Raw genomic sequence first — 110,278 nt, forward strand, 5'->3', positions numbered from 1 at the left:
GCCTCCTGCCAAAATCTCCTGACACAAACTGTCCAAGACACTTCAATCACATAACAAAAAACCCCGCCGAAAATCGACGGGGTTTGTCAGCAGTCTGAAAACCCGCCGGATTGCTCCGGCGGGTTTCTGGGGCGGGTTTCTGTCTGGCGTCGAGCAGATGGTTATTGCTGCTGGAGGTTCAGGATTCTGTTTGGAACCGGATCCTGCTGCTGTTCGACCTGCGGCCTGCGCCGTGGCAGTACCTGCTGCAGCAGCAGGCCCGGGTTGAGCTCCAAAGACGGTTGCCCGCCGACCGGCCGGCAGTTCGGATACCGCCCGATCGTGCCTTCAGGGCAGCGCCGCCTGATGATCGGCTGGCATTGGCCATTGATCATCTGTGAGCCCGGTGCGCATTCCACCTCCTGCCTGGGCTTGCGGCATGCGCCGTTGATCACCTGCGTCCCACGCGGACAGACACATTCGCCGCGCTTGTTGTGGACCTGGCCGGGTATGTCGCACTGCTCCTGCGTTGGCTGCTTGCGCCGGCAGGCATTGCCCTGCACCTCGGTACCCCTCGGGCAGACACAATCGCCGTTGGCGTCATGGACCTGGCCACGGATGGTGCACTGCTCCGGCTTTGGCTGGATCGGGCGGCAGGCGCCATTGCGCACCTCGGTCCCTCTCGGGCAGACACAATCGCCGTCCGAATTGTGGACCTGGCCACGGATCGTGCATTGCTCGGGCTTCGGCCGGATCGGGCGGCAGGCGCCATTGCGCACCTCGGTCCCCCTCGGGCAGACACAATCGCCGTCCGAATTGTGGACCTGGCCTCGGATCGTGCATTGCTCGGGCTTCGGCCGGATCGGACGGCAGGCACTGTCCCTGACTTCCGTACCCTTGGGGCAGACGCAATCGCCATCCGAATTGTGGACCTGGCCACGGATGGTGCACTGATCGGGCCTGTCGGTCCTGACGCATTTGCCGTTCTCAAGCCCGGTTCCGCGTGGGCAGACGCAGCGTCCGTCCTCGGTGCGGATCTGGCCTTCGAGCAGCACGCAGCGCGATGGTGGTGGCAGCGGCAGAACGTTGGTGCCACCGCCGGTGCACTGGCCGTTGCGGAAGGTTGTGCCTTCCGGGCAGACGCAGCGGCCGGCGTCGTTCATGACGAAGCCTGCCGAGCATTCCTTCTTCGTCTCCTGGCTGATGGTGAAGGGATGGCAGGCATAGGCCTTGCCGCGATCGCCCTGCACATTGGTCTGGTCGCCGCCAAGCACGTCGCCACCGCCTTGCACCCGCGTGTCGGGAGACAGGACGCCGACGCAGTTCTGGCCGCTGACGTTGCCCTGCAGATTGGCCAGGCGGCCGTCGTCGGGAATGACCACGGTGACATGATGCACCTGGCTTTCGCCTGCGCCGAGCGTCAGGTTGGCAATGCAGGACAGCGGCAAGGTTGCCGGTTCCGGCGAGCAGCCGAAGGGCGGATCGATCGACGTGATTTCAACGCCTTCCAGCCTGCCTAGACCCTCAACGCCGATCGCATCACCGATACGGACTGGACCCGAGAAGGGGGTCGTCCCGTCATTGGTGATGGTGATCTCGAACGAGCAGGGTTGGCCGAGCTTGCATTCGCGGTCGCCGGTCTTCTCAACACGGATGGTCGAGGTACCGCCGCCCTTGGCGCAGGCCTGGCCGATCGGATAGACGATGTCGTCGCCCGGGGCCGGACCATACGAACCGCGCGCGCAGTTCTCGAACGCGCCATTCGCCGAGACCGTCACGTCGAAGTGGCGGCTGGTTCCAGGTGTCATCACGGCACCGGGAATCTGGCACGACAGCGCATTGGCCGGAACCGGTCCGCACGCCCATTCCGCGCCGTCAGGGGTGACGGTCTGGATCTGGACGGGCGCGCCGCCGGCCACCAGCGTGGCGGCATCGTTGACCCGCACCGGACCGGTGGGGGCAGCGTTGCCAAGGCTGATGACGGTGATGCGGCAAGATACGACCCCGGCACCGGCGAGCGAGCCGTTGCACACCTTGGTGATGCGCAGGGTCGGCTTGCCGCCATTGGGATGACGGAAGCGTTCCTTGGCGCAGGCCTTGTTGTTGGTGAGGTCGACCTCACCGGGGATGGGCTTCACCGCGGCGCAGTTCTCCACCGCGTCAGACTGATAGCCGGCCGGCATAACCGCCTTGACGACGATCGGGGTCGAGGCGCCCGCGGGCAGCGAGATCCCCGCATTGTCGCAGCGGAACTGGCCGGGGCCGTTCGGTCCGCATGTCCAGGGCGGGCTCGGGCCAAAGGTCGAGGAGGACGGCGCGCCGCCCGGATAGCTGTCGATCACCGTCAGCGGCCCGTTATAGGTTGATGTGCCGTTGTTGATGATGTCGATCACGAAATAGCAGATGCCGTCGGCCGTGCAGACCGGGATACGGGCACGCTTCTTCAGGATCAGGTCGACCTTCTTTTCGACCAGCGGCCGACAGTCGCGGTCACGGTCGCCACGCCGGCAGATCGGGATCGCAGCACAGCCGCGATCGTTCGACTGGCTGCCGAACAGCGGCTTGCCGCTGGCCCCATAGTTGTAGGTGGCGCAGTTGCGCAGCACGGTGCCTTGCCAGCCTCCGGCCGGCTTGAAGCCGAGCTTGAGATCGACGGAGGCCCCCGGATTGAGCGTGGTCACCGGATAGGTGCACGCCATCGGGGTGGTGCCGGGTACGCAGACCCAGGGCGGATTGGGCCCTGAATCAAGCGTCGAGCCGGCCGGCAGAGTCACCTCGTCGAGCACGATCGTGCCGTGGTAGGCGCCGGTGCCGACATTGGTGACCCTGATGGTGAAGTCGCAGCCGCCGCCCATCGTGCAACGCGTCACGTTGGCGCGTTTCTCGACCTTGAGGTCCGGTTCCTTGTCCTTGGGTGGGCACCTGAGGTCACGCGGGATGACGATGTCGATTGTCTGCGTGCAGCACAGGCCCCAGCCTTCCTTCGGACCGGCATAGGTCTCGATGCCGGTGACGATGAGGTGGATGACGTCGCCGGGCGATGCGCCAACGATCTTCCAGTTGAGGACACCGCCGCCCGCCGGCACCAGTTGGCTGTCGGGGATGATGGTGATGCCGGGCGTGGTCGTCGACACCTGCATCCATTTGCCGCCCATCTCCGGGCCGACCGGCATGTGGTAGATGAAGGCGCCGCCGCCGGGCACGCAGTCGACCGTGCCGCGTTCCACCTTGAAGCATTCCTTGCCGGGAGGTGGCGGTGGCGGGTTGCACTTGGTGACGTCGATCTTGATCGAGGTCTTCACGCCGGTCTTGAAGTCGCCGTCGTCGGGCTTGCTCGGATCCTGCGACGGGATGATGGTCCCCGTGCCCGATCCGGCCGTCACCTTGATCATGCCCTGGTTGTCGACGACCGTCGGCGCGGGAAACGCCGCATGGTCGATCTTGGCGGTGATCTTGAAGGTGATGACGCGCTCGTTGGCAGCGCCGACGCCGTCGATATCGCTGGGGGAAATCCGGAAATCGGAAACAACAGCCGTATCGTTAGGATCGGCGGAGGTGCTGATCGTTGCGCCCGGCAATGGTCCGCCGGACGCATCCGTGCCGTCGCCGGACACGTTGACATTGACGATCGCAAGGCCATGCGGAAGCTGGTCCTTGAAGTCGAGTTGAAGTTTTTTCAGCCTGGCCACGAGGCTCGGGTCGGCAAAGCCTTGCGGGTCGCCGCGCAGGCCGAAGCTGAGCGAATAGACGACGTAGTCACAGCCTCGTTGAGTGCCTGTCTTGGTGAAGAAGGGTACGACCCGGTCGGGCCTCGGAGTGATGACGCGCGAACTGTCGAGGTCGAGCTTCAGCTCCGGGGTGATTGGGGCAGAGTCTTCCGCAAAGCCTTGCACCGGGGTCAGCATGGCGACCGCGATACCGGCCGCCATCAGCCAGCGCGCGCCGCGCCTGGCGTATGACAGGGGTTTCATGATCGTCTCCATGACGGTTGTTTGAGCGTTCGTCGCGAGCGGGGAGAGTGCGAGATTTTTCATCTTCCCCTCCTCAACGTTCGCAGCTGACGGCTGGGGTTCTGAGCGGCAAAGTCATCTTGCAGCAAGGGTAGTAGCCACCCTTGTCCTTGTCGGACTTCCTGTAGAAGCAGAGCCCGACATCGACTGTGTCGCCCGGATAGTGGCCGGTGATGTCGACCGTGTAAGGCTTGCCGGGCGCATGCGACTGGGATGATGTCACCCCGACGCCTGGCGTCCTGGACTGGGCCTTGATCGAATCGCCGCCGAAGCCGGCATGGTCATGGAGATAGAGATCGGCCTGGAGGCCGCGAGGCGTGCAGTAATACTGGACATCCTCGACATCGATGCACGGAGGCAGATTGCCGGGCGGTGGGAAGTCCGGCGGGTAGAAGGGGGGCAGGTAGCCGCCCGGGATTTCTTCATAATAGCCGGCGCGGCCCTCGCAAGGATGCCAGACGGCAACGTCGCCGACATGGCCCTCGACCTCCGGGTCTTCAAAATAGCCGTCGAAATCGACGAACCAGGAGCCGAAGGGCGGCGCGTTGGCCGGCTTGACCAGCTCTTTCGGCGTGATCTGCACGCCATGCACGGCGAGCGGCCCGCCGGCGGCGAGCCGTTCGGGGAGAGCCGGATTGTCGCGCAGCTTGTCGCCGGTGTTCACCAGCGTCTGCGTGCAGACCGAGTTGTCGAGATTGCCGTCGCCGTCATAGCCATATTGCAGGTCGAGACCGCCGGCCGACTGCCTGAAACCTGGCGGGAAGCCGACCGCATATTCCTGCGGCATTTCCACCCAGACCGATTCGGTTGCCGGATCGTCCGGGTTCTCGCGCCAGTAGCGGATGACCTCTCCCTTGCCGGAATCGGCGAACTGACTGTAATCGTAGCGGTTCTCGACCGGGCCGCGCTGGGCCAGGTACATGAAACCGCTGTTGTCGAAGGCGATGTCGGTGACGGCGTAGTCCTTGTCGGCCTTGACCGTCAGTTCCCAGCGCGGGTCGCCGGCAAAGGTGCCGTCGCGGGCGATGCCCACCGACCAGATTTCCGACTTTTCGCCGACCGAGTAGTAGAGCCGGCCGCCATGATAGGAGACGGCCCAGATGCGACGCTCGTCCTGCGTGTAGCCCCAGCTGTCGGGGTCTTCGCTGTCGAAGGCCGCGCCCTGTATGTCCATGATCGACCCGTCGTCGGCGACAGGAGCGAGGCCATGCGCGGGCCGGCCGGCGACGCCATGGTCGAAGCTGTCGATCAACCTGCCGTCGGCATCGATGCGATGGATCAGGCCGGTGTCGAGGTCGGAAGCAAAGAACTGGCGGTGGCTAGGATCGAAGGTGAGATTGCCGATGCCGGGACCGCTGTTGGTGTCGATGTCGGCGAATTTGGAGACCTGGCCGGTGAAGCCGTCGATCTTCCAGATGGTGCCCGGCCCGCCACCGTTTTCGGTGCCGAACTGGCCATCCATGAAGGTGGCGCCGGCCGCGCCGCGACGCTGCCGCTCGGGGCGACCGTCATCGTCGGCGTCCGGCGTGACGATGCGGATGCCGTGCAGCGAGGTGGCGCCGGCATAGAGATTGGGAATGCCGGAGGGGACGCCATCGCGCACGCCGTCATCATAGGTGACGCCGAACACCTGGCCGATCTGCTCCGCCGTCACCTCGAAAGGCGGCGGCGTGTTGACGAGTTGGCCGGAGGCTGGTCCGCCCAGATGCGAAACGTCGAACACGCGCAAGGTGGCGCGCGTGGGGTCGATGAAGGTTTCGTCGACCGGATCGACGCCGGGCGGCAGGCCCTCGTCGAAATTGGGAATGATGGTGCCGGAAAATCCGGTCACCGCCATCGAGCCGGGATAGATGATCTGGGTTTCCTGCGCCTGCGCGGCGCCACCCGGCCACAGGCCGGCGGCTAGCGCCAGCGCCAGCAATGCGCCGCCTGCATGCGCGGCACGACGCAAACGACCGTCAAGAGACGACACGAACGAGCCGCGGATGCGAGACATGACACTCCCCCCGTAGTCGACGGGAGAAACGTCCGGTCTGGCCGCGCAAATCAGGGCAAGGCGCGGTATTCCGGCTCGTTCTTCCCTGATCGAATTGTCTGCTTCCCTCGTTGTCACGATACGCCTGCTCTTACGCAGGGTCAACGGAATCAGCGGAAAGCCCAGCGCATCGACCCCGTCCCGAAGGCGGTGGTCGCGCCGAGCTCCTGTTGTTCCCGGAGACCGCGGAGTCTCTGGGTTATTGGTCATGGGGGGCTTCCTTTCCGGGCCGCACCATGCGGCACCTGGACATCAGTCGCGGGCGGAGGTGGAAAGGTTCATGGAAGCCTTGCGCAGAATGCTTGCGCGCGATGCCGCCTGTTCTTATATACGCGCCAAGCCGTTCGGTGCCGGAATGCCGGTTGCCGGAACGGGATTTCTTGTGAACAGGGGCTTTCGTCGGAATGCCTGTACGGGTCCTGAGAGCCTGCTTAGCGGAGAGACTAGAAAAATGGCAAAAGTAATCGGTATCGATCTCGGCACCACCAACTCCTGTATCGCCATCATGGATGGCAAGGAGCCGAAGGTAATTGAGAATGCGGAAGGCGCACGCACGACGCCTTCCATCGTCGCCATCTCAGGCGATGACGAACGTCTGGTCGGCCAGCCGGCCAAGCGCCAGGCGGTCACCAATCCTGAAAACACCATCTTCGCGGTCAAGCGCCTGATCGGCCGCCGGTATGACGATCCGGTGACGGAGAAGGACAAGAAGCTTGTCCCCTACAAGATCGTCAAGGGCGACAATGGCGATGCCTGGGTCGAAGCCGGCGGCAGGAAGCAGTCGCCCTCGCAGATTTCGGCCATGATCCTGCAGAAGATGAAGGAGACGGCGGAAGCCTATCTCGGCGAGAAGGTCGAGAAGGCGGTCATCACCGTGCCGGCCTATTTCAACGACGCCCAGCGCCAGGCAACCAAGGACGCCGGCAAGATCGCCGGCCTGGAAGTGCTGCGCATCATCAACGAGCCGACTGCCGCGGCGCTTGCCTATGGCCTCGACAAGAAAGAAGGCAAGACCATCGCCGTCTATGACCTTGGCGGCGGCACGTTCGACATTTCGGTGCTTGAAATCGGCGACGGCGTGTTCGAGGTGAAGTCGACCAACGGCGACACCTTCCTCGGCGGCGAGGATTTCGACATGCGCCTGGTCGAGTACCTGGCGGCCGAGTTCAAGAAGGAACAGGGCATCGACCTGAAGAACGACAAGCTTGCCCTGCAGCGCCTCAAGGAGGCGGCTGAAAAGGCCAAGATCGAGCTGTCGTCGACCACCCAGACCGAAATCAACCTGCCCTTCATCACCGCCGACGCGACCGGGCCGAAGCACCTGACGCTGAAGCTGACGCGCGCCAAGTTTGAGCAACTGGTTGACGACCTGGTCCAGCGCACGATTGCCCCTTGCAAGGCGGCGCTCAAGGATGCCGGCCTGAAGGCCGGCGAGATCGACGAAGTCGTTCTGGTCGGCGGCATGACCCGCATGCCCAAGATCCAGGAGATCGTGAAGCAGTTCTTCGGCAAGGAGCCGCACAAGGGCGTCAATCCGGATGAGGTCGTCGCTCTCGGCGCCGCCATCCAGGCCGGCGTGCTGCAGGGCGACGTCAAGGACGTGCTGTTGCTCGACGTGACGCCGCTGTCGCTCGGCATCGAGACGCTGGGTGGCGTGTTCACGCGCCTGATCGAACGCAACACGACGATCCCGACCAAGAAGAGCCAGGTGTTCTCGACGGCCGAGGACAGTCAATCGGCCGTGACCATCCGGGTCTTCCAGGGTGAGCGCGAAATGGCCGCCGACAACAAGGCGCTTGGCCAGTTCGACCTGGTCGGCATCCCGCCGGCGCCGCGCGGCGTGCCTCAGATCGAGGTCACCTTCGACATCGACGCCAACGGCATCGTCAACGTCTCGGCCAAGGACAAGGGCACCGGCAAGGAACACCAGATCCGCATCCAGGCATCGGGTGGTCTTTCGGACGCCGACATCGAGAAGATGGTCAAGGACGCCGAGGCCAATGCCGAGACCGACAAGAAGCGCCGCGCGCTGGTCGAAGCCCGCAATCAGGCCGAAGCGCTGCTGCATTCCTCGGAGAAGTCGCTGAAGGAATATGGCGAGAAGGTTTCGGAAGGCGACCGCACGGCAATTGCCGATGCAATCACGGCGCTGAAGACCGCGACCGAAGGCGATGACGCGGCCGACATCGAGGCCAAGAGCCAGGCGCTCGCCGAGGCTTCGATGAAGCTTGGCCAGGCCATGTACGAGGCTTCGCAGAAGGAAGCGGCGGAAGCCGATGCCAAGGCGGACGCCGCCAAGGACAGCGATGTGGTCGATGCCGATTTCGAGGAAATCGACGAAGACGACGACAAGAAGAAGTCGGCCTGAACCGCTTGACGGCAAGATAGAGCGAAAAGCCCGGCGAAGGCCGGGCTTTTTTGCAACCCCTTGCAGAAAAACAGCGGGCCTTGCTGAAAAAATGCAGGCAAACCGGCGTCGACACTGGCATCCCGCTTCCATCGCACCTAAATCGGAACGGCAATGCCGGCAAACGACGCAACAATGCTTCAAGACGTTGAGCATCCGGACAGCGGGAAAAAATGAAAGCTGATTTCTACGAGACGCTGGGCGTGCAAAAGGGCGCCGATGAGAGGGAGCTCAAGAGCGCTTTCCGCAAGCTCGCCATGCAGTTCCACCCCGACCGCAACCCCGGCGATCATTCCTGCGAGCACAAGTTCAAGGAAATCAACGAAGCCTACGAGACGCTGAAGGACCCGCAGAAGCGTGCGGCCTATGACCGCTTCGGCCACGCGGCCTTCGAGCAGGGCGGCATGAATGGCGGCGCGCAAGGCTTTGGCGCCGGCGGCTTCGCCGACATCTTCGAGGACATTTTCGGCGACATGATGGGCGGGCGCCAGCGCCGCTCGTCGGGCGGCCGCGAGCGCGGCGCTGACCTGCGCTATAACATGGAAATCACGCTGGAAGAGGCCTTTGCCGGTAAGACCGCGCAGATCCGCGTGCCGGCGTCGATCTCCTGTTCGGAATGTTCGGGCAGCGGCGCCAAGCCCGGCACCCAGCCCGTCACCTGCTCGATGTGCAACGGCCACGGCAAGGTGCGCGCCACGCAAGGCTTCTTCTCGATCGAGCGGACCTGTCCGCAGTGCCAGGGGCGTGGCCAGACCATCAAGGACCCCTGCCCGAAATGCGCCGGCCAGGGCCGCGTCACCGAGGAGCGTTCGCTGTCGGTCAACATCCCGGCCGGCATCGAGGACGGCACCCGCATCCGCCTTGCCAATGAAGGCGAGGCCGGCCTGCGCGGCGGGCCATCGGGCGACCTCTATATTTTCCTGGCGGTGAAGCCGCACGAGTTCTTCCAGCGCGATGGCGCCGACCTCTATTGCAAGGTGCCGATCTCGATGACGACGGCGGCCCTTGGCGGCTCCTTCGAGGTGACGACGCTGGACGGCACCCAGACCAAGGTCAAGGTGCCGGAAGGCACCCAGAACGGCCGCCAGTTCCGCCTCAAGGGCAAGGGCATGCCGGTGCTGCGTCAGCCCAATGTCGGCGACCTCTACATCCAGACCGCGGTCGAGACGCCGCAGAACCTGACCCGCCGCCAGCGCGAACTGCTGGAGGAGTTCGAACAGCTCTCCTCGCAGGACAATTCGCCCCAATCGAGCGGCTTTTTCGCCCGCATGAAGGATTTCTTCGAATCCTTCGGCGAGCGTTGATGCAAGTCGCCCGGCAGCGGAACCGGCCTGCAGCGCGAAAATCCGTGACCCGGGCAACCCCTTGAGACGCGACGAAAGTTATCTTATCCACGACATGTGTCCGGCCGCGCCTTGCCTTGCACCGCTCAGGTGTTAAGTAACTTGCGGGGAGCGCTGAGGAGAACTTGCATGACACGTGGCCCTGGACTGCGAAAGGCGCTTGTCGAAAAGTTCGACGACGAACTCAAATTCTTCAAGGGCTGGATCGACAAGCCGAAGACCGTCGGCTCGATCGTGCCGACCAGTTCGATCACCGCCCGCAAGATGGCTTCGATCGTCAATCCGAAATCCGGCCTGCCGGTGCTCGAGGTCGGTCCCGGCACCGGCGTCATCACCCGCGCCATCCTCGCCCAGGGCGTGCGGCCCGAAAACCTCTACGCGGTCGAATATTCCGCGGATTTCGTCCGTCACCTGCGGCGGCTCTATCCCGGCGTCAACGTCATCGAGGGCGACGCCTTCAATCTCAACGCCACGCTTGGCGACAAGAGCGGGATGATCTTCGATTCCGTCGTTTCCGGCGTGCCGCTGCTTAACTTTCCGGTCGCCCAGCGCATCGCCTATATCGAGAGCCTGCTCGACCGCATCCCGGCCGGACGGCCGATCGTGCAGCTGACCTATGGCCCGATGTCTCCGATCCCGGCCGGCCGCGGCGACTACACGGTCAAGCATTTCGATTTCATCTTCCGCAACATCCCGCCGACGCAGCTGTGGATCTATCGCCGCGAGGCCCATTAGTTCCTCGGCGCGGGGCTGTTCGCCTATCACTTCGTCATCCACGGGCGGAGCAAGGAGCGTAGCGACGCGGCGCAGACCCGAGGATCCTGGCTTCGCTCAGGGATGACGAAGTTGGCGTTGATTTGAGCGGGCCTTGGCTGTACCTGTCCGGGAACAAGGGTGGCCAATGGCAGTGATCCCGAAAATCCTCGTCTTCGCCGGCTCGGTGCGCAGCGGCGCCTATAGCGGCAGGACCGCCGACGTGGCGCAGAAGGAACTTGCGATGCAAGGCGCCGAGGTGACCCGCATCTCGCTCGCGGACTATCCCTTGCCGATCATGGACGAGGATCTGGAAAAGGAACAACGTGTTCCCGAAAACGCCCAGAGACTCGGCCGTCTGGTGATCACCCATGACGGGTTGCTGATCGCCACGCCGGAATACAACGGCTCCATACCGCCGCTGCTCAAGAACACGATCGACTGGGTAAGCCGTGTGCGCAGGGATGCCGGCCGGCCGGTCAGGCCGCTTGCCGGCAAGGTCGCCGGCCTCTGCTCATCCTCCAACGGGCACTTTGCCGGCATCCGTTGCATCAACCATCTGCGCGCCGTGCTGGTACGCTGCCAGATGGAGGTGGTGACGCCGGAATGCTCGGTGCCCGAGGGCGGCGAGGCCTTCGACGAGGACGGCCATTTCCGTGACGAAAGACTGCACAAATCGATGGAGCACCTATGCCGCACGCTGATCGAAACCTCGCGCATGCTGTCCACCCGGATCGCGACATGATTGCCGGCACCTTGCAGGCCCAATCCATGCAGGAAAGACTGATCGTCGGCCTCGACGTGCCGACCGTGAAGGAAGCCGAGCAGGCGGTGCGCGAACTCGACGGCGTCGTCTCCTTCTACAAGATCGGCTACCAGCTTGCCTTCGCCGGCGGGCTCGATTTCGCCCGCGAACTGGCCAGCGGCGGCACCAAGGTCTTCCTCGACATGAAGCTGCTCGACATCGACCACACCGTGGCCAAGGGCGTCGAGAACATCGTCAGGATGGGCATGACCATGCTGACCATCCACGCCTATCCCAAGGCGATGGCGGCCGCGGTGGAAGCAGCACGCGGCAGCAACCTTTGCCTGCTTGCCGTCAGCGTGCTGACCTCGATGGACGAGCAGGACATGATCGATGTCGGCTATGAGTACGACCCGCATACGCTGGTGCTCAGGCGCTCCGAACAGGCACTGCATGCCGGCATGGGCGGCATCGTCTGCTCGGCCGCGGAGGCCGAAGCGGTGCGCCGCATCGTCGGCCCCGACATGGCGGTGGTGACGCCGGGCATCCGTCCCACGGGCAGCGACCATGGCGACCAGAAGCGCGTGGTGACGCCGGGCCAGGCAATCCGCAACGGCTCTAGCCACCTCGTCGTCGGCCGCCCGATCATTGCTGCGGCCAACAAACGAGAAGCGGCAGAAGCCATCCTTGACGAAATGCGCTCGGCATAATCCAAAAAACGACTTCGGAGACAAGACATGCCCAAGGGATACTGGATCGCTCGCGTCGATGTGCGCGATGCCGAAGGCTACAAGGACTATGTCGCCGCTGCCAAGCCTGCCTTCGAGCGCTTCGGCGCGAAATTCCTGGCGCGCGGCGGCGAACATGAAAAGGCCGAAGGGCCCGGCCGCGCACGCAATGTCATCATCGAGTTCGAATCGCTCGCTGCCGCACACGATTGCTACCACTCGCCTGAATACCAGCGCGCCGTCGCCATCCGCCAGAAGGTCGCCGATGGCGAGATCGTCCTGGTCGAGGGCACCTGAGGCCCACCGAACCATTCCGAAAAGTGGCATCCGGTCTTCACCGGATACGACGCTCAAGACCGGAGAGAACCTGGCGGCGCTTCAAGCGAAGCCCCCGCAGGTAGACTTCCCGTATCTTCGCCCCGCGCCTCCGTGGCGACCTGCCAAGTAGCAGGCGCCAGCCCGCGGAGCGTTGCCGACGCGCGGCTTGTCGAACGACCGACTGTCCGAACAGCCTTCGCTTTGAGCCATTGCGACGCCGGGCTGACTGCTGCTTGACATGCAGGTATTTACCTGCATATTGCGATCTTACAAACGAGCGAGATCGATGGACGCCGACAAGGTTTTCAAAGCGCTGGGCGACCCGACACGCAGAAGGCTGCTTGACCTTCTGTGTGAGCAGAACGGGCAGACGCTCGGCCAGCTTTGCGAAAACCTGGACATGGCCAGGCAATCCGCCACCCAGCACCTCGACCTGCTGGAGGCGGCCAATCTGGTGAGCACGGTCAAGCGCGGCCGCGAAAAGCTACATTTCATCAACCCCGTACCGCTGCACGAAGTCTACGAGCGCTGGGTGCGGAAATTCGAACGGCAGCGGCTCAGCCTGCTGCACGACCTCAAGCAAGAACTCGAAGGAGAGGACCAATGACCAGAGAGACGACCAGCTTTGTCTACGTGACCTATATCCGCTCGACGCCGCAGAAGGTGTTCGAGGCCATCATCAAGCCTGATGTCGCAAGGCGCTACTGGGGCCACGAGAACGTCTCCGACTGGAAGGCGGGATCGAAATGGGAGCACATCCGCGCTAATGACGAACGGACCGTCGAACTCGTCGGCAAGGTCGTCGAGATCTCGCCGCCGACCCGCCTCGTCATCACCTGGGCCAACGCTTCGCAGGCGGACGATCCGTCGAAAACCAGCCGCGTGACGTTCGCCATCGAGGAATACGACACCATGGTGCGGCTGACCGTCAGCCATGACGAACTCGAGGCCGGCAGCGGCATGGCGAAGGGCGTCAGCCAGGGTTGGCCGGCCGTGCTGTCGAGCATGAAATCCTTCCTGGAAACCGGAAGCGGCATCGACCTGTTCGCCAAACCGAAATCAGCCCTGATCGCAGCGGGAGCATGACAATGACCAAGCGCTATACCGGCGGCTGTGCATGCGGCGCGATCCGCTATGAAACCAGCGGCGAGCCCATCTTCCAGAACCACTGCCAATGCGTCGATTGCCAGAAGCGCTCAGGCACGGGCCATGGATCCTATATGACCTTCGGCCGGCGCGCCGATATGGCGATCACCGGCGAGGCGAGCACTTGGCGGGCGGCGGGCGCCAGCGGCAATGAAAAGATCCACGCCTTCTGCCCGACCTGCGGGACGCCGGTCTACCTGACATTCGTCGCCATGCCGGAGTTCATAGCGATCAACGCCACCAGCCTTGACGACCCGGACCAGTTCAATCCGCAGGCGGTCACCTATACCATCCGCGCTCATGCCTGGGACAAGATGGATCCGTCCTTGCAGGCGTTCGAGCGAATGCCTCGGGGATAAGGCCTGCTGGTCGGTCTGCGATCTGCCGTGGCGCCATTAAACGCGACACGCGTGGCCGATCAGCCGGCTGGCCGCGGTTTCGGCCATGGCATCGGCCAGATCGAGACCCCATTGCTGGCGGCAGTAGGCGCGGAAATCGAAGCAGGGCAGGCCGGGGCAAACCTCGAACTCGATGAGATGGACAGTGTCGTCGGCCTCGACCCTGAGATCGATGGAAAACACATCGCGCAGGCCGAGCCGGCTCATCAGCCGCTCGGCGATGGCACGAATCCTGGCGTCGGCGGCCGGCTGGCTGTCGGCAACCGCGACGAGTTCCGGTTCGGCGTAGTGTCCCGCCGCTTTCGCTGCCTCGCCAGTGTCGCCATAGAGCGCCAGGCTGTCCGCCATGGTCTGGAAATCGGCGCCTGAATCGACAAAGGCCACGCCAAGCGCTTCGACCCCGGCGCCAGGCACCAGGCCGAGAAAACTGCCGCGCACGTTGCGGCCGGCGACATAGGGCTGGACGACGACATCATCGCGATAGGCGGCAAAAACGCGCCGGCTGAGCTCCAGCGCGTGGCTGAGGTCGGCCACATGCGAATCCGGCCAGATGCCGATCTTGGCGCCGAGCCGGTTGGGCTTGACGAACCAGCCGGCCGCAGAGGCCGGCGGATCGACCAGCCACTTGCCGTCGCGTGCAAGACCGGCCTGCGGCACCGGTAGGCCGAGCGCGCCAAGCACGGCGCCGGAACGGAACTTGTCCTGGCAGAGCGCGAACAGCGCATCGTCGGCGCCGATCGTCTTGAAGCCGCCCAGTCGCGCCAAGGCGGGCGCCGCGCCGCCGCGGAAATAGGCGATGCCGTCGGTCAGCGTCCAGACCAGCGTTGTGCTGGGATGCTCGCCGGCGAGCACGCTCGCGGCGCCGTCGAGCGCCACCGGCGTGAAAGACAGGCCGCGTGCCTGGCAGGCCCGGCCAAGCGCCCCGAATTCGAGAGCGAGGTCCGTCGACTGCGCCAGATAGGATGCGATTTCGGCAGCGCGCTCCGGTGCATGACCGTCGGCGACCAGACGGTCGAAGCAAGCCTTCTCCGGCTCATAAACGAGGATCAGTCTTGGCCTGCGGCTCGGCATGAGGTGAACGATTCCCGGCGGTACGATTGCCTACCATCGCACGGTGAAGGCAATCGGCTCCCGCGAAACCGACCGGGTCGGACGGATGCGTGACAACGCATCGCCGACGGGCGGCCACAGTTCAATCAGGCGATCAGCACGCGCGGTTCGAAGCGGCCGTTGACGGGGATGTCGAGCAGGAAGGTCATGCCCGCCTGCGGATCGATCTGGCGCTGCTTTTCGTCCTTGCCCTTCCAGGCGGAAGTGACGGCCAGACGATCGGCTTTCCGGCCGACAAAGGCCGGGCAGGACGGCTGCGTCACCGGTATCGGGATTTCGCGCAGCAGCGCGCCTTCAGGCGAATAGGCCTTGACCACCTTGCCGCCCCAGACGGCGTTCCACAGCACGCCGTCGCGGTCGACGACCGAGCCGTCGACATAGCCCTTGGACGAGCGGTGATCGACGAACACCTTCGGCTCGCCCGCAGGCAGGCCGGTAGCCGGGTCGCAGGCGACGCGCATCAACAGGCCGGTCGCGGTGTCGGTGTAGTAGGCGAGTGCGCCGTCTTCAGAAAAACAGATCGAATTGGAGACGGTGATGTCGGAAAACAGACGGCGAAGCTCGCCCTTGAAGAACCAGTAGATCGAGCCCGCGCCCTTGCTCTCGTCCTTGGCCATCGTGCCGACCCAGAATGCGCCGCAGGGATGGACGCGCGAATCGTTGGAACGCGTGAGCGCATTGTCGGCTTCAACAGGTGTGTGCAGTGTCAGCTTGCCTGTCGCCGCGTCGCGTACGTGCAGGCCGGTCTCGGTGGCGATCAGCTGGCGCTTGTCGTCGATGACGGCGATGGCGCTGGCCATCTGGCCGAGGTCGTGGATCTTCAGCGAACCGGAGGCGACGCCCTGCTCCAACAAAAGGCCGTTGACGATGTCGAACCAGAATAGCGCATCGGTGGCGGGATCGTAGCTCGGCCCTTCGCCGAGCTGGCAGATGTAATCGGAGAAAACCGAAACCTCGCTCATCATGCTTCCCCGAACACCGCGTCCCAGGCCGTGACCGCGGCGTGCGCGCGGGCCGCCACGTCGTCGACGCTCATGCCCGGTTTGAACAGGCTGGAGCCAAGTCCGAAGGCCGTCACGCCCGCCGCCTTGTAGCCGGCAAAGTCTTTTTCAGAGACGCCGCCGACGGCGCCGACCAATGTCTGCGCCGGCAAGACCGCGCGCATCGCGGAAATGCCGCCGGCACCCAGCACGCTCGCCGGGAAGAATTTCAGGGCCGAGGCGCCGAGCTTGATCGCCAGGAAAGCCTCGGTCGGCGTGAACACGCCGGGCATGGTCACCATGCCGTAGTGCATGGCGCGCGCCATCACCTCGGCATCGATGTTGGGGCTGACCAGCAACCGCCCGCCTGCCTTGTGCAGGCCATCGACATCGGCTGGTGTCAGCACCGTGCCAGCGCCAACCAAAGCGGTTTTCGGAAGCACTTCGACGATCCCAGCGATTGACGAAAACGGCTCCGGTGAGTTCAGCGGCACTTCGATCGCCTCGATGCCGGCGTCGAACAGTGCCTGGCCTATGGCGATCGCCTCAGTCGGCTTGAGGCCGCGCAGGATGGCGACCAGCCCGCGCTTGAGCTTGGGGAAAGGTGCGGTCTGGCTCATCGGGTTGCTCCAATTCTGGCGATCATGCCGTTCTCGCGCGCCGCCTCGACGAGACCGGCGCGCACCGCCTCGTCGGCGTCGACATTCCGGACCTCAAGCCCGGCAAGACCAAGGGCGGCCTGGTAGAGCGCGGCCAGCGCGCCGGAGGCAACCAGCACCACGGGTTCCGCTCCGGCGCCGTGGCGGCGGCTGGCAGAGGCGATCTCGGCGCCGATCAAAAGGCCGGACAGGCAGGCTGCGGCATCGTCGGCTTTCAGGTCCTGCAGCAGGCCGGCGGCGCGGATGGAAAACAGCCGCGAGGTGACATCGCCGCCTTCGCCCAATGCGGTTTCGCACCAGCGGTGGAAGAACGGATTGTCCGATGTGACGGGCTTGGGATGTTCGCCGAGCAAATGGCGCAGGATCGAATGCGCGGCAAGCACCGAGAACAGCTCGCCGGTCGGCCAGGTGCCGAAGCCGGCAACGGCGCCGTCCTCGACCTGCACCCATTTCGAATGGGTGCCGGGCATGCAGACCAGTTGGCGTCCCTTGGCCGGCAGGCCGGCGCCGGCAAGCTGGGTTTCCTCGCCGCGCATGACGTCGGGCGCGTCAGTCAGCCGCTGGGCAAGACCCGGAACGATGCGGATGTCACGGCTCTGGCCGGGCACGCTGGCGGCACCCGCCAGGATGGCATCGATCGGCGCCGGCACGGTGACATAGGGCGCTTCCAGCCAGCCCTGACGAGAGCCGGCCATGCCGCAGATGATGACGGGCAGCGCCTCCGGTGCTCCCATCGCCGCCAGATGCCCCTCGAGAAGTGTCGAAAAGCCTTTCTGCTGCGCGGTGATCAAGCCATCATCGCCGCGGCGTTCGGCAAGCACCTTGCCTTGCCCATCGATCAGCCAGACGCGCATGCGGGTCGTGCCCCAGTCGACTGCGGCTACCGCCGGCGCGTTGCCGGCAAACCCTGGGCTCACAAGAAACCTCCATCGACGATCAGCATCTGCGCCGTCAGCATGCGCGAGGCGTCCGAGGCGAGGAACAGCACGGTGCCGACGATGTCGTCCGGCTGCATTACCTGCTTGATGCACTGCTTGGCGACATGGGCGGCAAGCGCCTCTTCGGTCACCCAGAGCTCCTTCTGCCGCTCTGTGATCACCCATCCGGGCGCAATGGCGTTGACGCGGATACCATCGACGCCGAGCTTGCCGGCCAGCCCCTTGGTCAGACCCAGGATGCCGGCCTTGGCGGCCGTGTAGGACGGCATGTCGGGGTGGTTGATCAAGTAGGATGTCGAGGTGAAGTTGATGATCGAGCCGCCGCCAGCCCGCTTCATGCCCGGCGCCACCGCTTGCGCGGTGAAGAAATGCGGCCGCAGATTAATGGCCTGGTTGTTGTCCCAGAATTCGACCGTCACGTCTTCGACGGCGTGGCGTTCGTCCCACGCGGCATTGTTGACCAGCACGGTGACATCGCCATGCGCCTCGGCGGCCTTCGCGGCGGACGCCCGCAGGGCCTCGATGTCGCGCAGATCGGTCTTGAGATAGAGCGGCCGCTTGCCGAACTCGTTCTCGACGCGGTCGGCGAGTATCGTGCTTGGGCCGTCGGCGATGTCGATGAAGGCGACATTGGCGCCCTGGCGCACAAAACCCTCGGTCAGTGCCGCGCCAATTCCGGAGCCGCCGCCGGTGATCAGCACCGAGGCTCCTTCGAGGTCGGCAAAATGCGCCGATGGCATCATCGTTCTTGTCTCCCAGCGCATGACCCCGAAAATCGGATCGATTTTCGGAAAGGGATCATGCGCAAAATGTAAATTGCTACAGCGTCCTTTGCGCGTCCAAGAGGACGCGCGGCGCTGTAGTCGTGACCGGCGCGCATCCTAGCCACGCAAGGCGCGCGGGCAAGGGCGAACCGCCGGATTTCTGGGCTTATGTCAGACAAAACGACAATGCGCCGCACCGGATGCGCACAACCGCACTGTCGGGATTGCGGGCCGCGGGGGATCGCCGGTCAGATCGCCTTGGCGCGCAGGGCGCCGCGGAAGGAATCGCGGAGATAGCCGAGCGTAGCGGCGGCATCGACCGGTTTGCCGAACAGATAGCCCTGTCCGCCGGCGCAGCCGAACTGGACGAGGCGGTCGGCCTGCGCTTCCTGCTCGATGCCTTCGGCGACGACGTCCATGCCGAGCCCTTCGCACATGGCGAGAATGGCGCGGATGATGTGTTCGGACGGCCTGTCATCGAGAATGGAGGAGACGAAGGCGCGGTCGATCTTGAGCTTGTCGAAATGGAATTCGCGCAGACGGCCGAGCGAGGACTGGCCAGTGCCGAAATCGTCGAGCGAGACGCGGATGCCGACGCGGCGCAGATCCTCGACGATCTGCGCGGCCGAGGCCGGGTCGTTCATCAGGCCGGTCTCGGTGATCTCGATCTCCAGCCGGCGCGGATCGAATCCGGTGCGGTCGAGGATCGCCAGTATGTGCAGCCCAGTGTTCTGGTCGACGAGCTGCGAGGGCGACAGGTTGAACGAAAGGAACAGGTCCTTCGGCCAGCTTCTGGCCGCCTCTGTCGCCTTGCGCAGCACCAGCTGCGACAGCGGGCCGATGATGCCGCGCTCCTCGGCAATGGGAATGAAGACCGTTGGCGGCACGGAGCCCAGGTCGCGATCGGTCCAGCGCGCCAGCGTCTCGAAGCCGATGGTGCGGCGCGTGTTGAGGTCGACGATGGGCTGGAAATGCGGCTCCACCTCGCCGGCCGAAACGGCCCGGCGCAGCGCCTGTTCGATGCGGGTGACGCGCTTGGCCGCCTCTTCCATCTCGCGGGTGTAGACGACGACGCGGCCACGGCCGGAACGCTTGGCGTGATAAAGCGCCGTCTCTGCCTTGTTGATGAGGATCTCAGTGGTCTCGTCGCCGGAATAGAACAGCGAGCAGCCCACCGAGGCCGAAAGCCTGGCTGTGCGTTCGCCGACATCATAGGGCGCCGACAGGATCTCGATCAGCATGCGGGACCTTTCGGCCGCTGCATCCTCGCTGAACACCAGGGGATAGAGAAAGGCGAATTCGTCGGCGCCGATGCGGCAGACCGTTGAGTGGCCGTCCATTGAGGCGCGCAGCCGCATGGCGACCTGTATCAGGATATCGTCACCGGCCTTGTGGCCGAACAAATCGTTGATCGGCTTGAAGCCGTCGAGATCGAGAATGCCGACGGTAAAGGGTGCGGGATCGTCGGCACGGTCGCTGATCAAGCGATCGACCTTGTCGAAGAAGCGGCGATGGTTGCCAAGCCCGGTCAACGGATCTGTGAATGCCAGATCCGTGCTCTCCCTGTTTGCCTGACCGGTGCCAAACGAAGTTTGCATCGGTGTCCCTGTTTTGTGACGTCGGAATTTATTTCCGAGACTGGCAGCAAACCCTTTAGGAAACGTATCCCCAAATCGATTATTCGCGGGTAAAATGCGTCACCTTCGGGAAGGTCGCCGCGGTGCGCGTCGAAGCTTTTTTTCATGCACATCTTCAGCCATCCGACCGGACACGAGAGGGTTCGGGCGCAGCACCCTTTTGTGAATGCGATCCGCGCAGGCCAGCGACGGCAGTTGGTTGGTCGGCAAGATTGGAGGCCAGCTCAGCTTTGCGACTTGCTGATGCCAATCTTCAAATGTCGCGATTGGCAGACGGGCAGTGAGCCTGTACAGGCAAGACAGTCGCCCATCCGAGCCGCCGGAGACCCGCCATGAAGCTTAAAATCGCCGTCCAGATGGACCACATCTCCACCGTGTCGATCGCCGGCGACACCTCGTTCGCGCTGTCGCTGGAAGCGCAGCGGCGCGGCCATAAGCTGTTCCACTACACGCCAGACCGGCTGTCGTTGCGCGACGGCAAGGTGTTTGCCCGCATCGAGGAAATGCAGGTGCGCGACGAGAAGGGCAGCCATTATTCGCTGGGCGAGGAGGTGCGTACCGATCTGTCGGAGATGGACGTCGTCCTGCTGCGCCAGGATCCGCCCTTCGACATGAACTACATCACCACCACGCACATTCTGGAGCGCATCCATCCCGGGACGTTGGTGGTCAACGACCCCGCCTGGGTGCGCAACAGCCCGGAAAAGATCTTCGTCACCGAGTTTTCCGACCTGATGCCGGACACGCTGATCACCAAGGATCCGCTCGAAGTTGCCGCCTTCCGCAAGGAGTTCGGCGACATCATCGTCAAGCCGCTCTACGGCAATGGCGGCGCCGGTATCTTCCATCTGCACGAGGCCGACCGCAACCTTGCCTCCCTGCTCGAAATGTTCGGCCAGATGTTCCGCGAGCCCTATATCGTGCAGCGCTATCTGAAGGACGTTCGCAAGGGCGACAAGCGCATCATCCTGATCGACGGCGAACCGGTCGGCGCCATCAACCGGGTGCCGGCCGAGCATGATTCCCGCTCCAACATGCATGTCGGCGGCCGCGCCGAGAAAACCGAGCTGACGGAACGCGAGCGCGAGATCTGTGCCCGCATCGGGCCGTCGCTGAAAGAGCGCGGCTTCATCCTCGTCGGCATCGACGTCATCGGCGACTACATGACCGAGATCAACGTGACCTCGCCGACCGGCGTGCGCGAGGTCAAGCGCTTCGGCGGCGCCGACATCGCCAGCCTGTTCTGGGATGCGGTCGAGGACAAGCGGCGGACGTAGTCCGTTTTTACTTTGTCTTAACCATGTTCCGGTTTTGCAACCGGGCTCAATTCGGCTGCAACCTGCGCGCTCACATGTTCCTGTAATGTTCTTGATTTGACCAAGGAATTGTGATTGTCTCCCCGAGGGGCCGTTCCTGGCCTGATCGCACGGGCTGGGGCCAGCCTAAATTGGGGTTGCACGATGGTGGCGCGGGTTCGCACGGTCGCTTTCCAGGGTATCGAGGCCGTGCCGGTCGATGTGCAGGTGATGATCGCGCCCGGCAAGGTCAACATGCACATCGTGGGCCTCGCCGACAAGGCAGTGGCCGAAAGCCGCGAGCGGGTGCAGGCAGCACTTCATGCTTCCGGCCTGTCGATGCCGTCGAAGAAGGTCACGGTCAATCTGGCACCCGCCGACCTGCCCAAGGAAGGCAGCCACTACGATTTGCCGATCGCGCTTGGCCTGATGGCCGCATTGGGCGCCATTCCTGGCGACATGCTGGCCGGCTATGTCGTGCTTGGCGAGTTGTCGCTCGACGGCACGATTGCCGCGGTCGCTGGCGCCTTGCCGGCGGCGATCGGCGCCAATGCCGAGGGCAAGGGCCTGATCTGCCCGTTCGCCTGCGGGCCGGAAGCTGCCTGGGCCGGGCGGGAATTCGACATTCTGGCGCCGCGCAGCCTGATCGCCATCGCCAACCATTTTCGCGGTACGCAGGTGCTGTCGCGGCCGGAGGCCGGAATCCACGCCGCGGCGCGCGACCTGCCCGACCTCGCCGACATCAAGGGCCAGGAGACCGCCAAGCGGGCGCTGGAAGTGGCGGCAGCCGGTGGGCACAATTTGCTGATGATCGGCCCGCCCGGATCGGGAAAGTCGATGTTGGCGCAGCGGCTGCCGTCGATCCTGCCGCCGCTCGCGCCGAAGGAATTGCTCGAAGTCTCGATGATCGCCTCGGTGGCGGGAGAGCTCGGGGAGGGCAAGCTGACCGACCGGCGGCCGTTCCGCGCGCCGCACCACTCGGCCTCGATGGCGGCGATGGTCGGCGGTGGCATCCGCGCGCGGCCGGGTGAAGTGTCGCTGGCGCATCACGGCGTGCTGTTCCTCGACGAATTTCCGGAGTTCACGCCGCAGACGCTCGATGCGCTGCGCCAGCCGCTCGAGACAGGCGACTGCATGATCGCGCGGGCCAACCATCGCGTCACCTATCCAGCGCGCATCCAGCTGGTGGCGGCGATGAATCCGTGCCGCTGCGGCATGGCCGGCGAACCGGGCTATCGCTGCCTGCGCGGCGAGCGCTGCCGCACCGACTACCAGGCGCGGATATCAGGCCCGCTGCTCGACCGCATCGATCTTCGGATTGAGGTGCCGGCGGTGTCGGCCAGCGACCTGATCCGGCCCGACCGGGCGGAGAAAAGTGCCGATGTGGCGCTGCGCGTGGCGCGCGCCCGCACCATCCAGCGCGAGCGGTTCGAACGGCTCGGCGCTACCCGGGCCACCACCAACGCGCATTGCGCGCCCTCAGTCATCGAGGAGATAGCCATGCCTGACGCCGCCGGCCTGTCGCTGCTCAAGGACGCCAGCGAGAAGCTCGCCTTTTCCGCGCGCGCCTACCACCGCGTGCTGAAAGTGGCGCGCACGCTGGCCGATCTCGACGCCAGCGAAACCGTCGGCCGCATCCATCTGGCCGAAGCGATCTCTTATCGGATGAGTTCGGAGCGGGTGGCGCAAGCGGCTTAGGTCACTTGCCTGCCAATGGCCGTGCTTACGGGTTGTGGTTTTTGGTCCGCGGGCGAAATCTGGCAGCAGGCGATCGCGCGACAAGCCGGCTCCGCAACGTTGCCTTCCGCGATCACGCCATAACCGCCACCCAACGAATCGAACATCTCTGCAATGCGGCGGATCTGATTGTCCGCTTGGCCGGCGTCCTCCCCACCCAACGGCCCCACCGAACGGACGTCGGCCATTTCTTCGTCTTCACCCCAGAACGTGTCGCATCGGTGCCGGACTAAAATCTTGGCTGCTGCATTGGATATTCCTTATTTAGACAATACGAATATGATTGCGGTTGAGGGTGTACCGATATGTTCATTGACTACTACGAAGTTTTGGAAGTTAGCCCGAACGCCAACTCGGAAACGCTGGAGCGCATATTTCGCTATTTTGCGATGCGCTATCATCCAGACAATCAGCACACTGGGGATGAAGCCCGCTTCAGCGAAATCGTGGAAGCCCACAATACGCTCAAGGATCCCGTCAAGCGCGCTCAATACGACATCGCGTATAGAGACCATGCCGGCCTTCGCCGCGAGTTGACCGAGGAGGCCAGCAACGCCAAAGGCATCGAGCGGGATGCTGTGATCCAGGCCAAACTGCTGTCGCTGCTTTACGCGAAGCGCCGCCACGACGTCACCGATCCGGGGATCGGAGATGTAGAGCTCGAACGCCTGTCAGGCTGCCCGCGAGAGCATCTCGAGTTTCATCTCTGGTACATGAAAGCGAAGGGATGGATCGCGAGGATAGAAAACGGAACGATAGCGATCACGGTGGAAGGCGTCGATCGCGTCAACTCCGAGCACCGGCGCGATCCCTCCATCCGGCTCCTGGACCATACGGCTCCCTAACGCCTTTTCTCTGGCCGGAAGCCAGTTCGAAGACCCGCCCCCCATTCGCGGCAGGGGCGGGCCGCGTACCTCTTCAGCCCTGCTGCGCCTTCAGCTCCAGCCGCCGCGCGTGCAGCACCGGCTCGGTGTAACCGTTGGGCTGAACGCGGCCCTTGAAGACCAGGTCGCAGGCGGCGAGGAAGGCGATCGACTTGTCGAAGTCGACCGTCATCGGCCGGTAGAGCGGGTCGCCCTCGTTCTGGCGGTCGACGATGCCGGCCATGCGCTTCATCGTCGCCATCACCTGGTCCTTGCTGCACACGCCGTGGTGCAGCCAGTTGGCGATGTGCTGCGACGAGATGCGCAGCGTGGCGCGGTCTTCCATCAGGCCGACATCGTTGATGTCTGGCACTTTCGAGCAGCCGACGCCCTGGTCGATCCAGCGCACGACGTAGCCGAGAATGCCTTGCGCGTTGTTGTCGAGTTCCTTCTGGATGTCCTCGGGCGACCAGTTCGGCCGCACGGCGACAGGCACCGACAGAATGTCGTCGAGCTTCGCCTTGGGCCGGTTCTTCAGCGCTGCCTGCACCGCGTGGACATCGATCTTGTGGTAGTGCGTGGCATGCAGCGTCGCCGCCGTCGGCGATGGCACCCAGGCGGTGTTGGCGCCGGCCTTGGGATGGGCGACCTTCTCGACCAGCATCGCCGCCATCAGATCTGGCATCGCCCACATGCCCTTGCCGATCTGGGCGTGGCCGGCCAGCCCGCATTCCAGTCCTGTGTCGACATTCCACGCCTCGTAGGCGGAAATCCAGGCGGCCTGCTTCATGTCGCCCTTGCGGATCATCGGACCGGCTTCCATCGAGGTGTGGATCTCGTCGCCGGTGCGGTCGAGGAAGCCGGTGTTGATGAATACGACACGCTCCTTCGCCGCGCGGATTGCTTCCTTGAGATTGACGGTGGTGCGCCGCTCCTCATCCATTATGCCCATCTTGATGGTGTTCCTGGCCATGCCGAGCAGGGCCTCGACACGGTCGAATATCTCGACGGCGAAGGCGACTTCCTCGGGCCCGTGCATCTTGGGTTTCACGACATACATAGAGCCGGCGCGGGAATTGGCGCGGCGGCCGTTCGGCCCAACATCGTGCAGCGCGATCAGCGCCGTCATAGCCGCATCCAAGATGCCTTCCGGCACCTCGTTGCCGTCGCGGTCAAGGATCGCCGGGTTGGTCATCAGGTGGCCGACATTCCTGACCAGCATCAGCGAGCGGCCGGGTAGGGTCAGCGTGCCGCCGGCGGGCGCGGTGTAGGCGCGGTCGGGGTTGAGCTTGCGGACGAAACTCTTGCCGCCCTTGGTGATTTCTTCCGTCAGGTCGCCCTTCATCAGGCCAAGCCAGTTGCGGTAGACGACGACCTTGTCTTGCGCATCCACCGCCGCGATCGAATCCTCGCAGTCCTGGATGGTGGTCAGCGCCGATTCCAGGATGACATCGGCGATCCCCGCCGGATCGGTGCGGCCGACCTGGTTGTTGCGGTCGATCACGATCTCGATGTGCAGGCCGTTGCGCACAAGCAGCACCGCATCGGGATTGGCGGCATCGCCACGGTAGCCGACGAATTGCTTCGGTTCGGCCAGCGTGGTCGAGCCGGCACCGGCACTCAGCCGCAACCCGCCTTGCGCCAGCGACAAACCGTTGACACCAGCCCATTTGCCCGAGGTGAGCGGGGCAGCCTCATCGAGAAAGGTCTTCGTCCAGGCAACGACCTTGGCGCCGCGCGCCGGGTTGAAGGCCTTGCCCTTCTCCGCGCCATCCGTTTCGGGAATGGCGTCGGTGCCATAGAGCGCGTCGTAGAGCGAGCCCCAGCGCGCATTGGCGGCATTGAGCGCATAGCGGGCATTCATCACCGGCACGACCAGTTGCGGTCCGGCAACGATTGCGATTTCCGGGTCGACATTGCCCGTCGACACGCTGAAGGCCGGCCCTTCCGGAACGATATAGCCGATCTCTTTCAGGAAGCCCTTGTAGGCCTCCATGTCGACGGGTGCGCCATGGTCGCGGTACCAGCCGTCTATCTGTTCCTGGATGACGTCGCGCCTTGCCAGCATCGCCCGGTTCTTCGGCGCCAGGTCATGGACGATGGCCGAAAAACCGTTCCAGAAGGCGTCGGCTTCGATGCCCGTGCCCGGCAGCGCTTCCCTGGCCACGAACTCATGCAGCTCGCGGGCAATCCGCAATCCGGCGATCTCGATGCGATCGGTCATCAGGCTACTCCAGATGAAAGGCTTTGCGGGCCTTTGGCATGTCAGGGGTGCAGGGTCAATTCAGCTTAGGGTGAAGGTGGCGTATTTCGCCGCCTCGCTCAAACCGCAATCCGCGGCCTTCCCGAGGCCACCGCCACCACATGCGCCTCTATGAACATGCGTTGGGCTTCGACGGTCGAGACGCGGAACTCGGTCGAAACGTCGATCTCGGCGCTATCGGTGCCGGCATCCCTGGCACGCTGGGCGACGATGGCGCGGACATCGGCCTCGGCCGCCGCGATCGCCGCCGCCTCGTCGAGGAAATCGCGTACGGTTTCGCCCGAGGCAAGGCGAAACAGCCCTTCCTTGGGCTGGCTGACCCGCGCCTCGGCCGAAACCCTGACCTGACCGACGACGGCACCAAGCGCATTGGCGACATCGGTGTCTTCCGGCACCACGCAGTCATTGCCGATCAAGGGTGGCAGGCCGGCATAATGCAGCGGCGCCGAGGCGCCGAGGCCGATGACCGGTCGGTCGAGCGCCACGGTTAAGCGTGCAATGCCGGGATGGGCGTCGACCGCGCGCTGCACCAGCGCATGCGCCACCGTCGACGCGCCATCGAGGCCGTCCTCGGCAAAGGCGGTTTCGAGAATGTATTCGGCCGACCAGCGCGTCAGCGTCACCAGCACCCGTTCCGAGAGCGCTTCTGGCGAAGCGGCGATGAACTGGCCACGGCCGTCGCGCTTGCGGGCGAACAGTTCGGCGCCGAGGCGCGCGGCAACGGGATCCCAGTTTGCCTGCTTGCCCAGCACATGGGCGGCGTCCGACGGGGTGAAACCGGCGACATGCACCAGTCCGCGCGACACCAGCCGGTTCAGCGTCGCGTTCTGCGCGTTCGAGGTCAAAAGCCTGTCGATGGCGAGCGGCACAGCACCAATCAGCTCGTAGAGCCTGGCTTCGGCGCCGGTCAATCCGGCGGCGAGCCTGTCCGGCACGCCGGTGCGCACCGCGAAGCGGCCGTCCATGCGGCCGGGATTGGGCGTCCGCAATTGGCGTTCGAGTTCCGATGTGACGGCGCTGCCATGCGCCATGCCAGCCAGCGCCAGCGGCACCAGGCGGCGTGGCCCGAGCAGGATCTTCGGGTTGAGCGCGCCATCTTCCAGCGTCACCTCAGAATCCCCTCCGAGGCCGAAGGTGCGCATGGCGACAGCCTCGACCATGGTGCGGAAGCCGCCGACGGTGGCGCCCTCCGGATCGAGCCGCGGCCGGCCGCCGTCGAGCACGGCGACGTCGGTGGTGGTGCCGCCGATATCGGACACCATGGCGTTGTCGAGCCCGGTCATGTGGCGGGCGCCCACGAGGCTGGCGGCCGGTCCGGAGAGGATGGTCTCGATCGGCCGCTGGCGGGCAAACGCCGCCGAAACCAGCGCGCCATCGCCGCGCACCACCATCAGCGGTGCCGCAATGTTGCGTGCTTCGAGAAAACCTTCGGTCGCCGCCACCAGCCGGTCGATCATCGAGATCAGCCTGGCGTTGAGCAGCGTCGTCAGCGCCCGGCGCGGACCGCCGAGCTTGGCCGACAGCTCGTGGCTGGCGGTTACCGGCAGCCCGGTCTTTTCGCGGATGAGCTCGCGGGCGGCGACCTCGTGCGCCGGATTGCGGGTGGCGAAATAGGCGCAGACGGCAAAGCCGGACACCGATGCGCCGAGTTCCGGCAGCGCCGCTTCCAGCCCGGACAGATCCAGTTTTGCAGCATTGCCGTGCACGTCGTGGCCGCCAGGACAGAAAACCACCGGGTCGGTGCCCAGCGCGGCCTTCAGCCCGTCGCGGGCGAGGTCGCCCTCGGAGAAGCCGATCATCACCAGCGCGACGCGGCCGCCTTGGCCCTCGACCAGTGCGTTGGTGGCAAGCGTCGTCGACATCGAAACCAGCTTGATCGCGGCGGGATCGGTGCCAGCCTTCTGCAGCACCGCGTCGACCGCGCCGGAAATGCCGACGGCAAGATCATGCCGTGTGGTCAGCGCCTTGGCCTTGGCCAGCACCTTGCCCTTGTTCGGCCCCTGCTGCGGGCCTTCCGTTTCTGACCACAGCACGGCATCGGTGTAGGTGCCGCCGGTATCGATCCCGAGGAACAGGGGCTTTGGCTTGGTCTTGACGGTCATTTCTGATGGCGGTCCGGCTGGCGAATTTTTCTGCCCTGCCCTTAGCCGATACGGAGCGGGCGATAAAGCCGCGAGCGCTGGGCCAACACGCGATGACCATGATGAGGACTTGATCTCCCCCCTCAAGGGAACCCTTATGGGGGAGATCGGCGGCTTTGGCCGCAACGCCAGTGACCACCTCCCACCGACGCTGGAAGTCTTCCCCCCATGGCGGAAGAGAGTCTGGCGAGATGCCACTATTTCGCCGTGACAGTGCCCTTCATCGAGCTATGGATCGCACAATGGAATGGGTGCGCGCCGGCGGCTGATATCTTGACTTTGGCGCTCTTGCCGGTGGCGAGATGGCCGGTGTCGAAGGAGCCGTCAAGCGCGGTGGCGGTGTGCGTCATCGGGTCGGCATTGGTGAAGGTGATGGTATCGCCGACAGCGACCGAGATTTTCGACGGGTTGAATTTCATGCCCTTGATCTGGACCGCATGATTGGCGGCGTAGGCGGGCATCGCAAAGGCAAGCAAAGCAAGAACAAGCATGGTGCGCATGATGGATTTCCTCCTTAGCGCGAGACCCTCATCCTACACTAACGCTGGCGGACCTCCTTTCATGCCACGAAGCCGATCTTTTTATGCGTGTTGTCGCAAAACGGCTTGTTGGCGGAATGGCCGCAGCGGCAGAGGAAGGTGCGTTGCGTGCGGTCGATCGTATGGCCGGTGCCGGTGACGATCTCGACATTGCCTTCGAGCTTGAGCGGGCCGTTGGTGGTCGGCGTCACTTTCAGCGGGCCATTCCTCGCCTCCAGCGCCGGCGTGTCCTTCAGCGCCGGCTCGCCGGTGGCGGTGAAACCTGATTTGTTGTGGCTGCCGTCGCAGAACGGCTTGTTTTCCGAGGTGCCGCAGCGGCATAGCGTGGCGCGGTAAAACGTTTCGCCGTCGAGCACGATCTCGGCATGCACGGCTAGCGGGCCGTTTTCCCGCAGCCGCACGGTGTTGACCACCGGCGGCTGCTCCTGCGGCCCGCCATCCTTCCTGATGTAAGTGATGGCGCCCGAGGGGCAGCTTTCGGCGATCGCGACCACCTTCTCGACGCTGGCCGCGTCGGGATGGATCCACTGACCCGGCGCGTTGGGCACAAAGACATGCGGATCGCCCAGCACGCAATTGCGCGAATGGATGCAGCGCCTGCCGGAGAATCCGACGTCGATCTTGTCGCTTTCGACCATGCCGGCCATAGCTGGGCTCCTTTGCCTGAAGCACGGCGCGTCTGAACGGACAGACACGGCGCGCTCTGGGTATCTGTCGAGGCTATGGCTCCAGCAGGGAAAACCGTCAAGCCGGTCAGGGGACCAGATCGATTTCCTCGGTCTCGCCGCCGTTGCAGGTATAGCAGCAATCCTCGCATTTTTCCTTGTTGCCGGGACCGACGCCCCAATAGGTGCCCTCGTCGCCATCGACCCAGGCGCCGTAGCAGATCGATTCGCCCTCGTTGCACGATATCGGCAGCTGTTTGGTCTCGCCATCGTCGAGGAAATAGTCCTTGTCCTCGCCCGGCCAGACATAGTCGCGGTCCTGACTGTAGAGCTCGACGCGCATGGCGTTGGGGTGGCTGTTCTTGATTGCGAAGGTGATATCGGCGGCGTGCGCGGACGGCGCAAACAGTGTGGCAAGCGACAGCGCGACCAGCGTGCGGCGCGCATAGGTGTAAAGCATGGTAACCCCCTGAAGTAGCGGCCCACCCGGCCGCGGGGCGACCATTGCATGCTGCATTGAATCGCGGAAGTGGATCGGGTGACCTGATCCCTGACTTAATTTGGGTCCGACGCCAGCTTCTCCCTTTTACGGCACCAGATCGATCGTCTCGGTCGAGTGCTCCACGCAGATGAAGCAGCAATTGTCGCAAGGCTGGTCATTGTCCGGCCCGACGCCGGCCGAGATGCTGTCGTTGCCATCGACCCAGGCGCCATAGCAGATGCGTTCGCCCTGATTGCACGAGAGCGGCACGGATTTCTGCGAGCTGGGGTCGATCAGGAACACCTTGTCGTTGCCCGGCCAGACCGTCTCGCGGTCGCGGCTGAACAGTTCGACCGCAACCGCTTCCTTGCGCAGGTTCTTGATGAAGAAGGCCATCTCGGCGGCCTGCGCCGAGGTGGTGAAGACAAAGGCCGCCAGTGCAGCCATACGAAAGAGCGTCACCGTCGGACCTCGCGAATCAGAGCGGCAGAATCGCATGCCTGCCGGTGACTAGGAAGACGCAGCACCCTGCGCCGCGATTTCGCGCCCCAGCCGCATCGTTTCACCCACCAGAAGGTCGAGATCCCCGCGCCTTGTGCGATGGTTGGTGATCGCCACGCGCAGCCAGTGCTCGCCATGCACCGTGGTGTCCGACAGCGCGGCAATACCCTGTTCCTGCAGCCGCAGCATGATCTCGGTGTTGAGCGCCTTCAGCGCCTCGCCGGCCAAGCCGGGCTGATAGCGGAAACAGACGATGTTGATGGTCGGCAATGCCGCCAGCTCCAGGTCAGGCTCGGCCTCGATCAATCCTGCGAGATAGAGAGCTTGTGCGATGTTCTGGTCGATCAGGCGGCCGAACTTGTCGACGCCATGCTGCTTCAGCGCCATCCACACCTTGAGCGCGCGAAAGCCGCGCGACGTCTGCAAGCCGTAATCGTGCAGCCATTCGCCGGAAGCGAGGCCGCGCGGCGTCGATTCCAGGTATTCCGGCGTCACCGCGAAGGTCCGGCGATGCGCGGCGGCATCCCTGACCAGGGCACAGCCGACCTCGAACGGCGCATGCAGCCATTTGTGCGGATCGAGCGCGACCGAATCGGCCCATTCGATGCCCGCGACGCGATGGGCATTTTCAGGTGCGATGGCGATCAGCGCGCCGATGCAGCCGTCGACATGGAACCAGAGGTCCTCCTCATGGGCCAGCTTGGCGAGTGTCCGCAGGTCGTCTATCGCCCCGGTGTTCACCGTGCCGGCATTGCCGATGACACAGGCCGGCTTGAACCCGGCCGCGCGGTCTTCGGCGATCGCCGCCCGCAAGGCATTGATGTCGATGCGCAGTCCGGCATCGGTCGCGATGCGGCGCAGGGCCCGGTTGCCGAGGCCGAGCGCTTCCATCGCCTTGCGGTGGCAGGAGTGGATCTGGTCCGAGCCATAGAAACGCAACGGCTTCTCGATCGCAGCAACGCCGTGCTCGCGCACGTCGATGCCAGCCTTGGTGTTGCGCGCCACGGTCAGCCCGATAAGGTTGGCCATCGAGCCGCCGCTGACCAGCGTGCCGCTGGCAGAAGCCGGAAAGCCCAGCATCTGCTTGCACCAATTCACCACCTGGCTGTCCATCAGCCCGGCGGCGTGGTTGCCGCCGCCGAGGTTGGAACCCTGGATTGCCGCCAGGAAGTCGCCGAGCGCGCCGGTGAAATTGCTGGACCCCATATACCAGGACCAGAAGCGCGGATGGATGTTGCCCATCGGATAGGACATCACCGTGCGCGAGACCTCGCCATAGACAGCGGCGAGCGGCGCCGGCGATCGCGGCAGCGGTGCCGCGAAGACCTCTCTCACATCGGCCGGCATCTCCCGCCAGACCGGACGGTCGCCTACGTCACGCAGATAATCGACCGCATCGTCGATGACCTGGTGCGACAGGGCCTGCACATCGGCCCAGTCCAGGGGATCGAGCGTTTCCTCGGCCACCAGGCCGAGGGGTTCTTGCACGGCGTCCATAGCGGATCTCCCGTCAAGCCGCCGGGAACTGGCAGCCGGGCGTCGAGCGCGACAGGGCGATCTCGTCGGCGTCCATCTCGGTCTCTATGCCGTCGAACAGCGGCGTCGACATGTAGCGTTCGCCGGTGTCGGGCAACATGCACAGGATCACCGCCCCGGCCGTCGCTTTCTCCGCGACCTGCCGCGCCACTGCGAAGGTGGCGCCACCGGAAATGCCGGTGAAGATGCCTTCCTGGCGTGCCAGCGCCTTGGCCCATTTGATGCCCTCGGGCCCGGCAATCGGCATCACCTCGTCGTAGAGGCTGGAGTCGATGGCCTCCTGCAGCACGTTGGGGATGAAATCCGGCGTCCAGCCCTGGATCGGATGCGGTTCGAAGGCCGGATGGCTGGCAGCGGGAGCGCCATCGGCACCGCGCTGCTGCGCCTTGCCGCTGCCGATGAGCTGCGCGTTGGCCGGCTCGGACAGCACGATGCGGGTTTCCGGCCGCTCGCGGCGCAGCACGCGTGCCACGCCGACGACGGTGCCGCCGGTACCATAGCCGGTGACGAAGTAGTCGAGCCGCGAACCGGCGAAATCATTGACGATCTCCCGCCCCGTGGTCGCCTCGTGGATGGCGGCATTGGCGGCCGTCTCGAACTGCCGGGCGAGGAACCAGCCATTGGCCTCAGCCAGTTCCACCGCCTTCTTGTACATGCCAACGCCTTTTTCGGCGCGCGGCGTCAGCACCACCTTGGCGCCCAGCATGCGCATCAGCTTGCGGCGCTCGACGGAAAAACTGTCGGCCATGGTGACGACCAGCGGATAGCCCTTCTGCGCGCAGACCATGGCCAGGCCGATGCCGGTGTTGCCGCTGGTCGCCTCGACAACCGTCTGGCCCGGCTTCAGCGCACCACTGCGCTCGCCCTCCTCGATGATGTTGAGCGCCAGACGATCCTTCACCGAGGCGCCGGGATTGAAGTATTCGGCCTTGACGTAGATGGTCGCGTGGGCTGGTCCCAGATTGTTGATACGGACCACCGGCGTATCGCCGACGGTGTCGAGAATGCTGTCGAACAGGCGACCGCGACCGGCCGTGGTCCTGATTTTCTGCTGATGCAACATCTTGGTCTCCTCGATTGTTGTCACAGACCGGTTACAAACCGGCGGGTTGGGCGGCGAGGTTTCGTGACCTTGCCGCGCTAGGACTAACATGCCGCACAGCGGCAATGACGGTATCCGGCGCTTAAATCCGCTGCCGGATGCGCCGTGTCGTGTTTGGTGATACAGGAGAGGCCGACAGGCCAGCGTGGGAGCAGGCGTGGAAACCAACGTGGAATCCGCACGATCGAGGCTGGACGGCGAGATGCCGGCGCTTTCCGTGCGCCTGCTCGGGGCGCTGGCGATCCTGCGCGACGGCGTGCCGGTGGCGCTGCCGGCGTCGCGCAAGCTGCGAGCGCTGTTCGCCTACCTGGCGCTGGCACCGCATCCGGCCGGCCGCAGCCGCCTGTGCGAATTGCTGTGGGACGTGCCGAACGATCCACGGGGCGAGCTGCGCTGGTGCCTGAGCAAGTTGCGCGGCGTCCTCGACGAGCCGGAGCGGCGCCGGATCTCCACACAGGGCGATACGGTCGCGCTTGACCTGGACGATTGCCATGTGGATGCGCTGGAGGTCGCCGGCGCGATCGCGCAAGGCAACAGTCACCTCGATGTCGAGCGGCTACGAGCGCTTGCCGGACTGTTTGCCGGCGATTTGCTGGATGGGCTGGAGGTCGAGCGCAGCCCTCATTTCAACAGCTGGCTGATCGCCCAGCGTCGCCGTTTTCACTCGTGCCACATCGCCTTGCTGGAACAGCTTGTCGCAAGCCTGCCGACGGATAGCCAAGAGGCGATCGTCTATCTCGACAAATGGGTGGAACTGGCGCCGTTCGACGGGCGTGCGCATGCAGCACTTCTGGCCAGTCTGGCCCGGCGCGGCGAGATCGGCGCGGCCGAGCAGCACCTGGCTTCGGCGGAACGATTGTTCCAGTCAGAGGAACTAGATTTTGCACCGCTTCGCGCGGCCTGGCGGGCAATCCGTGACCAACAGTCGGGCACCCCGCTCCAACCGCAGCCGGCCTGCCTGTCCACAATATCGCAGTTGATCGCGACGCCCTCAGATGCCGGCCCGGTCGAGCCCAGCCACGCTTCGCTGGCGGTGATGCCGTTTGTTGATGAGACCGGCGCAGGCAGTGGATTGGCCGATGGTTTCACCCACGACATCATCACCCGCCTCGCCAAGCTCCGGGATTTCTTCGTCATCGCGCGCGGATCGGTGTTTGCGCTGGCCGAGAAGGACATCGCGCCCGAGGATGCCGGCCGCCGGCTGAATGTCGACTATGTCGCCACCGGAACGGTGCGCAGCCCGGCCGGCCGCCTGATTGTCAGCGTCGAACTGATCGAGGTGCGCACTGCCAGGATCGTCTGGGCCGAGACGTTCGAGCGCAGGCCCGACGACATCTTCACCGTGCTCGACGATATCGGCAACAGCATCGTTTCGTCGATCTCGGCCGAGATCGAAACGATGGAGCGTAACCGCGCCATGTTGAAGGCGCCCAGTTCGCTCAACGCCTGGGAGGCCTATCATCGCGGCCTCTGGCACATGTACCGCTTCACCCAGGCCGAGAACGAGCAGGCGAAGCATTTCTTTGACACGGCCCTGCAGCTCGACCCGACTTTTGCCCGTGCCTATGCCGGCCTGTCCTTCACCCACTGGCAGAACGCCTTCCAGCGCTGGGGCGACCGTGACCGCGAAAGCGCGCTGGCCTTCGAGAGCGCCGGCCGCAGCCTGCTGATCGATGACCACAATCCGGCAGCGCATTGGGCGATGGGCCGGGCGCTGTGGCTGCGCGGCGAGCAGGACAGTTCGCTGATCGAACTGGAACGGGCTGTGGACCTCAGCCCGAATTTCGCACTTGGCCACTATGCACTATCCTTCGTCCACTCTCAGTCGGGCGACCCGCAGGCGGCGATCGGCTCCTCCGACCATTCGCGCCATCTGAGCCCGTTCGACCCGCTGCTGTTTGGCATGCTGGGGGCACGCGCCATGGCACATGTCCGGCTAGGCCAGTTCGAGGAGGCGGCCGAATGGGCGCTGAAGGCGGCGGCGCGGCCCAACGCGCACGCCATCATCCTGGCAATCGCGGCCCACTGCCTGGCTCTGGCGGGACGGCTCGACGAGGCACGCGGCTTTGCCGCCGCCATCCGCAAGACGCGGCCGGACTATCGCCTCGACGATTTCATCGGCACCTTCCACTTCGAGCCGGATGCCGTGGCGCTGTTCCGGCAAGGGGCAAGGCGGATTGGGCTGGGCTGAGGCCCGCGTATCGCCTGAGAATTTCGCCTCGATTCCGCCCGGTTAACACTATCGGAAGGGGTTGCTTAACCGTTCGCGGCTATGTCACGGCCCGGGGGGTGTGACAAAGTGAGTATGATGAGCAACAGCCCCGACAAGCGCAATGAATGGCGCGCCATATTTTACGTGCAAGCCCGCATTGCCATCCTATTTGTCCCGGTGGTTGCAAGCCTGCTGATCATAGCGGCACTCGCCGGCAACGAACGCAAATCCGTTCCCAGCACGATCGACCCGACTGTCACGGGGTCGGTGCGATAGGACCATGTAGGGGCTCGCCGAGCATCTCCTGGCGTGCGCTATCGGGGCGTCATCATTTGGCGCTAAAGTCGCCAATGACCACGGCACTGAATGAATGGGCACGAACGATCAAGCGCGACGTGCATGCGCTCTACCTCGCCGCGCGTGATCCCCGAACGCCGTGGTACGCCAAGGCGCTTGCCGTGTTTGTCGCAAGCTACGCCTTATCGCCAATTGACCTAATCCCAGATTTCATCCCCGTGGTTGGCTATCTCGACGATGCGATCTTGATCCCCCTGGGCATCCTTGCCGTGGTCAGGATGATACCGCCTGAGGTCATGGCGGAACATCGAGAGGCCGCCGCCCTTGCCGTTGACAGGCCCGTGAGCCGCGGTGCGGCGGTGATCATCGCCTGTATCTGGGTCGCTTCGGTCGCGCTGGCGGGATGGCTGGGGTATCGATGCTTCGCTGGCTGACTTTGAAGTCGCGTCCGTAGTGTAGTGTGGAAACAGCTCAACTGCATACCCGAACGCGTCGTTGAGCCGCGCCGAGCTAGAGAATTTTGGTCACCAGTTTGTCCAACCGGGAGTTCTCGCGGTAAGCCAGTCGCACCACGATGGCACCCAGGACGCCGGTGACGGCCCCACCGACAACGTCGGTCAGGTAGTGCGTTCCGATGTAGATTCTCGACCAGCAGATCAGGAATGCCATGATAAAAAGCGCAATCGTCCGGCGCGGGAGGCCTTGCATCGCAAAGGCCGCAACAATCGCAATGGCGGCTGTCGCGTGATCGGATGGGAATGACCAGTCGGCGCTGGGCGCAATCAACAGATGCGTCACGCCGGCATCGTAGGGCCGTATCCGATGCACGAACAGAAGAATGAACTGGTTGATCGCCAGACCGAGCAAGAACGCCAGACCGGCCGACACGGCCGCGTGACGAACATGGTAGCGGTCGACCTTCGCCCACCATTGCAGGACCACGGCCAGCACCATGAGGGGAACGCCGATTTGTGAGACGCCGATCATCGTTTTATCAAGAAAAGGGCTGATACCGGCCGCGGCATTTGCCCAGTGTGTTAAAGCCACATCCATTTGGCGTCGGTTTCCGTAGTTGATCGTGAGGTGGGTTTTGAAGCTCGTCGATGAACGTCGTATCCATCAGATTTTCGAAATCGGCGTCTGGCTCAAGGGCGCGCATGCCCTGATCGAATGCATCGGCGGGATCCTGCTCTATGTCGTCACCACCGATGCCATTGCCTCCTGGGTCAATGCTCTCACCCAGGAGGAATTGATCGAAGATCCGACCGATTTCATAGCTGGCCATCTGTCGCAAATGGCAAGCCATTTCTCGATCGCCAGCCAGGAGTTTTACGCCTTCTACCTGCTCAGCCACGGCCTCATAAAGCTGGCCTTGGTTGTCGGGCTTTTGAGAGGCAAGCTCTGGTCTTACCCGGCATCACTCGCGGCATTGGGCCTATTCATGGTCTATCAAGTCTATCGCTACTCATACACCCATTCGATCGGCCTGCTCGTCCTGACCGTCTTCGATGCGGTCGTCATGGTGTTGATCTGGCATGAGTGGAGGATCGTGAGACAGCACAAGCCGGCATGACAGTCGAACTGACGGCCTCGTCGCTGCTCCTGCACGCCGTCCGACGGAAACCCTCGATAGACCGCACAGCGGCCGGGCTGCAGACGCCCGGTCGCAGGGAGCGTCTTCTTTTGCCGGAACCCCACGCACCGTCGGACATTGTGTTCCAGGAAATCCGCTGGAGGAAATGATGACCAGAGCTCTCGACGTGAACCAGAACACCAAGCAAAACCCGAAGCACCCGCCGCAGCAACAGACCGGCGACGACCTGAAGAAAAAGAAGGTCGAAGGAAAGGCCTTCCAGATCAACGAGAACAGCGTGGACAACCCCGAGCCCGCCCCGGCGCCAACACGGCGAGACTGATTGAAGAAGCGCCTTGGGTCTATCTTCCCAAGGGAAAGCGCTATGCGTTTTTCCCGGGAAACAGTCTCACACTTTCACGGACTAGGCACCCGTGCCTTCCGGCAGCATTCGCTTGAGCACGTCGTCCTTGCGGATGAAATGGTGCCACAGCGCCGCGGCCGCGTGCACTCCGGCGAGGATGAGGATGGAATTGGCGCAGAGACTGTGCAGTTCCCTGACGAATTGGGCCGTGTTGCGGTCGGGCGAAACCGGAGCCGGGATGGTGAAGAGGCCAAAGAAACTCAACGCGTCGCCCCTGTACCAGGTCAGCAGGATGCCTAGAACCGGAATGGTCACGAGCAGCGCATAAAGCAGCAGATGCGCGATCTTTGCCGCCCATCGTTCAAGTTCCGACATTTCCGTCGGCAGCCCCGGCGTTCCCAGCGCCAGACGCAGGCCGACACGGATGACGACCAGCGCAAACAGCAGTAGCCCGAACGAAATATGTAACCACCAGACGATCGCGCGGCCGGGATCGCCGCGTGGAAAAAGCTCCTCCATATAGGTCAAGCCATAAAGGCCGACGACCAGCAGAAACACCGCCCAGTGAATGGCCTTTTGCGTGCTTGTATAGGTGGGGTGCATGCGAACCTTCCCGTTTTGAATGCTTCTAGACCAGCCGCGATCATGTCAAAGCTTTGTTCGGGAGACGATCCCTTTTGGGCGCGCTCAAGAACCCAGTGGCGATGCGCTGAAGAGAGCGTCCAGGATCGGGCTGCTGTGATCGTGAGCTGGCAGACCCTGGAACGGGCAACCTGTCAGTTCGCTGACAGCCGGGCATCGGGTGGCGATTATGCTTGGACAAAGAAAGGCCCGGCCGAACCGGGCTTTTTCCGGTCCGTAGGGCGGACCTCAATAAAAGCGCGGGATCGGACCGTTCTGCGGGGTCACGTCGTCGCCGAGGTCGACAAACACCTCGTCGACATAGCACCATGCCCAGCCTTCCGGCGGATCGTAGCCCTCGATGATCGGATGCTTGGTGGCGTGAAAATGCTTGGTGGCGTGGCGGTTGGGCGAGTCGTCGCAGCAGCCGACATGACCGCAGGTGCGGCACAGCCGCAGATGCACCCATTGCGACCCGCTCGTCAGGCATTCCTCGCAGCCGAGCGCGCTCGGCGTCACCTTCCTGATGTCGCGCGTGTGCCTGCATTCATCCATCATGGTCTCCCTGCCGTTTGAGGCGCGTCGGCGTTGCCGCGCGCGAGATATGCATGCAATGCCGCGACCACCTGGGCGCCTTCGCCGACAGCCGCCGCGACGCGCTTGACCGACCCGGCGCGGACATCGCCGATGGCGAACACACCGCTGCGGCTCGTCTCCATCTGCGCCGATCCCAGGTCCGATCCGGTGCGCACGAATCCCTTGGCGTCAAGCGCCACATCGCAGTTCGCCAGCCAATCGGTGTTCGGGTCGGCGCCGATGAACAGGAAGAGATGGCGGATCGGGCGCGTCGTTTCCGCGCCGCTGGCGCGGTTGCGCCAGCGCACTGTGCCAAGATTGCCCTCGTCGCCTTCCAGAGCCATGATTTCGGCCCCGGTCAGCACCTCGATGTTCGGTTGCGCCCTGATGCGCTCGACCAGATAGCGCGACATGCTGGCATCGAGGCTGCCGCCGCGCGCCAGCAGCGCCACTTTGCGCGCATGGCTGGCCAGATAGACAGCCGCCTGCCCGGCCGAATTGCCGGCGCCGACCAGCGCCACTTCCTGGCCCGCGCAAAGCCGGCTTTCGATGGGCGACGCCCAATAATGCACGGACGTTCCCTCGAACCGCGCCAGATTGGCGATGTCGAGGCGGCGGTAGCGCGCGCCGCTGGCGATCACCACGCTGCGCGTGCGCACCGTCTCGCCATCGCCGACATCGAGCCTGTAACGGGCGCCGTCGGTCGCAGCGCTCAAAAGCTTCGCCTCGTCCGGTATCACCATTTCGACGCCGAATTTCTGCGCCTGGTTGTAGGCGCGCGCCATCAGCGCCATGCCGGAAATGCCTGTGGGGAACCCGAGATAGTTCTCGATGCGCGAGGAGGCACCCGCCTGTCCACCGAAGGCACGGCAATCCAGCACGATGGTCGACAACCCTTCGGAGGCCGCATAGACGGCGGCCGCCAGCCCCGCCGGTCCGGCGCCGACAATGGCGACATCGTATAGTTTGTCCGCATCGATCGGCCGCAACAGGCCGATGCAGCGGGCGAGGTCCTTTTCGCCGGGATTCATCAGCAGCCTGCCGTTTGGACACAGCACGATCGGCAGATGATGGGGGTCGACCTCGAAGCGTTCAACCAGGGTTTTCGCGCAAGGATCGCTGTCGGAATCGAGCACGCGGTGCGGCTGGCCGCTGCGGGCGAGAAACCCCTGAAGCCGCAACACATCGGAATTGTCGACGGGACCGACGATGATCGGTCCGCTGGTGGCGCTTTCCAGCAGCCCGACACGGCGCAGGATCAGCGCGCGCATGATGCGCTCGCCGAGATTGGCCTCCTGCACCATCAGGTCGCGCAGCCGATGCGAGGCGATGACGAACGCCTCGACCGGTTCGGCGGCCTGCGCATTCACCAGAGAGGGACGGGCCGAAAGCTCCGCCAGCTCGCCGACAAAACTGCCCGGACCATGCGTGGCGATCGTTTCGAGCCGGCCAAGCCCGCCATCCTGGGTGATGTCCACGCTGCCGGACAGCACGACAATCAGACCGGGCGCCACATCGCCGGCCGTGACGATGTTCTCGCCGGCCGCATAGAAGCTGGCCTTGCCGAACCGGCGCATGCGATCGATGTCCGCCTGCGCCAAGGTGGGGAACGCCTGATCGCGACGCGCGCCGAAGATCGGATTGGTGGGTTGAGCCATGGTTTTGAGCGTAGCGAAGCGGCTGCGGAGTTTGAAGCGGTTTATTCAGCCCCTGGCCGGAAGGGGAGATTGGTTGGCGGCAGCACACCGTCGTCATCCTCGGGCTTGACCCGAGGAGGCATTCTGTTGAGAAATCTGCTTGATCCCGTTGGTAGTCGGGAAAGATGGTGCCCAGAAGAGGACTCGAACCTCCACTCCTTGCGGAACACGGACCTGAACCGTGCGCGTCTACCAATTCCGCCATCTGGGCTGGTGCGGGCTCATGTAAGCGGGCAAGCGATGTGTGTCAACGCGCTTTTTTCAAAGCCGTTTGCCGCTTGCCGGCTCAAGGACCGTCAGGCCTCCAGCACTTCCTTCGAGGCCACGGTGGAATCGGCGTTGAGCTGGTAGATGACCGGCACGCCGGTGCCGAGTTCCAGCTTGACGATCTCCTCGCCCGACTTGCCGTCCAGCGCCATGATCAGCGCACGCAACGAGTTGCCGTGCGCGGCGACCAGCACCGTGCCGCCGCGCAGCACGTGCGGCTGCAGGTCGTGCAGGTAGTAGGGCCAGACGCGGGCGCCGGTGTCCTTCAGGCTTTCACCGGCGGGCGGCGGCACGTCGTAGGAGCGGCGCCAGACATGCACCTGCTCCTCGCCCCATTTCTTGCGGGCGTCGTCCTTGTTGAGGCCCGAGAGGTCGCCATAGTCGCGCTCGTTGAGCGCCTGGTCGCGGATGGTCTTCAGGTCGCTCTGGCCGACCGCGTCGAGTATGTGCTGACAGGTTTTTTGCGCCCGGATCAGCGCTGAGGTGAAGGCGATGTCGAATTTCATGCCACGCGCCTTGAGTTTCTGGCCGGCGGCCTTGGCCTCGGCGTGGCCCTGTTCGGTCAGGTCGACGTCGCGCCAGCCGGTGAACAGGTTCTTCAAATTCCATTCGCTCTGGCCGTGGCGCACGAGCACGAGGGTTCTCGACATGTTTGCTCCCTTCAAGAGCAATTCCAGGAAAGTGTGAAGCGGTTTTCCGTCCGGAATTGCGTTAAAACAAAGAGGTGTGGATGGTCCGTCTCAGCTGAGGCCGAGCACGTCCCGCATCGAATACAGTCCCGGTTTGCGGCCACGCGCCCAAAGCGCCGCCTTGACGGCGCCGCGAGCGAAGATGGCGCGGTCCTCGGCGTGATGGGACAGCGTGATGCGCTCGCCGGTACCGGCCAGCAGCACGCTGTGGTCACCGACCACCGAGCCGCCGCGCAGCGTGGCAAAGCCGATCGAGCCCGTCTTGCGCACGCCGGTGTGACCGTCGCGGACGCGCACATCATTGCCGGCCAGCTCGATACCGCGCCCGGCGGCGGCGGCCTCGCCGAGCAGCAAAGCGGTGCCCGACGGGGCGTCGACCTTGTGCTTGTGGTGCATTTCGAGGATCTCGATGTCGAAATCGTCGGCGTCGAGCGCGCGTGCCGCCTGTTCCACCAGCACTGCCAGAAGATTGACGCCGAGGCTCATATTGCCCGACTTGACGATCGTCGCATGGCGCGCCGCCGCCGCGATCCTGGCATTGTCGTCGGCCTTGCAGCCGGTCGTGCCGATGACGTGGACGATGCGCGCCTGCGCCGCGTAGCCGGCGAATTCGACTGATGAGGCCGGGGTGGTGAAATCGAGCACGCCATCGGCCTTGGCGAAGACCGGCAGCGGATCGTCGCCGATCGCCACATCGATGCGGCCGACGCCGGCGAGCTCGCCGGCGTCCTTGCCCAGATAGGGCGAACCCGCCCGCTCGACCGCGCCGATGACCCGCGCGCCGGGGATGGTGTGGATGGCGCGGATCAGCGTCTGGCCCATGCGGCCAGCAGCGCCGACCACCACCAGGCCCATATCACTTGCTGGCTTGTCGGTTGCGGGCGTCTCGCTCATGTCTTGCTCCCGGCGATGCTCTGCGTCTCGGTGTTGCGAATTGGGCCTTGGGCCGAAGTCTGGATCGGCGCGCTGTCATCGACAAGCCCCAGGCCCTTGATGCCCTGGATGCGGTGGAACCGGGCATAGACGCTGTGCGGATCGGCCATCAGCGAAGCGTGCGTGCCTTCCTCGACCAGCCGGCCCTGTTCCATGACGATGATGTGGTCGGCGTTGACCACCGTCGACAGCCGGTGCGCGATGACGATGGTGGTGCGGCCTTCCATGACCTGGGTGAGTGCCTGCTGCACGCGCGCCTCGGCCTCGTTGTCGAGCGCCGATGTCGCTTCGTCGAGCAACAGGATCGGTGCCTGGCGCACAATGGCCCGCGCGATCGATACGCGCTGGCGCTGCCCGCCAGAAAGCGTCACGCCGTTCTCGCCGACCGGCGTGTCATAACCCTGCGGCTGCTGGCGGATGAAATCATCGGCCGCGGCCTGCCTTGCGGCCTGTTCGATCTCGCCATCGGTAGCGCCCGGCCGGCCGTAGCGGATATTGTCGCGGATGGTGCCTTCGAACAGATAGGGCTGCTGCGAGACATAGGCGATGGAGCCGCGCAGCGACTGTTTGGTGACCTTCGAAATGTCCTGGCCGTCTATCTCGATCGTGCCCGCCTCGACGTCGTAGAAGCGCTGCAGCAGCGCCACCAGCGTCGTCTTGCCGGCGCCCGAAGCGCCGACGATGGCCGTCACCTTGCCGGCGGCCGCGGTGAAGCTCAGATCGTGCAGGATCGGTGCCTCCTCGACATAGTGGAAGGAGACGTTGTTGAAGCGCACTTCGCCGGAGGTGAACTTCGCCTCGGCTGCGCCCTGCGCATCGCTTTGCTGCGGCTCGATGTCGAGAAGCTCGTAGATCATGCGCGCATTGACCAGCGCGCGTTCCATGCCGACCTGCATGCGCGCCAACCGGCGGGCCGGATCATAGGCGAGCGTCAGCGCCGTGATGAAGGAAAACACCGCGCCGGGCGGCTGGCCGAGAACGGTGGCCCGATATCCGGAATAGGCGATGACGCTGGCGAAGGCGATGCCGGCCAGCAGCTCGGAAACCGGCGTCAGCCGCTCGGAGACGCGGGCGATCTTGTTCGACCGCTGTTCCGCGTCCTCGGCGAGCTTGCTGATGCGGCGCGACAGCTCATCCTCCATGGTGAAGGCCTTGACGATGGCAATGCCTTGCGTCGCCTCCTGCATGGCGCCGATCAGCCGCGAGTTGATCTGCACCGATTCACGCGTGATGCGCCGCACCCGACGCATCAGGTAGGTAACGGTCCAGATCAGCGGCGGCCCGATCAGCAGCGAACTCAGCGAAAGGACCGGATCCTGGTAGATCATGACGCCGACCAGGCCGACCAGCGAGACGGCGTCACGCGCGGTCGAGGTCACCGTCATCGACAACAGGTCTCGAATGCCGTTGACGTTCTCGTTGACCTGCGCGGCAAGCCGCCCGGACCTTGTGTCGTTAAAGAAGCTGACGCCGAGCTTCATCAGATGGTTGAAGATGCGCTGCTGGTAGCGCGCCACCAGATTGTTGCCGATCCTGGCCATCGTCACCGCCTGGCCGTAGCCGGCAAGGCCGCGCAGGATGAAAGCGCCGAGCAGTGCGGCGCAGATCCAGGGGATCAGGTCGCCACGCCGTTCATAGAAGATCTGATTGACGACCGGACTCATGATCCAGGCGGCAAGCGCCGTCGTCGCCGACACGGTCAGCAGGCAGAGGATCGTGAAAATATACGCGCCCCGGTACTCGCGGCCGTTTTCCTGGAGAATGCGGCGGATGACCGCCACGATCTCGCCCGCACGGGGTTTCGACAAATTGGGGGGCTGAAATGTCAAATCGGAGCGCTTCGTAGGTTTCCGCTTCCCGCGGCCGGGCAATTCGGCACCCCTCTTAACGCCAAGGGGCCGGCTTGCCTATGCCTTGGGGTGACTAACTTCGTCGCGCCACCGCCGTCCTTCCGTCTGGACGCCGAAGAGCGAGGGGTTGCGGGCATAAGCGGCAAGGCCCAGAAGTGCTGCCAGCGGATGGGTGATGACATAGACCGGCATGGTGCGCATCAGCGCGCTGTGCGGCGCCTTGTCCTCGAAGGCGGCGCGGAAATTGCCGGCTTTCAGCGCCGGCACGATCTTTTGCGCAATGCCGCCGGTGAGGAACACGCCACCACGGCTCATGAACACCAAAGCAAGATCGCCGGCGGTGCGCCCGAGGCAGGTGACGAAAGTCTCCAGCGCTTCCTCGGCAACCGGATCGGTTTTCGCCAGTGCGGCGGCCGTGACTTCCGCCGGCGTGGTGAAGGGCGACGGCTTGCCGTCCGCCTTGGCCACCGCCCGATAGACATTGACCAGACCCCGCCCACACAGGATCTGCTCGCCCGAAATGCGGCCCTCGAGCTTCTCGATATGCGGGAAAACCTCGAAATCGCGCGGTGTGCGCGGGCCGATGTCCATATGGCCGCCCTCGCCCGGCACCGGGATCCAGTGGTGAAGCGCATAAACCAGCCCGGCGACGCCGAGCCCGGTTCCCGGACCGAGCACCACGCGGCCGGCATTTGGCTCCGGCGTGCCGCCGCCGATCTTCTCCATGTGCTCCTCGCCGAGCGCGACGACGGCGAGCGCCTGCGCCTCGAAATCATTGAGCACGACGATGTCGCTCAAGCCAAGGCTGGCGAACATTTTTCTTGGCTTGACGATCCATGGGCAGTTGGTGAGCTCGATCTCATCGCTATCGACCGGGCCGGCCACCGCCAGCACCGCCGAATTGGGGCGGACCGATGAGCGGTCGAGCACGGCCGCCTGGATCGCCTCGTCGATGGTGTTGTAATTGGCGGTCTGGACGACGGTCGGCTCGCCGGCCTCGGAATTGGCGTCGATCACGATCGAAAAGCGCGCATTGGTGCCGCCGATGTCGCCGATCAGGATCGGAAACCGCAACAAAGTATCGTCATCGCCTGTGCCTGGCATGCTCTCGTCCGTCCCCGGCGCCCCCGACGGCATCTAGCCGTTCTCCCGTTGACTAGCGCATGAGTTTGAAAAGGGAAACGGTTTTCGAACCCGGCGGCGCGCTGAGGCCGGCTCTGCGGCCAAACGGCCACTGTTTCGCAGAAATGAGATCCTAAACCGATTGAGCCTGCCGATTGGTGCCGCGACCGTCAGTTTCCCGGCGGCCGTGGCCGCGGCAGCGGGACGCCGATCTCGGGGGTCGCGGTGAAGGCGTTCACCGCACTTGGCAGTCCTGCCGTGCCGCTGGCCGCGGTGGCGGGCAGTGACGGCGCTTCGGGTTCAGGCGCTGCCACCGCAACCGGCGCGCCGCCGCCATGATAAGTCGCGGCCTCGGCGGAGGCCGGCGCCGGCGCGTCGAGCACGGCGCGGCATTCGCGGGGCAGGTTCGCCATCGTCATCAGGTCGCGGGCCTTGGGCGCATCCGGGTTCTTGTTGGGGCGCCACGGCTCCTGCGTGAACCACCAGGCCAGCGGCTTGCCGCAGCCGTCATCGTCCGGCGTCGCTTCCTGCGCCTTGCAGCCGGGCGATCCCGGCTGGCAGCCGATGCGCATGTGGAAATGATAGTCGTGGCCCCAGAACGGCCTGACCTTGCGCAGCCAGCTGCGGTCGCCCTTGACGGTGTCGCAGAGCTTTTTCTTGATGCCCGGATTGACCAGGATGCGCTCGACTTGGCTGTAGCTCGCTGCCCGCTTCAGGAGCCTTGTGTGCGCCTGCGTCCACAGCGCGTCCTTCACCAGATGGGTCTTCTCGTCGACCATCAAGGTGGCGCTCATGCTTTCGCGCTGCGCCATCGACAGCGGGTGGCTGGGCATCGGCGTCAGCCAGATGTCGGCGTCGAGCCCGATCTGGTGCGACGCGTGGCCGGTCATCATCGGGCCGCCGCGCGGCTGCGAGATGTCGCCGATCAAAAGCCCTGGCCAACCATCGGCCGCGGCATCGCGCGACAATTTCTCGATCACCGCGATCATCGTCGGATGGCCCCAGCGGCGGTTGCGTGACGGTCGCATCACCTCCCAGGTCGGACCATCCATGGGAATGGCGACGCCGCCGGCAAAACAGCCCTTGGAATAGAAGCCGATCGACTGCGCTGATGTCGCGGCTGGCAGCTTCTTGGCGCCGAACAGGTCCTTCGCCCGTTCCTCGGCCGCTGCCGGCTGCGTGGCGAAGCCGACGAGGGCAAACAGACCGAGCGCGGCGGCCAACAGGGGCGTTTTGCCGAGAAATGGCAGCATCACTGTCTTCATGAAACCGAATCCCCACCGCAATCCAAGCCCAAATCATAGCACGCAACGCACCGCGGTTCGATCGTCAGCGCTTCATCGGGCTGCGCGCCTCGCCGTCGCGCCAGTTGCCGCTTGCCCACATATGGTCGAAGGCGGTGCGGTAGTCCGGAAAACGCAGGGAATAGCCCGCCGCCTTGATCGCCGCATTGGCGACACGCTTGTTCTCGCCATAGAAGGACCGCGCCATGGGCGAAAGTTGGGCGGCGTCGAAGGGAATTTCGGGCGGCGGTTCGATGCCCATCAGGGAAGCGGCATAGGCGACGACATCCTGCGGCGGCGCCGGCAGATCGTCGGTGACGTTGAAGATGCCACCTGTATTGCCTTCGATCAGTCGCCAAAGCGCGCCTGCAATGTCGTCGCAATGGATCCGGTTGAACACCTGGTCTGGTTTGACCAGCCGCCTTGCGCTGCCGTTTTCCAGATTGACCAGGGCGTTGCGGCCCGGCCCGTAAATGCCGGAAAGCCGCAGGATCGCCACCGGTCGGCCTATGTCCGTGCCCAATTGCAGCCAGTCCTGCTCGGCCGCCACCCGCATCACCGAGCGCTTCGACACCGGCCGGCATTCGGCCGTTTCATCGACCCAAGCGCCGTCATAATTGCCATAGACCCCGACGGTGGAGAGATAACCGATCCACTCAAACGCTGGCATTTGAGCGATTGCCTCTCGGGCGGCATTCAGCACGGGATCGCCGACCTCTTCCGGGGCAACCGAAATCAGCAGATGCGTCGTCTTCTTCAGCGCATCGCCGATTTGCTCGGTCAGCGCGCCGTCGAACAGCAGCGGCGCGATGCCGGCCTGCCGCAGCGCCTCGAATTTGTCCGCCGAGCGCGTCGTGCCCAAGATCGTCGCAGCACCTTTGCCGGCGCGGGCAGAGGCTTTGCTGGCTCGGGCAAAAGCCTTGCCGGAATAGCCGGCGCCGAAGATGAAGACCTGTTTTTCGCTCATGCATGCGCCCTGGTTGGCCGCGCCAGACGCCATTCGTCGCGCACGGCTTCGTCACTCTCGGTTTTCAGGCCGACAGCTGCCCTTTGCAAGTATTCGGCATCGGGCACCAGCCGCGCCAGCGCCCATATTGCCGCGCCCCGCACCAGCGGCGACGGATCGCCGAGCAAGGTACGCACGCTGCCGGCAAGGGAGGCATCGCCGGAATTGCCGGCCGCGACCAGCACGTTGCGGACAAAACGATCGCGGCCGATGCGTTTTATCGGCGAACCCGAGAAGAAGGCGCGGAAGGCCGCGTCATCGAGACCCAGAAGGTCGGCGAGCGGCGGCTCGCGCAGATCGTCTCGCGCGGCGAGTTTTGCTTCGGAAGCAGCCCGGGCGAACTTGTTCCACGGGCACGCAGCTAAACAATCGTCGCAGCCATAGATGCGGTTGCCGATCTTTTCGCGGAATTCATGCGGGATCGGCCCCTTATTCTCGATGGTGAGATAGGAGATGCAGCGCCTAGCATCGAGCCGGTAGGGCGCCGGGAAGGCATCGGTCGGGCAGGCGTCGAGGCAGGCGCGGCAGGAGCCGCAATGGTCGATCTCCGCCCGGTCGGGCGCAAGCTCGGCTGTGGTGAAAATGGTGCCGAGGAACAGCCAGGAGCCGTGCTCGCGGCTGACCAGATTGGTGTGCTTGCCTTGCCAGCCAAGCCCGGCGGCCTCGGCCAGCGGCTTTTCCATCACCGGCGCGGTGTCGACGAACACCTTCACATCACCGCCGGCGCGCGCCACGATCTTGCCGGCGATTTCCTTCAGCCGGCCCTTCATCACATCGTGATAGTCGCGGTTTTGCGCATAGACCGAGATGGCGCCGCGGTCGCGCTTGGCCAGCACAGCGCGCGGATCATGGTCGGGGCCGTAGTTCATCGCCAGCACGATGATCGAGCGCACCTGCGGCCACAGTGCCGTCGGTTCGGCGCGGCGTTGCAGCGTCTCGGCGATCCAGCCCATCGAGCCGTGAAAGCCGTCGGCGACGAACTCGGCCAGTCGCGCCGGCGCCAGCGGGATTGCATCGGGGGTGGTGACGGCGACGGCATCGAAGCCGGCGCGGCGCGCCTCTGCGTCGATCAGCGCGCGCAGTTTTGCGGCGTCAGAAGTCGAGGTCCGCATAATGCGACACCGGCGACAGGCCGCGCACGCGGTCGGTCAAAAGCGGCCGGAAGGAGGGCCGCGATTTGACCCGCGTGTACCATTCGCGCGCCGCGGCGTGTTCACGCCAGTCGATCTCACCGAGATAATCGAGCACCGACAGCGTTGCCGCGGCCGCGAGATCGGCATAGGTGACCCTCGAGCCGGCCAGCCAATGGCGGGTGCCGGCCAGCCAGTTGGTGTATTTCATGTGCTGGCGGATGTTGGCGCGCGCCGCACGGATGGCGCCCGAATCGGGCGAACCGCCGCCGGCCGTTTCCGGCATCACCGGCTTCAGCACGCGCTCGCGCACCAGATGGCGGGTGACTTCGCCTTCGGCCTTGTTGAGGTACCAGTCGATCAGCCGGCGGATTTCTGCGCGCTGCATCGGATCCTCGGCGAACAGCCGCTTGTCGCGCTTCAGCACGCCACGCGTCTCATCGAGATACTCGGCGATGACCGTCGCACCGACGATCGGCACGTCGCCTTCGGCCAGCAGGATCGGCAGCGTGCCGGCCGGGTTCAGCGCCAGGAACTCCTTGCGCCGGGTCCACGGCTTCTCCTCGATCAGGGCCAGCTCCTCGCCATACTCGCCAAAAGCGAGGCGAACGAAGCGACAGGTGGCGAACATGGGATGGTGGAAAAGCGTCAGCATGGTTCCGCGATGATAAAGCGCACTGGCGAATCGCAGGGCGCACCGGTAAGTCTTGGCCGCCCGGTTAGCGGGCCGTCAGGGTGTTGCGACCTATAGGGGGACTTGCACGCCATGACAAGCAAGCCGTTCTGTCCGCCGTCACGCCAATGCCGAGGTAGCCATGGAAAGCCAGACCATCGTCGAAGCCCTGCTGCTCGGCCTGCTGGAGGGGCTGACCGAGTTCATCCCGGTGTCGTCGACCGGCCATATCCTGCTCGCCGGCCATTTCCTCGGCTTCCATTCGACCGGCAAGGCCTTCGAGATCCTGATCCAGCTCGGCGCCATCCTGGCGATCCTGAGTGTCTATTTCCGCCGCCTGTGGCAAATGCTGCTCGACCTGCCGCATGACCGGCTGACGCGGCACTTCGTCATCGGCATCCTGATCGCGTTCCTGCCGGCGGCGATCATCGGCGCGCTAGCGCATGATTTCATCAAGACGGTGCTGTTCGAATCGCCGAGGCTGATCTGCATCATGCTGATCATCGGCGGCGTCGTGCTGCTGGCGGTGGACCGCATGAACCTCAAACCGGTCTACCGCGACGTGGAGCGGTTCCCGACCCGGCTTTACCTGCAGATCGGGCTTTTCCAGTGCCTGTCGCTGATTCCCGGCACGTCGCGCTCGGGTTCGACGATCGTCGGCGCGCTGCTTTTGGGCGTCGACAAGCGCGCGGCGGCAGAATTTTCTTTCTTCCTTGCGATCCCGACCATGGTCGGCGCCTTCGCCTTCGACCTGTTCAAGAACCGCGATGTGCTGAGCAGCGCCGACCTGCCGATCATCGCCGTCGGCTTCGTCGCCGCCTTCGTCACCGCGCTCATCGTCGTGCGCTTCCTGCTCGACTACGTCTCGCGCAAAGGCTACGCGCTGTTCGGCTGGTGGCGGCTGGTGGTCGGCGGTGTCGGGCTGGTGGCGTTGATGATCTGGGGGTGAGGAGTGGTCGGCGTAGCGCGAAGGGCGAGCAACGCCCGTCAATGGCCCTTCAACTCCTTCCATAAAACGCGTTTTCGACATGCACCGGCCAGCGCCAAGGCAGCACCGCGACCATGTCGAAGCGCATCGACAGTTTGCCGTAGTCCGACTGGCGCGACAGCCAGATGTCGGCGGCCGCCTCGATGCGGCGTTCCGATTCGTGGCCGATCGCCTCCATGGCCTCCATCAGCGTGCGGCGCGCCTTGACCTCGACGAACAGCACCAGGTCGCCGCGCCGCGCGATCAGGTCGATCTCGCCGAAGCGCGTGCGATGGCGGCGTGCGAGTATCCGGTAACCCTTCAGCATCAGCACTGCAGCCGCCAGCCATTCACCGCGATGGCCGCGCCGATAGGCCTTTTGGCGGCTGGCGCTCGGGCGCTCAGCCACCGTCGCCTTCCGCAATAACGTCCTCGGCGGCATCCTTGAGCTCCAGCAACCGCCGGTAGAGCGCCTGTTTCTGGCCGCCCGTCATCTTCGCGGCTTCCGCCGCCGCCTTGGAAGCCGGCATTTCGGCGGCGAGCGACAAAAGCAGGCGGTCGATATCGGCTGGTTCGTCGGCCTTGGCCTCGGCCGGACCGACGCAGACGACGATCTCGCCCTTCGGTGTATCGGCCGTCGCATAGTGGTCGGCGAGCACCCGCAGCGTGCCGGTGCGCATCTCCTCGAAGGTCTTGGTCAATTCACGGCCGATCGCGGCCTTGCGCTCGCCGCCGAGCGCTTCGACCATAGCGAGAAGTGAGTCGGCCAGCCGGCGCGGCGATTCGAAGAAGATCAGCGTCGCCGGCACGGCTTTCAGTGCTTCCAGCCGCGTCAGCCGCTGCCCGGTCTTCACCGGCAGGAATCCGGCGAACATGAAGGCATCTGAGGGTAGGCCGGATGCGGTCAACGCCGCGAGCGGCGCCGACGGGCCGGGGATCGGCACGACGCGAATACCGTGGTCAAGCGCCTCGCCGACCAGCCGGTAGCCGGGATCGGACACCAGCGGCGTGCCGGCATCGGAGATCAGCGCCACGCTCTGTCCAGCCTGGAGCGCCGCGATCAGCTTCGGCCCGGCCTCGCCGGCATTGTGCTCGTGATAGGCGGTGGTTCGGCGGCGGATGCCGTAGCGGTCGAGCAGCACGCGCGAGACCCGCGTGTCCTCGCAGGCGACGATGTCGGCGGCGGCCAGCGTCTCCAGCGCGCGCAGCGTGACGTCGGCGAGATTGCCGATCGGCGTCGCCACCAGATAGAGCGCCGGCTTGAGCGGCCGGGCCGCGATCTCGGTCTGGCCGATCACATAGCTTCGCTTGCCCGTCTCGCCGGTCACTGATGCCTTCTCCATTCAGCCCTGTTTGGCACGGCTGGCGCGGGCTTGCAAAAGCTGACGCCGATGTAAGGAACTCGCCATTCCTTTGCCACAGTGGGGAACGAAACCGGTATTGGCAGATTAGCCCCCTGATTCCGGAGGAGGACAGGATGGATAGCCTGAAGATACAGGACGCTTTCGAGCCCTATTATGCCGACCGCAGCCGCGTTGTCGTACGCGGGGACAAGCGCCTGCCTGCCAAGACCGACGCCAGCCTGACCGAGCAGGCCGCCTTGCCTACGAACGTCAGGCTTTCCGATAACAAACCCGACAGCACGACGGAGCACTGACCGGACGATGCCCAATCGCTTCGATATCTTCATCACCCGTCTTGAAACAAAAAGCGCTGGCAATGCCGTGCAGCTACCCCCGATAGGCGACCAGCACCGCGCCCGCCGCGATAAGGGCGACGCCAAGCCAGTTCGCTCTGGTGAGTCGCTCGCCGAGAAAGACCGCGCCAAACACCGCCACAAGCACGACGCTTAGCTTGTCGATCGGCGCCACCTGCGCCGCATTGCCGATCTTCAGGGCGCGAAAGTAGCAGAGCCATGAGGCGCCGGTCGCCAGACCGGACAGGCCGAGGAAAGCCCAAGTCTTTCCCGAGATCGTCGCCGGCGACTGGAACTGGCCGCTGGCCAGCAGGATGGCACCGAGCACGATCAGGATGATGACCGTGCGGATGAAGGTGGCGAAATCGGAATCTATGTTCTCGATGCCGACCTTGGCGAAGATCGCCGTCAAGGCAGCGAATGCAGCCGACAGCAATGCCCAGAATTGCCAGGAGGATACGGTCAGGTTCATGCGGGTGGCCTTCGCGGATGGCGTGTCAACCGAGATACCGTGAAACCCGCGCCTCCAGGAGGCCAATCAGCTCCAGGTCCATGAATTCATAGTTATCCGATATATCGAGGCAGATGACACGGGGCTTCTTCAGGCTGGCCTTGAATTTCTTCTGCAGCTTGGCGAGGTGCGCCTTTTCCATGACAAAGATGATGTCGGCCCAAGCGACCAATTCATGCGTTAGCGGCGTATCCGCATCGTGGTTTGTTCCCGCCGATGCGACCTCGATATCCCTCCGCTTGGAAAACACCTGTTCGGCGGTTGGGCTGCGCAAGCGGTTCTGGCTGCAGACGAAGAGGATGTTTTTCAAGGGCCTATCGCGCCAGATCGGCCACCACGGCGTCGAGCACGATCATGCCGGCTGGCGTGGCGCGCAGGCGGGCGTTGCCGATCGGCGCCACCAGCCCTTCGCCCTGCAGCATCGACAGCCGCGCGCTCGACAGGCCGCGTCCGGAGAACGCCTCGTAGCGGGCGAGATCGATGCCTTCGGCAAGCCGTAGGCCCATCAGCAGGAATTCATCGGCCTCTTCCGAACGCGTCAGGATTTCCCCGCCGGTGACGCCATGGCCCTTGGCCTCGACCAGATTGGCCCAGGTTTCCGGCATCCGCTCGGCGATCGTCACTGTGCGGCGGCCGTTCTCGACGAAGCGGCCATGCGCGCCGGGGCCAACGCCGACATATTCGCCGTAGCGCCAGTAGGTGAGATTGTGCCGGCTTTCGGCGCCCTGCCTGGCGTGGTTGGAAATCTCATAGGCCGGCAGGCCGTGCGCCGACGTGATCTCCTGCGTCAGCGCATAGAGATCGGCGGCATGGTCGTTGTCGGGAATGATGAATTTCTTCGCCGCGTGCAAAGCGTGGAAGGGTGTGCCTTCCTCGATGGTCAGCTGGTAGAGCGAGAGGTGGTCAGCCGCATGGCCGATCGCCTGTTCGAGTTCCGATGCCCAAGCCTCCGGCGTCTGGCCGGGCCGCGCATAGATGAGATCAAAGGAAAGCCTTGGGAATATTTCCCGCGCCAGCCCGATGGCGTGCAGGGCCTCACCGACATTGTGCAGCCGGCCGAGGAAGCGCAAATCCTTGTCGTTCAGCGCCTGCACGCCAAGCGACACGCGATTGACGCCAGCCGCCCGGTAGCCGCGAAATCGTTCGGCTTCGACCGAGGACGGATTGGCCTCCAGCGTCACTTCGATGCCGTCAGGCACTGTCCAGTTCTTCGCCACCGCGTCCAGAACCCTGGCCACCGTTTCCGGCTTCATCAGCGACGGCGTGCCGCCGCCGAGAAAAATGCTGGTCACCTCGCGCGGCCCGGTGCGCTCGCGCATCGTCGCCAGCTCGGCCTCGAAGGCACTGGCGAAGCGGTCCTGGTCGACCGGCTGGTGGCGGACATGGCTGTTGAAGTCGCAATAGGGGCACTTGGCCGCGCAGAACGGCCAATGGACATAGACGCCGAAGCCGGGCGTCCGGTCGAGCAGCATGCTCATGCCGAGCCCAATCTCGCTTTGGCGAATTTCTGGAAGGCGCGGGCGCGGTGCGACAGCGCCGTCGGCTGGCCAGGTTTCCAGCCATGCTTTTCCTCGGCGCTCATCTCGCCAAAAGTTTTTTCGAAGCCATCGGGCAAAAACACCGGATCATAGCCGAAGCCGAGCTCGCCACGCGGCGGCCAGACCAGCGTGCCTTCGGCCTCGCCGCGATAATATTCCGCCTCGCCGTCGGGAAACGCCAGGCAGATGACGGCGACAAAGCGGCCCTTGCGCTGTTGCGGCAAGGCCGCGCCGACTTCCTGCAACGCCACTTCGGTGCGCTGCATGGCCATGGCGAAATCGCGCGCGCCGTCAGGGGTTTCGGCCCAGTTGGCGGTGTAGACGCCGGGCGCGCCGTCGAGCGCGTCAACGCACAGGCCGGAATCGTCCGACAGCGCCGGCAGGCCGGTCGCCTTGGCGGCGGCGAACGCCTTGATGTAGGCGTTCTCCTCGAAGGTGGTGCCGGTCTCATCCGGCTCCGGCAGGCCATACTCCTTGGCCGATTTCGCTTCGAAGCCGAACGGCCCCATCAGGTCGGCGAATTCGCGCAGCTTGCCGGCATTGTGGCTGGCGACGACGATCTTCTTGCCATCAAGAGAATGCATCAAAGGCCCCAGATTCTTGGCTCGGCAAATTCGATCGAATTGCCCGAGGGGTCGCGTATATAGATCGAACGGCCGCCCTGCGGCCACTCGAATTCGCTTTCGATGGCGACCTTCTTCGCCTCGAGATGCGCTTTCCAGCGCATAATTTCGTCGGCGCTGGCCGCAAAGCAGAGATGGCCCTGGCCGACCGTGCCGTGCGGCGGCACCGGCAGCTTGGCGTCGGGCGCCGGCGGGATTTTCGTTGCCTCGGCATTGAAGATGAGCAGCACGCCCGGTCCGCAGCGGAAGAAGAGGTGCCTGCCGTCGACCTTGCCGAGCAGGTTTAGGCCGAGGATGCCGACATAGAATTCTTCCGCCGCCGCAAGATCGGTGACGTAGAGGGCGGATTCCAGGATGGCGGAGGGAGTCACCAGAAAGCCGTCAAGCCACTGCCATCTGCTGCAGGCTGACCAGGCGCTGGATGCCTTTCTTGGCCAGGCCCATCAAGTCCGCGAACTGCTCTTCCGAGAAAGGTTCGCCCTCGGCGGTGCCCTGGATCTCGACGATCCCGCCCTTGCCGGTCATGACGAAATTGGCGTCGGTGCCGGCCGAAGAATCCTCGATATAGTCGAGATCGATGACCGGCTGGCCGTCATGGATGCCGCAGGAGATCGCCGCGACATGGTCCTTCAGCACCTTGGCGACGCTGGCCATCTGGCGGGCTTCCATCCAGCGCAGGCAGTCATACAGCGCCACCCAGCCGCCGGTGATCGAGGCGGTGCGGGTGCCGCCATCGGCCTGGATAACGTCGCAGTCGACGGTGATCTGCTGCTCGCCCAACGCCTGCAAGTCGACCACGGCGCGCAAGGAGCGGCCGATCAGCCGCTGGATTTCCAGCGTGCGGCCGCCCTGCTTGCCGGCTGAAGCCTCGCGGCGCATGCGTTCGCCAGTCGAGCGCGGCAGCATGCCGTATTCCGCCGTCACCCAGCCCTTGCCGGAATTGCGCATCCAGCCCGGCACTTTTTCCTCGAGGCTGGCCGTGCACAGGACATGCGTGTCGCCGAACTTCACCAGGCATGAGCCTTCGGCATGCTTGGAGACGCCGCGCTCGAAGGAGATGGCGCGCATTTCGTCGAATTGGCGTTTGGAGGGGCGCATTCTGGCTGCTTTCTTGTCATTCTTTCGGAATCTTGGCCGGCTTGTAACCACATGGGAGGCGTGGCGCAAAGGAAAATGGCCTGACGATCTGACACAGACACCGGGTGATCTCACAAAGACACCGGGTTGCGCCGGCCGTAGTGAAGTCTATATCCTTGGGCCGGAGGTTTTTGGCCGTATGACCAAGGCAGTCGATCCCGGTTCGCAGTCGCCCGCGCTTCAGTCGCTCGACATGCGTTCCCGCGACATCTTCCGGCGCATCGTCGATTCCTATCTCAGGGACGGTGAACCAGTCGGATCACGCAGCCTGTCGCGCATCCTGCCGTCCTCGCTGTCGCCGGCGACCATCCGCAACGTGATGAGCGATCTCGAGCATCTCGGCCTGATCTACGCGCCGCACATCTCGGCCGGCCGGCTGCCGACGCAAGCCGGCCTGCGTTTCTTCGTCGATGCCTTCATGGAGCTTGGCGACCTCTCCGACGAGGAGCGCCGCGCCATCGAGGCACAGGTTCGCGCGTCCGGCTCCGGCGCGACGCTCGAGCACATGCTGACCGAGGCCAGCCAGATGCTGTCGGGCATGTCGCGCGGCGCCGGCCTGGTGCTGGCCGCCAAGAACGAGGTGGCGCTGAAGCACATCGAATTCATCCAGCTTGAGCCGACCAAGGCGCTGGCGGTGCTGGTGTCGCAGAACGGCGACGTCGAAAACCGCGTCGTCGAGCTGCCCGCCGGCATCACCGTCTCGCAACTGCACGAGGCCTCGAATTTCCTCAACGCCCATATCCGCGGCCGCACGCTGGCCGAGGCGCGGATCGAGATCGCCCGCATCAAGGAAGAAACTAGGGCCGCACTCGACACGCTGTCGCAGGACCTGGTCGAGAAAGGGCTGGCGGTGTGGGCCGGCGCCGACAGCGGCCTGCCGGCGCGGCTTATCGTGCGCGGCCGCGCCAATCTGCTCGAAAACGTCACCGCCCAGGCCGACATCGAATTGCTGCGGCATTTGTTCGAGGACATGGAGACGCAGGACGGGCTGATCCAGCTGCTCGACCTTGCCGAGGAAGGCTCGGGCGTGCGCATCTTCATCGGCTCGGAAAACAAGCTGTTCTCGCTGTCGGGCTCGTCGCTGGTGGTTGCGCCTTATCGCGACAAGGAAGCCCGCGTCATCGGCGCGCTCGGCGTCATCGGCCCGACCCGGCTGAACTATGCCCGCATCGTGCCAATGGTCGACTATACGGCGCAGCTGATTTCCCGCATGCTGCGCTAAGGTGTTGATATTCAGGTGATGCCGGCCTGACCTGAATCTGAACACCTTGGATCCAAACCTAAGGCTGCTGAGGAGAAAAAGAATGGCGCTCGAAGAACTCAAGGCCCGGATCAGCCTGTTGCTGGAGGAGATGGTCAACCAGCCGGAAGACCAGCACGAGATCCAGGAGCAGCTGCGCGAAAAACTGCGGGAAATGCGCGCCATGGGCCTGCCGCTGCCGGCCGATCTCGTCGCACTCGAAAAACGCCTCGACGACGATTTCTACGCTGCCGGAACCTGAACCGGAAATCGGACCTTCGCTTCCTTCAACTCATCGTGGGCTGCGGAACGATCGGCGAAACCGCCCGTTCCTGTCTTCACGGCTAAATATGGGAGGGCAGGATGATCCGTTTCGCCGGTCTGGCTATTTCCGCCGCCCTGTTTGTCACCGCAACAGCATTTGCCCAGCAGGCGGACGAGCCGGTGCTGAAAGGTGCGGCCGCTTTTGGCGACTGGCGTGCCGACAGGCCAGGAGTGCGCCGTCTGATCAGGCCGAACGATCTGCCAAAACCTTACGTCACCAAATCCGCCTCGAACAGCGCCGGCCTCGCCGAAAGGCCGGCGGGTGCCAAGCCCAAGTTGCCGCCGGGCTTCTCGGCAGAGCTGATCGCGTCGGGCATCGACAATCCGCGCGTCGTGCGTGTGGCGCCGAATGGCGACCTGTTCGTCGCCGACAGCGAGGCCAACCAGGTCCGCGTCTATCGCCTGGCCGAGGGCAGCGCGAAGCCGGCGCAGGACGGCATCTTTGCCGGCAACCTCAACCAGCCCTATGGAATTGCCTTCTATCCCCCGGGCAATGACCCGCAATGGGTCTATGTCGCCAACAGCGACAGCGTCATGCGCTTTGCCTACCGCAAGGGCGACCTGAAAGCCGCCGGCGAAGCTGAAACCATCGTCGACAACATCCCTGCCAGTCATCACTGGACGCGCGACATTGCCTTCTCGCCGGACGGCAAGACGCTCTATCTGTCGGTCGGCTCGGGATCGAACGTCGCGCAGGATATGGGCAAGGAACCGAAGGGCGGCCTCGACGCCTGGGCGAAGTCTCAGCCGCTCGGCGCCACATGGGGGTCCGAGGACGGCCGCGCCGATGTGCTGGCCTTCGACCCCAACGGCAAGAACGGTCGCATCGTCGCCACCGGGCTGCGCAACTGTTCGGGCATGACCGTGCAGCCGGCAACCGGCGCGCTGTGGTGTGTCGTCAATGAGCGCGATGGGCTCGGCGACAATGTACCGTCTGAATATGCAACCGTGGTCAAGGACGGCGCCTTCTATGGCTGGCCCTGGTACTATATCGGCAACAACGAGGATCCGCGCAGCAAGGGCGAGCGGCCCGACCTTGCCGGTAAGGCGACCACTCCCGATGTGCTGATGCAGGCGCATTCGGCGCCGCTCAACATCGCCTTCTACGACGGGAAGACCTTTCCGGCCGAATACCAAGGCGACGCCTTCGTCGCTTTGCATGGTTCATGGAACCGCGGCAACAGGACCGGCTACAAGGTGGTACGGTTGCTGTTCAGGGACGGCAAGCCAACCGGCGAATATGAGGATTTCATCACCGGCTTCGTCGTCTCCAACGACGAGGTCTGGGGCCGACCGGTCGGCGTGGCGGTGGCGAACGACGGCGCGCTGATCGTGACCGAGGACGGCAACGGCACCATCTGGCGCGTCACCCATGGCGACGGTCGGTCCTGACCGCAAATCCGCGCATCGGCGTGGTGCAATCGAATCCGACGCCAGGGAATTCACGCCGGGCGGACTTGTGCGGACGGTGTCACAACAGCGCCGCGCGCAAGGCCGCAACCATGACCCTCACCGGATTCCGCGCCTACAGTGCCGCTCTCGGCATCGCCGCCGCGATTCCTGGTCCCGGCATCACCGCGCTTGTCGCGCGGGCGCTCGGCTCCGGCTTTCGCACGTCGCTGGCGATGTCGTTTGGCCTGATGGTTGGCGACATCACCTATCTGATCGTCGTGGCGCTCGGTCTCGCCTTCGTCGCGCAGAGTTTCGGCATGGTTTTTCTCGCCATCAAATGGCTCGGCGTCGCCTATCTCGCCTTCCTCGGCTGGCGCTTCTGGAACAGCGGCATCACGCCCGAGACCGTCGAGGCCAGGAAAGGCAAAAGCGGGCTGCTGTCGAGCTTCGTCGCCGGCCTGACCGTCACGCTCGGCAATCCGAAGACGATGATCTTCTATCTCGCCATCACGCCGACCATCGTCGACCTGAAGACCATCACGCTGGCCGATTACGGCATTCTCGTCGCGCTGACGGTCGTCGTGCTTCTGGTGGTGCTGGTGCCATATCTGGCGCTGGCCGCCAAGGCGCGCTGGTTTCTGAAATCGCCGCGCGCGCTCAAGGCGCTGAACCGCACGGCCGCCGGCTTCATGGTCGGTGCTGCTGCGGCGATTGCCGCCCGCCAGTAGAGGGCTTTTGGCCAAAGCATTTTGCAAACAGGCTTTTTCGGGAAATGATTTTCCGGGACGAGGGCGTTTTAGACACAGGCCCCACTCGGATATTTTCGGCTGACAGCTTATGTTGCGCGGCTGAAGGCCCTATCTTGCCGGCTGCAATGCCACTGCCTGAAATTCTGGGAGCGAAACCAATGAACAAGCCCGCCACATCAGCCCGCGTGCCCGGCCGCGGCCGCGTCTACGATTCCATCACCGACACGATCGGCGACACGCCGCTGGTGCGGCTCGACAAGTTCGCTAAGGAAAAGGGCATCGTCGCCAATCTCATCGCCAAGCTCGAATTCTTCAATCCGATCGCTTCGGTCAAGGACCGTATCGGCGTGGCGATGATCGAGGCACTGGAGGCATCCGGCAAGATTTCTCCCGACAAGACCACGCTGATCGAACCGACGTCCGGCAACACCGGCATCGCGCTTGCCTTCGCCGCTGCCGCCAAGGGCTACAAGCTGATCCTGACGATGCCGGAAACGATGTCGATCGAGCGCAGGAAAATGCTGGCGCTGCTCGGTGCCGAGCTGGTGCTGACCGAGGGCCCGAAAGGCATGAAGGGCGCTATCGCCAAGGCCGACGAACTGGCAGCGACGATCCCCAATGCGATCATTCCGCAGCAGTTCGAGAATCCGGCCAACCCGGAAATCCATCGCACGACGACGGCTGAGGAAATCTGGAACGACACGCTTGGCGAGGTCGATATCTTCGTCGCCGGCATCGGCACCGGCGGCACCATCACCGGCGTCGGCCAGGTGCTGAAGAAGCGCAAGCCTTCGGTGCATGTCGTCGCTGTCGAGCCGGAATCCTCGGCGGTTCTGTCGGGCGGCCAGCCCGGCCCGCACAAGATCCAGGGCCTCGGCGCCGGCTTCGCGCCCAAAATCCTCGACACCACGGTCTATGACGAGATCGTCAAGGTGTCGAACGAGGATTCGGTCGCCAATGCCCGCCTCGTCGCCCGCCTCGAAGGCGTGCCGGTCGGCATCTCGTCGGGCGCCGCCCTGCAGGCGGCCATCGTCGTCGGCTCGCGGCCGGAGAACAAGGGCAAGAACCTTGTGGTGATCATCCCATCCTTCGCCGAGCGCTATCTGTCGACCATCCTGTTCGAGGGATTGGGATCGTAGTCCAACGCTTCTTCGTGACCAAGCTGGCCCGCTGAAAAACCGCCCGTGGCCGCGTCAGCGGCTTGAGCGCGACACCGCTTCCGGTTCATATCGCCCCCAGCCTGCTTTGCGCGGGCCGGGGAGGTATTCATGTACAAGCTCTACACCCGTCCGGGCAGCGGCGGCTTCGTCGTCGAGGCGGCGCTGGCGCTGGCCAACGCACCGTTCGAGCAGATCGACGTGCCGAAGACGGACCGGCCCGATCCGGCCTTCCTCGGCATCAGTCCCTTGAATCAGGTTCCGGTGCTGACCTTGCCGGACGGAAGCTCGATGACCGAATCGGCGGCGATCTGCATCCTGCTTGCCGAGCGTCACCCCAATGCCGGCCTGGCGCCGGCGATCGACGCGCCTGCCCGCGCCGACTTCCTGCGCTGGATGGCATTCATGTCGTCGGTGCTCTATCCGGCGGTACTGCGTTTCTACTACGCGTATCGATACACGGCCGATCCCGACGGCACCAAGGCGGTCAAGCAGGCGGCCGTCGCCGAGATGGATCGCGGCTTTGCCGTTCTTGATGCCGCTCTCGAAGGCCGCGACTGGCTGGTCGGCGACCAGCTGTCGCTGGCCGACATCTATCTGGCCATGCTGGTGGCGTGGCATCCCGACGTCGACAGGGCGCGCGCGACCTGGCCTGATATCGAGCGCCTGTGGTCGAAACTGCGCGAGAACCCTCTGATGAGGACGCTCAACACATCGCATGAGATGTGGCCAGGCTGAACGGACGGCCGGTGGCGAGGCTCAATTTCTGAGCACTGCCCGTTTCCCCTGCAGGAACCGGCGCACCGCCGGGTCGCGTTCGAGGCCGATCGCCCGATCATAGGCCTCGATTGCCTGTGGCACCTGACCGAGCCTGGCCAGCAGACCGGCGCGGGCTGCCCAATAGGGCTGATAGTCATCAAGCCGCTTGTCGTCGCCCAGTACATAGAGGGCCGCCAATCCGGCCACGGCGCCCTTGGCCTCGGCAATCGCCACCGCACGGTTGATCGCCACCACCGGCGATCCTGCGATCGAAAGCAGCGCGTCGTAGAGCTCGCGGATCGCCACCCAGTCGGTGCGGCCGGTCAGCCGTCGTGCCACATGTGCGGACTGCACGGCCGCCTCAAGCTGATAGCGACCAATGACGCCCATGGCCGCGGCGTGGGAAAGCAGCGCCTCCGCCTCATTGATGAGGGCGCGGTCCCATAGAAGGCAATCCTGCTCCGCCAGCGGCACGAAGTCACCTTCGGCGCTGCGCCGTGCGGCGCGGCGCGCCTCGGCAAACAGCATCAGCGACAAGAGGCCCAGCGCCTCGGGCTCCTCCGGCATCTGCGAAGCCACCAGCCGGCCAAGCCAGATGCCTTCGGTCGCCAGGTTGCGGCGCTGTGTCTCGGTGCCCGCGGGGTCGGACCAGCCTTCGGCGAAGGCGGCGTAGATCGCTTCCAGCACCGCGTCCAGCCTTTCGCCGAGTTCGGCCCGCTCCGGCACGCGGAACGGAATGCCGGCCTCACGGATACGGGTCTTGGCGCGCACTAGGCGCTGGCCCATGGTTGCCGGCGAGACCAGGAAGGCAGAGGCGATCGTCGCGGCGTCGAACCCCAGCACCGTCTGCAGGATGAGCGGCGAACGCACGCTCGATTCGATCGCCGGATGGGCGCAGGCGAACATCAGCCGCAGCCGTTCGTCGGGCAGGTCTTCGTCGGTCATGTGCGCCTCCGCCTCCTCGGCAATCAGCTTGAGATGCTCGCGGCCGGCTTCGCTGGTCAGCCGCCGCCGCACCGCATCGACACGGCGCCGCCTTGCCACCGCCAGCAGCCAGGCTTCCGGTTTCTTGGGTACGCCGGTTCGAGGCCATCGCTCCAATGCGGCAGCGAAAGCATCGGCCAGTGCATCCTCGGCGCCGGCCACGTCGCGCGTGCGCGCCGCGAGCCAGGCGACAAGCCTGCCGTAGCTTTGCCGGGCGGCGACTTCCGCCGCCGCCCGCGCGATCTCCAGGCCATTCTCCATCACATGGTCTGTTCCCAGATCGGCCGCAGCTCGACCGTGCCGGCACTGGCGGCGGGGCAGCGCGCCGCCCAGGCGATAGCGGCATCGGCGTCCTCAGCCTCGATCATGTAGAAGCCGGCGAGCTGCTCCTTGGTGTCGGCATAGGGGCCGTCGAGCACGTTGGTCTTGCCGTTGGCCATCCGCACCGAAGTGGCGGCCTGGGTCGGCTTCAGCCGGTCGCCGGCCAGCCAGGCGCCGGATTTCTTCAACGCCTCGGTATAGGCGCCATAGGCTGCGCTGATCTCGTAGGTCTTATCGGTCGGCGCGGCCGCCATGGCGGCTTCGTTGACGTAGATCAAAAGCATGTATCGCATGGTCTTCTCCCATTTTCTCGAAGGCCGCTTCGTTGCTGGCCGACCCTATGTCGGGTGGCCTAGACCGATTTCGACAAGCGCCGCGAAAAATCATTCGGCGGCGTCGGGGCGTTTCGGTCATTTCTCGGACAGGTACTCGGTCATTTCCCAGATCGGGCGCACCTCGACCGTGCCGGTGCTGGCTGCCGGACAGCGTCCACCCCATTCGATGGCCGTGTCGATGTCGGTCGCCTCGATCATGTAGAAGCCGGCAAGTTGCTCCTTGGTGTCGGCATAGGGGCCATCGAGCACGTTGGTGTTGCCGTTGGCCATCCGCACCGAGGCGGCCGTCTGGGTCGGGCGTAGCCGATCGCCGGCCAGCCATGCGCCGGATTTCTTCAACGCTTCGGTATAGGCGCCATAGGCCGCGAGGACCTGCTCGGTCTTGTCGCGCGGCGCATTCGCCGTCGCGGCCTCGTCATTGTAGATCAAAAGCATGTATCGCATGGTCTTCTCCCGTTTTGTCGAACGGCCGCTCCGTGCGGGCCGACCCTATGTCGTGCGGTCTCGGCCGATTTCGACAGGCGCTGGAAAAATCTTTCGGCCTTGGTCGCATGATGCGCAAGCCGGCGCCCACCGCGGCAGCGCTCAGCCGTTCGTCTAATGGGTGCAATTGCGGGTTGGCATTTCCCGTCTGCCGTCTAAACTCGCGCCGCTCATGCCGAGGAGGGCAGTGCGGCGCCACTATTTCAGGGAGGAAATCACGATGCTCAATTTCAGGACGAAACTTGTTGCTGTTGGCGCAATGGCGCTGTCACTCGGTTTCGGCGCGATGCCGGCAGGAGCGCAGGAATTCATCAACGTGCTGACCGGCGGCACGTCCGGTGTCTATTATCCGCTCGGCGTGGCGCTGTCGGAAATCTACGGCAAGGGCATTGAGGGCGCGCGCACCCAGGTGCAGGCGACCAAGGCTTCGGTCGAAAACCTCAATCTGCTGCAGCAGGGCAAGGGCGAGATCGCCTTTGCGCTCGGCGATTCCGTCAAGATGGCCGCCGAAGGCAACACCGAGGCCGGTTTCCCCGGCAAGCTCGACAAATTGCGCGGCATCGCCGCCATCTATCCCAACTACATCCAGATCGTCGCCAGCCAGGAGTCCGGCATCAAGACGCTGGCCGACCTCAAGGGCAAGAGCCTGTCGGTCGGCGCGCCGGCCTCCGGCACCGAACTCAACGCACGCGCCATCTTCGCCGCCGCCGGGCTCAAATACGAGGATCTTGGTCGGGTCGAATACCTGCCCTTCGCCGAATCGGTCGAGCTTATCAAGAACCGCCAGCTCGACGCCACGCTGCAATCGGCCGGGCTTGGCGTCGCCTCGATCCGCGACCTCGCAACCTCCGTGCCGATCAATGTCGTTGCGGTTCCCGCCGAGGACGTCGCCAAGATCGGCTCGCCCTATCTTTCGGTGGTCATTCCCAAGGGCACCTATGAGGGCCAGAGCGAGGATGTCGCGACCGCCGCAGTCGGTAATTTCCTCATCACCCGCGCCGATGTCTCCGACGAGACCGCCTACCAGATGACCAAGCTGATGTTCGACCATCTCGACCAGCTTGCCGCGGCGCATGCCGCCGCCAAGGCGATCGATCCGGCCAAGGCACTCGACGGCATGCCGGTGCCGCTGCATCCCGGTGCTGAGCGGTATTACAAGGAGAAGGGGCTCATCAAGTAAGGCGTCCCCCCCTCGAGGGGTGGGTGGCCCGCAGGGCCGGGTGGGTCCTCGGTCAAGCGTTCTACCTTCTTACTTAAATCATAGGTCGAGGCTGGTCAGGCCGCACACTGCCGCAACGACCCCACCCGTCCATCCGCCTTCGGCGGCCGTCCACCATCCCCTCAAGGGGGAGGGGAACCAGCGCCAGGAACCGCCAATGACCGCTACTAAACCCGTCGAAGAGCAGGTCGAAGGCCTCCCGCCGGGCTTCGGCGACGGCATCGCCGGCAAGGCTGCCTTTCTCATCGCCGTCGCCTTTTCCGTGTTCCAGATCTATGTCGCCGCCTATGGCAGCATTCCGAGCCAGGTGGTTCGGGCCATGCATGTCGGCTTCCTGCTGCTGCTCGGCTTCGGCCTGATCGCCAATTTGCGCGCCAAAAGCATGCCGGCGAAAGCCGCGTTCTGGACGCTCGGTGTGCTCGGCTTCGGCACCGGCCTGTACAATTGGGTTTTCTATGCCGATCTCATCCGGCGCTCCGGCTTCCTGACGACACCGGACCTGATCGTCGGCGCGGTTCTGGTGGTGCTGGTCTTCGAGGCGGCGCGGCGGCTGATGGGCCTGCCGCTGGCGGTCATCGCCCTCCTCTTCCTCGCCTACTGCTTCGTCGGCAACCATCTGCCGCCGCCGTTCATCCATCGCGGCTATGATTTCGCCCAACTCGTCGACACCTTCGCCTACGGCACCGAAGGCATATACGGCACGCCGATCTATGTCTCGGCCGCCTATATCTTCATCTTCGTCGTCTTCGCCGCCTTTCTCGAACGCGCCGGCATGATCGCGCTGTTCAACGATTTCGCGCTTGGCCTTGTCGGCACATGGCGAGGCGGCCCGGCACAGGTCTGCGTGCTGTCGTCGGCGCTGATGGGCACCATTTCCGGCTCGGGCGTGGCCAATGTGGTGGCCAGCGGGCAGTTCACCATCCCGCTGATGAAGCGCTTCGGCTTCCGCTCGGCTTTCGCCGGCGCCGTCGAGGCGACGTCCTCGATGGGCGGCCAGATCATGCCGCCGGTGATGGGCGCGGTCGCCTTCATCATGGCCGAGACGCTGAACGTGCCTTATGCCGACGTGGTCAAGGCGGCGATCATCCCGGCGCTGCTCTATTTCGGAGCCTGCTTCTGGCAAGTGCATCTGGAAGCCGGCAAGGCCGGGCTCACCGGCATGGCCAAGGCGGACCTGCCCAACCCGTGGGACGCGGTGCGGCAACATTGGCCGCTGGTGCTGCCGCTGGCAGCCCTGATCTACCTGCTGTTTGCCGGCTATACGCCGATCTTCGCCGGCACGATGGGCCTGGCGCTGACCATCGTGCTCATCCTCGGCACACCACTGGCGGCGGCGATCGGGCCGCTCGCCTTCCGCGTCGTCTTCTGGCTGGCGCTCGGATTTGCCGCTGCTTCGTTCATGAAGTTCGGCGTCAACCTCCTCGGCCTGGTCATCGTCGCACTGGTTGTCGCTTGCTTCACCTTCAAGGGCGGCCGCGAAACGCTGCGTATCTGCGTCGACTCGCTTGCCGAAGGCGCCAAGAACGCGCTGCCGGTCGGCATCGCCTGCGCCATCGTCGGCATCGTCATCGGCACGCTGACGCTGACCGGCATCGCCTCGACCTTCATCGGCTGGATCATCTCGATCGGCGAAGACAATCTGTTCCTGTCGCTGGTGCTGACCATGCTCACCTGCCTGGTGCTCGGCATGGGCATCCCGACCATTCCCAACTACATCATCACCTCGTCGCTGGCCGGGCCGGCGCTGCTGTCGCTCGGCGTGCCGCTGCTGGTCAGCCACATGTTCGTCTTCTATTTCGGCATCATGGCCGATTTGACGCCACCGGTGGCGCTGGCCGCGTTTGCCGCCGCGCCGATGGCCAAGGAAAGCGGCCTCAAGATCGGCATCCAGGCGACCAAGCTCGCCATTGCCGGCTTCGTCGTGCCGTTCATGGCGGTCTACACCCCGGCGCTGATGTTGCAGGACGCCGGGCCGATCGCCGCCCAGTTCGGCTATCCCGTCGAGGTCGCCTACATCGTCGCCAAGGCGTGCATGGGCATCGTGCTGTGGGGTGCCGCCGCCGTCGGCTTCCTTGTCAGGCGCATGGCATGGTGGGAGCGACTCGTCGCCTTCGCCGCCGGCGTGCTCTTGGTCGCCGCGGTGCCGCTCACCGACGAGGCCGGCTGGGCGCTGTCGCTTGCCTGGATCGGCTGGCATTGCTGGCGAGCGCGGCCGGCCACTGCATGAGCCTGTGCATCCTGGCCGCCGGCAAGACGGTGACGCTGACGGTTGCCGCCTTCACCCTATCGTGGACGCATTCGGTGGAACGGACGCGCTGGGAAGAGGACTGGAAGGTGATGCCTTCCGGCCTGCAGGTGATCGAAGCCCGGATCAAGGGCTCGGGCGCCGGCATGGAGCCGCCGGAAGGCGCGATGCTGCGCGACGGCTGGTGGATCTACGCGCCTGATGTCGGCCCGCAGCGGCGCGTTGTGCTCGCCGCCTCCGGCGCCACCGGCGACGGCTGGACGCTGTGTTCGGTTCAGGGCTGCCGTGAACTGGGCAAGGCGGCCGGTAGCTCCATTGTGCTGGAGCCATGCGGGTTGGATGGCACGAGCCAGCCGCGATAGCGCACGATCAAGTTGGTGAGCGGATGGGAAATCTCGACATGGAAGCGGGCATCCCCAGCAGGCGCCCTGAGTGGCCTCGTCCTTCGAACTGGCGGCTGGATAAACTGTGCGTGCCGAATGTCCGCGTCCAGGTTTCTTCCGCCTTGTCGGCGTCGAATCCCGCTGCTCCCCCAGAGCTCCGCTTTCTAGCCAAGGAACTGCTCCCGCAGTTCGGCGGAAGGGACCTCGCAACTGTCCTTCCTGCCGAACAGCGCGTAGCGGTTTTTAGCAATGCGAACGTAGAGCCAGTCGCGCAGCGGGCGCGGCAGCAACATCAGAGCCTTCGTCGCCCGCCACTGCCAGCCGAGTTCCGACATGACGGCGACAAAACTGTCGAGCCGCGTGAAAGCGACGCCATCGATCAGGACGAGATTGGTTTCATAGCTGTCCGGGCGCAGCCCGTGCTTCCTGAACAGCGCTTCGCCGAATGGCGACTGCGCGGTGGCGAAGCGGAAGCGGCTTTGGCGGTCGAGCCTGACCACCATGCGCACGAAGCCGGAGCACAGCACGCAGACGCCATCGAAGACGATCAGCGGATGGCGCGCATCGAAGGATGTTTCGGAGTGACGGCTTGGCTGGGGAAGGTCGGTCACGCTGGCCTCGGCTGCTTGTGCCCTTAGGACACTAAGCCAGCCGAAGGCGGTATCAAAGCCGTGGCGATGTCGCACGCCGCCTGTCGGCAAGAGCGGGACGCTCGGCGCGATAGGTGGTGGCGCGGGACTCCGCGGCCGGCCTGCAGATCCGGCTGTCGTGGCGATTTTCGAAAGCCATGATCAGTGCGCGCTCACACCGAGCGAGTTGCCGCGACGGGCGCAAGCCGGGCCGGGGCCGCGCATGTAATAGCGCTCGGGCCGATAGGTCGGCGCAACGAATTCGCGGATGGCGGCGGCATAGCCGATGAGGTGCGCGAGGAAGTTCATTACCTTGTCCCTGTCCCGATTTTCGGATGTCCCTTCCGAATTGCGGTCATCATAGCGTCGAGGCGTGAATAGTCGGTGAACGTGATGTTAATATCTGGTCGAAAATGCCTCGCTTCGTGGCCGGAATGCGGCTGATTCGGGGTCTTTCCGTGCAGTTGGTCGGCATTGCGCCCAATGTGACTTTTGCATCACATATGTTTCGTTTGAATGTCGCCTGCGTGCGGTTCTGTTTCAACTTTTGCCGCGCCCGTGAAATTTCCGTGCCGGCGGCCAGAACGCCTCGGGGGCGCTTGGCATCGGGATCAATGCTGGAGCACGGAACTGGAGCGGGCTCTGTCCGTTCTCACCTTCATCTGTTTCTGGAAGGGAAGATATCATGGCGCCGCGTCCTGCCTGGAAGGGTTATTTGAAGCTGTCGCTGGTCACCTGCGCCGTCGAGCTGACCAATGTCGTAACCCACACCGAGAAGGTTTCGTTCCGGGTGCTGAACCGCAAGACCGGCAACACGGTGAAGCGCATCTATGTCGATTCCGAAACCGGCAAGCCGCTCGGTGACGGCGACGAGATCAAGGGCTACGAAGTCAGCGACGGCGATTTCGTCCATATCGAGGAAGACGAGATCGAGGCGGTGCAGATCGAGTCCTCGCACACGATGGCGCTCGACGGGTTCGTCGACAAAGCCTCGATCCAGCAGATCTACCTCGACACGCCCTATTATGTGGCGCCCGCCGACAAGGTGTCGGAGGAGGCGTTTGCCGTCATTCGCGATGCGATGGCGGGCAAGAAGATGGCCGGGCTGGCCCGCATCGTGCTCTACAGCCGCGAACGCCCGGTGGTCATCGAACCGCTGGGCAAGGGCATGGTGCTGACGACGCTGCGCTACGACAACACGGTGCGCCAGCCGGACACTGTGTTCGGCGACATCAAGGCGGTGAAGACCGATCAGGAGATGACTGATCTGGCCGAACTGATCATCGACAAGAAGAAAGCGACATTCGATCCCTCGAAATTCGATGACAAATACGAGGATGCATTGCTGGAGCTGATCCGCGCCAAGAAGGCCGGCAAGAAGGCGCCCACGGCCAAGGCGGCGCCCAAACCCTCCAATGTCGTCAATCTGTTCGATGCGCTGAAGAAGAGCCTGTCGTCTGACGGCGGCTCTACGAAGGCTTCTTCCGCGAAAGCCAAACCGGCGGCGAAACGCGCCAAGCCGAAAGCCGGCGCGCCCAAGCGCAAATCGGCCTGAGGACATCAAGCAATGGCCAGCCTCGAACAGTATCACTCCAAGCGCGATTTCAAGAAGACCACCGAGCCGGCCGGCAAGGTTTCTCGCGACAAGAAGGCCAAGGCCGGCGGTATCTTCGTCATCCACAAGCACGCGGCGACCAGGCTGCATTACGACCTGCGCCTGGAGCATGACGGCGTGCTGTGGAGCTGGGCAGTAACGCGCGGTCCGAGCCTTGACCCGCATGAGAAGCGGCTCGCCGTGCATGTCGAGGATCACCCGATAGACTATGCGCCGTTCGAGGGCACCATCCCCAAGGGCGAATATGGCGGCGGCTCGGTCATCGTCTGGGACGAGGGCACCTGGACACCCGAGATCGATCCCGCCAAGGCGATGAAGAAAGGCCATATCAGTTTCGAGCTACACGGCCACAAGCTGCACGGTCTCTGGCATCTGGTGCGGCTGAAGCCCAGAGCGGGTGAAAAACGCGACAACTGGCTGCTGATCAAATCCGACGATGCCGCCGCGCGGCCGGGGGAGGATATTCTCAAGGAAGCGCCGGAATCGGTGAAGTCGGGCCTGACGATCGAGGAGGTCGGCGAGGGCAAAGCCGCGAAGGGCGAGAAGCCAAAGGTCTGGCATTCCAACAAGCCGGCGGCTGGCAAGGCGAAGGCCGGCAAGCGCCTCGACTTTGTCGAACCGCAGCTTGCCACGCTGGAGCGGGAAGCCCCGTCGGGCAAGGACTGGCTGCACGAGGTGAAGTTCGACGGCTATCGCATGCAGGCGCAGATCGCCGGCACCGAGGTGCGACTGCTGACCCGCACCGGCCTCGACTGGACGGAGAAATTCGGCGGCGAGATCGTCGCGGAACTGGCCGGACTGAAATGCAGCGATGCCATCATCGACGGCGAGATCGTCGTGCTGGCCGACAGCGGCGTTTCGTCCTTCTCGCTGCTTCAGCAGGATTTGTCAGCCAATCGAACCAACCGCTTCATCTATTACGTCTTCGACCTGATGCGCCTCGACGGAAAGGACCTGCGCCGCGAGCCATTGGTCGAGCGCAAGCAGGCCTTGCAGGACTTGCTGGGCAAGCAGCCGGAAAATTCGGCGGTCCGTTTCAGCGACCATTTCGCCGAACCCGGCAAGATCATGCTGGAGCATGCCTGCCGCATGGGCCTGGAAGGTGTCGTGTCCAAGCGCGCCGATGCGCCCTATCGCAGCGGCCGCGGCCCCACCTGGGTGAAGTCGAAATGCACGGCGCGGCAGGAATTCGTCATCGGCGGCTATCTGCCGTCGGAGAAGACCGGGCGCGGACTGCGTTCGCTGCTGGTCGGCTATTTTGAAGGCGGCAAGCTGCGCTATGCGGGGCGCGTCGGCACCGGCTTCTCGGTCAAGGGCGCAACCGATCTCAAGAAGAAACTCGATGCGCTGAAGGCAATCTCATCGCCCTTCGACACTACCGTGCCGAAGGGCAAAGGCCTGGTCTGGGTCAAGCCGGAACTTGTCGGCGAAGTGGAGTTTCGCAGCTGGACGTCGGACCGTATAATACGCCACGCCTCGTTCCAGGGATTGCGCGAGGACAAGCCGGCGGAGGAAGTCGTGCAGGAAAAGCCCAAGGCGCCGACGGCAGCGACAGGCAAGGCGAAGCCAGCGGCCAGCAGCGCCGCCAAGACTGCCGGGTCGATGACGACCACGGTAAAACTCTCCCACCCCGACAAGCTGTTGTGGCCGGACGAAAAAATATCCAAGCAGGGCCTGCTCGACCACTACGCGCAGGTCTGGCCGCGCATGGAAGAGTTCGTCGTCAACCGGCCACTCAGCCTGGTGCGGGCGCCGGACGGTGTCGGCGGGCCGCGCTTCTTCCAGAAACACGCCTCGGCCGGCATGAGCGACAAGATCGCCCGCATGAAGGACCCGACCGACGGCGAGGAGATCCTGTTCATCCGGGATTTCGACGGTGTTGCAGCACTGGTCCAGTACGGCGTGGTCGAGATCCACATCTGGGGCTGTACCGTCGAGAAGCTTGAACAGCCGGACCAGATCATCTTCGATCTCGACCCCGATGAAGGCGTCGACGTCAAAGCGGTGCGCGAGGCGGCACTCGACATCAGGGGCAAGCTCGACGAGCTGTCGCTGCCGAATTTCGTCAAGACCTCAGGCGGCAAGGGTTATCATGTGCTGGTGCCGCTGAAACCCTCGGCGGATTGGGAGGCGGTAAAGACCTTCGCCCATGATTTCGCCAAAGCGCTCGAACAAGGCGCTCCGGATCGCTACACGGCGACGCTGTCGAAGAAGGCGCGGACGGGAAAGATCTTTGTCGACTACCTGCGCAATGGCAGGGGCTCGACGACGGTCGCACCCTATTCGTCACGCGCCAAGAAGGGCGCCACCGTGTCGATGCCGGTGACCTGGGCCGAGATCGAGGCGGGGCTGACGCCGAACGCTTTTCCGATCGGCGACAAGACAACGCTGAAGCAACTGGCGCAGGCAGATCCTTGGGCGGATTTCTTCAGGCAGGGGAAGGTGCTGAAGCGGGGCTAGGGCTTCCGCTCAAGCCAAAAACACCCTCTCAAACGCTTGCTTGCCCGGTGGCGAGAAAATGACCGCGCGGCTGTCCGTCTCGCGGCGCGCCCATTTCTCGGCAAGGATCTTGTCGAGGATGGCGGCGCCCAGCGTGCCGGCGAGGTGCGAGCGGCGCACGCTCCAGTCGAGGCAGGCGCGGCACACCGGACGCCGCGGCTTGGTGTAGAGATCGATGCCGATGGCCGCGAAATGCGAAGCGGCCGATGGCCCGAGCCTGATCTCCTGTTCGTCGCGGACCAACACGTTCTTGGCGACAAGACGATCGAGCATCGCCACCGCCTGCTCGCCGGCGAGGTGGTCGTAGCAGACGCGCGCTACGCGCATCGCTCCGTCGCGCGGGCCCGGCCGCACGCGCTTTGGCCCAACGGCTTCCGCGACACCGGTGATGGCTTCGATCATGCCCGCCACCTGTGGGCCGGCGAGGCCGTAATAGCGATGGCGGCCCTGGCTCGCCACCATCAACAGCCCGCCTTCCATCAGTTTGCCCAGATGCGAGCTGGCTGTCGGCAGCGACACGCCGGCCTCGAGCGCCAGTTCGCTCGCCGTCAGCGCCGTGCCGCCCATCAGGGCATTCAGCATGTTTGCCCGTGCCGGGTCGCCAACCAGGCTGGCGATGCGGGCGATGTCGGGTCCTTCGCGCATAGTTCGTTCCTCATCGAAGCATCCCTGTCAAATAACCACTATTCTCCGATCGGATCAAGGAGACGACGATGACCGCACGAACCGCTTTCCCCTCGGCACCGCAGCCCAGCCGCCAATCGTTCCCGTTCGTCACCTGGCTTCGCTCGCGGCTCAAGGCCCGCTGGTATGACCGCCATTTGCAGCGTCTCGACCTTGCCGAGGTCGACGACCATCTGCTGCGCGACCTTGGCCTGACTCGGCAAGACGTGCGCCACGAATGCGCGAAATCCTTCTGGCAAACATGACCCGCAAGGGAATTGCCTAGCAGACCAGGCGGCACGACGTTTCGACGCCGCTCGAACTATCGACGCGGAAACCCAAGGAGACCATCATGACCATCACCTGCTTCATCCGCTACGAGATCGACCCGTTCGGCAAGGCGGCCTTCGAGGAGTACGCCCGCAACTGGGGCCAGGCCATTCCGCGCTGCGGCGCCGATTTGATCGGCTATTACGCCCCGCATGAGGGCTCGGCAACGACCGCCTATGCCGCCTACAACATCGACAGCCTGGCGGCCTACGAAGCCTATCGCGCCCGGCTTGCCACCGATCCCGCCGGCAAGGCAAACTACGAGTTTGCCAAGCGTGAAAGATTCATCCTGAAGGAGGACCGCATGTTCCTGAAACACGTCTCGGGACCGCACGCGAAACTGGTGCTGCCGTGATCGCCGTCATCTTCGAGGTCGAGCCGGCGGCGGGCAGGCGCGACGCCTATCTGAGCATCGCCGCCGACTTGCGTCCTCTGCTCGACGGCATCGACGGCTTTCTCTCCATCGAGCGTTTCCAGAGCCTGGTCGATTCGAATCGCATCCTGTCCTTGTCGTTCTGGCGCGACGAGGAAGCGGTGAAGGCCTGGCGCAACACCGAAGAACACCGGCAGGCGCAGAAGGCCGGCCGTGGCGGTATCTTTGCCGGCTACCGACTGCGCATCGCCCATGTCGTGCGTGATTATGGGCTGACGGAGAGGGACGAAGCGCCGCAGGACAGTCGGGCGGTGAATGGATGAGTGAGGCTACTCACGCATTCCCGATCAGCACACCGGCCGCGAACACCAGGGCGCCGCCCAGAACCACCTGGAAGGCGGCACGCAGGAAGGGCGTCTGCATGTAGCGGTTCTGGACGAAGGCAATCGCCCACAGTTCGAAGAACACCACAACCGCAGCGACGGCTGTCGCCGTCCAGAAATGCGGGATGAGATAGGGCAATGCATGGCCAAGGCCACCCGCCGACGTCATGACGCCGGTGGTGATGCCGCGTTTTATCGGCGAACCACGGCCCGATAGCTTGCCGTCGTCGGAAGCCACTTCGGTGAAGCCCATCGAGATGCCGGCGCCGATCGAGGCGGCAAGCCCGACCAGAAAGGTCTGCCAGGTGTCATGCGTGGCAAACGCCGCGGCGAAGATCGGCGCCAGCGTCGACACCGATCCGTCCATCAATCCTGCAAGCCCCGGCTGCACATAGGTGAGGATGAACTGGCGCTGCTCGGCAGCGGCCTCTTCGTCCTTCACTTCGCCCGGCACGTGCTTTTGCTCCAGGCGCTGCGCCAGCGTCTCATGCCCCTGCTCGGCCAGCGCCAGATCGTCGAGCAGTTTTCTGGTCGAGGCATCCGTGGTGCGCTTGGCGGCCTCGACATAGAACAGATAGGCCTGCCGCTCCATCGCCTCGGCCTGGCTGCGCACGTGCTCGATGCCAAGGGGTCTCACCAGCCAGTCGGGCTTGCGCTCGTAGTATCCCTTCACATGTTCGCGCCGGATCAGCGGGATGCGCTCGCCGAACCGATTTCGGAAAAGCTCGATCAGCGCATCGCGATGGCCATCCTCTTCCTCGGCCATCTCCTCGAACACTTTTGCCGATTGCGGGAAGGTGTCCGCCAGCCCGTCGGCATAGGCCCGGTAGATGCGTCCGTCATCCTCCTCGGACGAAATGGCCAGCGCCAGGATCTCCTGTTCGGACAGCGATTCGAAGGGACGGCGGCCGAAGCCGAAAACACGGGAAAGCATGAGGAATTCACCCTAGTTTAGAATAGTTCTAAACTAGGGTTTTGAACGCCTTTGGTCAATTGCGCGCTTGGGTCGCGGTCAAGAATTGTGGAAGCCTCGTGCGCACGGCGGCCCTTCATTATCAGTGAATGTTCACCTATATAGCTGAGCTCGAGCCAAGTACAAGGAGTCATGAGATGACAGCAAAACAGCCTCCGCACCCCTATGATCCCAAGCCCGTTCTCGATCTCATCGCCAGCATCGAGGCCGATTTGCAGCGCCTGAAAGGCCTGGTCGAGCAGCAGGTCGAGAAATTCGACCCCGCCAACCCGCACAACAAGGCACCGGACGGCAAACTGACCGAGGAAGGCGTCGAGTGCTGCTACCGCATGTTCGACGACGGCAAGTCGCGTTATTCGGTCGCCCAGCAGATGAAGATCTCCTTTGCCGCCGCCAGCCACCGGTTCAACAACTGGCGCAAGCTGGGTGGGACCAAGAGGCAGAGGACGCTGTTGGGGTGAGAACCCGGTTCGCCGCAGGCGAATTGAAAGGTCCGGGGGACCTTTCAAGGACTCGAACCGGGGACGTGCCGGCAGCGTGCCCCCGGTTGGCGCACTCGAGCGTAGTGCGGAAATCGCGGCGATGGCCGGCAGTCCAGAGGGGGGGTGCAGCCGTGGCGTTGGCGGCCGCCCCGCCAAACTTTGTAACGGTCACATTTTTTCATTGGTGCGCCGCATCTGTTTGCGGGCATCATGGAAAGACCCCCTGCCCACTGGACCTCACATGACCGCAACCACCCCTCCCGGCATCGCCGACATCCATGCCGCCGCCGCGCGTCTCTCCGGCCTGATCGTCGAAACCCCCTTGATCGAATCGCAAGAACTGAACAAGCGCTTCGGTGCTCGCATCCTGTTCAAGCCGGAAACGCTGCAGCGCACCGGTTCGTTCAAGTTTCGTGGCGCCTACAACAAGCTGTCGTCGCTCAGTGAAGAAGAACGCAGCCGAGGCGTCGTCGCCTTCTCGTCGGGAAATCATGCGCAAGGCGTCGCGGCGTCGGCGGCGATGTTCGGCGTCAAGGCGGTCATCGCCATGCCCGCCGATGCGCCGGCGATGAAGATCGCCAATGTCCGCAAGATGGGGGCTGACGTGGTACCGTTCGACCGTTTTCGCGACGACCGCATGACCGTGATCCGTCCTTACATGGAGAGAGGCATGGTGCTGGTTCCGCCCTTCGACGACCCGGCCATCATCGCCGGCCAGGGCACGATCGGCCTCGAATTGATGCGCCAGGCAAAAGCGCTTGGCGTCAGCCTCGACGCGATCGTCATTCCCTGCGGTGGCGGCGGCCTGACCAGCGGCATCTCGGTTGCGGTCAAGGACGCCTCGCCCGACACCGCGGTCTGGGCGGTGGAGCCAGAGCATTTCGACGACACCCGCCGTTCGCTGGCCGCGGGAGCCAGGGTTTCGAACGAGCCCGGCCATGCCTCGATCTGCGACGCGATCCTGACCGCCGAGCCCGGCCTGATCACTTTCGAGATCAACCGCAGGAACCTTGCCGGTGCCATTGCCGTCTCCGACAAGGCGACGGCAACGGCGATGCGCGACGCCATGGCCTATCTCAAGCTGGTGGTCGAGCCCGGCGGCTGCGTCGCGCTGGCGGCACTGTCATCGGGCGAGATCGAACTGTCGGGCAAATGCGTTGCCGTAGTGCTGTCCGGCGGCAATGTCGATTTCGGCACCTATGCCGAGATCATGGCGGCGTAGGGTAGCGAAAGGTCCGATCACGAAGTCGATGTCCGAGGAGATCCGGCATGGGAGACCAGGAGACAAGAGCGGCTCTGGATCGCCACTGGGCCGCCTCCGATGCCAGCGACTTCGAGGCGGAACATCGGACCTACCGGGAGGACGCAGTGCTCGACTATCCGCAATCGGGCGAGCGCATAAGCGGGCGGCGAAACATCCAGTCGTCCCGCGCCGCGCAGCCCAATCAAAAGCGCTTCACGGTGCGGCGGATCGTCGGGGCTGGCGATCTCTGGGTCACTGAATTTGTCCTCGCCTATGACGGGCGGCCGTCCTACACCGTGAGCATCATGGAGTTCCTCGATGGCAAGGTCGCCCGCGAGACCCAGTATTTCGCCTATCCGTTCGAGCCAGGACCTTCGCGCGCGCAATGGGTCGAGCGGATGCCGTGAACCCTGGCCGCGCTGAGGATGGTCATGTATCGCCCGCTCACGCGCTCCGAACTGCCAGATGACACGGCATCGCTGGCCCGCACCCTCATCGGCAAGCTCGTGGTGCGCGAGCTGCCTGAAGGCATTGCCAGCGGCCGCATCGTCGAGACCGAGGCCTATGTGGCCGGCGACGCCGCCGGGCACGGCTACAGGGGGATGACCCCGCGCAACCGTTCGCTGTTTCTCGATCGAGGGCACGCCTACGTCTATCTCGCCTACGGCATCTCCTACATGCTCAACGTCTCTAGCGAGATGCCGGGGATTGGAACCGGTGTGCTGATCAGGGCGCTCGAGCCACTTGAAGGCATCGCGATCATGCGGCTCAATCGCGGCATCGAGCGCCTGCGCGACCTGGCGCGGGGGCCGGGAAGGCTCGCCCAGGCGTTGCGGATCGATCGTTCGCTCGACGGGCTCGACCTTTGCCGCGAAGGCTCGCTGTGGCTCGCACGCGATGCCCATGAGCCCGGCGAAATCGGGCAGAGCGTCAGGATCGGCATCTCGAAGGATGCGAGCCGGCTGCTGCGGTTTTATGTCAGGAAGAGCCCGTTCGTCAGCGGTCCAGCTTCGCTCAACCGTTGAGAGCTCGTCAGCCACAATGGCGATGCACGATGCTCAGGCCAATTTCAGGCTGGCCAGCGCGACGCAGACGGGTACGGCTCTATTGCAAAACGGGCAAGTGCGCGTAGTTTCGTTCGCGTGAAACATGAGTACATCATGAGCCTTTCGATCTATCACGCCACGAAACAAAAATTGCTCGCTCACGGAGTGAAAAACACAGAGGATGGCAACCTTACTCTTACTGATAAGAGGCTATTCCTGCTGTTCGTTAGACTCGAAAGAGCGCGACGGTCGAAATGCTTTGAAGCCGTTCAGGCGGCGGTTTGTGCCATTGAGACTTATGCAAAATCTATTGGAAAACGGCAGGTAGCAATTTTCGCCTATATGTATATGCGTTTCTCTGACGGAACCCCCAAAATGACCCACCTCGACGAGACCTTGGAGGGTGGAGGCGTGAGAAAAATAAAGGAATATAGACGACCGGTCACCGACGAAGAGATTACCATCGCTGCATGGGCACGTGTCAAATTCGACCGATATGAAAATAGTTTCTTTCGCGCGTTGTATAGCAATCGGCGGTAAGGCGACCGAATAAACAGGCCCGGCGCCTAATCCAGCGTCCGCCTGAACCGCACCAGCGCGACGCCGGCAAACAACGCCACGAACACCACCAGCCAGCCGATCTCCGTTGCCACCGCCGGCAGTTCGGCGCCCTTCAGCATCACCGCGCGGATGATGCGCAGGAAGTGCGTCAGCGGCAGGATCTCGCCGAAGACCTGCGCCCAGTCCGGCATGCCGCGATAGGGGAACATGAAGCCGGACAGCATGATCGACGGCAGGAAGAAGAAGAAGGTGAGCTGCAGCGCCTGCATCTGCGTGCGAGCGATGGTCGAGATCGTGTAGCCGAGCAGCACCAGCGCCAGCACGAAGATCAGCACGGCGGTCAAGAGCAGCGACATCGATCCGGTAAAGGGGATGGCGAACAGAAGCTTGGCCGCCGCCAGCACCACCACCACCTGCACGCCGCCGACCGCCAGATAGGGCAGGACCTTGCCGAGCATGATCTCGAGCGGGCTCGACGGCATCGCCAAAAGGTTTTCCATCGTGCCGCGTTCGGTCTCGCGTGTCAGCGCGATCGAAGTCATCATCACCATCGTCATCTGCAGGATGACGCCGAGCAGGCCGGGCACGATGTTGTATTGCGAGATGCCTTCGGGATTGTAGCGCCGATGCACCACCACTTCGAGCTGGCCCTTGGCAGCTTCGGCAGCGGCCTCCTGCATGCCGCGCGCCCGAAGCAGCGCCTGGCTGGCGACGGTGCTCAGCGTCGAGATGGCGCCGCTGGCGACGGCCGGGTCGGTGGCGTCGGCCTCGATCAGGATCTGCGGACTGTCGCCCCGCTCGACCCGCCGGGCGAAATCGGCGGGGATGGTGACGACGAAGGCGACATCGCCGCGCGACATCAGGAACTCCGCATCGGCAGCACTTTGCGAGACATGGTCGAAGCGGTAGTAGCCGGTGGTCTGCAGCGCCGAGACCATGGCGCGCGTATAGGGGTCGCTGCTGGTCGCCACGAGTGCTGCCGGCAGGCTTTTCGGATCGTTGTTGATGGCGTAGCCGAACAGCACCAGCTGCATCAGCGGCACGCCCAGCATCATGGCGAAGGTGATGCGGTCGCGCCGCATCTGGATGAATTCCTTGATCAGCAGGGCGCCAAGCCGGGCGAAGGAAAAGACGCTGTTCATGCCATGTTGTCCTTCGAACCAGACATGAACTGGATGAAGACGTCCTCGAGGCTGGTTTCGCCGGGCGTCACCGTCACGCCCTTGTGCTCCTTCTCGACATCGGCGAGTGCCGCCTCAAGCTTCTTCCTGTCGGAGCCGACGACATGCAGCGTCGCGCCGAACGGCGCCACCTGGTCGACGCCAGGGCGGCCGTGAAGCTCCGCAGCGACCCGATCTAGGTGCGGGCCCTGCACGACGAACGTGGTCAGACCAGCATTCTTGACCACTTCGGCGACGGTGCCGGTGGCCAGCATCTTGCCGTAGGAGATGTAGCTGATGCGGTGGCAGCGCTCGGCCTCGTCCATGTAGTGAGTGGAGACCAGCACGGTCAGCCCACCGCTGGCAAGGCGATGGATCTCGTCCCAGAACTCGCGCCGCGCCTTCGGATCGACACCGGCCGTCGGCTCGTCGAGCAGCAGCAATTTCGGCTTGTGCATGATGCAGGCGGCCAGCGCCAGCCGCTGCTTCCAGCCGCCCGACAAGGTGCCGGCCAGCTGGTTGCGGCGCGTGGTCAGGCCGAGGTCTTCAAGCGTCCCGGCGACATATTCTTCGATCGGCTTCAGCCGGTAGAGCCGCGCCACGAATTCTAGGTTCTCGCCGATCGTCAGATCCTCGTAGAACGAGAATTTCTGCGTCATGTAGCCGACTTCGCGCTTGATGCGCAGGCTGTCGGTGCGGATGTTGAAGCCGAGCACCGTGCCTTCGCCCTCGTCGGGCGTCAGCAGGCCGCACATGATGCGGATGGTGGTGGTCTTGCCCGAACCGTTGGGCCCGAGAAAGCCGACGATCTCGCCTTCCGCGACCGTCATCGTCACATGGTCGACGACGGTCTTGTCGCCAAAACGCTTGACCAGGCCATGGACGTCGACGGCGTTCATTTTGCGCTGCCCGCCAGATCGACATCGACGATCTGGCCCGGCTGCAGCGGGCCGGCATCGCGCTCCGGCCGTGCCTCGACCAGGTAGACCAGCTTCTGCCGGTTCTCGAGGGAATAGATCACCGGTGGTGTGAACTCGGGATCGGGCGAGACGTAGCTGACGCGCGCCTTCACATCCGGCCCGCAGCCGTCGCAATGGACGCCGAGCAAGGTGCCGACCTTGACCGAGGAGAAGGCGCTCTCTGGAATGTAGACGCTGAGCTTCACCGCGCCGTCGGGCAGGATCGAAATGACCGGCGCGGTCGGACCCGCGGTGTCGCCCGGATTGCGGATGACGTCGTTGACGCGGCCGGACGACGGGGCTGCCAGCACCCGCTTCGACAACCGCCACTGCGCCTGCTCCAGCGTCGCTTGCGCCTGCTTGACCTGGTTGTCGGCGGCCTTGATGGTCTCCGGCCGTGCCGGCAGGCCGCCGACGGCGAGATTGGCGGTGGCCTGGCCGACCTGCGCGTTTGCGGTTTCCAGTGTGGCCGACGCGGTGTCGAAATCAGCCTGCGTGCCGGCGCCGCGCTTGAACAGATCGGCGGCGCGGTCGAATTTGCGCTTGGCGTCGGCGGCCTGGGCGCTGGCCATGTCGACCTCGGCCTTCAGCACGGCGATCTCTTCCGGCCGCTTGCCGATCTGCAGGTCGGCCAATTGCGCCTGCGCCTGGGCAAGGCCGGCCTGCGCCTGCGCCACCGCGATTTTCGCGTCGGCACTTTCCAGCGTCACCACGGTCATGCCGGGCACCACGCGGTCGCCGCGCTTCACCGCGACGGTCTCGACCTGCGCCACCTCGATCGGCGCCAGCAGCACATAGTCGCCTTCGACATAGCCGACGGCCAGCGGGGCAGCCGGGGCACAGGCGCTGAAAAGCTGCGCGGCGAGCGGCAACGAACACAGAAAGCTCATGGTCTTTGCCCCTTTATCCCTGCCCCTTTTCTGGAAGCCAATATGGCCTCGAGATTGCCCGATGTGGCCGCCACCACCTTGGCCGCCTCGGCTGCGCCGATGTCGTTCCAGCCCATGCGGCGCATCACCGCCTCGCGGCCGATGCGGAAATAGATGACCTGGCCGATCAGCGTGAACACGGTGAGCCTTGTGGCCTCACTTTCGGCCGGCTCGCCGGTCGCCTGTTCCCAGAGTTGGCACAGCCGGCGATGCGTCGGCTCGAAGACACCGTCATAGATGCGGTCGAGGGCTGCCGTCGGATGGGAAAGCTCGCGCAATACGAACTGCACGATCTCGCCGGCCTGCGGGCTTGCCACGACAAAGCCGACCATCCGCTCCAGCGCCGCGAACAACTGCGCTTGCGCCCCCTCCGGACCGCCCGGTATCGGCGCCTGCGCATTGCCGAGCGCCTGGCCGGCGACCGTCTGGATGGTCTCGACGATAAAGTCGGCGGCAGCAGTGCGAAGGCCCTCCTTGCCGCCGAAATGATAGGCGATCGAGCCGATATTGGCTTGCGCCTCGGCAGCGATCTCGCGCGTCGAGGTGCCGTCAAAACCCTGCCGCCCAAACAGTTTCAGCGCCGCCTGGACGAGGGCCGCACGCGTCATCTCGGCGGGAGATGCTTCGCGGCGAAGGATTTTGGTGTCGGGCCGCTTGATCATATCAGGCATTTAATCAAACGATTGATTAAAGTCAATTCGCGAACGCTAACTTGTGCATGCCACTGTCTTGCCATCGCCGACGGCAACCGCTTTAGTGCGCGGCCATGGGCAAGGAAGTAGAGCGCAAGTTCCTGGTCTCCGGCACCGCATGGCGGGATTTGGCCGAGGCGCGTATCCGTATCCTCCAGTTCTATCTTGCTGCCAGCCCGGGGCGCACGGTGCGCGTGCGCATCAGCGATGGCACGTCCGCCAAGCTGACGCTCAAGTTCGGCAGCAAGGCGCGGGAGCGCGACGAATTCGAATATCCGATCCCGCTGCCGGAGGCGGTGGAGATGATGGGTTTCGCCATCGGACGTGTCATCGAGAAGACACGTCACCATGTTAGGCACCGCGGCTATCTCTATGAAGTCGATGTCTTTGGCGGACCGCTTGCCGGACTTGTGGTCGCTGAACTTGAGACACCGGAGGACGTGCCGGACGAAATGCTGCCTGACTGGCTCGGCCGTGAAGTCACCGGTGAGCCGAAATTCTACAACGCGTCGCTCGCCCTCGGGGGGATACCGGAGATCGCCGCATGAGCTTTCGCATCGATCCGCGCCTGCCGCTGACCGGCGAGGTCAGGCGTATCCTCGCCGAGGAGATCGGCAAGGCGCTCCATCATCTTGACGCCGCGCGGAGTCGGCCGGAACAGGCGCTGCACAAATGCCGCAAGCGGCTGAAGAACGCGCGCGCCTTGCTTCGCCTGGTTCGTTCCGGGGACGAAACATTCTGTGAGACCGAAAACCAGTGCTATCGCAACGTGGCCGGCCTGCTTGCCGGACCGCGCGAGGCGACGGCGCTGATCGAGACCATCGACCGGCTGGCGGCAAGTTCTCCCAAGGAGAGCGCCGACGACGGGCTAAGCGCGGCGCGCGACAGGCTGATCGCGCGCCAGCATGAATTGCACGAGGGCAGCGGGCTCGAAGCGGCGATCGGGGCGGCGACCACCGCTTGCGAGGAAGGCCTCAAGCGGATCGAAAGCCTTGCCTTGCCCGACCAGCCGGAACAGGCGGCCGACGTGCTTGCCGAAGGCGCCCGTGCCACGCTGCGTCGTGCCAGGAAGGCGCTGGACAAGGCCGGGTCGCGCGGCGAGGCCAATGATTTCCATGATCTGCGCAAGGCGGCCAAGACCCACGGCATGCATCTGTCGCTGCTCGGCAGGCTGTGGCCGACGCCGATCAAGGCAAGGCGCAAGGCGGTCGACGAACTGGGCGAGCGGCTGGGCGACCTGCACGATGTGCTGGTGATGCGCGCGCTGCTCGAAACCGATGACCGACCGCTCGGGCCGCCCGAGGACACGAAGCTTCTGGCCAAGCTGCTGAAGCGGTCGGAGAAGCAGCTGAAAAAGAGCTGTCTTGCCGAGGCGGCCGAGCTGTTCGGCGACAGTCCCAAACGCTCGACACGCAAACTGGCCCGCAAGGCGCGCGACGATCTGGCTGCGTCGCCGGAAGAGGCCGCGGCGACCACCAGCTGACCACGTGTGGCTGGCGCACAGCCGCCCGCCTATGCTAATCGCCATGGGGCATGACCAAGCCCGGCGACACGCTTCTGGATCGACTTGGCCGCTGGCTTGCCGGCCGGCTGCAGGATGAATCTTCCGGCTACGAGCCCTATACGCCGTCCGATGCCGAGACGCTGCGTCGCACGCTTGAGCCCGGCGACATCCTGCTGATCGAGGGCAACCAGAAGATCTCGGCGGCGATCAAATACCTGACTCAGTCGACCTGGTCGCATGCGGCCTTCTATGTGGGCGATGCGCTGGCCGAACAGGAAGACGGAACGGAACGGCGGCGGCTGATCGAGGTCACGCTCGGCGAAGGCTGCGTCGCCGTGCCGTTGTCGCGCTATCGCACCTACAACACCCGTATCTGCCGGGCGAGCGGGCTGGCGCCGGAGGATCGCGACAGGGTCGTCGCCTTCATGATCGGCAAGCTCGGCCTGAAATACGACCTCAAGAACATTTTCGACATGCTGCGTTTCTTCTTCCCGACACCGCCGGTGCCGGTGCGCTGGCGCCGCCGCATGCTGGCCTTCGGCTCCGGCGACCCGACACGGGCGATCTGCTCGACGCTGATCGCCGAGGCCTATGGCCAGATCCGCTATCCGATCCTGCCCGAGATCACCCGTGCGCCCGGCCGCGCTTCGGCGCAGTCGAATTACTCGCGCAAGGAAATCCTGCACATCCGCCACCACTCGCTGTACACACCGCGCGATTTCGACCTGTCGCCCTATTTCCGCATCGTCAAGCCGACGCTGGAATATGGTTTCGACTACCGGCAGATGGTCTGGGACGACAAGGCAAGCACAGACGCCGCAGCCGTAAAGGCTGGCGAAATCGCCTCAGACGCGTAATGGCTTTCGGCCTGGTCAGGACATGTCCCTATGGCGCGGCCTACCGCTATCCAGCCGAGATGCAGGCGTTTCACATGGCGGCCTGTATCACGCCGAAACCGCAATAGCACCCTGGTTTCCGGCTCTGTGTTCTACCCAGACATGGACCGGTTCGTCCCGGCCGCGGATGCTCACCGGTCCATGATCGCGCGCATTCGACTGTGTCGTGGGCGATTCCGCCTTCGCGGCCTCAATCAGTCGTGACCCAAAGCAAATATTCGCCTGAAGCTCACGGCATAGCGACTGCAAACGGCTGGCGACGTTGACGGTGTCGCCCACCACCGCGAAGGACAGATTGCGCTCGCTGCCGACCGCGCCGATGACCACTGCTCCATATTGTGCACCGATCCGAACGTCCAGCGGCGGGTACCCCCTGGACACCCGCTGTACATTCCAGTCTTCGAGAGCGGCGACCATCGCTTCAGCGCACTGGATGGCCCGCGTCGCGTCGTCATGGCTGGCTTGCGGAACCCCGAATGTCGCCATGATGCAATCGCCGATATAGTTATCGACGGTGCCATGGTGATCGAAAACGACCTGTTCCATGCGACGGTGGAACTGACGCAGAAGTTCGAACACTGCTTCGGCCGGATGATCCTCGGAATAGTGTGTGAAGCCGACAATGTCGGCGAACAGCACCGCGATATCCTGCCGGCGGACCGGGCCGAAGGGCTCGTCATCGGTGGCGAGCTGGTCGACGACATTGGGCGAAAAATGCCGGGCGAGATTGGCGCGGGCGCGCTCTGCCTTGACGTAGTCTTCCGACAGAAGTCGGGAACGATAGACGACCAGCGCCATGATCGCGCCGATAATCAGCACAACCAACACGTTGGTCGCCTGCGCAAATGTATCGACGAAATTGGGGTTGAGATAGAGGTTCAGTCGCTCTGTCATCGGCAGCGAATAGAGGTTCGTCGCCGGAATGACGGTTCCAGGATAAGAAATCACCCATCCCACCCCGATCGCCCATGTCAAGGCCGCGAGCGCGCCGAGATAGAGCGCCAATCGTGTCGAAAGGGTCAGCGCGCCAAGGCATACGAAAATCAGCAAGAATTTGAAGCTGCCCTCGCGCAGTTGCATTGCGGCCGGCGCGACCTCCAGGGAAAACGGGTTGGGCATTACCAGCAGGACGGTCAACAGAATGATGTCCAGCGTACCGACGACGTAGCCGATCCACCATCGCGCCGTGCGGCGGCGCGCAAAGAGAAACTGGATCAGGCCGACGAGCTGGAACAGCACGAGGCCCGCCAGCACGAAGAGCAGCGAAGCATCCCAGCGGCTGATCAATGAAAAGAAGCAGGAGATCACAGCGAGCGAAGCCGTACGGGCCCAGAACTGCAATGCAGCACCCTGGCGTTCTGCACGCGCCCGCAAATTTTTCAGGCGCGAATAGCGGCGAAGTTCAAGTGTTGGCGCGGTCGACATAGGATCACTTCGATTTCTTCGGCAAACCCGCCCTCTACAGTCTGGCAAATCAGTGCGCGAATCCTATCATGAATGTGATTTCATTTTTGAACCGCGGCTGCAAAGAGCAAGAATGTCCGGATAAAAGATCATTTGGCCGTGTCAGGCCGGTAACGGGCGGCGTCCCCTTGCAGGAGCGGCGGGCCGATCGAACGCGCCGGCATCGCGCGGGTGTGGGCCGATCGGCATGATCGCCGGAAATGGCGTCGCGCCAAAGGCAAACGTCCATTTGTAGCCGACCAGCCCAACCTCCGGCGTCGACTGCTGGTCGTGATGGGCCAGCAGTTTGGCGCGGTCGGCCAGCTCCTGCGTCTCGCGCCGCACCATCTCCGCCGTCTCCGACGTTTCAACCATCATAATGCATATATGACACATGTGCCCTCTCGTGAAACCGGATGGCGGGGAGCAAGACAGGCATGCTAGACTGGTATTGCCGGGAAGATATCGACGCAGCCTTCCCTTTTCAGCATCGACAGGGGGGTAAGCAGTTGAAGATTTCCAGGGCTTTGATGACGTCGGCAGCCTTGCTGTCGGCGGTTTTGCTGTTGGCGGGTTGCGGGCACGGGCTGATTAACCGGCTAATCTAATCTCCGGTCTCGCTGTCGCCGTTCAGGCGCTGACCGCGCCATCGCTGCCACGCCCGGGCAGTGAGCCAGCAAAGCATCGCCCAGACGAAGCCGGCGCACCAGCCGGCCAGCACATCCGACGGCCAGTGCACACCCAGATAGATGCGGCTGATGCCGACCAGCAGCGTCGTCATCACCGCCAGCGACAGCACATAGATCTTCGTCGTTCGCCCCGGCAGGAAGCGCGCTGCCAGCGCGCCGAGCGTCAGATAGGTCACTGCCGACAGCATGGCGTGGCCGCTCGGAAAAGACAGCGTCGTTTCGTTGACGAGATGCGAGACGAGTTCGGGGCGCGGCCGGTCGATGCCGGCTTTCAGCAGGCTCGACAGCACCTGACCACCGGCAACCGCCACGAAGATGAAAAGGGCGGTTGCCAGCCTGCGAATGAGCAGGAGATAGACGATTACCGCCGCCGTGATCAGCACCAGCACGCTGCCGCTGCCGAGGCTGGTGATATCGCGCATCGCTCCTTCCAGCCAGAGCGGGCCGATCGGGCTGTCGGGCTGGCCCGCCTTGCGGAAGGCGAGCAGGATTTCGGTGTCGAAGGCGTGCGGCGTGGTGGCCCGCGCCACCTCCATCAGCTCCTCGAAGCCCCAAAGGCCGGCGGCGATGACCAGGCCGGCCAGCAGGACCGGGAATTCGACCCGGTTGAGCAGCGCGTTCGCGGCGTTCTTCATCGGCAAATTCACCCGTTACAACCGGCCTTGCAGATAGGGTCCGAGTGTGATCAGCGCCACGGCGGCGATCGCCAGCATGATGCCGGTCGCCTGCAGCGCGTTGACGCGCTCGCCGAAGAACACCAGCGCGACGACATTCACCGAGACCAGCTGGATGACGGCCGACAGGCTGAACGACACCGACATGCCGAACTCGCGGATCAGCCGCAGCATGATCAGATTGCCCAGCGAATAGAGCGCCAGCGTCAGCAGGATCTTGCCCAGGCTCGGCGCCAGGCCCCATTGCTTGGCCGCCGTCGCCGCCAGCAGGAAAATGACAGTCGAAAAGCCAAGCTGCAGCAATCCCGAAAAACTCAACGCCCGTCCCCTCTCGAAGCGGCATCGGCCGCGTGTGTCGCGGACGTTGTTTCCGAAGCGCGCCGGGACGTCAAGCGACCTCGATCAAACGTAGCTCTTGGCAACGGCAAGAGGGAGGGTCAATGTGCGGATATCGCCCCGTCTGTCGATTCAAGGGCGGTCAGGGGTTCATGATACGCATTCTGCAAAACCTGGTGCGACGCTGGAGCGAACTTTCTCTTGCCCTGCAATTCGTCGTTGCCGGCGGCTTTGGCCTGCTGGCCGTCATGCTGGTGGTGGGCGCCTGGGTGACGGCGCAGATCCGGGAGGGCGTCATCCGCAATTCAGCCGCCACGACGGCCCTTTATGTCGACAGTGTGATTGCGCCGCTGCTTCCCGACCTGCGCAAGGACCAGGAGCTCAGCGACTCCGTCAAGCAGGCGCTCGACGAGACGCTGGGCCAGGGCGCGCTCGGCAAGCGCCTCGTCTCGTTCAGGCTCTGGAGCCGCGACGGCACGGTTCTCTATGCGAAGGAGACGGAGCTGATAGGCCGCCGTTTCGAACCGAGCAGCGGCCTGCGCTCTGCCTTCCAGGGCAATGTCGCCGCCCAGCTCGACACGTTCGACGAGACCGAAAGCAAGGAAGAGGCGTTCGGCGTGCCTTTGCTGGAGATCTACAATCCCGTGCGCGAGCCCTGGTCCGGCGAAGTGGTGGCGGTGACCGAATTCTACGAGATCGCCGACGAGTTCAAAGCCACCCTGGCTTCCGCTCTGTGGTCTAGCTGGCTGATCGTGGCCGGCGCGACCCTGGCGGCATTCCTGCTCCTGTCGGGCATCGTCCTTCGCGGCAGCCGCACCATCGACGATCAGCGCGGGGCGCTACGCCGCCAGGTGTCGGAGCTGCAGGGTCTGGTGACGCAAAACAGCGCCCTGCGAATGCGCGTGCAGCGGGCCTCCCGCCGCGCCACCGCGCTCAACGAAAGATATTTGCGCCGTATCGGCGCCGACCTCCATGACGGCCCGGCCCAACTCGTGGCCCTGGCGGCACTGCGCATGGACAGTCCGATATTTTCCGGCGACGGCCATTCGGGCGAAAGCCGCTCGACCGAGGTCGCGATGATCCGCAAGACGCTGGAGGATGCGCTACGCGAAATACGCGGTATCTGCACCGGCCTCGTCCTGCCGCAGATAGAGACGGCTGCCGCGCCGGACATTCTGCGGCTGGCCGTCAACGAACACGAACTGAGGACGGGAACGTCGGTGACACTCACGCTGGCCGGACAGTTGCCGGAGCCCGGGGCCTCCGAGAAGATCAGCATCTATCGTTTTGTGCAGGAAGGGCTGAACAACGCCTACCGCCACGGGCGAGGCAAGGATCAAGCGGTGAGTGCCGGGATGAAAGGTGGCAGGCTTTGTGTTGAAGTATCGGACGCCGGGCCAGGCTTCGATCCGGCACAGGTCGAGGGCCTCGGGCTCGCCGGTCTCAGAGAGCGGGTCGAAAGCATTGGTGGCCAGTTCGAAACCTTGACCGGGCCGCAAGGCACGCGATTGGTGATCCGTCTATCGGTTGAGGAGCAAGCATGACTGATGTCATTCGCATCGCCATTGTCGACGATCATCCCCTCTTTCGCGAAGGTGTGACGCGCAGCCTGTCGGAGATCGGAGGTTTCGAGATGGCTGGCGAGGGTGCAACGGCGCAGGATGCCGAACGCATCGCCTCGACGGTGCGGCCCGACATATTGCTGCTCGACATCTCCATGCCGGGCGGCGGTCTGGCCGCGGTTGCAGGCATCCTCGCCAACCATCCCGCCCAGAAGATCGTCATGCTGACCGTCTCGGAGGCCAATGCCGATGTGACCACAGCCCTGAACGCAGGGGTGCGCGGCTATGTCCTAAAAGGTATCGGATCGCGCGCGCTTGCCGACATCCTGCGCAACGTGGCGGCTGGCGAGAGCTATCTTTCGCCGACGCTGTCGGCCCGGCTGCTTTCGGATCTCCAGTCCCAGAAACCCGCCAACGCCATAGCGGACCGGCTGCGCCAACTCACCGAGCGGCAGACGGAAATCCTGCGGCTGGTGGCTGAGGGGCTGAGCAACAAGGAAGTCGCCTTGCGGCTGGAGCTTCAGGAGAAGACCGTCAAGCATCATATGACCGGCGTGCTGTCGAAACTCAATGTGCGAAACCGTACCGAAGCAGCCTTGATGATGCGTGAGGCGCGCGACCGCGACAGGAACCATCCTTAACAGTTCAGCGCATCTACAAAACCGGAACCGTTCCAGGGGCTTCAGTCATCGCGGCGCCGGGCCAAAACGAGGTCACCTCCGCCGGGGGGCGGCGGAGGTGACACGTGAAGCCGACCGTTGCCTGTTGGCAAGCTTCACAAGGCCTTGAGGCGGCCGACATCGGCCGGCGTGACCCGGCGGTCGATGATCGTGCGCCCGAGTGCATCCTCCATCCTGAAACGACCGTTCTCGATCTCTTCCGTTATGCCGTCGGGATGCCGGACCGTGATCTTGTTGCCTGTCACGTCGACCTTGTCACCGGTCACGGCATTGACATGACTCGCGCTGTTGCCGCTCTTGCCCCTGTTGGATCCCGATTTGCCGGCGTTACCGCTGTTGCCATTCCCGCTGCTATTGCCGCTGTTGCCGCCGCTGCTGTTGCCGGAATTGCCGCCGCTGCTGTTTCCGCCACCGTTGCCGTTTCCACCACCGCTGTTGCCGCCGCCATTGCCGCCCTTGCCCGCCTGTGCGCTGGCGGCATAGATCCCGGGAGCGGAGCCGTGGAGGACAATCTGATAGGGAGCGATGGTCAGCGCCAGCGCGGCCGCCGATCTGAGCGCCAGCCGGCAACAACGGGTCGTGACCGATCTGCGCATTCTGATCTCCGTCGATTGAGCCGGCGCCCACCCTCAACGTCGCAGCAGCAACCAACATCGCTGAAAGACGTGGTTCCCGGAAGCGACCTCCGACCGTTGCGGTTGTCACCCAGGACCTTTGCAAGCGCAAGATTGGACTAAAGTCCTGGGCTTGTGCTATATTAGCTTTGTATGAACGGCGCCGCGACAACCATCGCTGAACGGGAGACTGGCTTTCCCGATACCTGACGACGGAGACGCCGGACATCAAGTCACCTCCGCCGGGGGCGGCGGAGGTGACTTGTAACGCTGGCCTTTGCTTGGTTGACCTGTTTCACAAGGCCTGAAGACGACTGATATCGTCCGCCGGCGCCGGGCGTTCGACGATGGCGCGGCCGAGGGGCTCCTTCATCTCGAACCGACCGTTCTCGATCGCTTCCCAGGTGCCGTCTTTCTGGTGCGGTAGGGATGCTCGGTCTTGTTGCCGTCCACTTCGATCCTGTCGCCGGTTGCCACATTGACGGCGCCACAGTTGCCGCCATCATCGCCGCGTTTGTGCTGCTGCCGTCGCCATTCCCGCCGCCGCCTTCCCTGGCATGCGCCTTGCGGCAACTCCGAGAATGCCGGCCAACGGTGCATGCAGTGACTGTTGCGTCTGAAAGACCTCTTGATGTCACGAAAATGTGATCCGGCGATTATAAGGGTCAAACAGCTACCCATGCTCCAGCCATCCACGCAGCCAGAGGCAAGCCACCATGACTGACCATCGCTCCCCCGACGCCCGATTCCGCACCAGCCTGCTCGAGGAAAACGACGGCCCGGCCACCAACCCCACGGACAACCGCACCATGGGCGAGATCATCGCCGCGCGGTTTTCGCGCCGCGGGTTCCTGAAGGGCTCGCTGGCCGTCTCGGCCATCGCCGCCACCGTGAGCCCGCTGGCGCTTGTCAGCGCCGACGAAGCCCGGGCCGCGGAAGGCTCGGCCTTCGCGTTCGGCGAGCTGGAGGCTGGCATCGACGACAAGCATCATGTCGCGGCGGGCTACGACGCCGATGTGCTGTTGCGCTGGGGCGACCCGCTGTTTGCCGATTCGCCGGACTTCGACCCGACGAAACAGTCGGCGCAGGCGCAGTCCAGGCAGTTCGGCTACAACAACGACTATGTCGGCTATCTCCCGATCGACGGTTCGGCCGAACACGGCCTGCTGGTGGTCAACCACGAATACACCAACCCGCATCTGATGTTCCCGGGCATCGTCAAGATCGTCGAAAAGGACGGCAAGAAGTCGGCAGAAGTCGCACCCCTTTCGAAGGAGCAGGTCGATGTCGAGATGGCAGCCCATGGCGGCACCATCGTCGAGATCCGCAAGGACGCTGGTAAATGGCAGGTGGTGCGCGACGGCAAGCTCAATCGCCGCATCACCTCCAACACCGAAATGGTGCTGTCCGGCCCGGTCGCCGGCCATGACCGCGTCAAGACCAATGCCGATCCATCCGGCACCAAGGTTTTCGGCACATTCAACAACTGCGCCGGCGGCGTCACGCCCTGGGGCACCTATGTGATGGCTGAGGAAAACATCCACGGCTATTTCTCCGGCGGCTTGCCGGAAGGTCACAAGGAAGCCGCCAACTACAAGCGCCTCGGCATTCCCGAAGGCGCCTATGAATGGGCGGCGCATTACGACCGTTTCGACCTCGCCAAGGAGCCCAACGAGGCCAACCGCTTCGGCTGGATCGTCGAGGTTGATGTCAACGATCCGACCTCGACGCCGAGGAAGCGCACCGCCATGGGCCGCTTCAAGCATGAAGGCGCCGAATCGATCGTCGCCAAGGACGGCCGCGTCGTCTTCTATCTCGGCGACGACGAGCGCTTCGACTATGTCTACAAGTTCGTTACCAAGGCCGCGTTCAATCCGAACGACCATGCCGCCAACAAGGACCTGCTCGACGACGGCACGCTGCATGTCGCCAAGTTCGCCGAGGACGGCACGGTCGAATGGCTGCCGATTGTCTTCGGCCAGGGGCCGCTGACGGCTGAAAACGGCTTCGCTGGCCAGGCCGACGTGCTGATCGAAACACGCCGCGCCGCCGACCTGCTCGGCGCCACCAAGATGGACCGCCCGGAAGACATCCAGCCCAATGCCGTCAACGGCAAGGTCTATGTCATGCTGACCAACAATTCCAAGCGCAAGGCCGATCAGATCGATGCCGCCAACCCGCGCGCCGAAAACGCCTTCGGCCATATCATCGAGATATCGGAGGACGGTGGCGATTTCACTGCCGCCAAGGGCAAGTGGGAAGTGCTTTTGAAATGCGGCGATCCTTCGGTGGCCGATGTCGGCGCCACCTTCTCGACGGCAACGACGGCCAATGGCTGGTTCGGCATGCCCGACAATTGCGCTGTCGATTCGGCCGGTCGCCTGTGGGTCGCCACCGACGGCCAGGGTCCGAAAGCCACCGGCCGCACCGATGGCCTGTGGGCAGTGGACACCGAAGGGTCGGCGCGGGCGACCTCGAAACTGTTCTTCCGCGTGTCGATCGGCGCCGAAATGTGCGGCCCGCTGTTTGCGCCCGACGACCAGACCGCCTTCGTCGCCGTCCAGCATCCGGGCGACGGCGGCGAGGACTGGGAGGCGTTCGGCCGCCCGTCCTACTATGAGGACCTGTCGACACGCTGGCCCGACTTCAAGCCCGACATGCCGGTGCGGCCGTCGGTGGTCGCCATCACCAAACAGGGTGGCGGCAAGATCGCGGTCTGATATCCGGCGCTGGTTTGCAATCTCAAGGGAGGGACTTCGGTGACCCGAAGCCCCTCCCTTTTTCGTGAAATCACTCAAGCCTCGGGAAAGATTGGCAATTTAAACGTGGCGCCCTAGGTCTTTACCAGGAGATCGCCGTGTCGAAGTCCGTCTATGACCGTGGCTTGCTCAAGCCAGCCGATATAGCCAAGCTGCAGCGCGTGTTCGATGAGGCCTGCCGGCGGCGCGAAGCGCATCCCGATTCCGCCGATGCGCGCGAAATCGCGCTTAACCTGCTAGCCCTGCACAATGCCGGCATGGTCGAAGAGGACATGTTGATGGAGGCCGTCGGGTTCCGGCGGCTCGAGCCGAAATCGGCGTGAAGCCCGGCGGCGGCTTATCTTATTCAGCCCGCTGAACCACGGCCACATTGATCATGCTTCTGAATCGGAAGCCGATGGACTCGTACAATCCTATGGCAGCAGTGTTTGCGGCATAGGCGTGGAGGTACGGTATCTCGCCCCGTGCAAAAATCTGGTTTGCCACGAACAGCGACAGCAGCCGGCCGAGGCCGAGGCCACGGAATTCCGGGTGCGAACAGACGCCGCTGAGTTCGCTATAGCCGGGTTGCTTCATGCGCTCGCCGGCCATCGCCACCAGCCGGCCCTTGATTTTCACACCCCAGAAGTCGCCGAGGCTCAGCGCCCCTGATGTGAACGGGCCGGGTTTGGTGAGTGACGCCAAGGCCAGCATCCCGGCCGCATCCTCTTGCGTCAGACGTTGCACACGCTCGTCCGACACGGTCTGCAACGGCGCCTCGGCAATCATCTGCACGGCAGTGGCAGTCGACATCGCCGACAGGCCGACTGGCAGCGCAATGGCATCGGCCTGAGCCATGATCACGCTCTCGCCCAAGGATACAAGCTTCCCGAACGCCCGCAGGCTTTCGGCATCGTCGGTAGCGGTCGCGGCAAAGAGCGCGATTGACGGTGAATAGCGCCTGGCAAGCTTGCCACCTTGCGCGAAGGCCTGATGCCTCGTCTCCAGCGCGCTCCAGACGGGGCGATCAAGAACATGTTTCATTGCCTGGCGCCTTCTTTGACGCGGCGATCGAGCGGGGCCGCAGCCAGACCGTCCTCGATGGCAGCGAGTTGATCGAGAAGCGGCCCTGAAAGATCCCGGCACAAATCCGCAACGGCGCTCTCTATGCGCGGCCACACGTCCCGCTTGGCGACATCGACCAGGCGTTGACCTCTCCCAGACAGCGAGACCACCCGCCGCCGCTGGTCACCATCCGACTGGATGGCTTCGACCAGCCCCAGTTCGGCCAAAAGCGACACGCTTCTTGTCACACCCGGCTGTGTCAGCCCCAGCGATCGCGCCAGTTCGCCGACAGCCAAGGGTCCCAGTTTGTCGAGTGCTGCAAGCAGCGGGTACTGACTCGATTGAAGTGGAACCTCCAAGCCGTCGAGCAGACGCTGCGCGTCGGCCTGCAACTGCTCGCCAATGCGCTTCAACCTGCTGCCCAGGCAGAGGTAGCCAAGAGATCGTATGACGTCTTCCATGATCGGCCTGCCAATAAATGATAACATGTTATATAACATGGCAAATAACGGATCAAGCCGGCGTTCCGGCGTCTCCGGTCAAATCAGCGTGAAGCACCGGATCGGTGGGACACGCCAGCGGAAGCTGCGATCCGTTTTGCGATCGCCTTGGCCAGGATGCCGGCATTGGCGAAGCAGCCGCGGATGCTTGGCCGCATGCCGGTAAACCATAGGCCGGGCAGTTTCGGAACGGCTTGCCCGCCGTTGAAGAGTGGAACGCCCTTGCTGTCGAGCACGCCGAGCTTGCCGACCATCGGCTCCAGCCCGGTGCGATAGCCTGTCGCGGCGATGACGATGTCGGGGTCGATCAGGCTGCCATTGGCCAGGATCACGCCGTCGCGGGTGAATTCCCGTATGGCCGGCACGACGGTGATCTTGCCGGTCTTGATGGCGTGAACGGCGCCATCGTCGGCGGCGATCGCGGTATAGTCCGAGGTCAGGCGGCTGGCGCCCCCCGACGGCGCAGGCGGCATGCCGAATTTGGTCAGGTCGCCAAAAACCAGGCGCTGCGTTGCCGCCATCACCACATCGGCGACCCTCAAGGGCAAGCGCGCCATGAACGGCGAGAGCCGATGCACGGCGATCTTGGCGATCCGCTTGGGCAGGAGGGCGGGGCCGTTGCGGGCCGACAGCCAGATGGCGGCCGTGTCTATGTCGGCCAGGTGATTGAGCGCGTCGAAGCCCGAATTGCCGGCGCCGACGACCAGCACTTTTTGGCCCGCATAGTCCTGCGCGTCGCCGAAATCCGCCGAATGGATGATGCGGCCGGCGAAATCCTTCATGCCTTTCCATTCGGGAGTGAAAGGCTGCCTGTCGCGGCCGGTGGCGATGACGACATTGCGGGCCAGGCGCGGCCCCGCGCTGGTCCGCAGCACCCAATGATCGCCGTTGAAGGTGATTTCTTCGACGGCGACGCCAAACTGCACCGGCAGCCGGTTCTCCTCCCTGAAATCATTCATATGGCGGATGACGACCATCCTTTGCGGAAAGGCAGGGGTGCCCGGGGGATAGGCGAGACCAGGCAACGAAGAAAGATCGCGGTGGGTGTTGAGACGCAGCTGCTGGTGCCGCCGGTGCCAGGGTTCGGCCAGCCGGCTTTCCTTTTCCAGGATCGCCGTCGGAACGCCTGCGTTCATCAAGGCATGCGCGACAGCCAGACCTGCAGCGCCGGCGCCGACGACGATTGCCGGCTCCACCGTTATCGGCAGGTCCGCAACCGATCTGATTGTCGTATCAGTCATTCACTCTCGAATCCCATTCGACCGCCCACAAGGCTCGCATGACGATGTAACCGTTTGATCCCGCGCAGGACCCATACCCGCAAGCCGCCGCCGATTTTCGGGCCATGCGATTTTCGAGCCACTGTACCGCGGTTGCGCTCTATATGGCATATGCGCGATATCAACGGTAATCAGGTCGCGGCAATGTGATTGATTCGAGGCCCTGGGGGGCTGGCGGGTCTCTGTTATCCCCCACGCGCATGCCCGAAATCGCGTTCGATTTTCAAAGCCATGCGCAGAATCAAAGTGATACAGCACCTTTGCGCGTCCTGGACGCGCGGCGTTGTAGCCGGCACGCGGAATCTCGACCATGCCCTCCTTGCGGATCTATTTCGACAAAGTCCTTGAGGGCGCCGCGCCCAAGGTCGAGCGGCAGGCGCTGACCCATGTCGAACGCCTGGCGCTTGTTCGCCGCCATGGCGACTTCTCGCTTGCCTACTCCACCGCCGTGCAGAACAAGCTTTCCTACTTCGGCGACGCCGACGGCTACATCGCCTTCGGCACCAAGATGAAGCATCATTTCGCGCTCGGCGATCCGGTGGCGGCTCCTGCGCATCGAGTCGACTATATCAGACGCTTCGTCGAGGCCGCCGGCAGCCCGTGGTTCGTGCAGATCGGCGAGGAGACCGCACGCGTGCTGGCCGGGCTCGGCTACAAGGTCAATCGCTTCGGTATCGACACCCGTCTCGCCCTGCCTGAGCATGATTTTTCCGGGAAGCGCAACGAAACCGTGCGCTACTCCGAGCGCTGGCTGTTGAAGAAGGGCTTTTCGTTCGAAGAGGACAGGCGCACGATCCACCTCGACGAGATCGCCCGGCTTTCCCAAAACTGGCGCGGCGACCGCATCGTCAAGCGCTGGGAGATGGGCTTTCTCAACCGCCCGTTCGCCGATCATCTCGGCATCGACATGCGCCGTTTCGTGCTGCATGGCCCCGATGGCGAGCTGGTCGCTTTGCTTGACTTCGATCCGCTGTTTGCCGACGGCAAGGTCATCGGCTACACCACCGCCTTCAAGCGCAAGCACATCGATGCCTCGCCGCATGCCGAAATCGGCCTGACCAAATTCGCCGTCGACCGTTTTCGCGAAGAGGGCATCTCGGCTGTCACGCTCGGCCTGTCGCCGCTCGTCGACATCGACCCAAGCGGCTTTTCCGAAAGCGATTTCTGGCGCAACACCTTCCAGCGCGCCTACGACTCGCCATGGGTCAACCGGCGCAGGTTCAACCTGCAGGGCCAGGCTGCATTCAAGCGCCGCTTCCATGGTGTCGAGGAGCCGGTCTACATCGCCTTCCGCAAAGGGACGTATGTCGAGATGCTGGGGCTACTGCGGCTGGTCAAGGCGATTTGAGGTGGCCTACAGACCTGGGTTCGTCAGGGTCAGCTCCTTAGCCGATAACCTGTCCTGAAGATCCAGGCGACGATGGTTATGCAGACCAGCAGGAAGACGACGGTCATGCCAAGGCTGACGCCGACCGAAACGTCGGATTTGCCGTAGAAGCTCCAGCGGAAGCCGCTGATCAAATAGACGACCGGGTTGAACAGCGTCACCGTGCGCCAGACTTCGGGCAGCATGTTGATCGAATAGAAGCTGCCGCCGAGGAAGGTCAGCGGCGTGATGATCAAGAGCGGCACCAGCTGCAGTTGCTCAAAACTCTTCGCCCAGATGCCGATGATGAAGCCGAACAGGCTGAAGGTCACAGCCGTCAGCACCAGGAAGGCAAGCATCCAGAACGGATGCAGGATGGTGAGCGGCACGAACAGCGACGCTGTCGCCAGGATGATCAGGCCGAGGATGATCGACTTGGTCGCGGCGCCGCCGACATAGGCGATGACGATCTCCAGATAGGAGACCGGCGCCGACAGAAGCTCGTAGATCGAGCCGACGAATTTAGGGAAGTAGATGGCAAAGGAGGCGTTGGAGATCGACTGCGTCAAAAGCGACAGCATGATCAGCCCCGGCACGATGAAGGCGCCGTAGCTGATGCCGTCGATCTCGGTGATGCGCGAGCCTATTGCCGAGCCGAAGACGACGAAATACAGCGATGTCGAGATGACGGGCGAGACGATGCTCTGCAGCACGGTGCGGAAGGCACGCGCCATTTCCATCCGGTAGATCGCCCAGACTGCGCGCAGGTTCATGGCTCTCTCCTCACCAGATTGACGAAGATCTCCTCGAGCGAGCTGTTTTGCGTGTCGATGTCGCGGAACTGGATGCCGCCGGCCTCGAGATCGCGCATCAGCGAGGCGACGCCGGGCCGCTCGGCCTGGTTGTCATAGGTGTAGGTCAGCTGCCCGCCATCCGGCGACAGCTCCAGTGCGTAACGCGAGAGCGCTTCCGGAATAGACGTCAACGGGTTGCGCAGTTCCAGCACCAGCCGCTTGCGACCGAGCTTGCGCATCAGCTCGGCCTTGTTCTCGACCAGGATGATCTCGCCGCGGTTGATGACGCCGACGCGGTCGGCCATCGCCTCGGCTTCCTCGATATAGTGCGTGGTGAGGATGATGGTGACGCCATCCTCGCGCAGCCGGCGCACCATCGCCCACATGTCCTGGCGCAGTTCGACATCGACGCCGGCGGTCGGCTCGTCGAGGAACAGGATGCGCGGCTCATGCGACAGCGCCTTGGCGATCATCAGCCGGCGCTTCATGCCGCCCGACAGGGTAATCGCCTTGGCGTCCTTCTTGTCCCACAGCGACAGGTCGCGAAGCACCTTCTCGACAAAGCCATGATTAGCCGGCTTGCCGAACAGGCCACGGCTGTAATTGACCGTCGCCCAGACGCTCTCGAAGGCGTCGATGGTCAGTTCCTGCGGCACCAAGCCGATCAGGCTGCGCGCGGCGCGATAATCCTTGTTGATGTCGTGGCCGTCGACGGTGACGGTGCCCGACGAGCGGTTGACGATGCCGCAGACGATCGAGATCAGCGTCGTCTTGCCGGCGCCGTTGGGCCCGAGCAGCGCAAAGATCTCGCCGCGCTGGATGTCAAGATTGACCTCCTTGAGCGCGGTGAAGCCGGTGGCGTAGGTCTTGGAGACCCCAGAAATGGACAGGATGGAGGGCATGGCTGAAAACGGCTGCTTGAAAGAGGTCCCCTGATATAGGCCGAATGTCAGTGCATGCAACCGCAAGTCAATGCCGCTGCTGACAGTTCTCGACAATCGTGGGACGCGCAGGAGATCGAAGATCTGGGGCGCATTCGCGGACACCCGTGGCGACGTGCCGGACACCGGCGCAGAGGCTGAGCACATCACGCTGGCGTCATATTGGCAGGGCGCTGCGGCGTTCCGCCTCGCGGCGGGACGCCGCTTTGACCAGACCCGGCTTGCGCCCTATCCTTCAACCATAAGAAGCAGCTGGAGCCCACCATGGACCCGCTCATCCTGTCGCGCATGCAATTCGGCGCGAATATTTCGTTCCATATATTGTTTCCGACGATCACCATTGCGCTTGGCTGGGTGCTGCTGTTCTTCAAGCTGCGCTACAACGCCACCGGCGATTCCGCCTGGATACGTGCGTATTTCACCTGGGTGAAGGTGTTCGCACTGTCCTTCGCCATGGGCGTGGTTACCGGCGTCACCATGAGCTTCCAATTCGGCACCAACTGGCCGGGTTACATGGAAAAGGTCGGCAACATCGCCGGACCGCTGCTGGCCTACGAGATCCTCACCGCCTTCTTCCTCGAAGCCGCCTTCCTCGGCATCATGCTGTTCGGCTTCCGCCGCGTCTCCAACCGCATCCACACGCTGGCGACGGTGCTGGTCGCCGGCGGCACGACCGTCTCGGCCTTCTGGATCATCGCGCTCAACTCCTGGATGCAGACACCGGCCGGCTTCGAGATCCGCGACGGCGTGGCGCATGCCGTCGACTGGTGGGCGATCGTCTTCAACCCGTCGATGCCCTACCGGCTGGTCCATATGCTGCTGGCCTCCGGCCTCACGGTGTCGTTCCTGATCGCCGGGCTGTCGGCGCTGCGCTATCTCACCGGCGACCGCTCGGAATCGATGTGGAAGGCGCTGCGCACCGGCGTCTTCACCGCGGCGATCCTGATCCCGATCCAGATCTTTGCCGGCGACCAGCATGGTCTTAACACGCTGGAGCATCAGCCGCAGAAGATCGCCGCGATGGAGGCCAACTGGAACACCGGCCCCAACGTGCCGCTGGTGCTCTTCGCTCTGCCCGACGAGGCGGCCAAGGAAAACAGGTTCGAGATCGCCATTCCCGACGGCGCCAGCCTGGTGCTGCGGCATTCGACCAGCGGGGTGGTGCCGGGGCTGAACGACTACCCCGGCAACCATCCGCCTGTCTTCCCGGTGTTCTGGGGTTTCCGCATCATGGTCGGCACCGGCATCCTGATGCTGATCGTCTCATGGTCGGCGGCCTACTTCCTCAAGCGCCGGCACAGCCTGCCGAAGGCGCTCGCCTTGCTGATGGTGCCGATGGCGCTGTCGGGCTGGCTGGCGACGCTGGCCGGCTGGTACACCACCGAAATCGGCCGCCAGCCCTGGCTGGTGACGGGCGTGCTGAAAACCGCCGACGCGGTCGGCCCGGTGGCCGGCAGCCATGTCGCGCTGACGCTGGCCGTCTATCTCATTCTCTACGTGCTTTTGCTGATCGCCTATCTCGGCGTGCTGGTGCACCTGGCGCTGAAGGCGGCAAAGGACGGCGATTCATCGCCGCTGCCGGGCGTGATGAAGACGGCCATGTCGCAACCGGCAGCTGGCGAGTAGGAGAAGAAAAATGAGCTTCGACTGGCCGACCGCACTCCCCCTCATCTTCGCCGGACTGATGGGCCTCGCCATCCTGATCTACGTCATTCTCGACGGTTTCGATCTCGGCATCGGCATCCTGTTCGCCGCCGCCGAAGATGCCGAACAGGACACGATGATTGCCGCGATCGGTCCGTTCTGGGACGCCAACGAAACCTGGCTGGTGCTGGCAGTCGGCCTGCTGCTGGTTGCCTTCCCGCTGGCGCACGGCGTCATCCTGACCGCGCTCTACATTCCAGTCTTCGTGCTGCTGGTCGGGCTGATCCTGCGCGGCGTCGCCTTCGATTTCCGCGCCAAGGTGCCGACCGAGCGCAAACACCGCTGGAACCGTATTTTCTTCCTCGGTTCAATCATCGCTTCGCTGGCGCAGGGATACATGCTGGGCGTCTATGTGCTCGGCCTCGATGTCGGCTTCGGCGGCATGGCGTTCGGCGTGCTGGTGGCGTTCTGCCTTGCCGCCGCCTACGCGGCGATGGGCGCGGCCTGGGTGATCTACAAGACCGAAGGCGAGTTGCAGAAGAAGGCGGTGCGCTGGCTGCGCACCGCACTTGTGCTGACCGCGCTCGGCATGGCGGCGGTGTCGCTGGCGACGCCGTTCGCCAGCCCGCGCATCTTCGACAAATGGTTCGTCTGGCCTCAAATGCTCTATCTGTCGCCGCTGCCGATCCTGTCGGCGCTGCTGTTCGGCTGGCTGTGGCGGCAGACCTTCCACCTGCCGAAACCCGGCGACCGCCATTCGCTGACGCCGTTCCTGACGCTGGCCGCCATCTTCGCGCTCGGCTTTGCCGGACTGGCGTGGTCGTTCTATCCGTTCGTGGTGCCGAACAAGCTGACCATCTGGCAGGCGGCCTCGGCGACCGAAAGCCTGGCCATCATCCTTGCCGGCACCGTCGTCGTGCTACCCGTCATCATCTTCTATTCGTTCTATGCCTACCGGGTGTTCGGCGGGAAGGCGACGGATTTGACGTATGATTGAGAAAAGGTCAGGTCGGGACGGCAGCAGCTACGGTGCCTTCGATGGGGCGTCGTCGCCCTTCGCACACCCCCAGCCCCGCTCTTCGCACTCAGCTCAGTTGCTCGCCGCCAGCACCAGCACCGGCTTTTCGCTGTACAGCGCCGGGAACAGCGCTTTCAGGTTCGCCACCTTGGGCAGGTCGTTGTAGACGATGTAGGGATAGGTCGGGTTCAGCGTCAGGAAATCCTGATGATAATTCTCGGCCGGATAGAAGGTCTTGCCGGTTTCCAGCGTGGTGACGATCGGCTCCGGGAACACCTTGGCCTTGTCGAGCTGGGCGATGTAGCTCTGCGCGATCTTCTTTTGCGCATCGTTTTCGGCAAAGATCGTCGAGCGGTACTGCGTGCCGGAGTCCGGACCCTGGAAATTCAGCTGGGTCGGGTTGTGGGCGACCGAGAAATAGACCTGCAGCAGCTGGCCATAAGTGACTTTCGACGGATCGTAGGTGATCTCGACGGATTCGGCATGCCCGGTGCGGCCCGAGCCGACCGTCTCGTAGACGGCGGTGTCCTTGTCGCCGCCGGTGTAGCCGGAGACGGCCCTGGTCACGCCCTTGACGTGCTGAAAGACGCCCTGCACGCCCCAGAAGCAGCCGCCGGCGAAGATTGCCTTTTCGCTGCCGGCAGCCGCCTTTTCGTCCAAAGCCGGCGGCGGGATCTTCACCGCGTCCTCGGCCGAAACCGCCGGCGTCAACCAGAAGGCGGCGCCCGCTGCGGCAAGCGCAAGCGCGGCGAGAGCGCCTTTGACAAAGCCGAACGAACGGTTTGGAATCTTGATGTCGGTCATGGCTGCACTCCTCATGGCTTCCATTGGGATCAGTCTATTGCATCAGCTACGGCGGCGCGACGCACGAGTTGCGGCACGGGCTCACATTCGCGTGCGTCGCGGGCAGCCAGCCTAGTTTGCCGGTTTCATGGCATCCGTTGCCGGTTTCATCGCGTCAGCCGCCGGTTTCATGGCGTCAGCCGCCGGCTTCATGGAATTGGTGGCCATCGGGTCGGCAGGCTTCATCGCGTCGGTCGCCGGCTTCATGGCGTCTGCGGCAGGCTTCATCGCATCGGCGGCCGGTTTCATGGCATTGGCAGCGGGCTTCATCGCATTGGTCGCGTCGTCGGCACGGGCGATGCCGCCGGCAAGCAGCGCCGTCGAGCACAGAGCGAGAGCGAGTGCCGGCAGCGTCAGGCGGGACAGAATGGTCATGATGGTCTCCTTGGGGTTGGTCGTTGAAGGCGCGCCCTCTTGGCGGCCGTGCTATGCGGTGCCGCGCGTGCGGCGTTGCGCAATCTCTTGTTGAAGCGTGATCTAGTTGGTCGCGGCGGCCAGGATCGGTCCGCCACTGGGCGACTGGACGAGCACGGCCGTGCTCAGGCCGTCCGAAGCTGACGGCAGATCCAGCGCCGTGGCGTCGCCGGTCCAGCTGCCGAGTTTCTTGAGCGCATGCACGACATTGGCGTGCGGCAGGGTGCGGCCGGAGTTCTCGCCGCGTGCCACCGGCACCTCGACGACGCCCTTGGCGTAGCGCACCAGCCAGACATCAGCCTTACCGCCAGGTGCGGCGCCGGCGCCGATGCTGACCTTGCCGCCATCGAGCGACAGCGACGGGCCGCTGGTGCGGCCAGTGCTTGCGATCAGGTTCTGGATCTCGCCGGGTGCGGCGCCGACGACATCGGCATGGCCGTTGACCACCACCTGCGGCGTGAACGGGCCGTCATGGCCGAGCGGCGGCTCGTAAGTAACCTGGCGCTGGGTGAATTCCTGGCGGCCGAAAATGTCCTTCCAGCCGAGATAGTCCCAGTAGGTGACGTTGAACGACAGCGCCAGCACGCCGGGCTGGTCCTTGACCTTGATCAGATTGGCGTTGGCCGGCGGGCAGGACGAGCAGCCCTGGCTGGTGAACAGCTCGACCACGGTGAGCGGCTGGGCGGCCGCCGCACCGAGCGACACTGCCAGCGCAAGCGCGCAAAGGCTGGACACTGTGACGAGTTTGCAGGACATGGCTTGCTCCGTGGGCGGCGGCGCCTGGATGCACCGCTCATGTCCCCACTTCGCCGCCGCCCGCTGCTTCGTTACAGCGCTCACCGGTTTGTGATCGGGTTCGTCGCTTTGCAGCGGTGGAGATCGGCACCAGCCGTCGCGACAGGCTAATCTCACCCCTCGAGGGGTGAGAGATGTCCGGCAGGACAGAGGGGGCGCCGTAGAGCACCAACAAAGCCGCTGTAGGGGCCGTCGAGCAACGATAGAATGATGGTCAGATCGGTCAGAGAAAGTGGGAGACGGATATGGCAAAGCCGGCGGGGCAGCGCCCCCCTCTGGCCTGCCGGCCATCTCCCCCACATGTGGGGAGATCGGCCGCTTCAGCGTCTACTGCGTCAGCCGTGTGTTGTTGGGCCGCTTGTTGAAGTCGCACCTGCCGGTCACGTTGTAGAAGAAGTCGGCGTTGCTGACAGGCGCCGGGACCTTGTTGCCGCCGTCTTCCCAGGCCTGGTAGCCTGTCGCGCCGCAAGGCACGAGGCCGAAAATATCAACGATCTGGCCGGTCGCGACCTCGGCCGGAGCGACGTCCTTGCTTATCGAGCTGTAGAGCCGATTGGACGTGGCTGGATCGTTCGACATGAGTTTCGTTGGCTGGGGTGGTTTTGCCGTGGCGGCGGACGGAACGTCCATCTGCAGATAGAGGCCGGCCATCTGGCTGACGTTGACTGACGCACCGGCGGCGTTGCCAGCAGACATCGTGTCAACACAGTAATATTTCGTAAGGAATTTGTCGGTCTGGATCACCGCTCCGGCGGGCGTGTTCGAGTCGACGAGCTTGCAGACCTGCTTCTGGGCCAACGTGGTGACGGTCTTGCCGGCTGAATCGGTGGTGATGACGTTGACGGTGGTGGTGCCGTAGCCTTTCGGATCGCCGGTTTTGCCATATGTATAATCGATCGTCATCAGCGGCTTGCCCGCCGCCGCACCGAACATCGTGCCGTAGAGGGTCATTTTCTTGTTCCAGTAACCCGACACGCCGGTGACCTTGAAGGTCGCCTCCACCAGCGCCGGCGTCTTGCTCACCGCCGACGAGACGCCGACCGACACCGTGGGAATCCTGGCGATCTGCATGAACACGGTCGGCATGTCGAAACTCGCCGTGGCCTGCGCGGTGGCGGTGCCGTTGGCGCTGACGTCGAAACTGTTCAGCGTCGCGTTGCCCCGACCACCGTTTTCTTTGTAGGTATTCTGCAGCACCACCTGGCGCTGCGGCTTCGTCGAGGCCGTGTCCATCGTGGTGATCGACAGGATCGCGGCATCGAGTGCCGCCTGCTCGGCCGACCTGGTCTGGACCGCCGAGGTGTAGTCGACCGAAAAGCCGACCGCGGTGATCAGCGGAATCATGATGACGACGAGGATCGGCGCAAATGCACCGCTCCTCGAGTCGATAAACCTGCCTGCAAGCCCCCGCATGCCTTGATCCTTATAGCCGACTATCGCTACCGGCTAACATGGCACTCCCCAATTATGCTCTAATGGACTTGGTTAAAATTTATAGACTTTTCGCGAAAAGCGCGAAATACGCGACAAGCGCCGGCGGCGCTTGCTCCGGCAAAGGCGCACCGCTTGCCGCAGCAAGCCGCCCCTGCTAAACGCGCGCCATGAGCACGCCCCTCGACCACATCCGCAATTTCTCCATCGTCGCCCATATCGACCATGGCAAATCCACGCTTGCCGACCGGCTGATCCAGCTGACCGGCGGGCTGGAGCTGCGCGACATGAAGGAGCAGGTGCTGGACTCGATGGACATCGAGCGCGAGCGCGGCATCACCATCAAGGCGCAGACGGTGCGGCTGAAGTACCACGCCAACAATGGCGAGGACTATATCCTCAATTTGATCGACACGCCCGGCCATGTCGACTTCGCCTATGAAGTGTCGCGCTCGCTCGCCGCCTGCGAAGGCTCGCTGCTGGTGGTCGACGCCTCCCAGGGCGTCGAGGCGCAGACGCTGGCCAATGTCTACCAGGCGATCGACAACAACCACGAGATCGTCGTGGTGCTGAACAAGGTCGACCTCCCGGCCGCCGAACCCGAGCGCATCCGCGAGCAGGTCGAGGAGGTGATCGGCATCGACGCTTCCAACGCCGTGCTGATCTCGGCCAAGACCGGGCTTGGCATTCCCGATGTGCTGGAGGCCATCGTCCACCAATTGCCACCGCCGCGCGAAGGCGACGCTTCGGCCCCCTTGAAGGCGATGCTGGTCGACAGCTGGTACGACGCCTATCTCGGCGTCATCGTGCTGGTGCGCGTCATCGACGGCGTGCTGAAAAAGGGCCAGACCATCCGCATGATGGGCACCGGCGCCAAGCACCTGGTCGAGCGCACCGGCGTGTTCACCCCTGCCCGCATCAATGTCGACGAGCTCGGCCCCGGCGAATTCGGCTTCTTCACCGGCTCGATCAAGGAAGTGGCCGACACCCGCGTCGGCGACACCATCACCGAGGACAAGCGCCAGACGGCCAAGGCGCTGCCCGGCTTCAAGCCGGCGCAGCCGGTGGTGTTCTGCGGCCTGTTCCCGGTCGACGCCGCCGATTTCGAGGACCTGCGCGCCGCGGTCGGCAAATTGCGCCTCAACGACGCCAGCTTCTCTTTTGAAATGGAAACCAGCGCCGCGCTCGGCTTCGGCTATCGCTGCGGCTTCCTTGGCCTCCTGCATCTCGAAATCATCCAGGAGCGGCTGGAGCGCGAGTTCAACCTCGACCTGATCGCCACGGCACCATCAGTCGTCTACCGGCTGCTGCTCACCGACGGCTCGATGAAGGAACTGCACAACCCGGCCGACATGCCCGACGTGGTCAAGATCTCGGCGATCGAGGAGCCGTGGATCCGCGCCACCATCCTGACGCCCGACGATTATCTCGGCGGCATATTGAAGCTCTGCCAAGACCGGCGCGGCATCCAGGCCGACCTCTCCTATGTCGGCAAGCGCGCCATGCTGATCTACGATTTGCCGCTCAACGAAGTCGTGTTCGATTTCTACGACCGGCTGAAGTCGATCTCCAAGGGCTATGCCTCCTTCGACTATCACCTCACCGACTACAGGGAAGGCGACCTCGTCAAGATGTCGATCCTGGTCAATGAGGAGCCGGTGGACGCGCTGTCCATGCTGGTCCACCGCACGGCGGCGGAAAAGCGCGGCCGGCAGATGTGCGAGAAGCTGAAGGAGCTGATCCCGAACCATCTGTTCAAGATCCCGATCCAGGCCGCGATCGGCGGCAAGGTCATCGCCCGCGAAACCATCTCGGCGCTGCGCAAGGACGTGACCGCCAAATGCTACGGCGGCGACGTCTCGCGCAAGCGCAAGCTGCTGGACAAGCAGAAAGAAGGCAAGAAGCGGATGCGCCAGTTTGGGAAGGTGGATATCCCGCAGGAGGCGTTTATCCAGGCGCTGAAGATGGGCGATTGAGAAGCCGGTTGGCGCGCAAAGCGCGCCAAGTCATCGATCCGGTGGATCGATGGCAGGCTTCGAAAGCGGGGGAGCTGCCGGAGGCAGCGGGCCCCCCGCCAGCGCGGCGCTGACGCTGCGCGGTGGAGATTGGGCACAGAGCGTGGCCGTGTAGGGTGAGCGAGCCCCCCGCGTTTCCGTAGGCTGCCCATTGTTTTGTTATTTGGGATCGAGTGAGCTGCAGCCTACGCTCCTCCTTCTTGCTGAAATCCCAAACGACCTATCGCGCTAAATCATACACGTAATGGTTGATTCAAAACGAATCCTCACTCGTCTAGATGGTAAATAAATATGGTTAAGATTCGGTTGATTCCGTGGATTCGAAGCGCTATATAGGGATTCCAGATGGATTCGAACGAAATATAGTGACGGAATGCGGACGCTTGAAAACGACCTGATAATACCTGCACTCCGAATCCTGGCGGATTCTTCACAACCGGAGATTGGAATGCCTACCGTCGAGTTAGCCCGAAAGCTACGTGACCAACTTGAACCAACAGCGGAAGACCGCGAGACCCTCCAAGGCAGGACGGATGACCGACTAAGCCAAGTCATCCGCAATCTAGTGAGCCACCGCACCCTGGAGCGCAGAGGTCTAGCTATCTACTACAAAAATCCGATCACGGGACGCGGCCATTACCGCCTCACCGCGATGGGGAATCGCACTCTGAGCGAGGCCCGCAATTATCGATAGCCGACAGGATGCACCGTGTAGAGGTTCGCTCCGCGCAGTGCATCCAGCAGGTTATCAGTATGGCACGACCGCTTCCTGATCTGACGAGGTTTGCCGACCTGGTCAGTTTCAGCAGCCGCCGCTGGGCGGTAGGAGCCGGGGCGCGAGTGCTCCGGTTCCACACTGGCCCGGGAATGGTCCCGGATCAGAAACATGCGACCGAATAGACGGCGCAATGCAATGCAGCGACAATGATTCATCCATGAATCAGCGTCAACTGTTTATTCGGTCGCATCCTTTTCGAAAGGAAAAGGCAATGCACGACCGGAAGGTCACCCCGGACATGGTTCCGGTGATAAAACTGGCCCGCGATCTGGGCATCAATTACGCGCTCATCGCGTCGTACTACCAGATCAATCAGGGCCGCATCGCAGACGTCATGAAGGGACGCTTGTTCCCAGATATTTCGCCTGCGATAGAACTCCCCGCTGACTTCCCGATGATGGCGGCGGCTTAAACGAAATGAGGGGGCGGCCCACAGCCGCCCTCTCGAACCTTCCTCCTTCAACATTCACCCCACCTTGGCATACCTCTCGCAGGCTTAGGGAACATTCCACATGCGTTCCACTTCGGACACCGTCGCTGCAATCGGCCTCGCCATCGGAGGCGCTTTCGGCCTCGCCGGCACCTTCGTGGCCAGCGCGCCGCTGCGCGAAACGCTGTGGACGATCGACGGCGTGGCCCTCGTGGTCGCGACCGCGCTGCTGACGATGAAATACCAGCGGCTGGGCAATGACTGCATAGCTGCCGGGTTCCTGACCTTTCTCGCCGGCGAGAGCCTGCTGCTGGCCGGCAATGCGGCGGGGCTGCAGGCCAGCGTGCCTTCCTATGTCGGCGGCATCTCGCTTTGGGCGGCAGCACTGGTCATGGTCAGCGCGCCGGGAACCTTCGCCCTTTGGATGCGGCTCACCGCGCTCGTGGCCGCCCTGCTGTTTGTCGTCTCGGCTTGCATGATCCTCTGGGGCACGCCCTTGCTGCCGACCTCGTCGCCGCTGCCCGCCGCCGGCTATCCGTTCCTGGTGCTGACCTTTGTCGGCTGGATCTGGACGCTGCTCAGGCCCGCGCGGTGAGCTGGTCAGGGCGCGCGCGCCGCACTGACAGGCGCTGTCGCCGGACGGCGCCTTTTTCAATGACGCAACGGTACGGGTTCATCCAGTCCGCACCAACCCTGAGTTGGTTGATCGCGCAGACTCGGAGCGGTAGAAAAATCTCGCGGCGGACCTTAATCAGTTCGCCAAGTGGCCGGCGCGGGCTCAGGCAACTGCCTCACCGGCATTCGCGCCGGCCATTTCTGCTTCACTTGCGAATGATCCAGGCGACGAGGCCGCTGTCGACATGCGCGCTGTGCGTGAGTTTGCGCACCAGGGCCTTGGCGTGATTGGTCCATTGCGCCTCGGGGATGAGGCGTTCGGCGATGGATGTCTTGAATGCCCTTCGCAACGCATGGAAGGTAAGCGCGGGCACCGGGCCCGTGGGGTCTTCCATTGCATTGCTTCCAACGGGGGCGGGAGCACGCTGACCATCGCCCATACAGTGGCCAGCGACAGCGGAACCATGCGCCCTGTGGCCGCAGTGGTCCACCGCCCGGCGCCGCACGTTTTGCGCCGTCCATGAAATGTGGGATCTGGCGAAGCGCGCGGGCGGCAGATGCCGGCGCGTCCCGCGCCGCCCCCCGGGCGCTGACGCGCGTTGCCTTCTCCCCTTGTGGGAAGGTCTAAAGCGCCGGCGCTTCAGCTTTCAATCCACACCTTCTCGAAATGCTGCTCCAGCGCCTGGTGCTGTTCGCAGCCCTCGACGCCCTTGCGATAGGTACGGAACACTGAGCGCCAGTAGGGTTGGATGATGATGCCTGAGTCGCGCAGATTCTGTTCGATCTTGCCCATGATCTCCTTGCGCGCCTTGGCGTCCGGCGTCGCCAGCGCCTTGTCGAGCAGCGTGTCGAATTCGGGGTTGGCGTAGGCGCTCTCGTTCCAGGCGGCACCTGACTTGTAGGCCAGCGCCAGCACCTGGACGCCGAGCGGGCGGCCGAGCCATTCTGTGCAGGAGAAGGGGTATTTGCTCCAGTCGTTCCAGAAGGTGGCGGCCGGCAGCACGGTGCGCTTGATCTTGAGACCGGCCTCGCGCATCTGCGCGCCGATGGCGTCGCCGGTGCTCTTTTGCCATTCGACATCGACGGAGATGAGCTCGAACTCGTGGTCGGCCTTGCCAGCCTCGGCAAGCAGCTTCTTCGACTGATCGACGTCGCGCCTGGCCGGGCCGATATCGGCATATTCGGGGTGCATGGGGCCGACATGGTGGTTGTCGGCGGGCTTGCCGCGGCCGCCGAGGCCGAGAGCC

General features: G+C 64.0%; 115 protein-coding genes and 1 tRNA gene (1 of these 116 cut by a window edge). 51 read left to right on the top strand and 65 right to left on the bottom strand.

Features of this window, described 5'->3' with window-relative positions; all coding sequences use genetic code 11:
* Nucleotides 1-161: 161 nt before the first annotated feature.
* Both ASD99_RS11400 and ASD99_RS11405 read right to left on the bottom strand, forming a co-directional pair.
* Nucleotides 162-4,013: a DUF11 domain-containing protein gene (locus ASD99_RS11400; protein ID WP_057143732.1), complete on the bottom strand. Its 3,852-nt coding sequence runs from the start codon at nt 4,011-4,013 to the stop codon at nt 162-164.
* 10 nt (nt 4,014-4,023) lie between these two features.
* Entirely contained in the window at nt 4,024-5,985 is a 1,962-nt protein-coding gene (locus ASD99_RS11405) for a hypothetical protein (RefSeq protein WP_082583251.1), read from the bottom strand.
* Nucleotides 5,986-6,475: 490 nt separating this feature from the next.
* On the opposite strand from ASD99_RS11405, the gene dnaK reads away from it, so the two are divergent.
* From dnaK to ASD99_RS11450, 9 genes are all read left to right on the top strand, one after another.
* Nucleotides 6,476-8,392, top strand: coding sequence for a molecular chaperone DnaK (gene dnaK, locus ASD99_RS11410; RefSeq protein WP_056592624.1), 1,917 nt, complete (start codon nt 6,476-6,478; stop codon nt 8,390-8,392).
* A 212-nt stretch (nt 8,393-8,604) separates the two neighbouring features.
* Nucleotides 8,605-9,735: a molecular chaperone DnaJ gene (dnaJ, locus tag ASD99_RS11415; protein ID WP_056592621.1), complete on the top strand. Its 1,131-nt coding sequence runs from the start codon at nt 8,605-8,607 to the stop codon at nt 9,733-9,735.
* Between the two features lie 168 nt (nt 9,736-9,903).
* Entirely contained in the window at nt 9,904-10,509 is a 606-nt protein-coding gene (pmtA, locus tag ASD99_RS11420; protein ID WP_057143735.1) for a phospholipid N-methyltransferase PmtA, read from the top strand.
* Nucleotides 10,510-10,675: 166 nt separating this feature from the next.
* Complete coding sequence (locus tag ASD99_RS11425) at nt 10,676-11,272, top strand: NADPH-dependent FMN reductase (protein ID WP_057143737.1); 597 nt, start codon at nt 10,676-10,678, stop codon at nt 11,270-11,272.
* Nucleotides 11,269-11,982, top strand: a complete 714-nt coding sequence (pyrF, locus tag ASD99_RS11430) for an orotidine-5'-phosphate decarboxylase (RefSeq protein ID WP_056592610.1) — start codon at nt 11,269-11,271, stop codon at nt 11,980-11,982. The genes ASD99_RS11425 and pyrF overlap by 4 nt, the downstream gene beginning before the upstream one ends.
* Before the next feature lie 27 nt (nt 11,983-12,009).
* Nucleotides 12,010-12,297: a DUF1330 domain-containing protein gene (locus ASD99_RS11435; RefSeq protein WP_057143738.1), complete on the top strand. Its 288-nt coding sequence runs from the start codon at nt 12,010-12,012 to the stop codon at nt 12,295-12,297.
* 307 nt (nt 12,298-12,604) lie between these two features.
* Nucleotides 12,605-12,925 (top strand): ArsR/SmtB family transcription factor, encoded by a 321-nt coding sequence (locus ASD99_RS11440; RefSeq protein ID WP_056592605.1) that lies wholly within the window; start codon nt 12,605-12,607, stop codon nt 12,923-12,925.
* The gene (locus ASD99_RS11445; protein ID WP_057143740.1) at nt 12,922-13,404 is read left to right on the top strand and encodes an SRPBCC family protein; all 483 of its coding nucleotides are present in this window, start codon (nt 12,922-12,924) and stop codon (nt 13,402-13,404) included. The genes ASD99_RS11440 and ASD99_RS11445 overlap by 4 nt, the downstream gene beginning before the upstream one ends.
* Before the next feature lie 2 nt (nt 13,405-13,406).
* Nucleotides 13,407-13,823 carry a GFA family protein gene (locus tag ASD99_RS11450; protein WP_057143742.1) on the top strand — a complete coding sequence of 139 codons (417 nt, stop codon included), beginning with the start codon at nt 13,407-13,409 and terminating at the stop codon, nt 13,821-13,823.
* Between the two features lie 36 nt (nt 13,824-13,859).
* On the opposite strand, the gene ASD99_RS11455 is transcribed toward ASD99_RS11450, so the two are convergent.
* The 6 genes from ASD99_RS11455 to ASD99_RS11480 form a co-directional block, all read right to left on the bottom strand.
* Nucleotides 13,860-14,933, bottom strand: a complete 1,074-nt coding sequence (locus ASD99_RS11455) for a D-alanine:D-lactate ligase-like protein (protein ID WP_057143743.1) — start codon at nt 14,931-14,933, stop codon at nt 13,860-13,862.
* A 125-nt stretch (nt 14,934-15,058) separates the two neighbouring features.
* Entirely contained in the window at nt 15,059-15,934 is an 876-nt protein-coding gene (locus ASD99_RS11460; RefSeq protein ID WP_056592593.1) for an SMP-30/gluconolactonase/LRE family protein, read from the bottom strand.
* Nucleotides 15,934-16,572 (bottom strand): 2-dehydro-3-deoxy-6-phosphogalactonate aldolase, encoded by a 639-nt coding sequence (locus ASD99_RS11465; protein ID WP_056592590.1) that lies wholly within the window; start codon nt 16,570-16,572, stop codon nt 15,934-15,936. The genes ASD99_RS11460 and ASD99_RS11465 overlap by 1 nt, the downstream gene beginning before the upstream one ends.
* The gene (locus ASD99_RS11470) at nt 16,569-17,528 is read right to left on the bottom strand and encodes a 2-dehydro-3-deoxygalactonokinase (RefSeq protein ID WP_057143745.1); all 960 of its coding nucleotides are present in this window, start codon (nt 17,526-17,528) and stop codon (nt 16,569-16,571) included. Before ASD99_RS11470 ends, ASD99_RS11465 begins: the two co-directional genes overlap by 4 nt.
* Nucleotides 17,525-18,292: an SDR family NAD(P)-dependent oxidoreductase gene (locus ASD99_RS11475; RefSeq protein ID WP_057143746.1), complete on the bottom strand. Its 768-nt coding sequence runs from the start codon at nt 18,290-18,292 to the stop codon at nt 17,525-17,527. The genes ASD99_RS11470 and ASD99_RS11475 overlap by 4 nt, the downstream gene beginning before the upstream one ends.
* 269 nt (nt 18,293-18,561) lie before the next feature.
* Nucleotides 18,562-19,911, bottom strand: coding sequence for a putative bifunctional diguanylate cyclase/phosphodiesterase (locus ASD99_RS11480; RefSeq protein WP_056592581.1), 1,350 nt, complete (start codon nt 19,909-19,911; stop codon nt 18,562-18,564).
* A 371-nt stretch (nt 19,912-20,282) separates the two neighbouring features.
* Here ASD99_RS11480 and gshB point away from each other — a divergent pair, with 371 nt between their 5' ends.
* Together gshB and ASD99_RS11490 are read left to right on the top strand one after the other, a co-directional pair.
* Nucleotides 20,283-21,227 (top strand): glutathione synthase, encoded by a 945-nt coding sequence (gshB, locus tag ASD99_RS11485; protein ID WP_056592578.1) that lies wholly within the window; start codon nt 20,283-20,285, stop codon nt 21,225-21,227.
* Nucleotides 21,228-21,410: 183 nt separating this feature from the next.
* A complete protein-coding gene (locus ASD99_RS11490; RefSeq protein WP_057143747.1) occupies nt 21,411-22,943 on the top strand; it encodes a YifB family Mg chelatase-like AAA ATPase in 1,533 nt (510 codons plus the stop codon).
* On the opposite strand, the gene ASD99_RS11495 is transcribed toward ASD99_RS11490, so the two are convergent.
* On the bottom strand, nt 22,940-23,170 hold the full coding sequence (locus tag ASD99_RS11495) for a hypothetical protein (protein ID WP_056592572.1): 231 nt from the start codon (nt 23,168-23,170) through the stop codon (nt 22,940-22,942). The genes ASD99_RS11490 and ASD99_RS11495 overlap by 4 nt on opposite strands.
* A gap of 117 nt (nt 23,171-23,287) precedes the next feature.
* Between ASD99_RS11495 and ASD99_RS11500 the strand changes: the two genes are divergently transcribed.
* The gene (locus tag ASD99_RS11500; RefSeq protein WP_056592569.1) at nt 23,288-23,827 is read left to right on the top strand and encodes a J domain-containing protein; all 540 of its coding nucleotides are present in this window, start codon (nt 23,288-23,290) and stop codon (nt 23,825-23,827) included.
* A gap of 73 nt (nt 23,828-23,900) precedes the next feature.
* Here the strand turns inward: ASD99_RS11500 and ASD99_RS11505 are convergent, their stop codons facing one another.
* The 8 genes from ASD99_RS11505 to cysK (ASD99_RS11540) all read right to left on the bottom strand — a co-directional run bounded on the left by ASD99_RS11505 (nt 23,901) and on the right by cysK (ASD99_RS11540) (nt 33,034).
* Nucleotides 23,901-26,069, bottom strand: a complete 2,169-nt coding sequence (locus tag ASD99_RS11505) for a malate synthase G (protein WP_057143748.1) — start codon at nt 26,067-26,069, stop codon at nt 23,901-23,903.
* A gap of 98 nt (nt 26,070-26,167) precedes the next feature.
* Nucleotides 26,168-28,210 carry a hydantoinase/oxoprolinase family protein gene (locus ASD99_RS11510; RefSeq protein WP_057143749.1) on the bottom strand — a complete coding sequence of 681 codons (2,043 nt, stop codon included), beginning with the start codon at nt 28,208-28,210 and terminating at the stop codon, nt 26,168-26,170.
* 236 nt (nt 28,211-28,446) lie between these two features.
* Complete coding sequence (locus tag ASD99_RS11515) at nt 28,447-28,749, bottom strand: cupredoxin family copper-binding protein (protein ID WP_027052789.1); 303 nt, start codon at nt 28,747-28,749, stop codon at nt 28,447-28,449.
* A gap of 59 nt (nt 28,750-28,808) precedes the next feature.
* Complete coding sequence (locus ASD99_RS11520) at nt 28,809-29,435, bottom strand: CDGSH iron-sulfur domain-containing protein (protein WP_056592559.1); 627 nt, start codon at nt 29,433-29,435, stop codon at nt 28,809-28,811.
* A 106-nt stretch (nt 29,436-29,541) separates the two neighbouring features.
* Nucleotides 29,542-29,913 carry a hypothetical protein gene (locus ASD99_RS11525; RefSeq protein ID WP_056592556.1) on the bottom strand — a complete coding sequence of 124 codons (372 nt, stop codon included), beginning with the start codon at nt 29,911-29,913 and terminating at the stop codon, nt 29,542-29,544.
* Nucleotides 29,914-30,039: 126 nt separating this feature from the next.
* A complete protein-coding gene (locus ASD99_RS11530) occupies nt 30,040-30,396 on the bottom strand; it encodes a hypothetical protein (protein ID WP_056592553.1) in 357 nt (118 codons plus the stop codon).
* A gap of 48 nt (nt 30,397-30,444) precedes the next feature.
* Nucleotides 30,445-31,932: a pyridoxal phosphate-dependent decarboxylase family protein gene (locus ASD99_RS11535; protein WP_057143750.1), complete on the bottom strand. Its 1,488-nt coding sequence runs from the start codon at nt 31,930-31,932 to the stop codon at nt 30,445-30,447.
* Nucleotides 31,933-31,945: 13 nt separating this feature from the next.
* A complete protein-coding gene (gene cysK / locus ASD99_RS11540; protein WP_056592546.1) occupies nt 31,946-33,034 on the bottom strand; it encodes a cysteine synthase A in 1,089 nt (362 codons plus the stop codon).
* 241 nt (nt 33,035-33,275) lie between these two features.
* On the opposite strand from cysK (ASD99_RS11540), the gene ASD99_RS11545 reads away from it, so the two are divergent.
* The 3 genes from ASD99_RS11545 to ASD99_RS11555 all read left to right on the top strand — a co-directional run bounded on the left by ASD99_RS11545 (nt 33,276) and on the right by ASD99_RS11555 (nt 36,016).
* Nucleotides 33,276-35,264, top strand: a complete 1,989-nt coding sequence (locus tag ASD99_RS11545; RefSeq protein ID WP_057143751.1) for a BTAD domain-containing putative transcriptional regulator — start codon at nt 33,276-33,278, stop codon at nt 35,262-35,264.
* A 117-nt stretch (nt 35,265-35,381) separates the two neighbouring features.
* Nucleotides 35,382-35,561 (top strand): hypothetical protein, encoded by a 180-nt coding sequence (locus ASD99_RS11550; RefSeq protein ID WP_056593378.1) that lies wholly within the window; start codon nt 35,382-35,384, stop codon nt 35,559-35,561.
* A 74-nt stretch (nt 35,562-35,635) separates the two neighbouring features.
* On the top strand, nt 35,636-36,016 hold the full coding sequence (locus ASD99_RS11555; RefSeq protein WP_056592543.1) for a YkvA family protein: 381 nt from the start codon (nt 35,636-35,638) through the stop codon (nt 36,014-36,016).
* Between the two features lie 76 nt (nt 36,017-36,092).
* Here ASD99_RS11555 and ASD99_RS11560 read toward each other — a convergent pair whose 3' ends face one another.
* Nucleotides 36,093-36,635: a phosphatase PAP2 family protein gene (locus ASD99_RS11560; protein WP_056592540.1), complete on the bottom strand. Its 543-nt coding sequence runs from the start codon at nt 36,633-36,635 to the stop codon at nt 36,093-36,095.
* A 37-nt stretch (nt 36,636-36,672) separates the two neighbouring features.
* On the opposite strand from ASD99_RS11560, the gene ASD99_RS11565 reads away from it, so the two are divergent.
* Together ASD99_RS11565 and ASD99_RS33890 are read left to right on the top strand one after the other, a co-directional pair.
* Nucleotides 36,673-37,155: a DUF2127 domain-containing protein gene (locus tag ASD99_RS11565; protein ID WP_056592537.1), complete on the top strand. Its 483-nt coding sequence runs from the start codon at nt 36,673-36,675 to the stop codon at nt 37,153-37,155.
* A gap of 169 nt (nt 37,156-37,324) precedes the next feature.
* The gene (locus ASD99_RS33890) at nt 37,325-37,498 is read left to right on the top strand and encodes a hypothetical protein (protein ID WP_200950989.1); all 174 of its coding nucleotides are present in this window, start codon (nt 37,325-37,327) and stop codon (nt 37,496-37,498) included.
* Between the two features lie 81 nt (nt 37,499-37,579).
* On the opposite strand, the gene ASD99_RS11570 is transcribed toward ASD99_RS33890, so the two are convergent.
* The 12 genes from ASD99_RS11570 to ASD99_RS11625 form a co-directional block, all read right to left on the bottom strand.
* The gene (locus ASD99_RS11570; protein WP_056592534.1) at nt 37,580-38,122 is read right to left on the bottom strand and encodes a cytochrome b; all 543 of its coding nucleotides are present in this window, start codon (nt 38,120-38,122) and stop codon (nt 37,580-37,582) included.
* A gap of 267 nt (nt 38,123-38,389) precedes the next feature.
* A complete protein-coding gene (locus ASD99_RS11575) occupies nt 38,390-38,698 on the bottom strand; it encodes a UBP-type zinc finger domain-containing protein (RefSeq protein WP_056592531.1) in 309 nt (102 codons plus the stop codon).
* Complete coding sequence (locus ASD99_RS11580; RefSeq protein ID WP_057143752.1) at nt 38,695-40,374, bottom strand: FAD-dependent oxidoreductase; 1,680 nt, start codon at nt 40,372-40,374, stop codon at nt 38,695-38,697. The genes ASD99_RS11575 and ASD99_RS11580 overlap by 4 nt, the downstream gene beginning before the upstream one ends.
* A gap of 165 nt (nt 40,375-40,539) precedes the next feature.
* Nucleotides 40,540-40,624, bottom strand: a tRNA-Leu gene (locus ASD99_RS11585).
* 85 nt (nt 40,625-40,709) lie between these two features.
* Nucleotides 40,710-41,330 carry a 2,3-bisphosphoglycerate-dependent phosphoglycerate mutase gene (locus tag ASD99_RS11590; RefSeq protein WP_057143753.1) on the bottom strand — a complete coding sequence of 207 codons (621 nt, stop codon included), beginning with the start codon at nt 41,328-41,330 and terminating at the stop codon, nt 40,710-40,712.
* A gap of 90 nt (nt 41,331-41,420) precedes the next feature.
* Nucleotides 41,421-42,263, bottom strand: a complete 843-nt coding sequence (dapB, locus tag ASD99_RS11595; RefSeq protein ID WP_057143754.1) for a 4-hydroxy-tetrahydrodipicolinate reductase — start codon at nt 42,261-42,263, stop codon at nt 41,421-41,423.
* Nucleotides 42,260-44,131, bottom strand: coding sequence for an ABC transporter ATP-binding protein (locus ASD99_RS11600; protein ID WP_057143755.1), 1,872 nt, complete (start codon nt 44,129-44,131; stop codon nt 42,260-42,262). Before ASD99_RS11600 ends, dapB begins: the two co-directional genes overlap by 4 nt.
* A gap of 78 nt (nt 44,132-44,209) precedes the next feature.
* Nucleotides 44,210-45,256 (bottom strand): glucokinase, encoded by a 1,047-nt coding sequence (locus ASD99_RS11605; RefSeq protein ID WP_057143756.1) that lies wholly within the window; start codon nt 45,254-45,256, stop codon nt 44,210-44,212.
* A 188-nt stretch (nt 45,257-45,444) separates the two neighbouring features.
* Nucleotides 45,445-46,539, bottom strand: a complete 1,095-nt coding sequence (gene mepA, locus ASD99_RS11610; protein ID WP_057143757.1) for a penicillin-insensitive murein endopeptidase — start codon at nt 46,537-46,539, stop codon at nt 45,445-45,447.
* Between the two features lie 64 nt (nt 46,540-46,603).
* Entirely contained in the window at nt 46,604-47,524 is a 921-nt protein-coding gene (locus ASD99_RS11615; protein ID WP_057143758.1) for an SDR family oxidoreductase, read from the bottom strand.
* Nucleotides 47,521-48,675: a tRNA epoxyqueuosine(34) reductase QueG gene (gene queG, locus ASD99_RS11620; protein WP_057143759.1), complete on the bottom strand. Its 1,155-nt coding sequence runs from the start codon at nt 48,673-48,675 to the stop codon at nt 47,521-47,523. The genes ASD99_RS11615 and queG overlap by 4 nt, the downstream gene beginning before the upstream one ends.
* Complete coding sequence (locus ASD99_RS11625; protein WP_056585364.1) at nt 48,656-49,348, bottom strand: glutathione S-transferase family protein; 693 nt, start codon at nt 49,346-49,348, stop codon at nt 48,656-48,658. The genes queG and ASD99_RS11625 overlap by 20 nt, the downstream gene beginning before the upstream one ends.
* A 160-nt stretch (nt 49,349-49,508) precedes the next feature.
* Here ASD99_RS11625 and ASD99_RS11630 point away from each other — a divergent pair, with 160 nt between their 5' ends.
* A complete protein-coding gene (locus tag ASD99_RS11630) occupies nt 49,509-50,315 on the top strand; it encodes an undecaprenyl-diphosphate phosphatase (RefSeq protein WP_056585366.1) in 807 nt (268 codons plus the stop codon).
* Nucleotides 50,316-50,364: 49 nt separating this feature from the next.
* On the opposite strand, the gene ASD99_RS11635 is transcribed toward ASD99_RS11630, so the two are convergent.
* Both ASD99_RS11635 and rsmI read right to left on the bottom strand, forming a co-directional pair.
* On the bottom strand, nt 50,365-50,742 hold the full coding sequence (locus tag ASD99_RS11635) for a YraN family protein (protein WP_056585368.1): 378 nt from the start codon (nt 50,740-50,742) through the stop codon (nt 50,365-50,367).
* Nucleotides 50,735-51,676: a 16S rRNA (cytidine(1402)-2'-O)-methyltransferase gene (gene rsmI / locus ASD99_RS11640; RefSeq protein ID WP_082583252.1), complete on the bottom strand. Its 942-nt coding sequence runs from the start codon at nt 51,674-51,676 to the stop codon at nt 50,735-50,737. The genes ASD99_RS11635 and rsmI overlap by 8 nt, the downstream gene beginning before the upstream one ends.
* 134 nt (nt 51,677-51,810) lie before the next feature.
* Here rsmI and ASD99_RS11645 point away from each other — a divergent pair, with 134 nt between their 5' ends.
* Nucleotides 51,811-51,990, top strand: coding sequence for a hypothetical protein (locus ASD99_RS11645; protein WP_056585372.1), 180 nt, complete (start codon nt 51,811-51,813; stop codon nt 51,988-51,990).
* A gap of 73 nt (nt 51,991-52,063) precedes the next feature.
* Here ASD99_RS11645 and ASD99_RS11650 read toward each other — a convergent pair whose 3' ends face one another.
* The 6 genes from ASD99_RS11650 to rph are packed head-to-tail and all read right to left on the bottom strand — an operon-like array spanning nt 52,064 to nt 55,799.
* Nucleotides 52,064-52,501, bottom strand: a complete 438-nt coding sequence (locus ASD99_RS11650; protein WP_057143760.1) for an EamA family transporter — start codon at nt 52,499-52,501, stop codon at nt 52,064-52,066.
* A gap of 25 nt (nt 52,502-52,526) precedes the next feature.
* The gene (locus tag ASD99_RS11655) at nt 52,527-52,850 is read right to left on the bottom strand and encodes a low molecular weight protein tyrosine phosphatase family protein (protein ID WP_056585376.1); all 324 of its coding nucleotides are present in this window, start codon (nt 52,848-52,850) and stop codon (nt 52,527-52,529) included.
* A 4-nt stretch (nt 52,851-52,854) separates the two neighbouring features.
* On the bottom strand, nt 52,855-54,018 hold the full coding sequence (gene hemW, locus ASD99_RS11660; RefSeq protein ID WP_056585378.1) for a radical SAM family heme chaperone HemW: 1,164 nt from the start codon (nt 54,016-54,018) through the stop codon (nt 52,855-52,857).
* Complete coding sequence (gene rdgB / locus ASD99_RS11665; protein WP_057143761.1) at nt 54,015-54,662, bottom strand: RdgB/HAM1 family non-canonical purine NTP pyrophosphatase; 648 nt, start codon at nt 54,660-54,662, stop codon at nt 54,015-54,017. The genes hemW and rdgB overlap by 4 nt, the downstream gene beginning before the upstream one ends.
* Nucleotides 54,662-55,072, bottom strand: coding sequence for a VOC family protein (locus ASD99_RS11670; RefSeq protein WP_057143762.1), 411 nt, complete (start codon nt 55,070-55,072; stop codon nt 54,662-54,664). The genes rdgB and ASD99_RS11670 overlap by 1 nt, the downstream gene beginning before the upstream one ends.
* Before the next feature lie 10 nt (nt 55,073-55,082).
* Nucleotides 55,083-55,799, bottom strand: a complete 717-nt coding sequence (gene rph, locus ASD99_RS11675; RefSeq protein ID WP_056585385.1) for a ribonuclease PH — start codon at nt 55,797-55,799, stop codon at nt 55,083-55,085.
* 178 nt (nt 55,800-55,977) lie between these two features.
* On the opposite strand from rph, the gene hrcA reads away from it, so the two are divergent.
* The 6 genes from hrcA to ASD99_RS11705 all read left to right on the top strand — a co-directional run bounded on the left by hrcA (nt 55,978) and on the right by ASD99_RS11705 (nt 61,438).
* Nucleotides 55,978-57,060: a heat-inducible transcriptional repressor HrcA gene (gene hrcA, locus ASD99_RS11680; RefSeq protein ID WP_056585387.1), complete on the top strand. Its 1,083-nt coding sequence runs from the start codon at nt 55,978-55,980 to the stop codon at nt 57,058-57,060.
* Nucleotides 57,061-57,142: 82 nt separating this feature from the next.
* Nucleotides 57,143-57,340 carry a hypothetical protein gene (locus tag ASD99_RS11685; protein WP_010912574.1) on the top strand — a complete coding sequence of 66 codons (198 nt, stop codon included), beginning with the start codon at nt 57,143-57,145 and terminating at the stop codon, nt 57,338-57,340.
* A gap of 101 nt (nt 57,341-57,441) precedes the next feature.
* Nucleotides 57,442-58,794, top strand: coding sequence for a PQQ-dependent sugar dehydrogenase (locus tag ASD99_RS11690; RefSeq protein WP_057143763.1), 1,353 nt, complete (start codon nt 57,442-57,444; stop codon nt 58,792-58,794).
* A 110-nt stretch (nt 58,795-58,904) separates the two neighbouring features.
* Nucleotides 58,905-59,522, top strand: coding sequence for a LysE family translocator (locus ASD99_RS11695; protein WP_057143820.1), 618 nt, complete (start codon nt 58,905-58,907; stop codon nt 59,520-59,522).
* Between the two features lie 179 nt (nt 59,523-59,701).
* A complete protein-coding gene (gene cysK, locus ASD99_RS11700) occupies nt 59,702-60,682 on the top strand; it encodes a cysteine synthase A (protein WP_057143764.1) in 981 nt (326 codons plus the stop codon).
* Between the two features lie 129 nt (nt 60,683-60,811).
* Complete coding sequence (locus ASD99_RS11705; RefSeq protein WP_056585395.1) at nt 60,812-61,438, top strand: glutathione S-transferase family protein; 627 nt, start codon at nt 60,812-60,814, stop codon at nt 61,436-61,438.
* Nucleotides 61,439-61,459: 21 nt separating this feature from the next.
* On the opposite strand, the gene ASD99_RS11710 is transcribed toward ASD99_RS11705, so the two are convergent.
* From ASD99_RS11710 to ASD99_RS11720, 3 genes are all read right to left on the bottom strand, one after another.
* On the bottom strand, nt 61,460-62,704 hold the full coding sequence (locus ASD99_RS11710; RefSeq protein ID WP_056585397.1) for an RNA polymerase sigma factor: 1,245 nt from the start codon (nt 62,702-62,704) through the stop codon (nt 61,460-61,462).
* Nucleotides 62,704-63,057: a YciI family protein gene (locus tag ASD99_RS11715; RefSeq protein ID WP_056585399.1), complete on the bottom strand. Its 354-nt coding sequence runs from the start codon at nt 63,055-63,057 to the stop codon at nt 62,704-62,706. Before ASD99_RS11715 ends, ASD99_RS11710 begins: the two co-directional genes overlap by 1 nt.
* 117 nt (nt 63,058-63,174) lie before the next feature.
* Nucleotides 63,175-63,543, bottom strand: a complete 369-nt coding sequence (locus ASD99_RS11720) for a YciI family protein (RefSeq protein WP_056585401.1) — start codon at nt 63,541-63,543, stop codon at nt 63,175-63,177.
* A gap of 259 nt (nt 63,544-63,802) precedes the next feature.
* On the opposite strand from ASD99_RS11720, the gene ASD99_RS11725 reads away from it, so the two are divergent.
* The 3 genes from ASD99_RS11725 to ASD99_RS11735 all read left to right on the top strand — a co-directional run bounded on the left by ASD99_RS11725 (nt 63,803) and on the right by ASD99_RS11735 (nt 67,408).
* On the top strand, nt 63,803-64,762 hold the full coding sequence (locus tag ASD99_RS11725; protein ID WP_056585403.1) for a TAXI family TRAP transporter solute-binding subunit: 960 nt from the start codon (nt 63,803-63,805) through the stop codon (nt 64,760-64,762).
* 196 nt (nt 64,763-64,958) lie between these two features.
* A complete protein-coding gene (locus tag ASD99_RS11730) occupies nt 64,959-67,028 on the top strand; it encodes a TRAP transporter permease (protein ID WP_056585405.1) in 2,070 nt (689 codons plus the stop codon).
* Nucleotides 67,025-67,408, top strand: coding sequence for a DUF1850 domain-containing protein (locus ASD99_RS11735; protein WP_056585407.1), 384 nt, complete (start codon nt 67,025-67,027; stop codon nt 67,406-67,408). The genes ASD99_RS11730 and ASD99_RS11735 overlap by 4 nt, the downstream gene beginning before the upstream one ends.
* A 185-nt stretch (nt 67,409-67,593) precedes the next feature.
* Here the strand turns inward: ASD99_RS11735 and ASD99_RS11740 are convergent, their stop codons facing one another.
* Nucleotides 67,594-68,040, bottom strand: a complete 447-nt coding sequence (locus ASD99_RS11740) for a thiol-disulfide oxidoreductase DCC family protein (protein WP_057143821.1) — start codon at nt 68,038-68,040, stop codon at nt 67,594-67,596.
* Nucleotides 68,041-68,220: 180 nt separating this feature from the next.
* Nucleotides 68,221-68,367, bottom strand: a complete 147-nt coding sequence (locus ASD99_RS34070) for a hypothetical protein (RefSeq protein WP_082525385.1) — start codon at nt 68,365-68,367, stop codon at nt 68,221-68,223.
* Between the two features lie 376 nt (nt 68,368-68,743).
* Here ASD99_RS34070 and ASD99_RS11745 point away from each other — a divergent pair, with 376 nt between their 5' ends.
* A complete protein-coding gene (locus tag ASD99_RS11745) occupies nt 68,744-69,613 on the top strand; it encodes a Ku protein (protein ID WP_057143765.1) in 870 nt (289 codons plus the stop codon).
* A gap of 12 nt (nt 69,614-69,625) precedes the next feature.
* The gene (gene ligD, locus ASD99_RS11750; protein ID WP_057143766.1) at nt 69,626-72,133 is read left to right on the top strand and encodes a DNA ligase D; all 2,508 of its coding nucleotides are present in this window, start codon (nt 69,626-69,628) and stop codon (nt 72,131-72,133) included.
* Nucleotides 72,134-72,142: 9 nt separating this feature from the next.
* Here the strand turns inward: ligD and ASD99_RS11755 are convergent, their stop codons facing one another.
* Nucleotides 72,143-72,817 carry an ArsR/SmtB family transcription factor gene (locus tag ASD99_RS11755; RefSeq protein ID WP_057143767.1) on the bottom strand — a complete coding sequence of 225 codons (675 nt, stop codon included), beginning with the start codon at nt 72,815-72,817 and terminating at the stop codon, nt 72,143-72,145.
* Nucleotides 72,818-72,885: 68 nt separating this feature from the next.
* Between ASD99_RS11755 and ASD99_RS11760 the strand changes: the two genes are divergently transcribed.
* The 3 genes from ASD99_RS11760 to ASD99_RS11770 all read left to right on the top strand — a co-directional run bounded on the left by ASD99_RS11760 (nt 72,886) and on the right by ASD99_RS11770 (nt 73,861).
* Nucleotides 72,886-73,101 carry a DUF1127 domain-containing protein gene (locus ASD99_RS11760; protein WP_057143768.1) on the top strand — a complete coding sequence of 72 codons (216 nt, stop codon included), beginning with the start codon at nt 72,886-72,888 and terminating at the stop codon, nt 73,099-73,101.
* 86 nt (nt 73,102-73,187) lie between these two features.
* The gene (locus tag ASD99_RS11765; RefSeq protein WP_056585418.1) at nt 73,188-73,520 is read left to right on the top strand and encodes an NIPSNAP family protein; all 333 of its coding nucleotides are present in this window, start codon (nt 73,188-73,190) and stop codon (nt 73,518-73,520) included.
* Nucleotides 73,517-73,861 carry an antibiotic biosynthesis monooxygenase family protein gene (locus tag ASD99_RS11770; RefSeq protein WP_056585420.1) on the top strand — a complete coding sequence of 115 codons (345 nt, stop codon included), beginning with the start codon at nt 73,517-73,519 and terminating at the stop codon, nt 73,859-73,861. The genes ASD99_RS11765 and ASD99_RS11770 overlap by 4 nt, the downstream gene beginning before the upstream one ends.
* Before the next feature lie 10 nt (nt 73,862-73,871).
* Here the strand turns inward: ASD99_RS11770 and mbfA are convergent, their stop codons facing one another.
* Entirely contained in the window at nt 73,872-74,855 is a 984-nt protein-coding gene (mbfA, locus tag ASD99_RS11775) for an iron exporter MbfA (protein WP_057143769.1), read from the bottom strand.
* Between the two features lie 176 nt (nt 74,856-75,031).
* On the opposite strand from mbfA, the gene ASD99_RS11780 reads away from it, so the two are divergent.
* The 5 genes from ASD99_RS11780 (at nt 75,032) to ASD99_RS11800 (ending at nt 78,205) form a co-directional block, all read left to right on the top strand.
* Nucleotides 75,032-75,355, top strand: coding sequence for a hypothetical protein (locus ASD99_RS11780; protein ID WP_057143770.1), 324 nt, complete (start codon nt 75,032-75,034; stop codon nt 75,353-75,355).
* A 262-nt stretch (nt 75,356-75,617) separates the two neighbouring features.
* Nucleotides 75,618-76,598 carry a threonine/serine dehydratase gene (locus tag ASD99_RS11785; protein ID WP_057143771.1) on the top strand — a complete coding sequence of 327 codons (981 nt, stop codon included), beginning with the start codon at nt 75,618-75,620 and terminating at the stop codon, nt 76,596-76,598.
* Between the two features lie 47 nt (nt 76,599-76,645).
* Nucleotides 76,646-77,026 carry a nuclear transport factor 2 family protein gene (locus ASD99_RS11790; RefSeq protein WP_057143772.1) on the top strand — a complete coding sequence of 127 codons (381 nt, stop codon included), beginning with the start codon at nt 76,646-76,648 and terminating at the stop codon, nt 77,024-77,026.
* Between the two features lie 18 nt (nt 77,027-77,044).
* Complete coding sequence (locus tag ASD99_RS11795) at nt 77,045-77,644, top strand: DNA-3-methyladenine glycosylase (protein WP_056585430.1); 600 nt, start codon at nt 77,045-77,047, stop codon at nt 77,642-77,644.
* Between the two features lie 135 nt (nt 77,645-77,779).
* Nucleotides 77,780-78,205, top strand: coding sequence for a hypothetical protein (locus tag ASD99_RS11800; protein WP_156388978.1), 426 nt, complete (start codon nt 77,780-77,782; stop codon nt 78,203-78,205).
* A 26-nt stretch (nt 78,206-78,231) separates the two neighbouring features.
* Here the strand turns inward: ASD99_RS11800 and ASD99_RS11805 are convergent, their stop codons facing one another.
* From ASD99_RS11805 to ASD99_RS11820, 4 genes are read right to left on the bottom strand one after another with little or no spacing between them, the layout of a single operon-like run.
* A complete protein-coding gene (locus tag ASD99_RS11805; RefSeq protein ID WP_056585434.1) occupies nt 78,232-79,368 on the bottom strand; it encodes an ABC transporter permease in 1,137 nt (378 codons plus the stop codon).
* On the bottom strand, nt 79,365-80,285 hold the full coding sequence (locus ASD99_RS11810) for an ABC transporter ATP-binding protein (protein ID WP_057143774.1): 921 nt from the start codon (nt 80,283-80,285) through the stop codon (nt 79,365-79,367). Before ASD99_RS11810 ends, ASD99_RS11805 begins: the two co-directional genes overlap by 4 nt.
* A complete protein-coding gene (locus ASD99_RS11815) occupies nt 80,282-81,235 on the bottom strand; it encodes an HlyD family secretion protein (RefSeq protein ID WP_057143775.1) in 954 nt (317 codons plus the stop codon). Before ASD99_RS11815 ends, ASD99_RS11810 begins: the two co-directional genes overlap by 4 nt.
* Complete coding sequence (locus ASD99_RS11820) at nt 81,232-81,936, bottom strand: CerR family C-terminal domain-containing protein (protein WP_057143776.1); 705 nt, start codon at nt 81,934-81,936, stop codon at nt 81,232-81,234. The genes ASD99_RS11815 and ASD99_RS11820 overlap by 4 nt, the downstream gene beginning before the upstream one ends.
* 104 nt (nt 81,937-82,040) lie before the next feature.
* Between ASD99_RS11820 and ASD99_RS11825 the strand changes: the two genes are divergently transcribed.
* The 3 genes from ASD99_RS11825 to ASD99_RS11835 are packed head-to-tail and all read left to right on the top strand — an operon-like array spanning nt 82,041 to nt 84,327.
* A complete protein-coding gene (locus tag ASD99_RS11825) occupies nt 82,041-82,514 on the top strand; it encodes a CYTH domain-containing protein (protein WP_056585444.1) in 474 nt (157 codons plus the stop codon).
* Complete coding sequence (locus tag ASD99_RS11830; protein WP_057143777.1) at nt 82,511-83,449, top strand: CHAD domain-containing protein; 939 nt, start codon at nt 82,511-82,513, stop codon at nt 83,447-83,449. The genes ASD99_RS11825 and ASD99_RS11830 overlap by 4 nt, the downstream gene beginning before the upstream one ends.
* 50 nt (nt 83,450-83,499) lie before the next feature.
* Nucleotides 83,500-84,327, top strand: coding sequence for a lipo-like protein (locus ASD99_RS11835; RefSeq protein WP_057143778.1), 828 nt, complete (start codon nt 83,500-83,502; stop codon nt 84,325-84,327).
* A gap of 87 nt (nt 84,328-84,414) precedes the next feature.
* On the opposite strand, the gene ASD99_RS11840 is transcribed toward ASD99_RS11835, so the two are convergent.
* The 4 genes from ASD99_RS11840 to ASD99_RS11860 all read right to left on the bottom strand — a co-directional run bounded on the left by ASD99_RS11840 (nt 84,415) and on the right by ASD99_RS11860 (nt 87,490).
* Nucleotides 84,415-85,791 (bottom strand): adenylate/guanylate cyclase domain-containing protein, encoded by a 1,377-nt coding sequence (locus ASD99_RS11840; RefSeq protein ID WP_057143779.1) that lies wholly within the window; start codon nt 85,789-85,791, stop codon nt 84,415-84,417.
* Between the two features lie 141 nt (nt 85,792-85,932).
* The gene (locus ASD99_RS11845) at nt 85,933-86,184 is read right to left on the bottom strand and encodes a hypothetical protein (RefSeq protein WP_244497706.1); all 252 of its coding nucleotides are present in this window, start codon (nt 86,182-86,184) and stop codon (nt 85,933-85,935) included.
* A 229-nt stretch (nt 86,185-86,413) separates the two neighbouring features.
* A complete protein-coding gene (locus ASD99_RS11855) occupies nt 86,414-87,133 on the bottom strand; it encodes a phosphatase PAP2 family protein (protein ID WP_056585456.1) in 720 nt (239 codons plus the stop codon).
* Nucleotides 87,134-87,148: 15 nt separating this feature from the next.
* Nucleotides 87,149-87,490 carry a hypothetical protein gene (locus tag ASD99_RS11860; RefSeq protein WP_056585458.1) on the bottom strand — a complete coding sequence of 114 codons (342 nt, stop codon included), beginning with the start codon at nt 87,488-87,490 and terminating at the stop codon, nt 87,149-87,151.
* A 170-nt stretch (nt 87,491-87,660) separates the two neighbouring features.
* Between ASD99_RS11860 and ASD99_RS11865 the strand changes: the two genes are divergently transcribed.
* Together ASD99_RS11865 and ASD99_RS11870 are read left to right on the top strand one after the other, a co-directional pair.
* The gene (locus ASD99_RS11865) at nt 87,661-89,052 is read left to right on the top strand and encodes a sensor histidine kinase (RefSeq protein WP_056585460.1); all 1,392 of its coding nucleotides are present in this window, start codon (nt 87,661-87,663) and stop codon (nt 89,050-89,052) included.
* Nucleotides 89,049-89,711: a LuxR C-terminal-related transcriptional regulator gene (locus ASD99_RS11870; protein WP_056585461.1), complete on the top strand. Its 663-nt coding sequence runs from the start codon at nt 89,049-89,051 to the stop codon at nt 89,709-89,711. The genes ASD99_RS11865 and ASD99_RS11870 overlap by 4 nt, the downstream gene beginning before the upstream one ends.
* A 134-nt stretch (nt 89,712-89,845) precedes the next feature.
* On the opposite strand, the gene ASD99_RS11875 is transcribed toward ASD99_RS11870, so the two are convergent.
* Complete coding sequence (locus ASD99_RS11875; protein ID WP_057143781.1) at nt 89,846-90,346, bottom strand: hypothetical protein; 501 nt, start codon at nt 90,344-90,346, stop codon at nt 89,846-89,848.
* Between the two features lie 734 nt (nt 90,347-91,080).
* Between ASD99_RS11875 and ASD99_RS11885 the strand changes: the two genes are divergently transcribed.
* Nucleotides 91,081-93,084 carry a PhoX family protein gene (locus ASD99_RS11885; RefSeq protein WP_057143783.1) on the top strand — a complete coding sequence of 668 codons (2,004 nt, stop codon included), beginning with the start codon at nt 91,081-91,083 and terminating at the stop codon, nt 93,082-93,084.
* A gap of 137 nt (nt 93,085-93,221) precedes the next feature.
* Nucleotides 93,222-93,446: a hypothetical protein gene (locus ASD99_RS11890; RefSeq protein WP_013528677.1), complete on the top strand. Its 225-nt coding sequence runs from the start codon at nt 93,222-93,224 to the stop codon at nt 93,444-93,446.
* 19 nt (nt 93,447-93,465) lie between these two features.
* Here ASD99_RS11890 and ASD99_RS11895 read toward each other — a convergent pair whose 3' ends face one another.
* The 3 genes from ASD99_RS11895 to ASD99_RS11905 all read right to left on the bottom strand — a co-directional run bounded on the left by ASD99_RS11895 (nt 93,466) and on the right by ASD99_RS11905 (nt 95,908).
* A complete protein-coding gene (locus tag ASD99_RS11895) occupies nt 93,466-94,146 on the bottom strand; it encodes a GNAT family N-acetyltransferase (protein ID WP_057143784.1) in 681 nt (226 codons plus the stop codon).
* Complete coding sequence (locus ASD99_RS11900) at nt 94,143-94,628, bottom strand: MarR family winged helix-turn-helix transcriptional regulator (protein WP_082583254.1); 486 nt, start codon at nt 94,626-94,628, stop codon at nt 94,143-94,145. Before ASD99_RS11900 ends, ASD99_RS11895 begins: the two co-directional genes overlap by 4 nt.
* 83 nt (nt 94,629-94,711) lie before the next feature.
* Complete coding sequence (locus ASD99_RS11905) at nt 94,712-95,908, bottom strand: flavin-containing monooxygenase (RefSeq protein WP_056585472.1); 1,197 nt, start codon at nt 95,906-95,908, stop codon at nt 94,712-94,714.
* A gap of 349 nt (nt 95,909-96,257) precedes the next feature.
* On the opposite strand from ASD99_RS11905, the gene ASD99_RS11910 reads away from it, so the two are divergent.
* A complete protein-coding gene (locus ASD99_RS11910) occupies nt 96,258-97,295 on the top strand; it encodes a phosphatidylglycerol lysyltransferase domain-containing protein (protein WP_057143785.1) in 1,038 nt (345 codons plus the stop codon).
* 29 nt (nt 97,296-97,324) lie between these two features.
* Here the strand turns inward: ASD99_RS11910 and ASD99_RS11915 are convergent, their stop codons facing one another.
* Entirely contained in the window at nt 97,325-98,086 is a 762-nt protein-coding gene (locus ASD99_RS11915; protein WP_056585476.1) for an ABC transporter permease, read from the bottom strand.
* Nucleotides 98,083-99,009 carry an ABC transporter ATP-binding protein gene (locus ASD99_RS11920; RefSeq protein WP_056586770.1) on the bottom strand — a complete coding sequence of 309 codons (927 nt, stop codon included), beginning with the start codon at nt 99,007-99,009 and terminating at the stop codon, nt 98,083-98,085. Before ASD99_RS11920 ends, ASD99_RS11915 begins: the two co-directional genes overlap by 4 nt.
* A gap of 303 nt (nt 99,010-99,312) precedes the next feature.
* Here ASD99_RS11920 and ASD99_RS11925 point away from each other — a divergent pair, with 303 nt between their 5' ends.
* Together ASD99_RS11925 and ASD99_RS11930 are read left to right on the top strand one after the other, a co-directional pair.
* Nucleotides 99,313-100,674: a cytochrome ubiquinol oxidase subunit I gene (locus ASD99_RS11925; protein ID WP_057143786.1), complete on the top strand. Its 1,362-nt coding sequence runs from the start codon at nt 99,313-99,315 to the stop codon at nt 100,672-100,674.
* Nucleotides 100,675-100,684: 10 nt separating this feature from the next.
* Nucleotides 100,685-101,689: a cytochrome d ubiquinol oxidase subunit II gene (locus tag ASD99_RS11930; protein ID WP_056585479.1), complete on the top strand. Its 1,005-nt coding sequence runs from the start codon at nt 100,685-100,687 to the stop codon at nt 101,687-101,689.
* A gap of 93 nt (nt 101,690-101,782) precedes the next feature.
* On the opposite strand, the gene msrA is transcribed toward ASD99_RS11930, so the two are convergent.
* The 4 genes from msrA to ASD99_RS11950 form a co-directional block, all read right to left on the bottom strand.
* On the bottom strand, nt 101,783-102,514 hold the full coding sequence (gene msrA / locus ASD99_RS11935) for a peptide-methionine (S)-S-oxide reductase MsrA (RefSeq protein WP_056585481.1): 732 nt from the start codon (nt 102,512-102,514) through the stop codon (nt 101,783-101,785).
* A 111-nt stretch (nt 102,515-102,625) separates the two neighbouring features.
* Nucleotides 102,626-102,928 (bottom strand): hypothetical protein, encoded by a 303-nt coding sequence (locus tag ASD99_RS11940; RefSeq protein WP_056585482.1) that lies wholly within the window; start codon nt 102,926-102,928, stop codon nt 102,626-102,628.
* A gap of 102 nt (nt 102,929-103,030) precedes the next feature.
* Nucleotides 103,031-103,723: a DUF1223 domain-containing protein gene (locus ASD99_RS11945; protein ID WP_056585484.1), complete on the bottom strand. Its 693-nt coding sequence runs from the start codon at nt 103,721-103,723 to the stop codon at nt 103,031-103,033.
* Between the two features lie 366 nt (nt 103,724-104,089).
* Nucleotides 104,090-105,175: a TadE/TadG family type IV pilus assembly protein gene (locus tag ASD99_RS11950; protein WP_057143787.1), complete on the bottom strand. Its 1,086-nt coding sequence runs from the start codon at nt 105,173-105,175 to the stop codon at nt 104,090-104,092.
* Nucleotides 105,176-105,363: 188 nt separating this feature from the next.
* On the opposite strand from ASD99_RS11950, the gene lepA reads away from it, so the two are divergent.
* The 3 genes from lepA to ASD99_RS33895 all read left to right on the top strand — a co-directional run bounded on the left by lepA (nt 105,364) and on the right by ASD99_RS33895 (nt 109,011).
* A complete protein-coding gene (gene lepA, locus ASD99_RS11955) occupies nt 105,364-107,169 on the top strand; it encodes a translation elongation factor 4 (RefSeq protein ID WP_057143788.1) in 1,806 nt (601 codons plus the stop codon).
* Between the two features lie 1,028 nt (nt 107,170-108,197).
* Nucleotides 108,198-108,398, top strand: a complete 201-nt coding sequence (locus tag ASD99_RS11965; RefSeq protein WP_057143823.1) for a hypothetical protein — start codon at nt 108,198-108,200, stop codon at nt 108,396-108,398.
* A 100-nt stretch (nt 108,399-108,498) separates the two neighbouring features.
* Nucleotides 108,499-109,011: a hypothetical protein gene (locus ASD99_RS33895; RefSeq protein ID WP_057143790.1), complete on the top strand. Its 513-nt coding sequence runs from the start codon at nt 108,499-108,501 to the stop codon at nt 109,009-109,011.
* 226 nt (nt 109,012-109,237) lie between these two features.
* Here ASD99_RS33895 and ASD99_RS11975 read toward each other — a convergent pair whose 3' ends face one another.
* On the bottom strand, nt 109,238-109,426 hold the full coding sequence (locus ASD99_RS11975) for a hypothetical protein (protein ID WP_057143791.1): 189 nt from the start codon (nt 109,424-109,426) through the stop codon (nt 109,238-109,240).
* 245 nt (nt 109,427-109,671) lie between these two features.
* Nucleotides 109,672-110,278, bottom strand: partial view of an ABC transporter substrate-binding protein gene (locus tag ASD99_RS11980; protein WP_057143792.1) — the 3' portion only. 1,034 nt of this gene lie beyond the right edge of the window; 607 of the gene's 1,641 nt are visible here — the last part of the coding sequence; its start codon lies off the right edge, out of view — the gene reads right to left on this strand; it ends in the stop codon at nt 109,672-109,674.

The organism is Mesorhizobium sp. Root695 (genome assembly GCF_001428185.1).
GTDB lineage: Bacteria > Pseudomonadota > Alphaproteobacteria > Rhizobiales > Rhizobiaceae > Mesorhizobium.

Coding starts and splice junctions, on each gene's coding strand:
- ASD99_RS11505 (WP_057143748.1), bottom strand. CDS start 26,069: ATGACCGATCGCATCGAGATCGCCGGATTGCGGATTGCCCGCGAGCTG.
- ASD99_RS11495 (WP_056592572.1), bottom strand. CDS start 23,170: ATGGCCGACGTCCGTTCGGTGGGGCCGTTGGGTGGGGAGGACGCCGGC.
- ASD99_RS11570 (WP_056592534.1), bottom strand. CDS start 38,122: ATGCACCCCACCTATACAAGCACGCAAAAGGCCATTCACTGGGCGGTG.
- cysK (WP_057143764.1), top strand. CDS start 59,702: ATGAACAAGCCCGCCACATCAGCCCGCGTGCCCGGCCGCGGCCGCGTC.
- ASD99_RS11480 (WP_056592581.1), bottom strand. CDS start 19,911: ATGCAAACTTCGTTTGGCACCGGTCAGGCAAACAGGGAGAGCACGGAT.
- ASD99_RS11690 (WP_057143763.1), top strand. CDS start 57,442: ATGATCCGTTTCGCCGGTCTGGCTATTTCCGCCGCCCTGTTTGTCACC.
- ASD99_RS11450 (WP_057143742.1), top strand. CDS start 13,407: ATGACCAAGCGCTATACCGGCGGCTGTGCATGCGGCGCGATCCGCTAT.
- ASD99_RS11920 (WP_056586770.1), bottom strand. CDS start 99,009: ATGCCCTCCATCCTGTCCATTTCTGGGGTCTCCAAGACCTACGCCACC.
- rdgB (WP_057143761.1), bottom strand. CDS start 54,662: ATGCATTCTCTTGATGGCAAGAAGATCGTCGTCGCCAGCCACAATGCC.
- mbfA (WP_057143769.1), bottom strand. CDS start 74,855: ATGCTTTCCCGTGTTTTCGGCTTCGGCCGCCGTCCCTTCGAATCGCTG.
- ASD99_RS11865 (WP_056585460.1), top strand. CDS start 87,661: ATGATACGCATTCTGCAAAACCTGGTGCGACGCTGGAGCGAACTTTCT.
- ASD99_RS11710 (WP_056585397.1), bottom strand. CDS start 62,704: ATGGAGAATGGCCTGGAGATCGCGCGGGCGGCGGCGGAAGTCGCCGCC.
- ASD99_RS11830 (WP_057143777.1), top strand. CDS start 82,511: ATGAGCTTTCGCATCGATCCGCGCCTGCCGCTGACCGGCGAGGTCAGG.
- ASD99_RS11705 (WP_056585395.1), top strand. CDS start 60,812: ATGTACAAGCTCTACACCCGTCCGGGCAGCGGCGGCTTCGTCGTCGAG.
- ASD99_RS11845 (WP_244497706.1), bottom strand. CDS start 86,184: ATGGTTGAAACGTCGGAGACGGCGGAGATGGTGCGGCGCGAGACGCAG.
- ASD99_RS11515 (WP_027052789.1), bottom strand. CDS start 28,749: ATGCGCACCATGCTTGTTCTTGCTTTGCTTGCCTTTGCGATGCCCGCC.
- ligD (WP_057143766.1), top strand. CDS start 69,626: ATGGCCAGCCTCGAACAGTATCACTCCAAGCGCGATTTCAAGAAGACC.
- ASD99_RS11820 (WP_057143776.1), bottom strand. CDS start 81,936: ATGATCAAGCGGCCCGACACCAAAATCCTTCGCCGCGAAGCATCTCCC.
- ASD99_RS11715 (WP_056585399.1), bottom strand. CDS start 63,057: ATGCGATACATGCTTTTGATCTACGTCAACGAAGCCGCCATGGCGGCC.
- queG (WP_057143759.1), bottom strand. CDS start 48,675: ATGCGGACCTCGACTTCTGACGCCGCAAAACTGCGCGCGCTGATCGAC.
- ASD99_RS11545 (WP_057143751.1), top strand. CDS start 33,276: ATGCCGGCGCTTTCCGTGCGCCTGCTCGGGGCGCTGGCGATCCTGCGC.
- ASD99_RS11755 (WP_057143767.1), bottom strand. CDS start 72,817: ATGCGCGAAGGACCCGACATCGCCCGCATCGCCAGCCTGGTTGGCGAC.
- ASD99_RS11400 (WP_057143732.1), bottom strand. CDS start 4,013: ATGAAAAATCTCGCACTCTCCCCGCTCGCGACGAACGCTCAAACAACC.
- ASD99_RS11785 (WP_057143771.1), top strand. CDS start 75,618: ATGACCGCAACCACCCCTCCCGGCATCGCCGACATCCATGCCGCCGCC.
- ASD99_RS11555 (WP_056592543.1), top strand. CDS start 35,636: ATGACCACGGCACTGAATGAATGGGCACGAACGATCAAGCGCGACGTG.
- ASD99_RS11550 (WP_056593378.1), top strand. CDS start 35,382: ATGAGCAACAGCCCCGACAAGCGCAATGAATGGCGCGCCATATTTTAC.
- ASD99_RS11905 (WP_056585472.1), bottom strand. CDS start 95,908: ATGACTGATACGACAATCAGATCGGTTGCGGACCTGCCGATAACGGTG.
- pyrF (WP_056592610.1), top strand. CDS start 11,269: ATGATTGCCGGCACCTTGCAGGCCCAATCCATGCAGGAAAGACTGATC.
- ASD99_RS11870 (WP_056585461.1), top strand. CDS start 89,049: ATGACTGATGTCATTCGCATCGCCATTGTCGACGATCATCCCCTCTTT.
- dnaK (WP_056592624.1), top strand. CDS start 6,476: ATGGCAAAAGTAATCGGTATCGATCTCGGCACCACCAACTCCTGTATC.
- ASD99_RS11730 (WP_056585405.1), top strand. CDS start 64,959: ATGACCGCTACTAAACCCGTCGAAGAGCAGGTCGAAGGCCTCCCGCCG.
- ASD99_RS11815 (WP_057143775.1), bottom strand. CDS start 81,235: ATGAGCTTTCTGTGTTCGTTGCCGCTCGCCGCGCAGCTTTTCAGCGCC.
- ASD99_RS11745 (WP_057143765.1), top strand. CDS start 68,744: ATGGCGCCGCGTCCTGCCTGGAAGGGTTATTTGAAGCTGTCGCTGGTC.
- ASD99_RS11695 (WP_057143820.1), top strand. CDS start 58,905: ATGACCCTCACCGGATTCCGCGCCTACAGTGCCGCTCTCGGCATCGCC.
- ASD99_RS11975 (WP_057143791.1), bottom strand. CDS start 109,426: ATGGAAGACCCCACGGGCCCGGTGCCCGCGCTTACCTTCCATGCGTTG.
- ASD99_RS11440 (WP_056592605.1), top strand. CDS start 12,605: ATGGACGCCGACAAGGTTTTCAAAGCGCTGGGCGACCCGACACGCAGA.
- dapB (WP_057143754.1), bottom strand. CDS start 42,263: ATGAGCGAGACGCCCGCAACCGACAAGCCAGCAAGTGATATGGGCCTG.
- ASD99_RS11805 (WP_056585434.1), bottom strand. CDS start 79,368: ATGAACAGCGTCTTTTCCTTCGCCCGGCTTGGCGCCCTGCTGATCAAG.
- msrA (WP_056585481.1), bottom strand. CDS start 102,514: ATGACCGACATCAAGATTCCAAACCGTTCGTTCGGCTTTGTCAAAGGC.
- ASD99_RS11875 (WP_057143781.1), bottom strand. CDS start 90,346: ATGCGCAGATCGGTCACGACCCGTTGTTGCCGGCTGGCGCTCAGATCG.
- ASD99_RS11725 (WP_056585403.1), top strand. CDS start 63,803: ATGCTCAATTTCAGGACGAAACTTGTTGCTGTTGGCGCAATGGCGCTG.
- ASD99_RS11435 (WP_057143738.1), top strand. CDS start 12,010: ATGCCCAAGGGATACTGGATCGCTCGCGTCGATGTGCGCGATGCCGAA.
- ASD99_RS11780 (WP_057143770.1), top strand. CDS start 75,032: ATGACAGCAAAACAGCCTCCGCACCCCTATGATCCCAAGCCCGTTCTC.
- hemW (WP_056585378.1), bottom strand. CDS start 54,018: ATGAGCATGCTGCTCGACCGGACGCCCGGCTTCGGCGTCTATGTCCAT.
- ASD99_RS11915 (WP_056585476.1), bottom strand. CDS start 98,086: ATGAACCTGCGCGCAGTCTGGGCGATCTACCGGATGGAAATGGCGCGT.
- rph (WP_056585385.1), bottom strand. CDS start 55,799: ATGCGCCCCTCCAAACGCCAATTCGACGAAATGCGCGCCATCTCCTTC.
- ASD99_RS11575 (WP_056592531.1), bottom strand. CDS start 38,698: ATGATGGATGAATGCAGGCACACGCGCGACATCAGGAAGGTGACGCCG.
- ASD99_RS11735 (WP_056585407.1), top strand. CDS start 67,025: ATGAGCCTGTGCATCCTGGCCGCCGGCAAGACGGTGACGCTGACGGTT.
- ASD99_RS11855 (WP_056585456.1), bottom strand. CDS start 87,133: ATGAAGAACGCCGCGAACGCGCTGCTCAACCGGGTCGAATTCCCGGTC.
- ASD99_RS11885 (WP_057143783.1), top strand. CDS start 91,081: ATGACTGACCATCGCTCCCCCGACGCCCGATTCCGCACCAGCCTGCTC.
- ASD99_RS11645 (WP_056585372.1), top strand. CDS start 51,811: ATGGATAGCCTGAAGATACAGGACGCTTTCGAGCCCTATTATGCCGAC.
- ASD99_RS11940 (WP_056585482.1), bottom strand. CDS start 102,928: ATGACCATTCTGTCCCGCCTGACGCTGCCGGCACTCGCTCTCGCTCTG.
- ASD99_RS11425 (WP_057143737.1), top strand. CDS start 10,676: ATGGCAGTGATCCCGAAAATCCTCGTCTTCGCCGGCTCGGTGCGCAGC.
- ASD99_RS11840 (WP_057143779.1), bottom strand. CDS start 85,791: ATGTCGACCGCGCCAACACTTGAACTTCGCCGCTATTCGCGCCTGAAA.
- ASD99_RS11630 (WP_056585366.1), top strand. CDS start 49,509: ATGGAAAGCCAGACCATCGTCGAAGCCCTGCTGCTCGGCCTGCTGGAG.
- ASD99_RS11795 (WP_056585430.1), top strand. CDS start 77,045: ATGGTCATGTATCGCCCGCTCACGCGCTCCGAACTGCCAGATGACACG.
- ASD99_RS11910 (WP_057143785.1), top strand. CDS start 96,258: ATGCCCTCCTTGCGGATCTATTTCGACAAAGTCCTTGAGGGCGCCGCG.
- ASD99_RS11790 (WP_057143772.1), top strand. CDS start 76,646: ATGGGAGACCAGGAGACAAGAGCGGCTCTGGATCGCCACTGGGCCGCC.
- ASD99_RS11685 (WP_010912574.1), top strand. CDS start 57,143: ATGGCGCTCGAAGAACTCAAGGCCCGGATCAGCCTGTTGCTGGAGGAG.
- ASD99_RS11465 (WP_056592590.1), bottom strand. CDS start 16,572: ATGAGCCAGACCGCACCTTTCCCCAAGCTCAAGCGCGGGCTGGTCGCC.
- ASD99_RS11460 (WP_056592593.1), bottom strand. CDS start 15,934: ATGAGCGAGGTTTCGGTTTTCTCCGATTACATCTGCCAGCTCGGCGAA.
- ASD99_RS11475 (WP_057143746.1), bottom strand. CDS start 18,292: ATGATGCCATCGGCGCATTTTGCCGACCTCGAAGGAGCCTCGGTGCTG.
- ASD99_RS11650 (WP_057143760.1), bottom strand. CDS start 52,501: ATGAACCTGACCGTATCCTCCTGGCAATTCTGGGCATTGCTGTCGGCT.
- ASD99_RS11825 (WP_056585444.1), top strand. CDS start 82,041: ATGGGCAAGGAAGTAGAGCGCAAGTTCCTGGTCTCCGGCACCGCATGG.
- ASD99_RS33895 (WP_057143790.1), top strand. CDS start 108,499: ATGCGTTCCACTTCGGACACCGTCGCTGCAATCGGCCTCGCCATCGGA.
- pmtA (WP_057143735.1), top strand. CDS start 9,904: ATGACACGTGGCCCTGGACTGCGAAAGGCGCTTGTCGAAAAGTTCGAC.
- ASD99_RS11950 (WP_057143787.1), bottom strand. CDS start 105,175: ATGCGGGGGCTTGCAGGCAGGTTTATCGACTCGAGGAGCGGTGCATTT.
- ASD99_RS11520 (WP_056592559.1), bottom strand. CDS start 29,435: ATGGCCGGCATGGTCGAAAGCGACAAGATCGACGTCGGATTCTCCGGC.
- ASD99_RS11965 (WP_057143823.1), top strand. CDS start 108,198: ATGCACGACCGGAAGGTCACCCCGGACATGGTTCCGGTGATAAAACTG.
- ASD99_RS11930 (WP_056585479.1), top strand. CDS start 100,685: ATGAGCTTCGACTGGCCGACCGCACTCCCCCTCATCTTCGCCGGACTG.
- ASD99_RS11760 (WP_057143768.1), top strand. CDS start 72,886: ATGACCGCACGAACCGCTTTCCCCTCGGCACCGCAGCCCAGCCGCCAA.
- ASD99_RS11605 (WP_057143756.1), bottom strand. CDS start 45,256: ATGCCAGGCACAGGCGATGACGATACTTTGTTGCGGTTTCCGATCCTG.
- ASD99_RS11405 (WP_082583251.1), bottom strand. CDS start 5,985: ATGTCTCGCATCCGCGGCTCGTTCGTGTCGTCTCTTGACGGTCGTTTG.
- ASD99_RS11925 (WP_057143786.1), top strand. CDS start 99,313: ATGGACCCGCTCATCCTGTCGCGCATGCAATTCGGCGCGAATATTTCG.
- gshB (WP_056592578.1), top strand. CDS start 20,283: ATGAAGCTTAAAATCGCCGTCCAGATGGACCACATCTCCACCGTGTCG.
- ASD99_RS11895 (WP_057143784.1), bottom strand. CDS start 94,146: ATGAAACATGTTCTTGATCGCCCCGTCTGGAGCGCGCTGGAGACGAGG.
- ASD99_RS11490 (WP_057143747.1), top strand. CDS start 21,411: ATGGTGGCGCGGGTTCGCACGGTCGCTTTCCAGGGTATCGAGGCCGTG.
- hrcA (WP_056585387.1), top strand. CDS start 55,978: ATGACCAAGGCAGTCGATCCCGGTTCGCAGTCGCCCGCGCTTCAGTCG.
- ASD99_RS11625 (WP_056585364.1), bottom strand. CDS start 49,348: ATGCTGACGCTTTTCCACCATCCCATGTTCGCCACCTGTCGCTTCGTT.
- ASD99_RS11455 (WP_057143743.1), bottom strand. CDS start 14,933: ATGCCGAGCCGCAGGCCAAGACTGATCCTCGTTTATGAGCCGGAGAAG.
- ASD99_RS11835 (WP_057143778.1), top strand. CDS start 83,500: ATGACCAAGCCCGGCGACACGCTTCTGGATCGACTTGGCCGCTGGCTT.
- ASD99_RS11535 (WP_057143750.1), bottom strand. CDS start 31,932: ATGGACGCCGTGCAAGAACCCCTCGGCCTGGTGGCCGAGGAAACGCTC.
- ASD99_RS11560 (WP_056592540.1), bottom strand. CDS start 36,635: ATGGATGTGGCTTTAACACACTGGGCAAATGCCGCGGCCGGTATCAGC.
- ASD99_RS33890 (WP_200950989.1), top strand. CDS start 37,325: ATGACCAGAGCTCTCGACGTGAACCAGAACACCAAGCAAAACCCGAAG.
- rsmI (WP_082583252.1), bottom strand. CDS start 51,676: ATGGAGAAGGCATCAGTGACCGGCGAGACGGGCAAGCGAAGCTATGTG.
- mepA (WP_057143757.1), bottom strand. CDS start 46,539: ATGAAGACAGTGATGCTGCCATTTCTCGGCAAAACGCCCCTGTTGGCC.
- ASD99_RS11580 (WP_057143752.1), bottom strand. CDS start 40,374: ATGGCTCAACCCACCAATCCGATCTTCGGCGCGCGTCGCGATCAGGCG.
- ASD99_RS11590 (WP_057143753.1), bottom strand. CDS start 41,330: ATGTCGAGAACCCTCGTGCTCGTGCGCCACGGCCAGAGCGAATGGAAT.
- ASD99_RS11810 (WP_057143774.1), bottom strand. CDS start 80,285: ATGAACGCCGTCGACGTCCATGGCCTGGTCAAGCGTTTTGGCGACAAG.
- ASD99_RS11945 (WP_056585484.1), bottom strand. CDS start 103,723: ATGTCCTGCAAACTCGTCACAGTGTCCAGCCTTTGCGCGCTTGCGCTG.
- ASD99_RS11800 (WP_156388978.1), top strand. CDS start 77,780: ATGAGCCTTTCGATCTATCACGCCACGAAACAAAAATTGCTCGCTCAC.
- ASD99_RS11765 (WP_056585418.1), top strand. CDS start 73,188: ATGACCATCACCTGCTTCATCCGCTACGAGATCGACCCGTTCGGCAAG.
- ASD99_RS11615 (WP_057143758.1), bottom strand. CDS start 47,524: ATGAGCGAAAAACAGGTCTTCATCTTCGGCGCCGGCTATTCCGGCAAG.
- ASD99_RS11510 (WP_057143749.1), bottom strand. CDS start 28,210: ATGACCGTCAAGACCAAGCCAAAGCCCCTGTTCCTCGGGATCGATACC.
- ASD99_RS11445 (WP_057143740.1), top strand. CDS start 12,922: ATGACCAGAGAGACGACCAGCTTTGTCTACGTGACCTATATCCGCTCG.
- ASD99_RS11525 (WP_056592556.1), bottom strand. CDS start 29,913: ATGCTTTACACCTATGCGCGCCGCACGCTGGTCGCGCTGTCGCTTGCC.
- lepA (WP_057143788.1), top strand. CDS start 105,364: ATGAGCACGCCCCTCGACCACATCCGCAATTTCTCCATCGTCGCCCAT.
- dnaJ (WP_056592621.1), top strand. CDS start 8,605: ATGAAAGCTGATTTCTACGAGACGCTGGGCGTGCAAAAGGGCGCCGAT.
- ASD99_RS11900 (WP_082583254.1), bottom strand. CDS start 94,628: ATGGAAGACGTCATACGATCTCTTGGCTACCTCTGCCTGGGCAGCAGG.
- ASD99_RS34070 (WP_082525385.1), bottom strand. CDS start 68,367: ATGAACTTCCTCGCGCACCTCATCGGCTATGCCGCCGCCATCCGCGAA.
- cysK (WP_056592546.1), bottom strand. CDS start 33,034: ATGTTGCATCAGCAGAAAATCAGGACCACGGCCGGTCGCGGTCGCCTG.
- ASD99_RS11500 (WP_056592569.1), top strand. CDS start 23,288: ATGTTCATTGACTACTACGAAGTTTTGGAAGTTAGCCCGAACGCCAAC.
- ASD99_RS11720 (WP_056585401.1), bottom strand. CDS start 63,543: ATGCGATACATGCTTTTGATCTACAATGACGAGGCCGCGACGGCGAAT.